83 protein-coding genes are annotated in these 85669 nt (G+C 72.0%); 42 read left to right on the plus strand and 41 right to left on the minus strand.

Annotation, left to right across the window (positions count from 1 at the left end; translation table 11 throughout):
- Positions 1-103: 103 nt before the first annotated feature.
- Entirely contained in the window at positions 104-1681 is a 1578-nt protein-coding gene (locus ACWEOZ_RS31870; RefSeq protein ID WP_451914370.1) for a sigma-70 family RNA polymerase sigma factor, read from the minus strand.
- A gap of 332 nt (positions 1682-2013) precedes the next feature.
- Here ACWEOZ_RS31870 and ACWEOZ_RS31875 point away from each other — a divergent pair, with 332 nt between their 5' ends.
- The 4 genes from ACWEOZ_RS31875 to ACWEOZ_RS31890 all read left to right on the plus strand — a co-directional run bounded on the left by ACWEOZ_RS31875 (position 2014) and on the right by ACWEOZ_RS31890 (position 7385).
- Complete coding sequence (locus ACWEOZ_RS31875) at positions 2014-3141, plus strand: carbohydrate binding domain-containing protein (RefSeq protein WP_451914449.1); 1128 nt, start codon at positions 2014-2016, stop codon at positions 3139-3141.
- A gap of 95 nt (positions 3142-3236) precedes the next feature.
- Positions 3237-5027 carry a family 43 glycosylhydrolase gene (locus tag ACWEOZ_RS31880; protein WP_451914450.1) on the plus strand — a complete coding sequence of 597 codons (1791 nt, stop codon included), beginning with the start codon at positions 3237-3239 and terminating at the stop codon, positions 5025-5027.
- Positions 5028-5082: 55 nt separating this feature from the next.
- Positions 5083-5634: a PadR family transcriptional regulator gene (locus ACWEOZ_RS31885; RefSeq protein WP_451914371.1), complete on the plus strand. Its 552-nt coding sequence runs from the start codon at positions 5083-5085 to the stop codon at positions 5632-5634.
- A 29-nt stretch (positions 5635-5663) separates the two neighbouring features.
- Positions 5664-7385, plus strand: a complete 1722-nt coding sequence (locus ACWEOZ_RS31890; RefSeq protein WP_451914372.1) for an acyl-CoA dehydrogenase family protein — start codon at positions 5664-5666, stop codon at positions 7383-7385.
- On the opposite strand, the gene ACWEOZ_RS31895 is transcribed toward ACWEOZ_RS31890, so the two are convergent.
- Both ACWEOZ_RS31895 and ACWEOZ_RS31900 read right to left on the minus strand, forming a co-directional pair.
- A complete protein-coding gene (locus tag ACWEOZ_RS31895) occupies positions 7382-8566 on the minus strand; it encodes an endonuclease (protein WP_451914373.1) in 1185 nt (394 codons plus the stop codon). The two genes, ACWEOZ_RS31890 and ACWEOZ_RS31895, sit on opposite strands and share 4 nt — an antisense overlap.
- Positions 8567-8655: 89 nt before the next feature.
- Positions 8656-9615, minus strand: a complete 960-nt coding sequence (locus ACWEOZ_RS31900; protein WP_451914374.1) for a GlxA family transcriptional regulator — start codon at positions 9613-9615, stop codon at positions 8656-8658.
- A gap of 146 nt (positions 9616-9761) precedes the next feature.
- Here ACWEOZ_RS31900 and ACWEOZ_RS31905 point away from each other — a divergent pair, with 146 nt between their 5' ends.
- Positions 9762-10400: an HD domain-containing protein gene (locus ACWEOZ_RS31905; RefSeq protein WP_451914375.1), complete on the plus strand. Its 639-nt coding sequence runs from the start codon at positions 9762-9764 to the stop codon at positions 10398-10400.
- Between the two features lie 3 nt (positions 10401-10403).
- On the opposite strand, the gene ACWEOZ_RS31910 is transcribed toward ACWEOZ_RS31905, so the two are convergent.
- Positions 10404-11489 carry a M15 family metallopeptidase gene (locus ACWEOZ_RS31910; RefSeq protein ID WP_451914376.1) on the minus strand — a complete coding sequence of 362 codons (1086 nt, stop codon included), beginning with the start codon at positions 11487-11489 and terminating at the stop codon, positions 10404-10406.
- Positions 11490-11643: 154 nt separating this feature from the next.
- Positions 11644-12270: a TetR/AcrR family transcriptional regulator gene (locus ACWEOZ_RS31915; RefSeq protein WP_451914377.1), complete on the minus strand. Its 627-nt coding sequence runs from the start codon at positions 12268-12270 to the stop codon at positions 11644-11646.
- A gap of 57 nt (positions 12271-12327) precedes the next feature.
- On the opposite strand from ACWEOZ_RS31915, the gene ACWEOZ_RS31920 reads away from it, so the two are divergent.
- Complete coding sequence (locus tag ACWEOZ_RS31920; RefSeq protein WP_451914378.1) at positions 12328-13266, plus strand: LLM class F420-dependent oxidoreductase; 939 nt, start codon at positions 12328-12330, stop codon at positions 13264-13266.
- A gap of 23 nt (positions 13267-13289) precedes the next feature.
- On the opposite strand, the gene ACWEOZ_RS31925 is transcribed toward ACWEOZ_RS31920, so the two are convergent.
- Positions 13290-14072, minus strand: coding sequence for a sulfite exporter TauE/SafE family protein (locus ACWEOZ_RS31925; RefSeq protein ID WP_451914379.1), 783 nt, complete (start codon positions 14070-14072; stop codon positions 13290-13292).
- 429 nt (positions 14073-14501) lie between these two features.
- Entirely contained in the window at positions 14502-15356 is an 855-nt protein-coding gene (locus tag ACWEOZ_RS31930) for an SCO6745 family protein (protein WP_451914380.1), read from the minus strand.
- Positions 15357-15594: 238 nt separating this feature from the next.
- Between ACWEOZ_RS31930 and ACWEOZ_RS31935 the strand changes: the two genes are divergently transcribed.
- From ACWEOZ_RS31935 to ACWEOZ_RS31950, 4 genes are read left to right on the plus strand one after another with little or no spacing between them, the layout of a single operon-like run.
- Positions 15595-15933 (plus strand): hypothetical protein, encoded by a 339-nt coding sequence (locus tag ACWEOZ_RS31935; protein WP_451914381.1) that lies wholly within the window; start codon positions 15595-15597, stop codon positions 15931-15933.
- A gap of 52 nt (positions 15934-15985) precedes the next feature.
- A complete protein-coding gene (locus ACWEOZ_RS31940; protein ID WP_451914382.1) occupies positions 15986-16825 on the plus strand; it encodes a CPBP family intramembrane glutamic endopeptidase in 840 nt (279 codons plus the stop codon).
- A complete protein-coding gene (locus ACWEOZ_RS31945; RefSeq protein WP_451914383.1) occupies positions 16822-17976 on the plus strand; it encodes a histidine kinase in 1155 nt (384 codons plus the stop codon). Before ACWEOZ_RS31940 ends, ACWEOZ_RS31945 begins: the two co-directional genes overlap by 4 nt.
- Entirely contained in the window at positions 17973-18632 is a 660-nt protein-coding gene (locus ACWEOZ_RS31950) for a response regulator (protein WP_451914384.1), read from the plus strand. The genes ACWEOZ_RS31945 and ACWEOZ_RS31950 overlap by 4 nt, the downstream gene beginning before the upstream one ends.
- Here the strand turns inward: ACWEOZ_RS31950 and ACWEOZ_RS31955 are convergent.
- A complete protein-coding gene (locus tag ACWEOZ_RS31955; RefSeq protein WP_451914385.1) occupies positions 18608-19489 on the minus strand; it encodes a helix-turn-helix transcriptional regulator in 882 nt (293 codons plus the stop codon). The two genes, ACWEOZ_RS31950 and ACWEOZ_RS31955, sit on opposite strands and share 25 nt — an antisense overlap.
- A gap of 170 nt (positions 19490-19659) precedes the next feature.
- Here ACWEOZ_RS31955 and ACWEOZ_RS31960 point away from each other — a divergent pair, with 170 nt between their 5' ends.
- The 3 genes from ACWEOZ_RS31960 (at position 19660) to ACWEOZ_RS31970 (ending at position 22487) form a co-directional block, all read left to right on the plus strand.
- The gene (locus ACWEOZ_RS31960; protein WP_451914386.1) at positions 19660-20523 is read left to right on the plus strand and encodes an SDR family NAD(P)-dependent oxidoreductase; all 864 of its coding nucleotides are present in this window, start codon (positions 19660-19662) and stop codon (positions 20521-20523) included.
- A gap of 92 nt (positions 20524-20615) precedes the next feature.
- Positions 20616-21479: an NAD-dependent epimerase/dehydratase family protein gene (locus tag ACWEOZ_RS31965; protein WP_451914387.1), complete on the plus strand. Its 864-nt coding sequence runs from the start codon at positions 20616-20618 to the stop codon at positions 21477-21479.
- 102 nt (positions 21480-21581) lie between these two features.
- A complete protein-coding gene (locus ACWEOZ_RS31970) occupies positions 21582-22487 on the plus strand; it encodes a LysR family transcriptional regulator (RefSeq protein ID WP_451914388.1) in 906 nt (301 codons plus the stop codon).
- Here the strand turns inward: ACWEOZ_RS31970 and ACWEOZ_RS31975 are convergent.
- Positions 22474-23649 (minus strand): phosphotransferase, encoded by a 1176-nt coding sequence (locus tag ACWEOZ_RS31975; RefSeq protein WP_451914389.1) that lies wholly within the window; start codon positions 23647-23649, stop codon positions 22474-22476. The genes ACWEOZ_RS31970 and ACWEOZ_RS31975 overlap by 14 nt on opposite strands.
- Positions 23650-23921: 272 nt before the next feature.
- On the opposite strand from ACWEOZ_RS31975, the gene ACWEOZ_RS31980 reads away from it, so the two are divergent.
- Positions 23922-24377 (plus strand): DUF6188 family protein, encoded by a 456-nt coding sequence (locus ACWEOZ_RS31980; RefSeq protein ID WP_451914390.1) that lies wholly within the window; start codon positions 23922-23924, stop codon positions 24375-24377.
- 732 nt (positions 24378-25109) lie between these two features.
- Here the strand turns inward: ACWEOZ_RS31980 and ACWEOZ_RS31985 are convergent.
- A complete protein-coding gene (locus ACWEOZ_RS31985; protein ID WP_451914391.1) occupies positions 25110-25790 on the minus strand; it encodes a TetR/AcrR family transcriptional regulator in 681 nt (226 codons plus the stop codon).
- Between the two features lie 62 nt (positions 25791-25852).
- Between ACWEOZ_RS31985 and ACWEOZ_RS31990 the strand changes: the two genes are divergently transcribed.
- Both ACWEOZ_RS31990 and ACWEOZ_RS31995 read left to right on the plus strand, forming a co-directional pair.
- Positions 25853-26077 carry a hypothetical protein gene (locus ACWEOZ_RS31990; protein WP_451914392.1) on the plus strand — a complete coding sequence of 75 codons (225 nt, stop codon included), beginning with the start codon at positions 25853-25855 and terminating at the stop codon, positions 26075-26077.
- 179 nt (positions 26078-26256) lie between these two features.
- Positions 26257-26940 (plus strand): S1 family peptidase, encoded by a 684-nt coding sequence (locus ACWEOZ_RS31995; RefSeq protein ID WP_451914451.1) that lies wholly within the window; start codon positions 26257-26259, stop codon positions 26938-26940.
- 416 nt (positions 26941-27356) lie between these two features.
- Here the strand turns inward: ACWEOZ_RS31995 and ACWEOZ_RS32000 are convergent, their stop codons facing one another.
- Positions 27357-27899 (minus strand): YbhB/YbcL family Raf kinase inhibitor-like protein, encoded by a 543-nt coding sequence (locus ACWEOZ_RS32000; protein ID WP_451914393.1) that lies wholly within the window; start codon positions 27897-27899, stop codon positions 27357-27359.
- 85 nt (positions 27900-27984) lie between these two features.
- On the opposite strand from ACWEOZ_RS32000, the gene ACWEOZ_RS32005 reads away from it, so the two are divergent.
- Positions 27985-28668, plus strand: a complete 684-nt coding sequence (locus tag ACWEOZ_RS32005; protein ID WP_451914394.1) for a GntR family transcriptional regulator — start codon at positions 27985-27987, stop codon at positions 28666-28668.
- A gap of 100 nt (positions 28669-28768) precedes the next feature.
- Here the strand turns inward: ACWEOZ_RS32005 and ACWEOZ_RS32010 are convergent, their stop codons facing one another.
- The gene (locus ACWEOZ_RS32010) at positions 28769-29425 is read right to left on the minus strand and encodes an SAM-dependent methyltransferase (protein WP_451914395.1); all 657 of its coding nucleotides are present in this window, start codon (positions 29423-29425) and stop codon (positions 28769-28771) included.
- 183 nt (positions 29426-29608) lie between these two features.
- On the opposite strand from ACWEOZ_RS32010, the gene ACWEOZ_RS32015 reads away from it, so the two are divergent.
- Positions 29609-30322 (plus strand): hypothetical protein, encoded by a 714-nt coding sequence (locus ACWEOZ_RS32015; protein WP_451914396.1) that lies wholly within the window; start codon positions 29609-29611, stop codon positions 30320-30322.
- Here the strand turns inward: ACWEOZ_RS32015 and ACWEOZ_RS32020 are convergent.
- Both ACWEOZ_RS32020 and ACWEOZ_RS32025 read right to left on the minus strand, forming a co-directional pair.
- Positions 30297-31193 (minus strand): Gfo/Idh/MocA family protein, encoded by an 897-nt coding sequence (locus ACWEOZ_RS32020; protein ID WP_451914397.1) that lies wholly within the window; start codon positions 31191-31193, stop codon positions 30297-30299. The two genes, ACWEOZ_RS32015 and ACWEOZ_RS32020, sit on opposite strands and share 26 nt — an antisense overlap.
- Positions 31194-31202: 9 nt before the next feature.
- On the minus strand, positions 31203-32420 hold the full coding sequence (locus ACWEOZ_RS32025; protein ID WP_451914398.1) for an ROK family protein: 1218 nt from the start codon (positions 32418-32420) through the stop codon (positions 31203-31205).
- A gap of 142 nt (positions 32421-32562) precedes the next feature.
- Here ACWEOZ_RS32025 and ACWEOZ_RS32030 point away from each other — a divergent pair, with 142 nt between their 5' ends.
- From ACWEOZ_RS32030 to ACWEOZ_RS32045, 4 genes are read left to right on the plus strand one after another with little or no spacing between them, the layout of a single operon-like run.
- Positions 32563-33612 (plus strand): zinc-dependent alcohol dehydrogenase, encoded by a 1050-nt coding sequence (locus ACWEOZ_RS32030; RefSeq protein ID WP_451914399.1) that lies wholly within the window; start codon positions 32563-32565, stop codon positions 33610-33612.
- Positions 33609-34427, plus strand: coding sequence for a sugar phosphate isomerase/epimerase family protein (locus ACWEOZ_RS32035; RefSeq protein ID WP_451914400.1), 819 nt, complete (start codon positions 33609-33611; stop codon positions 34425-34427). The genes ACWEOZ_RS32030 and ACWEOZ_RS32035 overlap by 4 nt, the downstream gene beginning before the upstream one ends.
- Complete coding sequence (locus ACWEOZ_RS32040) at positions 34424-35704, plus strand: MGH1-like glycoside hydrolase domain-containing protein (RefSeq protein ID WP_451914401.1); 1281 nt, start codon at positions 34424-34426, stop codon at positions 35702-35704. Before ACWEOZ_RS32035 ends, ACWEOZ_RS32040 begins: the two co-directional genes overlap by 4 nt.
- Complete coding sequence (locus ACWEOZ_RS32045; RefSeq protein WP_451914402.1) at positions 35701-37560, plus strand: amylo-alpha-1,6-glucosidase; 1860 nt, start codon at positions 35701-35703, stop codon at positions 37558-37560. Before ACWEOZ_RS32040 ends, ACWEOZ_RS32045 begins: the two co-directional genes overlap by 4 nt.
- A 16-nt stretch (positions 37561-37576) precedes the next feature.
- On the opposite strand, the gene ACWEOZ_RS32050 is transcribed toward ACWEOZ_RS32045, so the two are convergent.
- Positions 37577-38155, minus strand: a complete 579-nt coding sequence (locus ACWEOZ_RS32050; protein WP_451914403.1) for a helix-turn-helix domain-containing protein — start codon at positions 38153-38155, stop codon at positions 37577-37579.
- 92 nt (positions 38156-38247) lie between these two features.
- Here ACWEOZ_RS32050 and ACWEOZ_RS32055 point away from each other — a divergent pair, with 92 nt between their 5' ends.
- The gene (locus ACWEOZ_RS32055; protein WP_451914404.1) at positions 38248-38748 is read left to right on the plus strand and encodes a DinB family protein; all 501 of its coding nucleotides are present in this window, start codon (positions 38248-38250) and stop codon (positions 38746-38748) included.
- Positions 38749-38757: 9 nt separating this feature from the next.
- Here the strand turns inward: ACWEOZ_RS32055 and ACWEOZ_RS32060 are convergent, their stop codons facing one another.
- Positions 38758-39906 carry an ROK family transcriptional regulator gene (locus tag ACWEOZ_RS32060; protein WP_451914405.1) on the minus strand — a complete coding sequence of 383 codons (1149 nt, stop codon included), beginning with the start codon at positions 39904-39906 and terminating at the stop codon, positions 38758-38760.
- A gap of 129 nt (positions 39907-40035) precedes the next feature.
- Between ACWEOZ_RS32060 and ACWEOZ_RS32065 the strand changes: the two genes are divergently transcribed.
- From ACWEOZ_RS32065 to ACWEOZ_RS32095, 7 genes are all read left to right on the plus strand, one after another.
- Entirely contained in the window at positions 40036-40956 is a 921-nt protein-coding gene (locus tag ACWEOZ_RS32065) for a carbohydrate ABC transporter permease (protein ID WP_451914406.1), read from the plus strand.
- Positions 40957-40965: 9 nt separating this feature from the next.
- On the plus strand, positions 40966-41919 hold the full coding sequence (locus ACWEOZ_RS32070) for a carbohydrate ABC transporter permease (protein WP_451914407.1): 954 nt from the start codon (positions 40966-40968) through the stop codon (positions 41917-41919).
- Complete coding sequence (locus ACWEOZ_RS32075) at positions 41919-43289, plus strand: ABC transporter substrate-binding protein (RefSeq protein WP_451914408.1); 1371 nt, start codon at positions 41919-41921, stop codon at positions 43287-43289. The genes ACWEOZ_RS32070 and ACWEOZ_RS32075 overlap by 1 nt, the downstream gene beginning before the upstream one ends.
- 64 nt (positions 43290-43353) lie before the next feature.
- Complete coding sequence (locus ACWEOZ_RS32080) at positions 43354-44127, plus strand: enoyl-CoA hydratase/isomerase family protein (protein ID WP_451914409.1); 774 nt, start codon at positions 43354-43356, stop codon at positions 44125-44127.
- 71 nt (positions 44128-44198) lie between these two features.
- The gene (locus ACWEOZ_RS32085; protein ID WP_451914410.1) at positions 44199-45629 is read left to right on the plus strand and encodes a glycoside hydrolase family 76 protein; all 1431 of its coding nucleotides are present in this window, start codon (positions 44199-44201) and stop codon (positions 45627-45629) included.
- 25 nt (positions 45630-45654) lie between these two features.
- On the plus strand, positions 45655-46203 hold the full coding sequence (locus tag ACWEOZ_RS32090) for a hypothetical protein (RefSeq protein ID WP_451914411.1): 549 nt from the start codon (positions 45655-45657) through the stop codon (positions 46201-46203).
- Positions 46152-46790: a Fic family protein gene (locus tag ACWEOZ_RS32095; protein ID WP_451914412.1), complete on the plus strand. Its 639-nt coding sequence runs from the start codon at positions 46152-46154 to the stop codon at positions 46788-46790. Before ACWEOZ_RS32090 ends, ACWEOZ_RS32095 begins: the two co-directional genes overlap by 52 nt.
- A 68-nt stretch (positions 46791-46858) precedes the next feature.
- Here the strand turns inward: ACWEOZ_RS32095 and ACWEOZ_RS32100 are convergent, their stop codons facing one another.
- Positions 46859-49906 (minus strand): glycoside hydrolase family 9 protein, encoded by a 3048-nt coding sequence (locus tag ACWEOZ_RS32100; RefSeq protein WP_451914413.1) that lies wholly within the window; start codon positions 49904-49906, stop codon positions 46859-46861.
- Positions 49907-50115: 209 nt separating this feature from the next.
- Here ACWEOZ_RS32100 and ACWEOZ_RS32105 point away from each other — a divergent pair, with 209 nt between their 5' ends.
- Entirely contained in the window at positions 50116-53418 is a 3303-nt protein-coding gene (locus ACWEOZ_RS32105) for a S8 family serine peptidase (RefSeq protein WP_451914414.1), read from the plus strand.
- 37 nt (positions 53419-53455) lie between these two features.
- On the opposite strand, the gene ACWEOZ_RS32110 is transcribed toward ACWEOZ_RS32105, so the two are convergent.
- Both ACWEOZ_RS32110 and ACWEOZ_RS32115 read right to left on the minus strand, forming a co-directional pair.
- Positions 53456-53812 carry a nitroreductase/quinone reductase family protein gene (locus ACWEOZ_RS32110; protein ID WP_451914415.1) on the minus strand — a complete coding sequence of 119 codons (357 nt, stop codon included), beginning with the start codon at positions 53810-53812 and terminating at the stop codon, positions 53456-53458.
- A gap of 66 nt (positions 53813-53878) precedes the next feature.
- A complete protein-coding gene (locus ACWEOZ_RS32115) occupies positions 53879-55351 on the minus strand; it encodes an FAD-dependent monooxygenase (RefSeq protein WP_451914416.1) in 1473 nt (490 codons plus the stop codon).
- Between the two features lie 58 nt (positions 55352-55409).
- On the opposite strand from ACWEOZ_RS32115, the gene ACWEOZ_RS32120 reads away from it, so the two are divergent.
- Positions 55410-56015 (plus strand): TetR/AcrR family transcriptional regulator, encoded by a 606-nt coding sequence (locus tag ACWEOZ_RS32120; protein WP_451914417.1) that lies wholly within the window; start codon positions 55410-55412, stop codon positions 56013-56015.
- A gap of 184 nt (positions 56016-56199) precedes the next feature.
- Complete coding sequence (locus tag ACWEOZ_RS32125) at positions 56200-56358, plus strand: hypothetical protein (protein ID WP_451914418.1); 159 nt, start codon at positions 56200-56202, stop codon at positions 56356-56358.
- Positions 56359-56510: 152 nt separating this feature from the next.
- On the opposite strand, the gene ACWEOZ_RS32130 is transcribed toward ACWEOZ_RS32125, so the two are convergent.
- Entirely contained in the window at positions 56511-57422 is a 912-nt protein-coding gene (locus ACWEOZ_RS32130; protein WP_451914419.1) for a hypothetical protein, read from the minus strand.
- Between the two features lie 125 nt (positions 57423-57547).
- Positions 57548-60337 carry an FAD-binding and (Fe-S)-binding domain-containing protein gene (locus tag ACWEOZ_RS32135; protein ID WP_451914420.1) on the minus strand — a complete coding sequence of 930 codons (2790 nt, stop codon included), beginning with the start codon at positions 60335-60337 and terminating at the stop codon, positions 57548-57550.
- A 16-nt stretch (positions 60338-60353) separates the two neighbouring features.
- Here ACWEOZ_RS32135 and ACWEOZ_RS32140 point away from each other — a divergent pair, with 16 nt between their 5' ends.
- Positions 60354-61016: a GntR family transcriptional regulator gene (locus tag ACWEOZ_RS32140; RefSeq protein ID WP_451914421.1), complete on the plus strand. Its 663-nt coding sequence runs from the start codon at positions 60354-60356 to the stop codon at positions 61014-61016.
- A 64-nt stretch (positions 61017-61080) separates the two neighbouring features.
- Positions 61081-61311 carry a hypothetical protein gene (locus ACWEOZ_RS32145; RefSeq protein ID WP_451914422.1) on the plus strand — a complete coding sequence of 77 codons (231 nt, stop codon included), beginning with the start codon at positions 61081-61083 and terminating at the stop codon, positions 61309-61311.
- 191 nt (positions 61312-61502) lie between these two features.
- Here ACWEOZ_RS32145 and ACWEOZ_RS32150 read toward each other — a convergent pair whose 3' ends face one another.
- From ACWEOZ_RS32150 to ACWEOZ_RS32160, 3 genes are all read right to left on the minus strand, one after another.
- On the minus strand, positions 61503-62084 hold the full coding sequence (locus tag ACWEOZ_RS32150) for a hypothetical protein (protein ID WP_451914423.1): 582 nt from the start codon (positions 62082-62084) through the stop codon (positions 61503-61505).
- Between the two features lie 109 nt (positions 62085-62193).
- Positions 62194-62910: a hypothetical protein gene (locus ACWEOZ_RS32155; protein ID WP_451914424.1), complete on the minus strand. Its 717-nt coding sequence runs from the start codon at positions 62908-62910 to the stop codon at positions 62194-62196.
- The gene (locus ACWEOZ_RS32160) at positions 62903-63181 is read right to left on the minus strand and encodes a hypothetical protein (protein WP_451914425.1); all 279 of its coding nucleotides are present in this window, start codon (positions 63179-63181) and stop codon (positions 62903-62905) included. Before ACWEOZ_RS32160 ends, ACWEOZ_RS32155 begins: the two co-directional genes overlap by 8 nt.
- A gap of 104 nt (positions 63182-63285) precedes the next feature.
- Here ACWEOZ_RS32160 and ACWEOZ_RS32165 point away from each other — a divergent pair, with 104 nt between their 5' ends.
- Entirely contained in the window at positions 63286-63498 is a 213-nt protein-coding gene (locus ACWEOZ_RS32165) for a hypothetical protein (RefSeq protein ID WP_451914426.1), read from the plus strand.
- Between the two features lie 364 nt (positions 63499-63862).
- Here the strand turns inward: ACWEOZ_RS32165 and ACWEOZ_RS32170 are convergent, their stop codons facing one another.
- The 3 genes from ACWEOZ_RS32170 to ACWEOZ_RS32180 are packed head-to-tail and all read right to left on the minus strand — an operon-like array spanning position 63863 to position 64973.
- Complete coding sequence (locus ACWEOZ_RS32170; RefSeq protein WP_451914427.1) at positions 63863-64210, minus strand: nuclear transport factor 2 family protein; 348 nt, start codon at positions 64208-64210, stop codon at positions 63863-63865.
- Entirely contained in the window at positions 64207-64656 is a 450-nt protein-coding gene (locus ACWEOZ_RS32175) for an SRPBCC family protein (RefSeq protein ID WP_451914428.1), read from the minus strand. The genes ACWEOZ_RS32170 and ACWEOZ_RS32175 overlap by 4 nt, the downstream gene beginning before the upstream one ends.
- Positions 64653-64973 (minus strand): ArsR/SmtB family transcription factor, encoded by a 321-nt coding sequence (locus tag ACWEOZ_RS32180; protein WP_451914429.1) that lies wholly within the window; start codon positions 64971-64973, stop codon positions 64653-64655. The genes ACWEOZ_RS32175 and ACWEOZ_RS32180 overlap by 4 nt, the downstream gene beginning before the upstream one ends.
- Before the next feature lie 154 nt (positions 64974-65127).
- Here ACWEOZ_RS32180 and ACWEOZ_RS32185 point away from each other — a divergent pair, with 154 nt between their 5' ends.
- Entirely contained in the window at positions 65128-66174 is a 1047-nt protein-coding gene (locus ACWEOZ_RS32185; protein WP_451914430.1) for a medium chain dehydrogenase/reductase family protein, read from the plus strand.
- A 1-nt stretch (position 66175) separates the two neighbouring features.
- Here ACWEOZ_RS32185 and ACWEOZ_RS32190 read toward each other — a convergent pair whose 3' ends face one another.
- Positions 66176-68251 carry an ATP-binding protein gene (locus ACWEOZ_RS32190; RefSeq protein ID WP_451914431.1) on the minus strand — a complete coding sequence of 692 codons (2076 nt, stop codon included), beginning with the start codon at positions 68249-68251 and terminating at the stop codon, positions 66176-66178.
- Positions 68252-68422: 171 nt separating this feature from the next.
- On the opposite strand from ACWEOZ_RS32190, the gene ACWEOZ_RS32195 reads away from it, so the two are divergent.
- Positions 68423-68884, plus strand: coding sequence for an SRPBCC family protein (locus tag ACWEOZ_RS32195; RefSeq protein ID WP_451914432.1), 462 nt, complete (start codon positions 68423-68425; stop codon positions 68882-68884).
- An 83-nt stretch (positions 68885-68967) separates the two neighbouring features.
- Here the strand turns inward: ACWEOZ_RS32195 and ACWEOZ_RS32200 are convergent, their stop codons facing one another.
- Positions 68968-71916, minus strand: coding sequence for a family 16 glycoside hydrolase (locus ACWEOZ_RS32200; RefSeq protein ID WP_451914433.1), 2949 nt, complete (start codon positions 71914-71916; stop codon positions 68968-68970).
- A gap of 385 nt (positions 71917-72301) precedes the next feature.
- Between ACWEOZ_RS32200 and ACWEOZ_RS32205 the strand changes: the two genes are divergently transcribed.
- Together ACWEOZ_RS32205 and ACWEOZ_RS32210 are read left to right on the plus strand one after the other, a co-directional pair.
- Positions 72302-72505 carry a hypothetical protein gene (locus ACWEOZ_RS32205; RefSeq protein WP_451914434.1) on the plus strand — a complete coding sequence of 68 codons (204 nt, stop codon included), beginning with the start codon at positions 72302-72304 and terminating at the stop codon, positions 72503-72505.
- Between the two features lie 156 nt (positions 72506-72661).
- A complete protein-coding gene (locus ACWEOZ_RS32210) occupies positions 72662-73678 on the plus strand; it encodes a hypothetical protein (RefSeq protein ID WP_451914435.1) in 1017 nt (338 codons plus the stop codon).
- Positions 73679-73699: 21 nt separating this feature from the next.
- Here ACWEOZ_RS32210 and ACWEOZ_RS32215 read toward each other — a convergent pair whose 3' ends face one another.
- From ACWEOZ_RS32215 to ACWEOZ_RS32245, 7 genes are all read right to left on the minus strand, one after another.
- Positions 73700-73978 carry a hypothetical protein gene (locus ACWEOZ_RS32215; RefSeq protein ID WP_451914436.1) on the minus strand — a complete coding sequence of 93 codons (279 nt, stop codon included), beginning with the start codon at positions 73976-73978 and terminating at the stop codon, positions 73700-73702.
- Positions 73975-74385 (minus strand): TIGR03618 family F420-dependent PPOX class oxidoreductase, encoded by a 411-nt coding sequence (locus ACWEOZ_RS32220; RefSeq protein WP_451914437.1) that lies wholly within the window; start codon positions 74383-74385, stop codon positions 73975-73977. The genes ACWEOZ_RS32215 and ACWEOZ_RS32220 overlap by 4 nt, the downstream gene beginning before the upstream one ends.
- Before the next feature lie 9 nt (positions 74386-74394).
- Positions 74395-74712, minus strand: coding sequence for a putative quinol monooxygenase (locus ACWEOZ_RS32225; protein WP_451914438.1), 318 nt, complete (start codon positions 74710-74712; stop codon positions 74395-74397).
- A gap of 17 nt (positions 74713-74729) precedes the next feature.
- Positions 74730-75884: an alpha/beta hydrolase family protein gene (locus ACWEOZ_RS32230; RefSeq protein ID WP_451914439.1), complete on the minus strand. Its 1155-nt coding sequence runs from the start codon at positions 75882-75884 to the stop codon at positions 74730-74732.
- A gap of 75 nt (positions 75885-75959) precedes the next feature.
- Positions 75960-77213: a serine hydrolase domain-containing protein gene (locus ACWEOZ_RS32235; RefSeq protein WP_451914440.1), complete on the minus strand. Its 1254-nt coding sequence runs from the start codon at positions 77211-77213 to the stop codon at positions 75960-75962.
- A 139-nt stretch (positions 77214-77352) separates the two neighbouring features.
- Positions 77353-78873 carry a hypothetical protein gene (locus ACWEOZ_RS32240; protein WP_451914441.1) on the minus strand — a complete coding sequence of 507 codons (1521 nt, stop codon included), beginning with the start codon at positions 78871-78873 and terminating at the stop codon, positions 77353-77355.
- The gene (locus ACWEOZ_RS32245; protein WP_451914442.1) at positions 78870-79235 is read right to left on the minus strand and encodes a PadR family transcriptional regulator; all 366 of its coding nucleotides are present in this window, start codon (positions 79233-79235) and stop codon (positions 78870-78872) included. Before ACWEOZ_RS32245 ends, ACWEOZ_RS32240 begins: the two co-directional genes overlap by 4 nt.
- A gap of 78 nt (positions 79236-79313) precedes the next feature.
- Between ACWEOZ_RS32245 and ACWEOZ_RS32250 the strand changes: the two genes are divergently transcribed.
- Entirely contained in the window at positions 79314-79901 is a 588-nt protein-coding gene (locus ACWEOZ_RS32250) for a hypothetical protein (protein WP_451914443.1), read from the plus strand.
- 140 nt (positions 79902-80041) lie between these two features.
- The gene (locus tag ACWEOZ_RS32255; RefSeq protein ID WP_451914444.1) at positions 80042-80569 is read left to right on the plus strand and encodes a peptidase inhibitor family I36 protein; all 528 of its coding nucleotides are present in this window, start codon (positions 80042-80044) and stop codon (positions 80567-80569) included.
- Between the two features lie 165 nt (positions 80570-80734).
- Here the strand turns inward: ACWEOZ_RS32255 and ACWEOZ_RS32260 are convergent, their stop codons facing one another.
- Genes ACWEOZ_RS32260 through ACWEOZ_RS32280 form a run of 5 tightly spaced genes read right to left on the minus strand, consistent with a single transcriptional unit; the run spans position 80735 to position 85116 of the window.
- Positions 80735-81253 carry a copper resistance CopC family protein gene (locus ACWEOZ_RS32260; protein WP_451914445.1) on the minus strand — a complete coding sequence of 173 codons (519 nt, stop codon included), beginning with the start codon at positions 81251-81253 and terminating at the stop codon, positions 80735-80737.
- Positions 81250-82407 carry a Dyp-type peroxidase gene (locus ACWEOZ_RS32265; RefSeq protein ID WP_451914452.1) on the minus strand — a complete coding sequence of 386 codons (1158 nt, stop codon included), beginning with the start codon at positions 82405-82407 and terminating at the stop codon, positions 81250-81252. Before ACWEOZ_RS32265 ends, ACWEOZ_RS32260 begins: the two co-directional genes overlap by 4 nt.
- Before the next feature lie 17 nt (positions 82408-82424).
- Positions 82425-82616: a hypothetical protein gene (locus ACWEOZ_RS32270; protein ID WP_451914446.1), complete on the minus strand. Its 192-nt coding sequence runs from the start codon at positions 82614-82616 to the stop codon at positions 82425-82427.
- The gene (locus ACWEOZ_RS32275) at positions 82613-83200 is read right to left on the minus strand and encodes a copper chaperone PCu(A)C (protein WP_451914447.1); all 588 of its coding nucleotides are present in this window, start codon (positions 83198-83200) and stop codon (positions 82613-82615) included. The genes ACWEOZ_RS32270 and ACWEOZ_RS32275 overlap by 4 nt, the downstream gene beginning before the upstream one ends.
- Positions 83185-85116, minus strand: coding sequence for a cytochrome c oxidase assembly protein (locus ACWEOZ_RS32280; protein ID WP_451914448.1), 1932 nt, complete (start codon positions 85114-85116; stop codon positions 83185-83187). Before ACWEOZ_RS32280 ends, ACWEOZ_RS32275 begins: the two co-directional genes overlap by 16 nt.
- Positions 85117-85669 lie beyond the last annotated feature (553 nt).

Below are 85669 nucleotides of genomic sequence, written 5' to 3' on the forward strand. Positions count from 1 at the left end.
TCCGGATCGAAACGGCGACGTCAAGCACCGCCACTCCTTCCGGAGGTCTCCCTTTCGATCAAGACACCACGCCGAACATCAACAACGTCTGTGGTCAGTACACCTAGCGCGCGAGCGGAGCCCGGACCCGGAACGAGGCGTCGGCCCGGAACCCCACGGTGCCGTCGGACTGGTCCACCCAGAGTTCGTCATCCCGGTGGCGTACGAACCAGCCCGGGTAGTTCGACGCTTCCAGCACCACGGTGCCCGGCGTCGCACCCGGGCGCGGGCAGAAGGTGGCGTCGCCGCGGAACAGCTCGGTCCCCTGGTTGGGGCTCAGCTGGACGCGCCACGAGGCGTGGCGCAGGAAGCGGCCGTCGGCGTACCGGAATGAGAAGCAGTTGATGTCCGCCAGGCCCTCGATCGCGCTGAAGGTGGCGCGGGCGCGGGTGGCGCCGTCGGCGCCCGGGCCGGCCGGGACCAGGACGCCGAGGCTGTTCTCGGTCGCGACGTACCGGCCGGCGGTGTTCCCCGCCTCCAGCGACAGCGGGCCGAGCGCCACCGTGCCGGTGCTCGTGGCCGACGGCCCGGCGGAGGTCGGTGCGGGCCTCGTCGGCACGGCGGTCGAGCGCGCGGTCGTCGGTGTGGGCGCGGCCGTGACCGGTGGCGGAGCTGTCGTCCGGGTCGGTTGCGCGATCACTCGGGGGGCGGGCGCCGGTGGTGGCGGGATCAGCTGCACGGTCGTGACCGTGGCTCCGGCCGCCAGCGTTCCCGCGGCGACCGTCGAGAGCACGGGATGCAGGGTGGCCGTCTGGATCAGCTGGCTCAGCAGCCCGGCCTTGGCTCCCGCCGTACCCGTCAGCGCCGCCGGTGCGGCCGCGCCGATCGCGGCGCCGTCGAGTGCGAGCTTGCCGAGCAGCGGCAGGCCGATGCCGGCCGGAACCGGGAGCAGGGCGAACATCGGCAGCAGCCGGTCGGTGACCACGAAGCTGTCGGCGGCCCGGGCGCAGTACGGGCACGACCGTACGTGACGTGTGAGCCGCTTGCGCCACAGTGGACTCGGCGTGCCGTCCCAGCCTTCGGCCACCGCGGCGAGACGGGGGCAGCGCGGCCGGAAGTCGAGCGCCGCGACCAGGGCCCGGCTGGCCTCGAGCTGGGTGCGCATCCGTTGCACGCGGACGCCGGCGTGGGCGACGCTCAGGCCCAGCGCGGCCGCGAGCTCGGCCCGGCTCAGCTGGTCCGCGACCTCCAGCCACCACAGGGACAGCAGCGCCCGCTCGTCGGGGCCGAGCCAGTGGCTCGCCCGTTCCACCTGCCGGCGCTGCCGGGACAGGTCGACCTGAAGTGCCGTGAGGTCCTCGGACGGGCTGTGCGGGTCGGGGATCCCGGCGGCCTCCTCCAGGTTCGCGGTGCGGGCGGCGGTGCGGTCGCGGCGCCGCTGATGGGTGCCGACCTGCCGGATGGCGATGGCGGCGAGCCAGGCGCGGAAGGTGGTCGGGGTACGGAGCTTGGGCAGCTGCCGCAGCGCCCGCAGCATCACGTCCTGGACGATGTCGTCGACGTCCGGGTGGGCGCCGAGACCGCGGCGCACGATCGTGTAGACCAGCGGCAGGTAGGTCGCGGCCACCTCTTCCAGCGCTCTGCGATCGCCGGCCTGCGCGGCGGCGACCAGAGCGGCGTCATTGGTGCGTGTGCTTCGCATTTTCCCATCACTGTCGTCCGGGCAACGCATCGTACGCCGACGTCACCTCGCCCCACATCGCCGTGCTTTCCCGTTTCCGCGCGTTCAGCAAGATTCCTGAAAAGTCGTTATGACGGCAGGAGTACGGAAGTCGCACGTCTATCGAATTGATTTCTGTCGGCCAGAAAGTGTTACGACAAGGGTGGTCGCGGCGTACATAAACGGCCCTTGAACCGTCGGAAACAATCTGGCAACATTGGCGCATCTGAATGTATGTTAACGCTCACATCATCGAGGGAGGGGCCGTGCAGGTCAACCACCGCGCCGGTCGTCAAGCGCTGCAGGTGCTGGTCATGCTGGCTTTGGTCGTCGCCGGCGCGGTCGTACCGGGCACGGCGGCCAGCGCCGAGTCCAACGGCGGTGTGCGCGTGATGCCGCTGGGCGACTCGATCACCGAGGGCACCCAGGTGCCGGGCGGCTACCGCATCGGATTGTGGCAGCGCCTGGCCGCGGCCGGATATCGCAACGATTTCGTCGGCTCGCAGTTCAACGGGCCGGGCTCCCTGGGCGACCACGACCACGAGGGCCATCCCGGCTGGCGCATCGACCAGATCGACGCCAACATCACCGGCTGGCTCACCAACACCCGGCCGCGCAGCGTCCTGCTGCACATCGGCACCAACGACATCCTGCAGAACTACAACGTGTCCGGTGCGCCGGCCCGGCTGTCCACCCTGATCGACCACATCACCGCGGCCGCCCCGGACGCCGACGTCTTCGTCGCCACCATCATCCCGCTGGCGAACTCCGGCCAGGAGGCAGCGGCGCGGACCTTCAACGCCACCGTCCCCGGCATCGTGCAGGGCAAGGTCAACGCCGGGCGCCGGGTCCACCTCGTCGACATGCACGCCGCGCTGAACACCGGTGACCTCATCGACGGGGTCCACCCCACCGCCGGTGGCTACGACAAGATGGCCGCCACCTGGTACGCCGCCCTGCGCGCGGTGCCCGGCAGCATCGGTGACCCCGGCAGCAGCAGCGGCAACCTGCTCGCCAACGGGGGCATGGAGAACGGCACGTCGGACTGGACCCCGTTCGGCAGCACGACGCTGTCGTCGGTCACCGGCACGGCCCACGGCGGCACCCGTTCCCTGCTCGCCGCCGGGCGCACCGCGGCCTGGAACGGCCCGGGCCAGGCCGTGGCGTCGAAGCTGAGCAACGGCAGGAGCTACACCACCGCGGTCTGGGCCCGCGCCCAGAGCGGCACGGCGACCGTGAAGACCACGCTGGCGGTCACCGCGAACGGCACCACCAGCTATCTGCGGCTGACGCCGGACGCCGCGATCAACGCCAACGGCTGGACGCTGCTGACCGGGACAACCGCCGTGTCCTGGGCCGGCACGCTCTCGGCCGCCACCCTCTACGTCGAGACCACCTCCGGGACGACGCCGTTCCTGGTCGACGACGCGTCGCTGCAGTGACCCGGCCGGACGCATCCCCGAGGAGAGCCGTGAGACTCACATCCGCCCACCCCGCCACCGGCCGGTCACGGCGCGGCCTGGCCTGGCTCACCGCCCTGCTGTGCGCGCTGGCCCTGGTGCCCGCCGTCGCCGGGCCGGCCCGGGCCGACAACCCGATCGTGCAGACCGTCTACACCGCCGATCCGGCCCCGCTGGTCTACAACGGCCGCGTGTACCTCTACACCGGACACGACGAGGACGCCTCGACGTGGTTCACCATGCGCGAGTGGCGGGTCTACTCCTCGGCCGACATGGTGAACTGGACCGACCACGGTTCACCGATGAGCCTGGCCACCTTCAGCTGGGCCAGCAAGGACGCGTGGGCCGGTCAGGTCACGTACCGCAACGGCAAGTTCTACTACTACGTCCCCGTCACCAACCGGGCCACCGGCCGGATGGCCATCGGCGTCGGCGTGTCGAACAGCCCGACCGGGCCCTTCACCGACGCCATCGGCCGGCCACTGGTGGAGAACGGCGAGATCGACCCCACCGTCTTCATCGACGACGACGGGCAGGCGTACCTGTACTGGGGGAACCCGAACCTGTGGTACGTGCGCCTGAACGCCGACATGACGTCGTACTCCGGCAGCCCGACGCAGATCCCGCTCACCACCGCGGGCTTCGGCGCCCGTCCCGGTAACGTCGCCAACCGGCCCACCCTGTACGAGGAAGGCCCCTGGGTCTACAAGCGCAACGGGATCTACTACAACGTCTTCGCCGCGCAGTGCTGCTCCGAGTTCATCGGCTACTCGACCGCTCCCGGGCCGACCGGGCCGTGGACCTACCGCGGCACCGTCATGCCCACCCAGGGCAGCAGCTTCACCAACCACCCCGGCGTCATCGACTTCAACGGCAACTCGTACTTCTTCTACCACAACGGCGCCTTGCCGGGCGGTGGTGGCTTCACGCGGTCGGTCGCCGTGGAACGGTTCACCTACCGCTCCGACGGCACTATCCCCAGCATGTCCATGACGACGGCCGGTCCGCCGCAGATCGCGCCGCTGGATCCGTACGTGCGCCAGGAGGCCGAGACCATGGCGTGGTCGTCCGGCGTCGAGACCGAAGCGTCCGGCGAGGGCGGGATGAACGTCGCCAACATCGAGAACCGCGACTACGTGAAGGTGAAGGGGGTCGCCTTCGGCAGCGGCGCCACGTCGTTCACCGCCCGGGTGGCCTCCGCGACCAGCGGTGGGCGCATCGAGGTGCGCCTGGGCAGCCCGACCGGGACCCTGGCCGGGACCTGCACCGCCCCGGGCACCGGTGGCTGGCAGGCCTGGACCACGGTCTCCTGCGGCGTGAGCGGCGCGACCGGCACCCAGGACCTCTATCTGGTCTTCACCGGTGGCAGCGGTTTCCTCCTCAACCTGAACTGGTGGCAGTTCACCTCCACCTCCACCGGCGGCGGCGGAAACCTGCTGACCAACCCGGGCATGGAGGACGGCACCACCGGCTGGCAGGTGCACGGCAGCGGCACAGTCACGGCCGGCACCAGCCCCGTGCGCAGCGGCACCCGGGCCCTGACGGTCACCGGCCGTACCGCGGCATGGAACGGCGTGGGCCAGGACGTGACTTCCCGGCTGACCAACGGCAAGGCCTACACCACCGAGGTGTGGGTCCGCGCGCAGAGCGGCACCCCCAGCGCCAAGGCGACGCTGGAGCTGACTGCCAACGGGACGACGACCTATCTTCAGCTCGCCCCGGCCACGACGGTGAACACCAGCGGCTGGACGCTGCTGTCCGGCACGGCCAACGTGTCCTGGAGCGGCACGTTGTCGAAGGCGACCGTCTTCGTCGAGACCGCCGCGGGCACCGACGGCCTCACCATCGACGACGCCTCGTTCCAGTAGTAACCCCGCAGCGGCATCTTGCTATGCAACGAGTTGCATAGCAAGATGCTCTGCCATGGCCCTCGAGCACGCGATCCTGGTGTCCCTGCTGGAGCAGCCGGGTTCCGGATACGAGCTGGCCCGGCGCTTCGAACGGTCCATCGGCCGGTTCTGGACCGCGACGCACCAGCAGATCTACCGCGTCCTCAAGCGGATGGAGGCGGACGGCTGGGTCGTCGTGGAGGAGATCGGGCAGGGCGGCCGGCCTGACAAGCGGTGCTACTCCGTGGCCGCGTCAGGCCGAGCCGCCCTCACCTCGTGGCTACGCGCGCCCGTGCAGCCTGAGGCGGTCCGGCACGAGCTGGCCGTCAAGATCCGCGGCGCCGCCTTCGACGACGCCGGCGGGCGAGCGACCCTGATCGCCGAGGTCGAGCGCTACCGGGTCACCCACGAGGCCACTCTGCGGCGCTATCTGACCGGCGAGCGCCGGGACTTCCCCGACACCGCGACCCTCGACGTCGGCCAGCGGCTGCAGCACACGGTGCTGCGCGGCGGCATCGCGTACGAGCGGATGGTGCTGGACTGGCTCGACGACGTCCTCGACACGCTGCGCGGCCTCGACCGCTGACCCCGCCCACCGAGAAAGGGGACGCCGCCATGGCCGACTCGCTGCTGTTCAACCCGACCACGTACGACCCGGCGCAGTTCGATCCGGAGACCCGCCGGCTGCTGCGCGCCACCGTGGAGTTCTTCGAGAGCCGGGGCAAGCGGGCGCTGATCGACAGCTACCTCGACCGGGCCTGGTACGGCGACTTCCTGGACTTCGCCGCCAAGGAGGGCCTGTTCGCCACGTTCCTCACCCCGGCGGCCGACGGCGACGGCGCTCCGGACAAGCGCTGGGACACCGCCCGCAACGCCGCCCTCAGCGAGATCCTCGGCTTCTACGGCCTCGGCTACTGGTACACCTGGCAGGTGACCGTGCTGGGTCTCGGCCCGGTGTGGCAGAGCGCCAACGCCACCGCCCGCGCCCACACCGCCCAGCTGCTCGCCGACGGGCACGTCATGGCGTTCGGCCTGTCCGAGCGCGGCCACGGCGCCGACATCTACGCCACCGACATGATCCTCACCCCGGACGGCGCGGGCGGCTTCCGGGCGGACGGCACCAAGTACTACATCGGCAACGGCAACGTCGCCGGCCTGGTCTCGGTCTTCGGCCGCCGCGGCGACGTCGAGGGGCCCGACGGGTACGTGTTCTTCGCCGCCGACAGCCGGCACCCGGCGTACCACCTGGTCAAGAACGTGGTGAACGGGCAGATGTACGTCAGCGAGTTCCGCCTCGAGGACTATCCGGTGCGCGAGCAGGACGTGCTGCACACCGGCCGGGCCGCCTTCGACGCCGCGCTCAACACCGTCAACGTCGGCAAGTTCAACCTCTGCACCGCCGCCATCGGCATCTGCGAGCACGCGATGTACGAGGCGGTGACCCACGCCCACCGGCGGATGCTCTACGGCAAGCCGGTCACCGCCTTCCCGCACGTGCGCCGGGAGCTCACTGACGCGTACGTCCGGCTCGTGGCGATGAAGCTGTTCAGCGACCGCGCGGTCGACTACCTGCGCTCGGCCGGCCCCGACGACCGCCGGTACCTGCTGTTCAACCCGATGACCAAGATGAAGGTCACCACCGAGGGCGAGAAGGTCATCGACCTGCTCTGGGACGTGATCGCCGCCAAGGGCTTCGAGGCGGACACGTACTTCGACAAGGCGGCCAAGGACATCCGCGGCCTGCCCAAGCTCGAGGGCACTGTTCATGTGAACCTCGCCCTGATCCTCAAGTTCATGCCGAACTACCTGTTGCACCCGGCCGGCTTCGCGCCCGTACCGCCGCGCCACGATGCCGCCGACGACGACTTCCTGTTCCGCCAGGGCCCGGCCCGCGGTCTGGGCTCGATCCGTTTCCACGACTGGCGCCTCGCCTACGACGCCCACGCCGGGCTGCCGAACGTCGCCCGCTTCCGCGAGCAGGCCGACGGGCTGTGCGCGCTGCTGCGGGCCCACGCCCCCGACGACGCTCAGCAGGGCGACCTCGACTTCCTGCTCGCGCTCGGTCAGCTGTTCGCCCTGGTGGTCTACGGCCAGCTGATCCTGGAGCAGGCCGGCCTGACCGGTCTCGACAGCGGGCTGCTGGACGAGATGTTCGCGATCCTGGTCCAGGACTTCTCCGCGTACGCGACCGAGCTGGGCGGCAAGGCGGCCACCACCGAGGAGCAGGCCGCCTGGGCGCTGGCCCACATCCGCCGCCCGGTGTGGGACGCCGCCCGTACCGCCGCGGTCTGGGACGACGTGGTCGCCCTCGCCGGCGCGTACGAGATGCGGCCCTAACCGAAGATCGCGCCGACCCACTCGGGGTGGTCGATGAACGGGTTGCGGTTGCGCTGGTAGCTGCTGTAGATGAGCTCGTTGCGGCGCTTCTCGAAGGCGTCCGGCGGGTCCTGCTGGTTCCACTGCCGCAGCGCGGAGAGCCGGCCCAGCCGCGGCGCGGTGCCGCTGCCGGTCGCGTCGTCCACCTCGAGGTCGGGCCACGAGTCACCGCCCTCGTAGCGCACCGCCATGTAGAAGATCATGCGGGCGACGTCGCCCCGGACCGCCGCCCGCGGCTCCCACGAGTCGGCGTCGGTACGGTTGCCCGGGGCGTCGGAGACGGCGGTCCCACCGTTGTCGAAGTCCTTGTTGTCCCGCTCGGCGTTGACCCGTACGTCTTCGGGCCGCAGGTGATGCAGGTCCGTGCCCGGACCGGCGGCCGTGCCGAAGTCGCCGTGGGACTTCGCCCAGACGTGCTCGCGGTTCCAGTCCCCGGTGTCGCCGCCGTTGAGCGACTTCGACCGGCTGGTGCCGGAATAGAGCAGGATGACGTTCGCCGAGTTCGCCGGGTCCTGGTCGGTGGCCTTGAGCGCGTTCCAGACCGCGTCGTACGACAGCGTGGTGACGCCGCTGGAGATGATGCCGTGCAGCGCGTTCTTGAGGCTCTCGCCGGACTTGCCCGCCGCGGCGGCGTAGTAGGCGCTCGTGGAACCGGTCGGCGTCGGCGTCGGCATGGTCGGTGTCGGCGTGGGCGTGCTGCCGCCGAGGGTCATCGCGGACGGGGACTTCAGGCCCGGATGGGTGAAGTAGGCGGTCAGCGTGCCGGTCACGGTGACCGGGTCGCGGAGCAGGCCGGGGTTGCTCCGCAAGCCGAAGGTGGCCCGGTAGGAGCTGGTCACCTGCACGTACAGCATGTCACCGGGGTCCGTCTCGCTGCTGCTGTCGGCGATGGCGATGGCCGTGTCACCGGTGAAGTTCGCGAAGAGCACCGTGTCGGTGGCGGTGGGCTGGCCGACGACGTACCCGCGGACCGTGCCGGTGCCGCTCTGCGCGCCGATCGCCTGCGCGACCGTCAGAGTGCTCGCGGCCGCCGGCAGCATCCCGGCGGGCACCCGGATCATCGTGACGACCAGGGCGAGCACGGCGAGAACAGCGGGCATCGTGAGCGCCGCGGCGCGCCGACGCGACATCAGTCCGGACATGTGCACTCCGCTCACCAGGCCACATCGACGATGATCAGAGTATGGCCGAGCGGGCCGCCCGCGGGGACATACCAGCATCGTCATACGGGTCAGGCGCGCCCGAAGCGTTGCCGGTAGGTCCGGGGGGACACACCGAGGCGGGTGACGAACATCCGGCGCAGTGTCTCGGGGCTGCCGATGCCGGACCGCCCGGCCGCCGCGGTCACCGAGTGGCCCGCGTGCAGCAGCCGGATCGCCGCGTCGACGCGCACGGACTCGACGTATTTGGCCGGGCTGACTCCCAGCTCGTCCCGGAACAGCCGGGACAGATGGCGGGCGCTGACGTGCGCCCGGGCGGCGAGTGCCGGGACGGAATGCTCGCCGGCGGGATCGGCGACCACCGCGTCGGTGACCTCCCGCAGGGTTGTCGTCCGCGGCCGGGGCAGGGCCAGCGACGGGGAGAACTGCGACTGGTCCCCGGGGCGCTGCAGGAACACCACGAGGGATTGCGCCACCGCCCGGGCGACCTCCTCCCCCTGGTCGGCTTCCACCATCGCCAGCGCGAGGTCGATGCCGGCCGAGACGCCCGCGGAGGTCAGGATGGCGCCGTCCCGGACGAAGATCGCGTCGGGCGTCACCTGCACCCGCGGGTAGGCGGCGGCGAGGAGACCGGCGTGCCGCCAGTGGGTCGTGGCGCGCCGGCCGTCGAGCAGTCCGGCGGCGGCGAGGACGAAAGCGCCCGTGCAGATGGACGCCGTGCGGTCGGCGCGGCGGGACAGCCGGGCCGCCGCCGCGGTCAGCTCGGGCGCCATCGGGGTGACCGGGAGCAGATCACCGCCGACGATCAGGGCGGTGCCGACATCGGTGGCGGCATCGGCCGGACCGTCGACCGGTACGCGCAGGCCGGTCGAGGAGGTGACGTCGCGGCCGTCGACGGAGCGGACCTCCAACCGGTACGGCGTACCGACCTTCCCGGCCTCGGCGAAGACCTCCCAGGGCCCGGCGAGGTCGAGCATCTTCATGCCGTCGAAGACCAGAGCCGTGACCCGGTGTGCCGCGGTTGCCGTCACTGCCGTGCCCCTCGCTGCCGTACGCCTCGCCGGATGTCCCGATCCGAGGCAAGCATGGCAGATGAGACAGCGCGCGGGACCCGGACCGGGCGTGAGCATGGACTCAGCGGAGCCCGCCGGGCTCCCGGATGACGAGGAGAACGGCCGTGCCCGAAACCATTGCCGGCGTGACCGTCCCGGACTCGACGCTCGCCCGCGAGGCGACCGAGCTGGTCCGCGAGGCCACCGACGACCTGCTGTTCCACCACTCCCGCCGGGTGTTCCTGTTCGGTTCGCTCCAGGGCCGGCGCCTCGGTCTGCGGGCCGATCCGGAACTGCTCTACGTGGGCGCGATGTTCCACGACCTCGGCCTCACCGCGCGGTACCGCCGCGATGACCAGCGCTTCGAGATCGACGGCGCGGACGAGGCACGCCGCTTCCTCCTCGCCCGCGGCATCGACGAGGGTTCGGCCCGGGTGGTCTGGGAGGCCGTCGCGCTGCACACGACGCCGGAGATCCCGTACCGGCTGGAGCCGGAGATCGCCCTCGTCACGGCCGGTGTCGAGACCGACGTTCTCGGGATCGGCCACGCCGAGCTGAAGCCCGGCGACATCGACGCGGTGACCGCCGCGCATCCCCGCGTCGACTTCAAGCGGGCCATCGTCGACGCCTTCGCCGAGGGCTTCCGGCACCGGCCGCAGACCACGTTCGGGACCGTCAACGGTGATGTCCTGGAGCACCGGGTGCCCGGCTTCCGCCACCTGGACTTCGTCCGGGTCATCGAGGACTCGGCCTGGCCGCAGTGACGGTCAGCCGCCGGTGATCGACCAGTGCCACGGCTCCGAGGGCAGGTTCACGAATCCGTACTTGGCGGCGTTCCCGGCCAGCCACCGGAAGCCGGGGCTGGCCGCGGTCAGCGTCCGCCCGCCGGAGGTGACGTCGACAGCCAGGCCCAGCTCGTGCAGGGACCGGCCCGGGATCGCCGTCGGCACCCGGCACGAGGAGGCCGGCGCGGTCCAGACGTCGGGACAGCCGTTGATCGTGCGCAGCTCGATCTGGCGCTGCTTGGTGCGGAAGCCGCCGCCCGAGAGCAGGATCCCGTCCGCCTTCGCGTCGGCCACCATCCGACGGAACGCGAACGCGACGTTCCTGTGCACGGTGATGCCGTTGACCGAGGTGGTGTCGGCGACGGTGAACCGCGTCCGGACCTCGGTGACGACCGCGCGGCTCAGCGCGGCGGCCTCGCGGGCGAGCTCGGCCGACTTGTCGAGCGCGATGAGCTTCTGCTGGTTGGTCCGGACCGTGGCGGAGGCGGACTGCCACGAGGAGATCGCCTTGTCGAGGCCCACGGTGGCGGTGCGCGCCGCGGCCTGGGCCGTCTTCAGCTCCTTGGCGGCGCGGGACGCCTCCGCGCGACGGGTGGTCACCGTCTTGGCCGCGGCGGCGATGGCGTTCTTCGCCCCGGTCACCGCCGCGCCGGAGCGCGGGCGCTGCAGCGACACCACGGTGAGCGTGTTTCTCGCGCTGGTCAGTGCCTCACCCGCGACCGCATATCCGGTACGGGCGGCAGCGTCAACGGTGACGGCCGTGGTGAGCCGGGTCTGGGCGGAGGTTTGCGTGACCTTGCCCTTGCTCACCTGAGCCGCACGGTCCGCCATCGTGGCCCGCTGAGCCGCGAGCGTCCTGCGCAGCTGGACGTACTTCGGGCTCGGCGTGAGGCTGTGGTACATCAGCGACGACCAGCTCTGCGCGACGCGCGGAACGGCAGCCGATGCGGGACTGGGCACGCCGGCCACGCTCAAAGCCACGGCGAGGGCACCGAGGATCGCCGCGGCGCGGGACCGCAGGATCCGGGTCGGCCGCGGATCGCGTCGGGATTGCTGTCGGGTCGTCATCTGGAGTGCGCTCCTCGGCCTCAATCGGTCAGGGCGGGTGAACGGAGGCAGGCGTCAACCTCCGGCAAGTGGTCTCCAGACGACTCTCGTGCCCCACAGGTGCAGCCGCGGCTCGGTGCCGGAGCGGACAGGTTGCCGGCGGGCCGCGCCGGAACTACTGCCCGGCGGCAGAGGGGGCGAGCAGAGCGCGGGCGGCCTGCACGGCCCGGGCGGCGATCGCGTCGACGGTGCCGCCGTTGCGGGCGAAGAAGCCGTCGGCGAACAGCGAGGCGTAGCCGTGGGCCACGGCGATCGTCGCCTCCACGAGCAGGACGTCCTCCTCGTACGAGGGTGCGCCGGTCGCGGTGGCCAGGTCGAACAGCGTGGTCATCAGAGCCCGGGTCTGCTCGCGACGGGCGTCGTCGGGGACCCGGTAGAGGTCGGCGGCGTAGATGACGTGGAAGCCGGCGCCGGTGCTGACGACGTACCGGACGTAGGCGCCCGCGACCGCGGCCAGGCGGTCGGCCGGATCGGTGCCGGCGGCGTCCGCGGCGGCGGTGATCGCGGCCCGCAGGTCGCGGGCCGCGGTGGCCGAGATCGCGCTGAGCAGGTGGTCGCGGTCCGGGAAGTGGCGGTACGGCGCCGCGGAGCTGACGCCCAGCCGGCGGGCGACCGCGGCGACCGAGAAGCGCTGCAGGCCGCACTCGGCGAGCAGGCCGAAGCTGGCCTCGATCAGGGCGGCGCGCAGGTCGCCGTGGTGGTACTTGCGGTCCGCCGACACACCCGCCTCCTGGCTTGCCATCGAGTAAGAGGGCTCTTACATTAGCAAGTGATAGCCCTCTTACATGGCGGAGGCACTGTGAGCATCCGGCTCGGGTACCAGATTCCGAACTTCACCTACCCCGGCGTCCCGGTCGAGGACACCTTCGACACGGTCGCCGCGCAGGCCCGGGAGGCCGAGGCGGCGGGCTTCGACACCGTGCTGGTGATGGACCACTTCTACCAGCTGCCCGGCATCGGCGCGCCGGAGAACGCGATGCTGGAGGCGTACACGACGCTCGGCGCGCTGGCCTCGCTCACGTCGACGGTTCAGCTGTCCACATTGGTCACCGGGAACACGTACCGCAATCCGGCCCTGCTGGCCAAGACCGTGACCACCCTCGACGTGGTCTCCCGGGGCCGGGCCATCCTGGGCATCGGCGCCGGCTGGTTCGAGCGTGAGCACCACGACTACGGCTTCGAGTTCGGCACATTCGGCCAGCGCTTCGAACGGCTGGAGGAGGCGCTGACCATCATCGCGCCGATGCTCAAGGGCGAGCCGGCGTCGCTCGACGGCAAGTGGTACACGGCGCGCGGCACGATGAACAACCCGCGGGTACGCCCGACCGTGCCGATCATGCTGGGCGGCAGCGGTGAGCAGAAGACGTTCCGGCTGGCCGCCCGCTTCGCCGACCACATGAACATCATCTGCGACCTCGAGGACCTGCCCCGCAAGGTCGCCGTCCTGCGGCAGCGCTGCGAGGAGATCGGCCGCGACCCGGCCACCCTCGCGACGAGTTACCTGGCGATGGGCATGGTCGGCGAGACCGAGCAGGAGGCGAAGGAGCTCGGCGAGAGCGTGCCCGAGGACCGCCGCAACCGGGCCTTCCTCGGCACCCCGGAGCAGGTCGCCGACCAGCTGCGGGAGAAGGTGCTCGGGGCCGGGATCGGCGGGATCACCATCAACCTGATCCGCAACGGTCACCGCCCGGGCATGGTCTCCGCGGTCGGCGCCGCGCTCAAGCCCCTCGTCGCCTGAACGTAACGCTCAGGGCCGTCGGCTCAGCCGAGGATGAGCATGCGCAGGATCGCCGCGACACCCACCACGACGATCAGCGCCCGCATCAACCATGGCGGCAGCCGGCGGCCGAACCGCGCACCGACCACACCACCGGCCGTCGCGCCGGCCGCGATGAGCAGCACCACCGTCCAGTCGACCGACTCCGGCGAGACCAGCAGGAAGGTCACCGCGGCGACCGCGTTCACGGCGGTGGTGAGCAGGTTCTTCAGCCCGGTGATGGACTGGATGCCCTCCGCGGTGAGCACGCTCATCAGCCCGATGAGCAGCACGCCCTGCGCGGCGCCGAAGTATCCGCCGTAGATGCCCAGCACGTAGACCCCGACGAGCACGGCCACCAGCCGCCCCGGGGTCAGAGTCGCCAGACTGCCCTCATCCGCGCCGGCGACCCGCCCGCGGGCCGCCCGCCGTTGCACAGCCGGGCCCCACACCACCATCACCAGCCCGACGGCGATCAGAACCGGCACGATCGCCCGGAACGCGTCATCGGGCAGAACCAGCAACAGCACCGCGCCGGTGACCCCGCCGAGCACCGACGCGGGCAGCAACCGGCGAAGCTCCCGGCGCCGGCCACCGAGCTCACGCCGGTAGCCGAACGTCCCGGTGATGCCCCCACCGACCAGGCCGATGTTGTTGGACACATTGGCGACCAGCGGCGGATACCCGAACAGCAGTAACGTCGGGAAGGTCACCAGCGTCCCCGACCCGACCACCACATTGATCATTCCGGCCCAGAACCCGGCGGCCAGGATCGCCAGCGTCTCCACACCGACCATGATCCCGCCTGCGATCCGCGGCCTCGGGTCGCGGCCTCGGGTCGCCGGCCGGGAGCTGGAGCGTGAAGCATGCGCCGGTGGGATTCCTGGCCCCGTAGGTCATGGTCCCGCCGCTGGCGTGGGCGAGCTGCCGCACCTGTACAGGCCGGTCCCCTTCTGGGTGCTCGCGCCGCCCGTGCCGGCCCGGATGAAGCGGTCGAACAGCTGCGGCACGAACCTTCAGGCACCCCTTCACCTGAAACGAGGACCTCCATGCACGCCTCGCCGGGTGAATCCACCCCCGGACCGGCCAGGAGATGGGCCGCGGGCTGGGCGAACTGGGCGTGGTCAAGGAGAGATCGAGACTGCGACCATTCGTACCGCGACGAGCTGATCGCCGTCCGTCGGGCCGCCGAGCAGAAGGCCCGACAACCTCACCGATCACGCCGGGCGCGGGGCCGGCAGGCCCATCGGGTTGGGATACGGCACGACGGCAGCGGCGGCAGCAGCCAGCGGCATCAGCAGTTCCGCCAGCCGGGTGAGGTCGGTGGGGCGCAGCGCGGACCACGGCTGAGCGGCCAGCCGGTCGGTGTGGTCCTCGACGGCGCGATGAACGGCCGCCGCCTCGGCGGTGGCCCGGCCGTCGTCGTCCAGCCAGCCGCGCTCCCCCAGCTCCCGTCCGGCAGCGTCCCACTCGGCGTCGGTCCAGCCCCGATTCGGCTGGAGCTGCTCCCGGCCGCCGTACAGGGCGTCCCGGAGCACCAGGGCTTGGCAGCCGTTCACCTGAACATGCACCAGCGCGGCTATGTGTCCGTCACCCCGGTGTTCGCGCAACACCGTGGCGGCGTGCCACAGCCGGGCCAGCGGCTCGGCCGGAGGCGGTAGCGCGGCGTTGGCCGCACCCAGCGCACGGCCGGCAGTCACCGCCGCCTGCGCCGCGACCTCCAGCCGGTCGGCCGCCTCCGCCCAGCGCGCCGGCTCCTCCGGCAGCACCGACCGCAGCGCGGCCACGGCACCGTCGAGGCGGGCGGTCAGCGCCTGCTCCGGCGACGCCCGCTGCCACACGTCGGGCAGGGCGCGGGCCACCATCGCCGGAGCGAAGGAGAAGAACAACGCGGTGACCGGTGCGGCCGGCACGGCTCCGAGCGGCGCGGCCCGGCCCGCGAAGTAGCCCCGCCAGAACCCGCGCAGCCCGGCACCTTCGAACGCGGCCCGGGCCTCCGGCGCGAAGTAGGTAACCGCATGCAGAGGCTCGTACAGCTGCCACAGGTCTCGGGCTACAGCGTCGGTAGACATACGACGATCCAAGTGCCGGAGACCCGGTTTCGTAAACGGCCAATCGCCGGAACGCGGCACGACTCGATCGCGACCTCGGTTGCGGGTGCCGAACGCCCACCTGCGGGCGGAGGCCAGGCGCGGCGCAGGAAGAACGAGCTTGCCGCGACGGAAAACGGGCACTTGGAGATCGGATACGGAGAAGGCGGACGGTTACGAAGAAAAAGGGGGGCCGGTGGCGAGCAAAGAGCGACCGCCGATGACGGAGGACGGGCACTTCGTCGTCATCTCGGGGCGCCGCTGGCGGGCGACCGATCCCGCCATCCCCGAGGACGAGGCCGCCCAGCTGCGCCGAGCCCTGATGGCTGCTCGGCGCGACGTCGGCAGCGCTCTGCGCGCGGGCGTGGACCCCGCGCCGGCCCGCGCCCGGGTTCAGCTGGCCAAGGTGGCGCTCGGCGAGCGCGGCGTCCCCTGGTGGGAGCAGACGCCCGAGCAGCGACAGCAGCGCTGGGAGCAGGGTCTGCGGGACCTGTCCCCCGTGCGAGCTACCCAGGAGTGTCCACCCAGCGGTGACGATTCCGGCGCGACAAATCCATAGCGTTCAGCGCAGCCCGCGGCGGTGAAGTCGCGGACCTCATGGAGGAGTCAACATGCGTCTGGTGAAGCAGTTCCTGGCGGTTGCGGCGGTCGCCTTCGTCGGTGGTCAGGGGGTCGCCGCGGTGCAAGGGAATCCGTGGCTCACCCTGGTGCTCGGGCTCGTGGCAGCGGTGCTCGCGGTCCTGGTCTACGCATGGGTGGTACGGCGCACCGAGCACCGTGCCCCGACGGAGGTGGCCCGCTCGGGGGCCGGCGCCCGGCTGCTGCGGGGAGCGCTGATCGGGGTCGGGATGTTCGCGGCCGTCATCGCCAACATCGCCTTCCTCGGCGGCTATCACGTCCAGGGCCTGGGCTCGGTGACCGGTGCGCTGGGGCTGCTGGGGTTCATGGCCGCCGCTGCCGTCACCGAGGAGCTGCTGTTCCGCGGCGTGCTGTTCCGCATCATCGAGGAACGCATCGGCACCTGGATCGCGCTGCTGCTGACCGGGGTGGTGTTCGGCGCGATGCACCTGGCCAACCCGGACGCGTCCCTGTGGGGTGCGACCGCCATCGCGATCGAGGCCGGTTTCATGCTCGCCGCCTGCTACGCCGCCACCCGCAATCTGTGGGTGCCGATCGGGCTGCACTTCGGCTGGAACTTCGCCCTGGGCGGCATCTCCGGCGCGGCGGTCTCCGGCAACGGCGACTCGAAGGGACTGCTGGACGCCACGTTCTCGGGCTCGACCCTGGTCACCGGGGGCGACTTCGGCCCGGAGGGCAGCCTGTACACGGTGGCGGCCGGTGTGGCTCTGACGGTCGTGTTCCTGTGGCTCGCCCACCGCCGCGGTCACATCGTCCCGCGCCGGCGCCGTACGGCCGGTGACCCGGCGGCGACCGCTACAGTTTCCCGATGATCGACCTCCGGCGGGTCCCGGAGCGGTGGCGGCGCTGGGACGTCACCGTCCGGGACCTCCCGCTCGCGCTGCTGCTGGTCGTCCTGTCGACGGTGCCGGCGCTGCACAACCGCGGCACCCAGCTCGGCGAGCTGCCGACCCGTCCCTCCGACGCGCTGACCATCCTGGTGGTCGCCCTGGAGTGCCTGCCGCTGGCCATGCGGCGGCGCTGGCCGGCCCTCTGCCTCGGCTTGGTCTCGGTGGGCTTCGCGATCGACCAGATCCGCGCCTATCACACGGCGGCGAGCATCGCGCTGCCCATCGCACTGGTCAGCACGGCGCTGCATCTGTCCCGCCACCGGCGGACCACCGTGGTGGTGCTGTCCGTCGCGTACGTCCCGCTGGCCGTCGTTCTCGGCCGCAGCGGGTCGGTCGAGACCGTCACCGACTTCATCACGTTCTACCTGGCGCTGGCCGTCGCATGGGCCATCGGGGCCTGGCTGCGCCGGACCCGGTTCGCCGAGGCGGAGCAGCGCCGGCACGTCGCCGAGGCCACCCGCACCGCCGAACGCACCCGCATCGCCCGCGAACTGCACGACGTCGTGACGCACCACGTGACCGCGATGGTGGTGCAGGCCGAGGCGGCGCGCTACCTGACCGCCGCGCCCGACCGGCTCGACGAGAGCCTGACCGCGATCACCGACACCGGCCGGCGGGCCATCACCGACCTGCGGCACCTGCTCGACCTGCTCAACCCCGACCACAGCACCGAGCCACGGCTGCCGGCCGTCGGCGAGCTGCAGGCCCTCGTCGAGCAGACCCGGCTGGCCGGGCAACCGGTCGAGTTCACCCAGGACGGCACTCCGGCGCAGACGACCGGCAGTGCCGAGGTCGCGGCGTACCGGGTGGTGCAGGAGGCGCTGACCAACGCCCTCAAGTACGCCCACGGCAGTCGCACCACCGTGCACGTGCGTCATGGCGAGAAGGAGACCACCGTGGAAGTCAGCACTGAGGGCCCGGGCTCACCCGCCGTCTCCCCCGGCGGCAGCGGGCGGGGCCTCGCCGGGCTGCGTGAACGGGTCGGGGTGGTCGGCGGCGAGTTCAGCGCGGGCCGGGGCAGCGGCGGCGGCTTCGTCGTGCGGGCCCGCATCCCCGGCGGGAGCCCGTCGTGACCGCGCCGCTGCGGGTGCTGATCTGCGACGACCAGCCGCTGATCCGTACGGGATTCACCACGATCGTCGACGCCCAGCCCGACCTCGAGGTGGTCGGCGAATGCGGTGACGGCCGGGCGGCGGTCGAGCTCGCCGGCCGGCTGCGGCCGGACGTCGTGGTGATGGACGTACGGATGCCCGTGCTCGACGGCATCGAGGCGACCCGCCTGCTGGCCGGCGCCGGGGTCGCCCACCCGGTGAAGGTGCTGGTGGTGACCACGTTCAACCTCGACGAGTACGTCTACGAGGCGCTTCGTGCGGGCGCGAGCGGCTTCCTGCTCAAGGACGCCCCGCCGGCGCAGCTGCTGCACGGCATCCGCACCGTCGCCACCGGCGCCGCGCTGCTGGCGCCGGAGGTGACCCGGCAGCTCGTGGGCCGGTACGCGGCCCGGATCCGGCCCGCCGAGGACACCCCGGACGACGTCGCGCTGACCCCGCGCGAACTGGAGGTGCTGCGTCTGATCGCCGACGGCCGGTCCAACGGCGAGATCGCCGCGACACTGGTGATCAGCCACGAGACCGTGAAGACGTACGTGTCGCGCATCCTCACCAAGCTCGGTCTGCGCGACCGGGTGCAGGCGGTGGTCTACGCCTACCGCAGAGGCCTGATGACCTGAGGGCCGGCGGCCGGCTGCTGCTGGGTGGCCCAGAGCGCCAGCAGGCGCAGGTTGTCGTGCGAAGCGCTGCCCGGATCGGTGGTGTAGATGAACAGCGTCTGCTCGTCGTCGCCCGGCAACGCCAGCGCCTCGTACCGGATGGTGATCGGTCCGACGGCGGGATGCACCATGTGCTTGGTGCCGTGGGTGCGTTCGTGCACCTGGTGCCCGTTCCACCACGTACGGAATTCCGCGCTCTTGATCGTCAGCTCCCCGACCAGCTCGCTGAGCAGCGGATCGTCGGGGAACCGCCCGGCGTAGAGCCGCAGCGTGCCGACCACATCGGCCGCCACGGCCGGCCAGTCGCCGAAGGCCTCCCGCGCGGCCGGGTCGAGGAACACCCACCGGGTGTAGTTGCGGTGCCGCGGCGGCAGCCGGGTCCAGTCGGTCAGCAACGCCCGGGCCAGCGTGTTCGACGCCAGGACGTCCGTTCGGCGGCCGATGATGAAGGCCGGGTGCTCGGTCATGGAGGCGATCAGCTGCTGCAGGGCGGGCCGCACCCGCTGCACCGGTACGGGCTGAGCACGGCGCCGGGCCGGACGGGCCAGATCAGTCAGGTGGGCCCGGGCGGCGGCGTCGAGCTGGAACACCCGCGCCAGAGCGTCGAGGACCCCGTCCGACGGACTCGTGTGCCGGCCCTGTTCCAACCGCGTGTAGTAGTCGACGCTCACCCCGGCGAGCTGCGCCACCTCCTCGCGGCGCAGACCCCGTACCCGTCGACCGGTCCGACCGGCCGGGCCGGTGAGGCCGACGGCCTCCGGTGTCGTGTCCGCCCGGCACTTCCGCAGGAAGTCGCCCAGCTCCGCGTGTCCCGCCATGCCTTCATGATTGCCGCTCGCGGGCCTGCTGCCCAGCGGTTGGGTGGGCATGGCGTGCCCAGGCAGGGCTGGGCCCGGCTGACGGTGTCCGGACCCCGGTGCACGGCCGCAGCATGGGATCCGTCCCCCGCCGGGGGACTTCATCCAAAGGTCAGCCTGAGGAGGCTCCCATGCCCTACCCCACCACCGGACCCGCCACCTGGTTCGTCACCGGCGCTTCGCACGGCCTCGGCCGCGAGCTGGTCGGGCAGTTGCTGGAACGCGGGCACAACGTCGCCGCGACCACCCGCTCCCCGGAGAGGCTGACCGGGGCCCTGGCCGCCGTCGACACCTCCCGGCTGCTGGTCCTGCCCGTCGACCTGGCCGACGAGAAGGAGGTCAGCACGGCCGTGGGCGCGACCGGCGACCGCTTCGGCGGGATCGACGTCGTCGTCAACAACGCCGGCTACGGCCTGCTCGGCGCGGTCGAGGAGGTCACCGACGCCGAGGCCCGGGAGCTGTTCGACGTGCAGCTGTTCGGGGCGTGGAACGTGCTGCGGGCCGTCCTGCCCGGCATGCGCGCACGCCGCAGCGGCCACATCATCAACGTCTCCTCCATCCTGGGCCTGACCGCCTTCCCCGGCTGGGGCCTGTACTGCGCGGCCAAGTACGCCCTGGAGGGCCTGACCGGATCGCTGGCGGCCGAGGTCGCGGACCTCGGCATCCGAGTGAACTTGATCGAGCCCGGGTACATGCGCACCGACTTCCTGCGTACCGGAAGCCTGCGCCTACCGGTACGGACCGCCGAGGGCTACGACGCCGTCCGCGAGATGACCGACACCCACCTGGCCATGCCCGGCACCCAGCTCGGCGACCCGGCCCGCGCCGCCACCGCGATCATCACCGTGGCCGAGGCCGGCACCGCGCCGCTGCACCAGATCCTCGGCTCGGACTCCTACGCCCTGGCCACGACCCGCATCGAGAGCCTGACCGCCGACATCGAGGCCGGCCGGGCGCTCGCCACCACGACCGACATCACCGAGGCCGCGGTCTGATACCCGCAGGGCATCACAGGGCCACCGATCCGTATTGGCCGCCCACCGTCGCAGCCGGAGGCTGGGAGCCGGAAGTTGACGAGAGGATTCACATGAAGGTCTTTCTCACCGGAGGTTCCGGCTACCTCGGCCAGAGCACCATCGCGGCGGTGTCACACCGTGGGCACGCCGTCACCGCCCTGGCCCGCAACGAACGGGCCGCGCGGCTGGTCGCCGGCGCGGGTGCCACACCGGTGACCGGCGGCCTCGACGACCTCGACGCGCTGCGCGCCGCGGCCGGTCGCGCCGATGCGGTCATCCACCTCGCGCAGGCCGACAGCGCCGAGGCCGATCTCGCCGCGGCGCAGGCGATGCTGGACGGCGTCGGCTCCGGTGTCTACGTGCACACCGGCGGGACGTGGGTCTACGGCGACACCGGCGGGGTCGCCGACGAGTCGGCGCCGTGGAACCCACCGGCGATCGTCGCCTGGCGGCGGGCCGTCGAGGAAGCGGTGCTGAGCCGGGCGGACAGCGGCGGCCGGCCGGTGGTCATCCGCCCGGGTCTCGTGTACGGCGGCCAGAACCGGCTCATCGACGACTTCTTCACCGGGCCCGGCCGGCAGCAGGGCGCCGTCCCGTGCATCGGGGACGGCACCAACCACTGGGCCCTCGTGCACGTCGAGGACATCGCCGAGCTGTACGCCGCCGCCCTGACCGCGCGGCCGGGTGCCGTCTACAACGGAGTCGCCGGCGTCGATCCGCGGGCCCGGGACGTCGCCCTGGCCATCAGCACCGCGATCGGCCTCGACGGCAAGGTGACCTCGCTGACCCTGGAACAGGCCCGCGAGCAGATGGGCCCGGTGGCCGACGCCTTCGCCCTCGACCAGCGGTTCACCCCCGCGCGGGCCCGGGTGGAACTGGGCTGGGTGCCGCGGCACGTCGACCCGCTCAGCTGGTTCAGGCGCACCTCCGCCTGAACCAGGAGCTGGACAGCGTGCGAGCCGGCGCGGCTCTCCGCGCCTGCACCTGGCGTTACGATCGACGCCTGCGGGCTGACCCGCGCCGACCGGAGGACGCCCGTGCCCAGCGATCTGGATCTGCGGAAAGTACGCTACTTCCTGGTCCTGGCCGAGACCCTCAACTACAGCCGGGCCGCCCAGCAGCTGCACATCGCCCAGCCGGTGCTGAGCCGGCAGATCCGGGCGCTCGAGGACGACCTGAAGGTCCGGCTGTTCGACCGCGACAAGCGCCGGGTCGAGCTGACCGCGGCCGGCGAGTCGCTGCGGGTGGACGCCGGCGCGCTGATCGCCGCAGCCGACGCCGCCCGCCGGCGCGCGGTGCGGGCGGCCCGCGCGGCGGGGACCTTCACGATCGGCTTCATGCCCGGGCTGATCGTCACCCCGGCCGCGGCGGCCCTGGAGGCACGTCACCCCGGCCTGCGGGTCGAGGTGATGCGCACCGGATGGGACGAGCAGGAGCAGGTGCTGCGCGACGGGCGAGCCAACGTCTCGTACGTCCGGCTGCCCGTCGACGAACGCGGCCTGCGCCTGCTCCCCCTGGGCAGCGAGCCCCGGGTCGCGGTGGTCGCCCGTACCCACCGGCTCGCCGGTGAGGACGCGATCAGCATCACCGACCTCGCCGGCGAGCACCTCGTGCAGAATCCTGACGCCGTACCGGAATGGCGCGACATCGCCGCCGACATCCGCGACCGGATCCCCCGCTCGGCGCAGGAATCGCGCTACAGCGTCGAGGTGAAGCTGGAGCACGTGGCGATGGGCCGCGGCGTGGTAGTCCTGCCCGCCTCGGTCGTGGCGTTCTACACCCGCCCGGACGTGTGCGCCGTGCCGGTCACCGACATCGGCCCGGGCCGGATCGCGCTGGCCTGGGAGTCGTCGCGCCGCAGCCGCCTGATCAAGGATTTCGCCGAGCTGGCGGCCACCGCGGGCAGCCCCGCGGCGACCGCCGGCGTGCTCACCCCTCGCTGAGAGCCGCTTCCAGGACGCGTTCGTAGGTCGCCCGGGACGGCAGATGCGTGAGCAGGTGCCGGACGTTGCGGTCGGTGTACCGCACGTCCTCCGCATCGCGCGCTTCGAGCGCCAGCTCGATCTGACCCCACACGTAGTTCTGCAAGGCGATCGCCGTGCCGCTGAACGCGTCCAGGCTCAGCGGCGGCAAGCCCCCGGCCCGCGCCCGATAGCCCTCGGCCAGAGCGCGGGCTCCCGCGGCGTTGACGCGACCACCGGGATCGACCACCCAGGAGACCAGCACCGCGGCCAGCTCCCAGGCCGGTGGCAGCCCGCCGGCGTGCTCCCACCCGGTGAGGATGAGCCGGCCGTCCGCCCCGGCCCGTACGTTGCCCGGGTTCACGTTCTGGTGGCACAGCACCGCTCCGGTGGGTGCGGCCCGTTGGCCGACCGACTCCAGCTCGGCCAGCGTCGGCACGGCCCCCGCCAGCACGGACGCCCAGCCGGCCCCCTTGGCCGCGGCCACCTCCGCAAGTTCAGGCCAGCCGGAAGAGGCGAACCTTACGGAACTCCACGGGCAGGTGCCGTCCACCGGAATCCGGAGCCCGTGCAGGGTGGCCAGCATGTCCCCGACCGCGCGGGTGACGGTCGCACTGACCGGGGCGGTCAACGGCGGGCCGGACCTCAGCCACTCGTACACCCGCCACTGATGGCCGTCGATCACCTCGACCACAGCGCCGGAGGTGCTGCGGACCGGGGCCGGCAGCGTCACCCCGGCCCGCGCCGCGGCCTCCTGGAACCGGGCGTTGTCCTCGCCGTCGGTCACCGGATACACATCGTCCACAGTGCGCGGGGCCCAGCGGCCGCGATCCGTCTGCAGCAGCCAGCGCCTTCCCACCTCGTCCGGGCGGGACACGGACCGCATCTCCCCGACGACGTCACCCAGACCGAAACGGGTGGCGATCTGCCGGGCCAGGGCCGGATCGGCGACGTCGGCCCGGCCCCGCCGCCGGTCGACCTCCGCCTTGAGGTCGGTCCAGGTGCGGAAACCGTACTGCTCGGACAGCAACGCCTGCGCTTCGGCGAGTGCCGCGTCCGGCCGGAGGTCGCGCAGGCCGGCGAGCAGATCCTTGGCCTGCCGGCGCAGGTGGTCGAGATCGGGGTTGTCGGGCAGCGTCTTCATGGTGCACCTCGCTCGAGCCCGGACTCGCACGGGCGGACAGAGCGTCGGTGACCGTCGCCCAGCCTGGCAACACACGGGGTGGCTTCGAGCCTTCCGGCGAGTCGCGGCGCGTACCCGGCGCGCGGATCGAGGCTAACGGAAAGCAGGGCCTCACTGTCAACCCCGCGCCTTCAGGTGCCCCTCACGAATCCGCTGTCGTCTTTAAGGCTCTCTTATGAAAGGGCGGGCTACGGTCCTGTGATCCGTAGTCCGATGAGCCGATCGAGGTAGTCATGTTGCCAGTCATGGTCGCCGACATGGACGCCGGACGGCGCCCGCGGCAAGGGCGGTCGATCGACCTGCTGGGCGGGCGCAAGCTGGAGTACGTACGGCTCGGCCACGCCATCGTCCTGGGTCTCTCCGACGGCTACCAGGTGCTGATCGAGACCGTCACCCAGCTGCACGGACCGGCCGGCCTCGTCGACGTGGAGCCGGGCGAGAACCCCTCGGACATCCTCGCGACCCTGCTCGGCGACGTGATCCGGACAGCATGCATCCGCGAGACCGGCGAACTGCAGATCACCTTCCGCAGTGGGGCAATGTTGCTGATCGGCGTCGACGCGGACTTCGAGTCGTGGGCCGTCGCCGGACCGGACGGCCTGCTGATCGTGTGCCTGGCACGGGGTGAACTGGCCGTCTGGGGCGACCCGTCGAGGCGGGGTGGCGTACCTCGGGGTCCACTGTCGTGAGCGGGCGACGAGGACGGGTCGCGGTAGGTGTCGGCCCGCTTGTGCGGGGTCCGCTTGGTGAAATGAGCGACGACGTTCGCGTCCGGTAGGCCTGTGATGTCCGCCTGAGCCATGCCGGGACAGCGGTTCCGCCACCGTGTCGTCGGGGACCTGGACCCGCATCCCGAGACCGTGCCGGTCCCGGCCCGCCGATGACCGGCCCGCCGATAACCGGCCCGCGGATAGCCGGCCTGCCGATGACCGGCCTGCCGATGACCCGCCTGCCGATGACCCGCCTGCTCATGACCGGGCCGCCCATCACCGGCCTGCCCATAACCGACCCGCCCATCACCGGCCTGCCGATAACCGGCTTGGGCTTCACCGGCCCGCCTATCACCGGTCCACCCATGACCGGCCTGTGCTTCACCGGTCCCTGGTCACGGCCGTCTGCGCGTCCTCGTCGGTGAAGTCGTCGCCGTGGCAGGGCCCATGACCGGCCTGCGCTTCACCGGCATGCCGATGACCGGCCTGCACATGACCGGCCTGCATATGACCCGCGTGCCGTGACTGGCCTGAGCGTTCCGGCCGGTGATCCGGGCTTGCCCATGGCCGTCAGAAGGCTTCGGTCGGCTCGGTCGAGGGCGACGCGGAGCGCCGATGGCCAACTGCAGGCGGGCGGCCGCTTGGCCGATGAAGGCGTCTTGCGGCGTGTAACCGCGGCCGCACCTCCTCAGGCGTCCTAGGATCCTGGGCTCAAGAAGGGTTTGCTGCGGTCAGGATCGCGTCGAGTCCTCGGTTGAACAGGTCCTCGTCGTCCCAGCGTGCCGCGTCGAGGTGGCCAGAGGCGTTGAGCGTGGGATAGGTGGCCGGGTCGGCCGTCACGTGTCTCCGGGCCTCGTGTTGCGCTTGCGGATCTGCGGTCCGGCGCCAAGTGGCTTCGGTGAGCGCCGCGCCGATCACGTAGTTGGCCAGCAGCCGGGTGGTCACTGCCAGCTCGACGCCGGACAGCCCGCCGCGCGTCAGGGCGGCCTGCAGGAACTCGGTGCGGGCGAGCACGTTGGGGCCGAGCATCGGCCGGCCGATCAGGCTGGGCGCCCAGGGATGCCGCAGCATCGCGGTGCGCCAGTGCCGGATCAGCACTCGGGCGTCCTCGCGCCAATCGGCGGTGGCGACCGGGAGCGGCACGTCGCCGAAGATGCGGTCCAGCGCCAGGTCCAGGACGTCGTCCTTGGTCTTCACGTGCCAGTACAGCGCGGTCGGCGTGACGTCGAGCTGCTGGGCGAGGCGGCGCATCGTCAGGCCGTCGGTGCCGTGCTCGTCGAGCAGGGTCACTGCCGCTTCGACGATGCGTTCCCGGCTCAGGGGTGCGGGCCGTGGCCGGGCGGGCTCCTCGCGCAGCCAGACCGAGCCCGGGCCGAATGCTGTTTCGCTCACGGCCCGACCCTAGTACGGTCGACAGCTGATGTAACGCTGTTAAGTTGATTGGACGCCTTTCAATGCCGCTGATACGCGTACAGCTGGAGAGTGACCGGACCACCGCGCGGAAGGTGCTGGAACTGCACCAGGCCGACAGGGTCCACCGCCCGTCGCGGGAGGCTGCCCTGGCGCAGGTGTGGCGACATGGCCGTACACCGGCCGGCGAGCCCGTTTTCGTCGGCGTCTCGAACGGGGAGCCCGTCCGGCTGCTCTACGACGTGGAGGTCTACCCCGGGACGGCGTAGCGGCCATCACGCAGCGGTAGGCCCCGTTCGGTATGTATCGATGGGCATCACTACGTCGCTACGGTTTGTCCGGGCAACCGCCCGCCGTCCCACTCCTCCGGCACAGACAGGACGACCGCATGCGTACCCTCGCCCGGACACTCCTCACCGCTGCCACCGTCGCCACCGCCGGCCTGCTCATGCCGGCCGCCGCGATCGCTGGGCCCTCCCCCGAGCCGCCGCCCGTCACCCAGGTGGTCAACGGCCGCCCCGCCACCGAGAACTACTCGTTCATGGTCTACGTCTCCGGTTGCACCGGTTCGCTCATCAAAGGCAACTGGGCCGTCACGGCCAAGCACTGTCCCACCCCCGCCTCGGTCCGCGTCGGCAGTGTCGACCGCAGCAGCGGCGGCACGGTGGTCTCCGTCCGGCGGGCGGTGAGCCACCCTCGGATCGACATCAAGCTGCTCGAGCTGACCTCATCCGTGTCATACGCACCTGCACCTATCCCGACCGCGTCCGGTGCTGTCGGCACGGCGACCCGGATCATCGGCTGGGGCCAGACGTGCCCGACCCGGGGATGCGGTTCGACGCCGCGCGTCGCCAACGAGCTCGACACGTCGATCGTGTCGGACAGCCGCTGCGCCGGCATCGACGCGGCGTTCGAGATCTGCACCAACAACACCAACGGCAACGCCGGCGCCTGCTACGGCGACTCCGGTGGGCCACAGGTACGCATGGTCAGCGGGCGCTGGGCGTTGATCGGGGTGACGAGCCGCGCCGGCAACAACAGCTCCACATGTGCGACGGCTCCGTCCATCTATGGGGATCTGCCGTCGGTGCGCAGCTGGGTCGATCAGCAGGTGGGCGGCCTGCCGGCCTGACCCGGCTCTCCCGGACCGCCCAGCCGACCGCCTTTCCAACCTGCCCGCCTGACCGCTTCTCCGGACTGACCGCCTGAGCGCCTGACCAGGCCGACCGCCCGAGCACCTCCCCAAGCCCGACCGCCCGGGCGCCTCCAAAGCGGATCGGCTTGACCTACCGCGAGCAAGCCGGTCTGGCCGCCCCCGGGTCAGGCCGACTTGCTCGCACGTGGGGCTAATCAGTCTGACCCCACTGCCAAGCCGGCCGGCTCGACCACCATGAGCGGGCCGGCTCGACCGTTCCCCGACGGCCGGTGCGCGCTCGTCGCGCCGGCCCATCCGCCGGCCACACATGCGGGCGTCGAGCCATCCGTCAGCCCCCGAACCGCACCTGACCCTGATGCGGTGAACCTCAATATGAAGTGACAGGCGGCGAGTCAGCTCGCCGGCGTCTCAGCCGTCGCGATCAGAGTGGCGCGGCCGAGGATGTGACCGGCCATCGTGAATCCCAGGAAGGCCGGCGTCGCGTCCGCGGGCACGCCGATGTCTTCGATGGCGAGCGCGTGCACCGTGATGAAGTACCTGTGCTCACCATGCCCGGCCGGCGGCGCCGCGCCGACGTACCGGGCGGCACGCGCGTCGTTCGGCAGCTGGACGGCCCCGGCGGGCAGCCCGGATCCGGTGTCGTCACCCGCCCCCTCCGGCAGGGACGTGGTGCCGGCCGGGATGTCGGCGACCGCCCAGTGCCAGAAGCCCGAGCCGGTCGGGGCGTCCGGGTCGTAGACGGTCACGGCGTAACTCCGGGTGCCGGCCGGGGCGCTGCTCCAGCTCAGCTGCGGGGAGGCGTCCTCACCGCCGGGCATCCCGAACATGCCCGACAGCTGCGGCGCCGCGAGGGGCTTGCCGTCCTCCACGGATGTGCTGGTCAGCGTGAAGCTCGGCACCTCAGGGAGGCGCGCGAACGGGTCGTTGCCGCTCATGGGTTCCTCTTTCGTCGTCGACGGGCCACCGGCCCGCGATCGACTACGCTAGCAATAATCGATTATTCTGGGTAGAGTGATCGGCATGACACCGCCTCCCTCACCATCCGAGCGGATGTACGCGTCGTTGCACGCCGCTGTGCTGCATGGGGAGTTCGCGCCGGAGCAAGCCCTCAAGCCGCAGGAGCTGGCCACTCGCCACGGCGTCAGCCTCGCCGTCGCGCGGGAGGCCCTGCTGCGCCTGGCCGGCGAAGGGCTGGCGGATCGGCTGCCCAACCGGGGCTTCGCCGTACCCGCGACCGGCGCCGACCGCTGGCAGCAGATCGCCGAGGCGCGGATGACCGTGGAGCCCGCCATGCTGCGCCTGGCGATCGCGCGGGGCGATCTGGAGTGGGAGGCGCGGGTCCGGGCCGCGCATCACCGCCTCGCGGGTACGCCGAGCCACGCCCGCGAAGGCGACCCCCACTACAGCGACGCGTGGGCGGAAGCGCACCGGGTCTTCCACCGCACGCTGCTCGATGGCTGCGGCAATGACGTGCTGCTGGCGACGTTCGACCGGCTGTGGACCGCGAGCGAGCTCGCCCGCCGGTGGTCGGCGCTGGGCGATCCCGGCCGGGACGCCATCGCCGAGCACCGGGCGATCGAGGAGGCCGCCCTCGCCCGCGACGCCGACCTGGCCGCCGACCTGCTGGGCCGCCACGTGGGCCGCACAGCCGCCGCGCTGTCCCCCGCGAACGGGAATCAGCCGGAGAGTGGCCAAGCGGGTTGAGTGGGGGTCGACCAGTCGAAAGGCCCCTGGCGGACGGGCGACCACGCCAAGGCGACCGAAGCCGAGGGCGACCAAGCGAGGGCGCCCAGGCCGACGGCGGCTAGGACGTGCGGCGGGCGAGCAGGGTCGAGTCGGCGATCTCCACCGTGACGCCGTCGCGGACCGCGGTGCGGGGGCGTTGCTCCACCACGAGCGGCTCGAAGTTCTCCGGCAGGGCCGGGAGCAGTTCCTCGGCGACGAACATCGCCTTGCGGTGGCTGGCCGACAGCTGCGTGAACACCTCGGACGGCGCGTGGCCGACCACGAGCAGATGCCCGCCGGGCGCGACGGCATCGGCCAGCCTCCGGGTCACCTCCACCATCCCGCCGTCCGGCGGGTGCAGGAAGTGACTGGTGACCAGGTCGAAGGTCCGGCCCTCGGCCGCGAACGCCCGCGCGTCGACGTGCCAGAAGTCGACGCGGTCGGCCACCCCGGCCTCCTCGGCGTGCCGGGCGGCGCGGGCCAGGCCGTTGGCCGAGAAGTCGGCGCCGGTGACCTTCCAGCCCTGCTGGGCCAGCCAGATCACGTCGCCGCCCTCGCCGCAGCCGACGTCGAGCGCGGTGCCCGGCGTCAGCCCGGTCACCTCGGCGACGAGCTGCGGGTTGGGCTGGCCGCTCCAGACCTTCTCCGGGCCGGAGTAGCGCTCGTCCCAGCTCGGCGGCTCGAACATGGCCGCCGCCTCGTCCTCGGACTGGTGCCCGTGTCCGTGCCCGCTCATCGGGCCACGCCCCGGCCCGTCGCGGCGGTCCGGCCGTACAAGTTGTTGATGTCCATGCTCATCAGCGTGCGCACCGGTCCTCGCGATGACAAGTTCCGTTGCCGGAACGGCAAACGGACGGATGCCGGCCATCCGCGTCCGCGGCATGATCGGGGCATGGGTTCACCTTTGCACAATCGCGACGTGGACTGGGACCGATGGCCGGTCATCGACTACCTGGACGAGATCTACCGGGATGTGGCGCCCGACGACGACGCGGTGCTCGTGCACCATTCGGCGTTCTACCGGCGCTTCCCGCCCGGGTACTTCGCGCGGTCGCTGGAGCTCGGCGCGGGTCCTAACCTTTACCCCCTCATGCTCACCTCCGCCGTAAGCCGGGACATCGAGGCGGTGGAGCCCAGCGCGGCCAGTGTGGCGTACCTGGAGAAACAGCTCCGCGACGGCGCGGACGAGAGCTGGCAGCGCTTCTACGGCCGGTGCCGGGAGCTGCAGCCCGAGCTGCAGCCCACCCTGAGCGAGGCGCTCGCGCGGGTGCGCGTACGCCGGGGTGGCGCCGGCGATCTGTCGCCGGACACCTACGACCTGGCCTCCATGCACTTCGTCGCGGAGAGCGCCACCGAGGTCGCCGACGAGTTCCGCGACCTCTGCCTGACCTTCGCCGGTTCGGTCCGCCCGGGCGGGTGGCTCGTGGCCGCGTTCATGGAGAACATGGGCCGCTACCGGATCGGCGACGGGCCGCACTGGCCCGGGTACCCGGTGGATCAGGACATCGTCCGCGCGGTGTTCGCGCCGGTGACGACCGACCTGGTGGTCGAGCGGATCGACTCGGCCGCGACCAGCGACGGCTACGAGACCACCGGGATGGTGCTGCTCACGGCCCGCCGCGCGGGGCACTGACCCGGGCGAGGAGCTCCTGCAGCATCAGCCCGCGGCGCACGTCCAGGTCGTGCGGCACGCCGGAGCGTACGGCGGCAGCGAACTCGGCCCGCAGCACCGGCCAGCACTCCTGGTGGTCGACCCGGCCGAAGTCCAGCGTCAGCTCCCCCGCCGGGCCGTACAGGTCGATCCCGGCCTGCGAGGACGGGAGACCGACGGCGCCGGACAGCGACAGCTGGCTGATCGCGCCACCGCGGTGCGCGCAGGTCAGCTCGATCCAGCGGCGGCTGTCGCCGTAGGCGCGCAGTTCCTCGATCGGGCCGAGGGCGGCGTCGGCCAGGTCCAGCAGGTGCGGGCCGAGGTCGTACAGGGCGCCGCGGGTCAGCCGCCAGCCGGTGGCCATCGCGCCGCCGAGGAACGCACCGTGCAGGTAACGTGCCCTTGCTCCGGTGGAGGTGAACTTCGCCGCCGCGGCGAGGAATCCTCGCGTGCTGTGGTGGTAGCGCTTGGTGAGCACGAGTTGGGTGACCACGCCGCACTCCGCGACGGTGTCGGCCAGCGCGCGGGCGGCGTCCAGGTCGAGCGCGAGGGGCTTTTCCAACAGCAGGGCCTTACCGGCCCGGGCGGCGCGGGGTGCGAGTCCGGCCTGCGCATCCGGCGGTACGGCGAAAGCGACGGCCTCGCACCGATCGAGCAGTTCCTCGTACGAGGTGGCGGCGTGCGCGCCCAGCCGGGCGGCGAGGTGTGCGGTGGCCTCCGGGCGGCGCGACCAGACGGCGGCGAGGCGGGTCTGCGGGCCGGCGGCGAACACCGGCCCGTGCATCGTGGCCGCCCAGGGACCGGCGCCGACCAGCCCCACGTCGACCGGCTCGGCGTACTCGTCCTGTTCCATATCGGAGCATTATCGGCCAGAAGCTGCCAGATCGGCGGGCACCATGCGGGCGAGTTCGGCGTCGACGGCGGCCGGGGCGTAGACCTGATCGACGACCATCGCGTACCCGCCGGCCACCGCCGACTGGGCACCCAGCCGGCTCGTGGTCACCTCCAGGTGGCGGGTCGAGCGCGGCAGCGCGCTCTGGTAGAGCACCTCGCGCACGCCGGTGACGAAGTGGATGTCGGCCAGGTCACCGGCGATCACCAGCACCGCCGGATTGAGCATGCAGACCACCGTGGACAGCACCTCGCCGACCAGCTTTCCCGCCGTACGGGCCAGCTGCACGGCCTCGACGTGCCCGGAGCGGATCCGTTCGACCAGCTCGGCCCCCGACGATGTGGGCGTGCCCGCGGCGGTGAGCCGCTGGGCCAGCGCCAGGCCGCTGGCCACCGCGGCCAGGCAGCCGTAGAGGCCGCACTCGCAGCGGGCCTCGGGGTGGCCGTGCAGCCGGATGTGGCCGATGTCGCCGGCCCCGCCGTCGATGCCGCGGTAGACCTGCCCGTCGATGACCACGCCGGCGCCGACACCGGTGGCCACCTTGACCAGCACGAGCGCCGGGCAGCCGGGGTAGTGGACCGTCTGCTCGCCCAGCGCCATCAGGTTCGCGTCGTTGTCCACGAAGACCGGGCGGTTCCAGGTACGGCGTAACCGGTCGGCGATCGGGTAGCCGTCCCAGCCCGGCATGATCGGCGGCTGGGTGACCACGCCGACGTCGAACTCGACCGGGCCGGGCACGCCGACGCCGATGCCCCGTACCCGATCGGGGTCCCACCCGGCCCGGGCCAGCACCCGGCGGAACGCGCCGTCGACCCAGCCCAGCACCGACTCCGGGCCCTGGCCGATCTTGATCGGCTCGTGTTCCTCGGCCAGCGGCTGCCCACCCAGGTCCACGACCGCGGCCCGGGCGTGGTTGCCGCCGAGGTCGGCCACCAGCACCACGCCGTGCCCGGTGTCGACCTCGAGCAGCTCGGCCGGGCGTCCGCCGGTCGATCCCTCGACGCCGGAAGCGCGCAGGTAACCGGTCGCGCGCAGCAGGTCGAGGCGCTGGGTGATGGTCGACCGGGCCAGGCCCGTGTAGCTCTGCAGCTCGCTACGCGTGCGGGCGCGTCCGGTGCGGACCAGCCACAGCAGGTGCCCCGCCGAGTTCTGGTTGCTCGGGAGGCGCTTCACGGCAGAAGTGGTCACGGTGAGTAGCGTAAACACCACCGTTGCCGGGGGCGATCACGCCGCACTATTGCCCGGTGGCGAGACATAAGTAGGACAGCGATCGGCCGGAAGATTGTGCGTTCCGCCACGAATGGCCCGACCGATAGGGTGAAATGTCGGAGTGCCGCAGACAGTGCAGTTCACCTCCCCGCAGTGCGTCGAAGTGGTCGACCAGCCCACCGCGAAGCTCGGTCCCGGCCAGGTACGCGTGCATACCAGCTTCTCCGGCATCTCGGCCGGCACGGAGCTGACCGCCTACCGTGGCACCAACCCGTACCTGAACAGGTCCTGGGACCCGGACCTGCGGTTGTTCGTCGACGACACCAGCGGCCTCAGCTATCCGGTGGCCGGGCTCGGCTACTCCGAGGTGGGCGAGGTCGTCGAGGTCGCCCCGGACGTCGCCGGCGACCCGGGCATCCCCGCGGTCGGCGAGCAGGTGTGGGGCATCTGGGGTCATCGCGCCGAGGCCGTCCTGCCCGCCGAGAAGCTGCGCGGCTGCACGGTCCCCGACGGTCTCGACCCGATCGCGGCGACGTTCGCCCGCGTGGGGGCGGTGGCCCTCAACGCCGTCCTGGCCGCGGACGTGCACCTCGGTGAGACGGTCGCCGTCTTCGGCCAGGGCGTCCTGGGCTTGCTCACCACGCGGCTCGTGCAGCTCTCCGGCGGCTCCGTCGTGGCGGTCGACGCGGTGCCCGGCCGCCTCGAGAAGGCGCTGGAGTACGGCGCCGACGCCGTCATCGACGTCCGTGAGGGCACGGTCGGGCCGCAGCTGCGCAGGCTCACCGACGGCCGCGGCGCCGACGTGGCGATCGAGATCAGCGGCTCGTACCCCGCACTGCACGAGGCGATCCGCGCGGTGGCGGTCAACGGCCGGGTGGTCGCCGCGGGCTTCTACCAGGGCGAGGCCGTCGGGCTGCGGCTCGGCGACGAGTTCCACCACAACCGCGTACGGCTGATCTGCTCGCAGATCGGCGGGGTCCCGCCCGACGTCGCCGGGCGCTGGGATCAGGTTCGCTTGAACCGCACGTTCCTCCGGCTGGCCGTCGAGCGCCAGATCGACCCGGCCGGGCTCGTCACCCATGTCATTCCGGTGGAAGAGGCGGCGGCCGCGTACCGCATGCTTGACCGCCGTCCCCACGAGGCCCTCCAGGTGGTGTTGAAGTTCCCGTGATCAAGCTTTCCTGCCAGGAGCAGTTGCTGCCCGGCCAGACGCTGCAAGAGAAGTTCGATTTCGCCCGGCGCGCCGGCTACGACGCCATCGAGGTACGCGGTCACGGCGACTTCGCGTTCCGCGACCGGCTGCCCGAGTTGCGCCGGGCGGCCCGTGACGGGGTGCCCATGCCGTCGGTGTGCGTCGACATGCGGCACTTCTTCGGCGCCTTCGACCCGGAGCTGCGCCGCGACGCCGTGGCCCAGCTCAAGTCGCAGCTGTCGGTGATCGCCGAGGTCGGCGGTCCCGGCGCGGTGGCCTGCACGCCGGCCTCGTGGGGCATGTTCTCGCGGCGGCTGCCCCCGTTCGAGCCGCCCCGCAGCGAGGAGGAGGACCGGGCAGTGCTGCTCGAGGGCCTCGGCGAGCTGGGTGAGCATGCCGCCCGCGAGGGTGCGACGCTCGTCCTGGAGCCGCTCAACCGCTACGAGGACCACATGGTCAACCGGCTCGAGCAGGCGGTCGAGCTCGTCGATGCGGTGGGCCTGCCCTCGCTGAAGGTGCTGGCCGACACGTACCACATGAACATCGAGGAGGACGAGCCCACGTCGGCCCTGGTCAAGGCGGCCGCGTCGGTGGGTCACGTGCAGGTCAGCGACTCCAACCGCTTCCAGCCCGGCGCCGGGCACCTCGATTGGGCGGCGCTGCTGGGGACCCTCGACGCCATCGGCTACGACGGGTACCTGGCGCTGGAGTGCCGGCTGCGCGGCGAACCGTCCGCCGCTGTCGCCGCCGTACCGGGCTTCCTGCGCCGGCACGACGTCAGCGGGCCGGCATGATCGACAACTTGGACCGGGGCGCCCGGCGGGTGCTGGCCGCGAACTGGCGGCACTGCGCCACCGTGCCGGCCGCGGCGCTGTATCCGCACCAGTGGAGCTGGGATTCGGCGTTCATCGCGATCGGGCTGCGCCACCTGTCCCCGGCCCGGGCCCAGCGGGAGCTGGAGGCGTTGTTCGGCGCGCAGTGGCGTGACGGGCGCGTGCCGCACATCGTGTTCGACCCGCAGGTCTGCGCCGACGCCTACTTCCCCGGTCCCGCGTTCTGGCGTTCCGGGGCGGTGCCCGGCGCACCGGGCGTACCGACCTCCGGCATCGTCCAGCCGCCCGCGCACGCACTGGCCGCCTGGTCGACCTACCTCGCGGACCCCGCGACAGCGCGCGCCCGTGGCTTCCTGCCCCGGATCTATCCGCGGCTGGTCCGGTGGCACCGCTATCTGGCGACCCGGCGCGATCTGAGCGGCGACGGCCTGATGTCGGTCGTGCATCCGTGGGAGTCCGGCATGGACAACAGCCCGGCCTGGGATCTCCCGCTGTCGCGGGTGGTTCCGGTGCCGACGACCGAGTTCACCCGGCGCGACCTCCACCACGGCGTCGCCGCGGAACGGCCCACCGACGAGGACTACGGCCGCTACGTCCGGCTGGCCCGCGACTACCGGGACGCCGGCTACGCCGATTCGCTGCAGGGGCACGGCTTCGCGGTCGAGGACCCGCTGTGCAACGCCCTGCTGGCCGCCGGCGAGCACGCGCTCGCGTCGATGGCGGCGGAACTCGGCCACGACCCGGAGCCGCACCTGACCGCCGCCGCCCGCTTGACCGACGCCTTGGTGTCCGCTCTGTACGACCCGGCCGCCGGGATGTTCTTTCCTCGTGACGCGCACACCGGCCACCTCATCCGCACCTATTCCGTAGGTGGCCTGGCTCCGCTCATCGTGGCAGACCTGCCGGTCGCCGCGGAACTGGTGAAGACGGCGCTGGGCGACCGGTTCCGGCTGCCCGAGGCCTGCCCGCTGCCGTCGTACGACCTCACCGCCGCCGACCACGACGCGAGCCGTTACTGGCGCGGCCCGGGCTGGGTCAACACCAGCTGGCTGGTCTGGCACGGGTTGCGGCTGCACGGCGAGACGGCCCTCGCCGACGACCTGCGGCGGCGTCTGCTGGACCGGGTGCGGACAGCAGGCTTCCGGGAGTACCTGGACCCGCTGACCGGGGCGGGCCACGGCGCGAGCGACTTCAGCTGGACGGCGGCGCTGACCCTCGACCTGCTCCGGGCGGCGTGAGCGGACACTCGGTGGTCGCGGGCACGACGTGTCTGCTCACCACCGCTGTGGGCGCGGACGTCGGGGCCACCAACTACCTCACCGCGCCTCATGACGCGGGCCCTGCGGGCACCACCGTCCTCACCGCCCCGACGGGCTCGGCGGTGGACGGGTTCTTCATCGACGACTGCCGTCACCTGTCGCGCATGGTGCTGAGCGTCGCCGGAGCACCTTTACGTGCGCTGCGCACCGACGACACGTCGACGGTCTACGCGCCGGAGACGGCCCGTCATGAGGACCCGCCCTACGCGGTGGTCCGGCGCCGGCAGGTCCGGCCCGGTCGCTTGGTGGAGTCGCTGGAGCTGACCAGCTTCCTCGGCACACCGCAGACCGTCGAGGTCGGTTATGAGCTGGCCGCCGACTTCGCCGACCAGTTCGAGCTTCGCTCGGCGCGCACCTTCGACAAGTCCGACGCACGGCGCCACGCCGATGCCACGGAGGACCGCCTGGTCTTCACCTACGCCCGGCGAGGATTCGAGCGCACGACAACGATTCGCGCCTCGCCTACCGCGGAGTTCTCCAACGATCGTCTGCAATGGACGGTCGTGGTGCCGTCCCGGGGTTCGATGACACTGGAGATCACAGTGTCGGGCGACGAGCAGGCCGGCAGTTCAGGTTCACCTTCGGCACCTCAGGATCGCCTTTCCCACTGCGTACGGCAGGGCCTCGCCGACCTCGACGCCTTGCGCATGCCGGCACCCGGGGTGCCCGGGGCGGTCGTGCCGGCCGCCGGTGCGCCCTGGTTTCTCACGGTCTTCGGCCGGGACAGCCTCCTGAGCTCGCTGTTCGCACTCCGCCACCGGCCCGAGCTGGCCGCCGGGACCTTGCGGGTGCTGGCCGCCACGCAGGGCCGCACGACGGACGCCGCCCGGGTGGAGGAGCCGGGCAAGGTGATCCACGAGATGCGCCGGGGCGAGCTCGCCACCACCGGCGAAGTGCCGTACGCCCGCTACTACGGGTCGGTCGACGCGACGCCGCTGTTTCTCATGCTGCTGGCCGAGCACCACGAGGTCACCGGCGACGACCTGCCGGCCAAGGAGCTGGAGGAAGCGGCCCGGGCCGCCGTCGGCTGGATGCTCGGTCCGGGCGGGCTGGCGACCGGCTACCTGCGGTACCGCACCGACCTGCCGGGACTGGTGCACCACTGCTGGAAGGATTCCGCGGACTCCGTCGTCTTCCGGGACGGCACCCCGGCCGCCGGGCCGATCGCGGTGGCCGAGGCCCAGGGCTACGCCTACCGCGCGCTGCTGGGCACAGCCCGGCTGGCGACAGGGGTGTGGGGCGACCCGGCCTGGGCGGCCACGCTGACCACGGCCGCGGCGGACCTGCGGGACCGGTTCGCCCGCGACTTCCGGCTGCCGGACGGTTTCGTGGCGCTGGCCCTGGACGGCACGGGCACGGCGGTCGACGCGGCGGCGTCCAACGCGGGACACCTGCTGTGGTGCGGGCTGCTCGCCGACGACTGGGCCGCCACGGTGGCCGACCGGCTGGCCGGCGAGGACTTCTTCTCGGGCTGGGGTGTGCGGACCTTGGCCGCGGGACAGGCGCCGTACCACCCGATGTCCTATCACCGCGGCGGGGTGTGGCCGCACGACACGGCGATCGCGGTGGCCGGGCTGGCCGCGGCTGGCCGCCGTACCGATGCCGCGCGGATCGCCGACGGGCTGCTCGCCGCCGCGTCCTTCGGCGACGGGCGGTTGCCCGAGGTGATGACCGGCCTGGCCCGGGAGCGCGGACGCGGACCGGTGCCGTACCCGCATTCATGCTCGCCGCAGGCGTGGGCGGCCGCCGCTCCCCTGCTGCTGCTGACGCTGTGAGCCGGCGCCGCCCGGCTCAGGGCGCCGACGTGGCCAGATGCACTCGTTCGCCCTGGATGCCGATCAGGGTGAGCAGCTCGGCGGGGCTCTCCCCGGCGCTGCCGATCCAGTGCGGTACGCCGGTGTCGAACTCGGCCGCCTCGCCCGGACCCAGCCGCAGGCGCCGGTTGCCCAGCAGCAGGGTGACGTGCCCGTTCATCACGTACAGCCACTCGTAGCCCTCGTGGGTGCGCGGCACCGGCTCGCCCCAGACCGAGGCCGGCGGGTAGATCACCTTGAACGCCTGGATGCCGCCCGCCCGCCGGGTCAACGGTACGAACGTCATGCCGCGGTACGTCACCGGGCGCAGGTGGATACGCGGATCGCCGGTGTCCTTGGCGCCGACCAGCTCGTCCAGCGTCGTGCCGTACGCGCGGGCCAGCGGCAGCAGCTGCTCCAGCGTGGGACGCCGCTTGCCGGTCTCCAGCCGGGACAGCGTGCTCGGGGTCAGGCCTGTCTCCCGTGCCACGTCGATCAGCTTGGCCCCGCGGGCCCGGCGGACCTCCCGGAGCCGCCCCGCCACGCCCGCCAGCACGTCCTGTTCCACCTCGTCCATCACCGCAGCTTGCCATTTGGCAACGGGCTTTGCACGTGGTCGCCCGGGCCGCGGATGCTCGGCCCCAACGCCTGAACCGAGGAGGAGCTGCCATGGGTCAACCGCCCTGGACCCGCGATCTCCGGGTCCGCCTCGACGAGCTGCTCGACCAGCACCGCTGGGCGACGCACGACTGCCTGAAAGGCATGAGCGAGGACGAGGCCCGCGCGTCGCTGGTCCCGTCCCGGACGACGCTGCTCGGGCTGGTCAAGCACCTGACCTACGTCGAGAGATTCTATTTCGGGCACGTCCTGACCGGCCGGCCCCTCAAGGAGCTCGGGGTGGCCGCCACCCCGGGCCGCTCGTTCGTCCTCCGGCCCGGCGACACCGTCGAGTCCGTCCAGGCGGCGTACCGCACCGCGTGCGAGGACTCCCGGGCCGCAGTGCGGGAACTCGGCCTCGAGCAGGTGGTCAGCGGCCGGAAAGTGCGGTCGGTGTGGGCGCTGTACGTCCAGGTGCTGCGGGAGCTCGCCCAGCATTGCGGTCACGCCGACATCCTGCGGGAGCAGCTCCTCGCGGCGAGGCCGCGCCGGACCCGGGCGCCGTCGGCGTGATCGCCTCGATCAGAGGGCGCCCAGGACGTGCTGGACGCCCGCGACGGCGGCACCGCGAGCCCAGTCGTTGAACGTCAGCGTGGCGGTGGTGAGGTCGAGGGCGCAGCGCTGGGTCTCGGCGGCGCCCGGGCGGAGCCGGTCGGCCACCGTATCGGCCAGGGCGGGGGATGCGGCGATCTCGGCGACGTCCTCCCCGGCGAGCACGATCCGGGTGGTCTGCAGGGCCCCGGCGAAGGTGGCGGCCAGGTGGCCGAGCGCCCGCGCGGAGCCGGTGAGCAGCCTGATGGCGGTACGGTCGCCGGCGGCCCGGGCCTGGACCAGCCCGTCGAAGGTCACGGGCCGGCCGGCCGCGGCCGAGGCATGGCGTTCGAGGTCCTCGCGGTTGAGGTAGGAGGCGACGCAGCCGGCATGCCCGAGGGAACATCGGGGACCGCGGCCGGTGAGGGGCGCGTGGGCCAGCAGGTGGCCGTTGTCGATCAGCTCCTCCACGACGACACCCTCACGGACGACCCCGAAGCCGAGGCCGGCGCCGACGGTGATCAGGCCGAAGGTGGAGTGGGTCCGGCCGGCCCCGAACCAGAGCTCCTCGCGGGCCAGCGCGGTGACGTCGTTGGTGACGACCACCGGCAGGCCGGTCTCCGCCCGCAGCGGGGTGGCCAGATCGGTGTCACGCCAGCCGAGGAAGGTGCCCTCGCGGACGACCGACCGGTTGACGACGACGCCGCCGAGCGACACGGCGATGCCGTCGACCGACGGCACGTGGCGGGCCAGCCGGTGCGCCAGCCGGGCCACGGTCCGCACGGTCGCCGCGACGGGCACCGTACCGTCGCTCCGCCGGCGCGGCAGGGCGGCCTTGGCGGCCCAGCGGACCTCGCCGACCATGTCGCACACGACGCCGTACGCCCGGTCGGCGGTGAGCTTGCAGCCCACGACGTGCCGGGCGCCGGGCACCGCGGACAGGATCTGGCGCGGACGCCCGACGGTGAATTCCGGCTCGACCTCCTGGGTGACCAGGCCGCCGTCGGTCAGTGACCGGGCCAGGCGGGACATCGACGCGTACGACAGCTGGAGCCGGTCACCGAGAGCGGCGCGGGTCGTCGGCCCGTGCACGAGCAGGTGCCGGGTCACCGCCAGTTCCGCGGTGGAGAGGGGTGCCATGCATCAAGCGTAAATAGTGACCCTTGTCACTTCGTAGCCGCCGCATTATTTTCAACCTGGTTGAAAGTAAGTCCGACCGAGTGGCCCATGCCGCCGGCGTCTCCGTGACGACGGGCGAAGGAGGATCCGATGGCCCTCAGCACCATCACCCGGCCGGACCGGACCGGCACCCCACGCGCCCGCAGACGGGACGACACCCGCCTGGCACTCATGTTCATCCTGCCCGCGCTGATCGGCTTCCTGGTCTTCATGGTGTGGCCCACCCTGCGCGGCATCTACCTCAGCTTCACCAAGTTCAACCTGCTCACCCCGCCGGAGTTCAACGGCCTCGACAACTACATCCGGATGGCCCAGGACCCGGTGTTCTGGAACTCGATGCGGGTGACGATCTACTACGTCGTCATCAACATCGCCCTGCAGACGGCGGCGGCCCTGGTCATCGCCGTGATGATGCAGCGGCTCACCCGGCGGACCTGGCTGCGCGGCATCGTGCTGGCGCCGTACCTGGTCTCCAACGTGGTGGCCGCGCTGGTCTTCCTCTGGATCCTGGACTACCAGCTCGGCATCGGTAACACGATCATCGCCGCGATCGGGCTGGACCGGGTCGCGTTCCTGTCCTCCGACGCCCTGGTCATCCCGACCATCGCGCTGATCAACGTCTGGCGGCACGTGGGCTACACCGCCCTGCTCATCTTCGCCGGCCTGCAGACCATCCCGGAGACGATGTACGAGGCGGGCCGGATGGACGGCGCCAGCGAGCCCCGGATGTTCCGCAGCATCACCGTCCCACTGCTGCGCCCGGTGCTGGCGCTGGTCCTGATCATCACCGTGGTCGGGTCGTTCCAGGTCTTCGACACCGTCGCCATCGCCACCCGCGGCGGACCGGTCGACTCGTCCCGGGTGCTCCAGTACTACATCTACGACGTCGCCTTCGGGCGCTTCCAGTTCGGGTACGCCTCCGCCATGTCGGTCGCGCTGCTGCTGGTGCTCGTGATCATCACCTTCGTCCAGTACCGGATCACCCGGGCCGACACCTCCGACCTGAACTGAGGAGCGAGCATGACCCTCGACACCGCTCCCCCGGCCACCACCATCGGACCGGCACCCGTCCCTCCCACCGTCGCGCCACCGGAGCCGAAAAGGTTCAGCGTCGGCCGCGCCCTCGCGTGGGCCTTCATGATCGTGGTCATCGCGATCAGCCTGTTCCCCTTCTACTGGATGCTGCGCACCGCGCTGTCCAGCAACAACGCGCTCTACGCGGGCAGTGACAGCCTGCTGCCCGTGCAGCCGTCGTGGGACGGCTTCGCCCGCGTCTTCGGCCTGCAGAGCGGCCAGGAGGCCATCGACGCCGGCGGTGCCGGGCAGCCCATCAACTTCTGGCGCTACCTGTTCAACTCCGTGGTGGTGTCCACATTGGTCACCGTCGGACAGGTCTTCTTCTCGGCGATGGCCGCGTACGCCTTCGCCCGCCTGGAATGGAAGCACCGGGAGAAGTGGTTCCGCTTCTTCCTCGGCGGCCTGATGATCCCCACCATCTTCACCCTGCTGCCGAACTTCGTGCTCATCAAGCAGCTCGGCCTGGTCGACACGCTGCTCGGTATCGCCCTGCCGAGCATGCTGATGACCCCGTTCGCGGTGTTCTTCCTGCGCCAGTTCTTCCTCGGCATCTCCAAGGAGGTGGAGGAGGCCGCGCTGATCGACGGCGCGTCCAAGGTGCGGGTTTTCTTCCGGCTCATCCTGCCGATGTCCACCGCACCGATCGCGACGCTGGCCATCCTCACCTACATCTCCGTCTGGAACGAGTACTTCTGGGCGTTGATGGTCAGTTACACCGACAAGTCCCGGGTGCTCACCGTGGCGCTCGGCGTGTTCAAGTCGCAGACCCCGCAGACCGGTCCGGACTGGGCGGGCCTGATGGCCGCCACCCTGGTCGCCGCGCTGCCGATGCTGCTGCTCTTCATGGTCTTCGCCAAACGGATCGTCAACTCCATCGGCTTCAGCGGGATCAAGTGATGTCACGTAGCTACCGGGCCACCGCGGCCGCCCTCGCCCTGACCCTGCTCACCGCCTGCGGAGGTGCCGGCAGCGGCGGCACCACGGGCACGATCGAGTACTGGCTCTGGGACTCCGCCCAGCAACCCGGTTACCAGAAGTGCGCCGACGCGTTCCAGCGGGAGAATCCGGGCCTGCGCATCAACATCTCGCAGTACGGCTGGGATTCGTACTGGTCGAAGCTGACCGCCGGCTTCATCGCCGACGCCGCACCGGACGTCTTCACCGACCACCTGGCGAAGTTCGCCCAGTACGTCGACCTGGAGGTGCTGCGGCCGCTGGACGACCTGGCGCCGACCAGCGACATCCGGGACAGCGACTACCAGCCGGGCCTGGCCGAGCTGTGGAAGGGCAAGGACGGCAAGCGGTACGGCGCCCCGAAGGACTGGGACACGGTCGCGGTGTTCTACGACAAGGCGGCCCTGGACGCCGCCGGCGTGGACCCGGCCCAGTTGCAGAACCTGTCGTGGAATCCGCGGGACGGCGGCACCTTCGAGAAGCTCGTCGCGCATCTGACCATCGACGCCAAGGGCGTGCGCGGTGACGAGCCGGGCTTCGACAAGAACAACGTCAAGACGCACGGGCTGGCCTCCGAGGGAGCCGGCGGCGGAGGCTGGGGACAGACCCAGTGGTCGGCGTTCACCGCCAGCGCCGGCTGGCAGGCCACCGACACCAATCCCTGGGGCACCCGCTTCAACCTCGACCAGCCGGCGTTCCAGGACACCCTGCGGTGGTACTTCGGGCTGGCCGACAAGGGCTTCATGCCGACCTACGCCGAGATCGGCGGAAGCAACCCCATCGGTACGGACAAACAGCTCCAGTCCGGGATCGCCGCCCTGGGCATCAGCGGCTCGTGGATGATCTCGACCTTCACCAAGCTCACCGACGCGGCGGGCAGAAAGCTCGAGATCGGTGTCGCCCCCACCCCGATCGGGCCGACGGGCAAACGCGCCTCGATGTTCAACGGCCTCGCGGACTCGGTCACCACCCTGTCGAAGCAACCCGGGAACGCGGCCAAATGGGTCAAGTTCATGTCCGGCGAGCAGTGCCAGAACCTCATCGGCGAATCCGGCGTGGTGTTCCCGGCCCGGCCCGAAGCCACCGACCTCGCCGTCGCCTACAACAAGAACGAGCGCAAGCTCGACGTCACGGCGTTCACGGATCAGGTGAAGGACAAGACGACGTTCCTGTTCCCGGTGACCACCAACGCCGCGGACATCACCGCCCTGCTGCAACCGCGCCTCGACGCGGTCTACCTGGGCAGCAAGCCGGTCAGCTCCCTGACCGAGCTCAACGACCAGCTCAACGAACTGTTCGAGGTCGCCCAGTAGGTGCGGCCGGCGTGGGGCCGGACCCGGTGGCCGCCCGGTACCCGGCGCCGCGCATCCTGGCCTGATGGAATCCAGCGAAGACCTGGCGGTGTCCGTCACGGACGGGATCGGGCTGCTCGAACTGCGGCGGCCGCCGAACAATCATGTCGACGCCGGGCTGATCGGCCGGCTCGCCGATGCCGCCGGCGCACTGGACCAGGACACCGGCTGCCGGGTGATCGTGCTGGCGGCCGAGGGCAAGAACTTCTGCGGGGGCGCGGACCTGGGTTCGGCGGAGTTCGCCGGGGACATGGTGGTCGCCGCCGAAGGCCTGTACCGGCGGGCGGCGCGGCTGTTCGAGGTGCGGACCCCGATCATCGCCGCGGTGCAGGGCACCGCGGTGGGCGGTGGCCTGGGACTGGCGTGTGCCGCGGACTTCCGGGTGGCGGAGCCGTCGACCCGGTTCGTCGCCAACTTCGCCCGGCTGGGGTTTCATCAGGGGTTCGGGCTCAGCGTCACCCTGCCGGAGCTGGTGGGCCGGCAGCTGGCCACCGATCTGCTGCTGACCGCCCGCCGGGTGGGTGGCGAGGAGGCGGTCGCCATCGGGCTGGCCGATCGGCTGGCCGAGCCGGGGCGGGTGCGGGAGACGGCCCTGCACTGGGCGCGCTCGATCGCCGCGGCGGCGCCGCTGGCCGTACGGTCGATCCGCGCGACCCTGCGCGGAGACCTGCCGCAGCGGGTCCGCCGGGCCATGGAGCACGAGCTGGCCGAACAGGCCGCTCTGTGGCGGACCCGCGACAGCGCCGAGGGCATCGCCGCGAGTCTGCAACGACGGACGCCGGTGTTCCGGGGCGAGTAGGCATTGACTATTAACAATATGTGTACTTTATTAACAGTTACCGAGTGCACCCACCGGCACGGAGGTAACCCATGCGTCAGCCGATCGCCGTCCTCACGATCGCCGTCACCGCCCTCCTCCAGGTTCAGACCGCGTCGCCCGCGCAGGCCGCCACCGTCTGCAACCGCTACTGCGACGCCCGCGACCCCGCCCTCTCCCCCGGCGACCGCGTCGCCACCAGCACCACCCTGTACGGCCGCTCGTTCAAGGTTCACGTCAACGACAACGACGCGATGATCTGGGCGACCGTCGAGAACGGCCAGGCCGGCGACCAGGTGTGGCTGGACCGCTCGTTCGACGGCGGGCGCACCTGGCCGGGCGACAGCCGGCTCGGCGACACCACCGTCCCGGCCGGCTCCGGCAGTGCGCGCACCACCATGTTCAACGTCGACAACTGGGCTTCCCGCGGGGTCGGGGTGCTGCGCGCCTGCGGCAAGGCCGGCGACCGGCCCGAGCTCACCTGCACCGGCTGGGTCCGCAGCACCTGGAACGCGTGGGACCGGCGCACCGCCGCGGCCACCGCGCTGATGATGCGGTTCGACCAGGGCACCGGGCTCTTCGACACCAACGGCTGGTGGACCGGCGCGAACGCGCTCACCGCGCTGATCGACAACAGCCGGATCAGCGGCATGCGCAGCTACGACTACGCGATCGCGGCCACCTACGACAAGAACATCAACTCCCGGCAGGGCCAGTTCCGCAACGAGTATCTCGACGACACCGGCTGGTGGGCGCTGGCCTGGGTGGCCGCGTACGACCGGACCGGTGACAGCCGCTACCTGAACACCGCCCGGGCCGGCGCCGACCACATGTTCAGCTACTGGGACACGCGCTGCGGCGGTGGCATCTACTGGCGTACGGACCGGACCGTCAAGAACGCCGTTGCCAACAGCCTCTACATCCAGCTCAACGCCGCCCTGTCGCTGCGCATCAGCGGCGACAGCGTCTACCGCGGACGGGCACAGGCCGGCTGGACGTGGTTCCAGAGCACCGGGATGCTCAACAGCTCGAACCTGGTCAACGACGGCCTCAACCTGAGCACCTGCCGCAACAACGGCGACGTCACGTGGACCTACAACCAGGGGGTGCTGATCAACGCGCTGGTCCAGCTCAACCGGCTGACCGGTGACGCGAACGCACTGACCGTGGCTCGCCGGGTCGCCGACGCGGCCACCACGAGCACGTACCTCAACAACAACGGCATCCTGCGCGAGCCCAACGAACCCGACCAGTGCAGCGGGGACGGGGTCTCGTTCAAGGGCGCGTTCATCCGTGGGCTCGGCGTGCTGAACGCGGCCGTCGGACGGCCGTACGACAGCTACCTGCGGCGGCAGGCCGATTCCGCGTACGCCAGGAGCCGGACGGGTTTCGACGCGTACGGCAGCCATTGGGCGGGCCCTTACGTCAACACGAACCACTCCTGCCAGCACAGCGTGCTCGACCTGCTGAACGCCGCGCCCTGACACGGCGGTGGCAGGATGATCGGCCATGGTGAACGACGACGCGTGGCAGACGATCTCCCCGCGCCTGCTCTCCTGGGCCGACGTCGACCCGGCGCGGCATCCGTTCGACGCCGGCGAGGCACTCGGGGCGGTGCGGGCCGTCGCGCCGCCGGTGCCGCCGCGCCCGCGGTGGACCCCGTCCGGGCAGCTCGGCCGGGAGGAGGCCGAACGCTGGCGGAACGCCGTGAGCCACACCCTCGTCGACCGGTACGGACGGTGGGCCTGCGGCTGGTGCTGGGCCGGCGGCGAGGGCGACTACGACGGTGGCCCGGTCGGCTCCTGGTGCTGCGTCTCGGACTCGATCGCCGGCCCGGAGGAGACCCTGGCCCTGGTCGCCACCGCGCTGTGCGAGTGGCGGGACTGGCTGGAGAGGTCACCGGGCAGCCGGCGTCCGCGCTGGTCACCCTGGCCGACCCGGCCGGGGACTGGCCTGACACCTGGCCGCAGGACTGACCCTCCGCGCGGGGCAACGGTGTGCCCACCGTGCTGCAGCCGGCCGGGCGGCCGAGATACGCGTCGCGCGACGACGATCTGACGGCCTGGCAGGCGGTACGGGCCCGGGTCGACTGGGCGGCGGTGACCCGTCCGGTGCCCGGCCCGGTCCGCGGCGACCGGGACGGCATCGCCGAGCACGTCGCCCGGCGACCGGCGGACAGCACCGCGCTCTCGGCTGCGCTCGAGGAGGCCAGGCGCGATGCCGCGGACGGTGGCCCGCTCACCTTCTCCCGGCTGGAGCGGTGGCAGCGCACCGTGCTCGGTGTCCCGCACACGCCGTTCCGCACCCGCCCGGCGTCGGCCAAGGGCGGCCGCGAGAGCTACTACTGGCGGGACGACCTCCCGGAGGTGTTCGAGCGGTGCCTGCTCGAGGCCACCGACGACACCGTCCCGTTGCCGTCGCGGGCCGCGCGCGTCTATCTGGACATGGCCCTCTTCCACCCCTTCGCCGACGGCAACGCGCGCGCGGCGATGCTCGCGCTGGCCTTCGTGCTGGCCCGCGACGGCGTGCTGATCGACCGGGCCGCGCCCCTGCTGATGACCGTCCGCCGGGCCCACGACATGCTCGCCGCTGCCGGACTGGCCGGCCTGATCGAGATGCTGATCGACGCCACCCGCATCCGGTAGCGGCACGACGCGGGCTGATCATCCCGACGGGCCCGGCCGGCAGGTGCCGGCCGGGCCCGCTGTTCACGTCAGCCGCAAGCTGACCCGTTGAGGGTGATCAGCTCCGGTGCCGGGTTCGGTCCGCCCGGCGTCGTCGCGTTGAAGCCGAGGTACACCGTCTGCCCCGGCTGGATCCGGCGGTTGACCGTGGTGTTCTTCACGGTCACCGTGGCACCGGCCTGTGTGGCCTCGGCCGACCACGCCTCCCGGAGCTTCTGGCCACCGAGGAAGGCGAAGCGGGCCGTCCAGCCGTCGACCACCGTGCTGCCCGTGTTGGTGATCGCCAGCTGCGCGGTGAAGCCGCCGTTGCCCTGCCAGGGGCCGTAGTTCGTGTACTCGGCCTTGCAGGACGAGGCCGCCGGCAGCTGGCCCGCGCCCTGGTCGGCCAGGAACGACGACACCCAGGCGAGCGCCGAGTTCCAGTTGATGGCCACCTCGTTCGTCGCGTACGACTCGATGTGGTCGACGTAGCAGAACTGCGGCTTGCACCCTTCCAGCAGATCCTTGGCGTACGGGTCGTCCAGGCCCGCGTTGGCCCCGCCGGCCAGTGAACCGGCCGGCGGATGGGGCAGGGCGGCGTCGGCCTGGTGGGCGAAGATCCGGCTGTGCTGGTTCTGCGACGCGTGCTCGCCCCAGCCGGTGACGTACGACTGGTTCAGCGCGTTGCGGCCGAAGACGTAGTCGACGCCCTGCAGCGCCCCGTCGCGGTAACCGGCCTTGCCGGTCAGGTCGAAGGCGGTGGCCAGCACCACGACGTTGTTGAGGATGTTGCTGTTGCCGCCCCAGAAGTAGCTGCCGGCGTCACCGGGCATGGGCAGCCCGTACGCCTGGGCCTTCAGCGTCGCCAGGTAGCGGTCCGCCGCGGTGACCACCGACTGGCGGACCCGCTGCCGGTCGGCCGCCGGCAGCAGGTTCGGCACCGTGGCCAGGTCGAGCCGGCCCAGAGCGGCCGTGCTGCCCCAGCCGAAACCCGTGGCCGCGAAGACGTCGCCGGTGTGGTGCGGCGAGGCGGTCAGATCACTGAGGTACGGCTGCTCGCCCGTGCTCAGGTACAGCTCCGCCGCGGCCCAGTAGAACTCGTCGCTGACGTCGGCGTCGCCGTAGCCACCACCGCCACCACCGAGGTCCTGAGCCGCCTTCGCCGGATTCGCCTTCGCCGCGGTGTACGCGGTGCGCGCCGCGGTGAGGCACTTGGCGGCGAACGCCGCGTCGTAGGGCGCGAACAGCCGTGCGCACTGGGCCGCGGTGGCCGCCAGGTTCAGGGTGGCGGCCGTCGACACCGGGTGCAGTTCCCGCTGCTCGGGGTCGTCCTCGGGCTGCATCGGGATGCCGGTCCAGTTGGCGTCGTGGATCTTGTGGTGCACCATGCCGGCGAGCGGCTTGCCGGCCGGCACCTGCATGCGCATGAGGAACTCCAGCTCCCACCGCGCCTCGTCGAGGATGTCGGGCACGTTGTTGCCGCGCTCCGGCACCCGCAGCGTGCTGTCGGCCAGGGCAGCCCCGTGCGCCGCGGTGACAGCCGTCTTGGTGCGTTCGAAGGTGCTCATGAGCTGCTGGACGGCGATGCCGCCGTTGACCACGTATTTGCCGTGGTCGCCGGCGTCATACCAGCCGCCGCGCACGTCCAGGCGGTAGTCGCAGGCGTTGGCGCGGCAGGGCACGTCGGTGTCGCCGCGGTTGGGGGCCACGCCGAGGTGGCCGGCCGGGCGGGCGTACTCCTCGCCGACCAGGTCGCCGTCGATCGCGATGCCGCTGCGCTGGATGTAGAAGAACTGCAGGGCGTCTGAGCGCAGTTGCTTGTAGACGGTGCCGGAGATGTCGAACGGGTGGCTGGTCTGCCCGTCGGCGACCAGCGTGTAGCCGGTGCCGGCGGTGCGGAAGCCGGAGAAGTCGATGGTGTGCACGTTCTGACCCGAGGCGGCGTCCACCCCGCGCGGCGTGCTGGTGCCGTCGGCGACCACGTCACCGGCGGCGTTCTTGAGCTGCCAGCCGAACGCCGTGGTGGCCTCGGTGACCACGGTCGCGTTCTTGGGCCCGGCCGGCAGGTAACCGACCTGGTTGACGCGGACCCGCGGCCCGGTGTCCGGCGTGTACGGCGGCTCTTCCTCGCCGCCGATCAGCGACACGTTGTCCACGCAGAAACGGTACGCCCCGGCATTGCCACCGACCTGGAAGGCGACCTGACCCGCGGTGGTGTCGGCCGATGCGGTGAAGGTGAACTCCACGTGCTGCGTGGTCGAGGTCAGCGCGACGTCCCGCGACAGGAACGAGGTGTACGGCTCGGCGCCCAGCTGGACGGCGGCCCGCACGCTCGCGCCCGGGGTGGCCGAGGCGTCGAACGACAAGGTGTACGAGGACCCGGCGATGAGCGCCACACCGTTCTGCCCGATGCCGGCGTCCCAGGGGTTGGCCAGCCCGGCCGGTACCGCGGTGCACAGCCGGCCGTCGCCGGTCCCGGTGTCCGTGGTCCCGTACGAGTACCAGCCCGCGGTCCCCTCGGAGAAGTCGCCGTTCTCGACCTGCTCCGGTCCGGCCGGCGGGGGCGTGTCGCCGTCGCTGGTCAGGCTGACATCGTCCAGGCAGAAGGTGTACGCCTCGGCGCTGCCACCGAGCTGGAACGTCAGCGTGCCGTTGGCCGAGTCGAGACCTCCGGTGAAGGTGTACTCGAACTTCTGCGCCTCGGGGGTCAGCGCGACGGCCCGGGACAGCGCCGCGGTGTACGGCGCTTCGTTGAGCTGCACGTTGGCCCGGACGGTCACCGCGGCGCTGGCCGAGGCGCTGAAGCTGAGGGCGTAGGCAGCGCCGTTGATCAGGGGGACGTCGTTGTGGCCGAGGCTGACGTCCCAGGCATTGGTGGTGCCGGCCGGGACCTCGGCGCAGAGCCGGCCGCCGACCGCGGAGATGGGTGCGTTCTCGGTGGACCACCAGCCGGTGGTGCCGCTGGTGAAGGTGCCGTTGGGGATGTGCTGGACCGGCTCGGCGGAGGCCGGTTGGACCGTCAACAGGGACAGGCCGAGGCCGGCCGCGGCGCTCGCCGCGATCAGCCTGGCGGCCCGCCGGCGTCGATGTGGAGTCACGGGGGTCCTCTCAGAACTTCGCGGCCGGTGCCGGAGCGGTGGGACGGCCGCGCAGGGGCGGAGCGCTGTGGGAGCGCTCCCATATCCGCGAATGTTGCCAGCCGGTCAACCAGCCGTCAATCGACCGTCGTGAGGGTTTGCACCGGTCTGCAAGAGTTACGGCCATCGATGGGCTGGGCCGTCGGGCCCGGCTGACGGGAGGCCCTTCCATGCGCCTGCGAAAACTGTCCGCCGCTCTGCTCGCCGCCGGGACGGCTGCCGCGCTCGCCGCGGCCGCGCCCGCCGCGGCGAACGCGGCACCCGGTCCCCGAGCCCCGCTCGGCCCGGTGACCACGGCATCCACCAGCCTCACCCTGATCACCGGCGACCGGGTGATCGTCGCACCGGACGGCCGGACCAGCGTCGAACGCGCGCCCGGCCGGGCCGGCACCCGGTTCCTCAGCCACCGGGTCGCCGGACACCACTACGTCATCCCGGTGGACGCGCTGCCCCTGGTCCAGGGCGGCCGGCTCGACCAGCGGCTGTTCGACCTGACCGCGCTGCGCGACTTCGGCTACACCGGGGAGGCCGAGCTGCCGTTGCTCCTCGCGTACCCCCGCTCCGGAAACCGCAAGGGACCCGCCGCCGCCCGCGCGGCGGCCGGCGGGACGGCCCGCGTCGCCCGCGATCTGGGTGGGGTGAGCGCGCTCGCGGTGCGCGCGCAGCGCACCGCGCGGGCCGAGCTCTGGACCTCTCTGACCACGGGTACGGCGGCAGCCCGCACCCTGAGCCCGGGCGTCGAGCGGGTCTACCTGGACGGCAAGCGCAAACTCGACCTGGACGTGAGCGTGCCGCAGATCGGTGCGCCGACGGCCTGGCAGGCGGGCCTGGACGGCACCGGCGTCACGGTGGCGATCCTCGACTCCGGCATCGACGCCACCCACCCGGACTTCGCCGGGAAGATCGTGGCGGCCGAGAACTTCACCCCCGACCCGAACACCGACGATCTGGTCGGCCACGGTACGCATGTCGCCTCGATCATCGCCGGCAGCGGCGCGAAGTCCGGGGGCAAGTACAAGGGCGTGGCGCCCGGCGCGAAGCTCGCGATCGGCAAGGTGTGCTCGACCGAGTTCTGCGAGGAATCGTCGATCCTGGCCGGCATGCAGTGGGCCGCGCAGGCCGCCCCGGTGATCAACATCAGTCTGGGCGGCGGTGACACGGCGAACATCGACCCGCTGGAGCAGGCCGTCAACGATCTCACCGCGGCCCACGGCGCCCTCTTCGTGATCTCGGCCGGCAACTCCGGGGCCACCGCGACGATCGGCTCACCGGGCAGCGCCGACTCGGCGCTCACCGTCGGTGCGGTGGACGACGAGGACCAGCTGGCCGACTTCTCCAGTCGCGGCCCACGGGTCGGCGACGACGCGATCAAGCCGGACATCACCGCACCGGGCGTGGACATCGTCGCGGCCCGCGCCGCGAACGGTCAGATCGGCACACCGGCCGGGGAGGGTTACGTGAGCCTCTCCGGCACCTCGATGGCCGCCCCGCACGTCGCCGGCGCGGCGGCGATCGTCACCCAGCAGCACCCCGGCTGGTCACCCCGGCAGCGCAAGACCCTGCTCATGGGGGCCGCGGAGCCCGCGGCCGGCGTGGACGTGTTCGGCCAGGGCGCGGGCCGGGTCGACGTGGCCCGCGTGGTGCGCCAGGCGGTGTCCGTGGACGAGGGCAGCGTGAGCTTCGGCCGGCAGCAATGGCCGCACGACGACGACATCCCGGTCACCAGGACCGTCACCTACCGCAACGGCGGCACCGCCGCGATCACCCTGGCGCTGGCGCTGACCGGCGAACCCGGCACCTTCACCCTGGCCGCGTCCAGTCTGACCGTGCCGGCCGGCGGCACCGCCACGACCACGGTCACGGCGGACACCCGGGGCGCGGGCACCGACGGCTTCAAGACCGGCCGGCTGGTCGCGACCGGTCCCGGCGACGTCCGGGTGGAGACCCCGGTCGCGGTGAACCGGGAGGTGGAGAGCTACGACGTCACGCTGGAGCACCTGGGCCGCGACGGACACGCCGCCGAGCACTTCACGTCGCTCAACCGACTGGACGAGCCGGCGTTCTACGACGTCTCCGGCGCCGAGCCGGCCGACAAGGTGCGCCTGCCCAAGGGCGAGTACGGCCTCTTCACCTGGATCTACGGTGAGGACGACAGCACGATGCTGGTCCAGCCGAAACTCGTGGTCCGCGGGCCGATGACCGTACGGCTCGACGCCCGCCGCGGGCAGCCGGTGCGGATCACCGTGCCCCGCAAGGACGCCACCCCGGCCCTGGTCGCGGTCAACGCCGACTGGGTCGGCGACGGGTACGGGTCCGGCGCGTCCGCGCTGTCCGACACCGGCGACGACATCTTCGTGGGGCAGGTCGGCCCGCGCCGCAGGCAGCCGGGCTTCTACGGGTCGGTCAACGCCGCCTTCGCGAAGTTCGACAAGGCGACCGAGTCGTTCCAGGACACCCCGTTCACCTACAACCTCGCCTACCTGAAGGAGGGCGCGTTCTACACCGGCTTCACCAAGCGGGTCCGGGCCGGCGAACTGGCCACGGTGCGGTCCCGCTTCGCCCGGGAGGCCGAAGGCGTCACCGCGGTCAAGCTGAACTGGCCCAACCTCGGGCCGAGCATCGGCGGATGGGCCGTCGGCCTGCCGTTCCGGCTGCCGTCGCGGCGCACGGAATGGCTGAGCACCGAGGGCCGGACCACCTGGTCGGGCGAGTTCGACCAGGAGCGGCAGACGGATCCGGACAGCTCCCCCGAGCTGCTGAGCATCGCGTTCTCGGCCGAGAAGCGGTACCGCCCGGGACGCACCTATGCCGAGGACTGGAACCGTGCGGTCTTCGCCCCCTCGGTCGCCGGGGACATCAACGCGGCGCTGCGGATCGAGAACCTGATCATCGCCGGCGTCCCGCTGTTCGGCGACGGCGCGGGCCACTGGGGCGACGCACGCACGGAGACGGCACGAACCGCGCTGTACTCCGGCGGCAAGCTCATCGGCGAGGAACCGTCGGGCTACGCCGAATTCGAGGTGCCGCCGGGTAACGCGCAGTACCGGCTGGAGCAGTCCGCCACCCGCAGCGCGCCGTTCCGGCTGTCCACATCGGTGAGTGCGGCCTGGACGTTCCGCTCGGCGACGGCCGCCGGGGAGGCCCCGACGCGCCTGCCACTGTCGAGCGTGCGGTTCAGCCCGCGGGTGAACGAGCTGAACGTAGCGCCGGCGGGTAAGGCGGTCCTCATCCCGGTCACCGTAGGACGAACGTCCGGGTCGGCGGCCGGAGCCAACCGTACGCTGACCGCCGATTTCTCGACGGACGACGGGCGCACGTGGCAGCCGGCCACGGTGCGCGGGACGGGCGACCGGCGGACGGTGCGGGTCACCAACCCGGCTGCGGGCGGGTTCGTGTCGTTGCGGGCCAACGCCACTGACACTGCGGGCAACACGGCCGCGGTGACGGTGCTGCGGGCGTACGAGGTCGGCTGACGTGCGGAGGCGGTGGGTCAGGTGACCCACCGCCTCCTCACCTGTCCAGGATCACGGCGACCGTCACCCGGCCTTGATCGTCGCGGTGGGAGATCGCGTGGCCGGTGCGGTCCGTACCGTCCAGGTGCAGGGACAGGGGTGCGCCCTCGCCCAGGAAGTTGCGCCACCAGGTCTTGGCCTCGGGCATGCGGACGCCGATGGTGATGCGGTCACCGTCGCGGCGGTAACCGACCGGGATCGTGAACGTCCGGCCGGAGCGACGTCCCGTGTACGTCAGCAGCACGATCTTGCGGCCGACGAGCCGGCCCCAGCGCGGGGAGGCGGTCAGGGCGGCCATCCGCTTGTTGACCGGGACGGCGAAGCGCACCAGCGAGGCGCGCGAGAATGACGGCATGCGGGGGACGGTAGCGGGACGGCCCGTCCGCTTCGCCGAAGTGAGACAGGTGCCGGTGCGTTCGTCTCAGTAGCCTGCGGGTGGGGAGGTCACGCGGGCGAGGTAGTTGTCGGGGCGGACCAGGAAGGTGGCCGGGGCGCTGACGTCGTACGCCTCGTGGGCGTGGCCGTCGCGGTCGACGACGGCGCCCTCGGCGGCCGGCGCGCCCGGCCGGACGATGTGGTGGATGTGCAGGTCCGGCGACTCCGGCGGGAGCTCGGCGTCGGGTGCGTCGAAAACCAGCACTGTCCAATGCGGACCACGGAGCAGGTCGAAGACGCGGGTCGGACCGCAGGGCGCGTCGGGTGCCCGGTCCCCCGCGTGCAGCAGGCCCGACGCGCTCTGCGTGCCGTCGGCCAGCGGCCCGTCCCGGTAGGTCAGGGACAGCTGGCGCAGCACGGGATCGTCGCGGCGCATCGCGTCCTCGGCGTTCGCGGCGTGCCGGCGGTGCAACCGCGTGCTGATGCCGAGCACCTCGGCCGCCACCGGCAGGCGCTCGGCCTCGTAGGTGTCGAGCAACGCGTCGTCGCCGGTGGCCAGCTTCCAGCCCAGGTTGAAAGCGTCCTGGATCCCGGTGTTGAGACCTTGCCCACCGGCCGGCGAGTGCACGTGGGCGGCATCGCCGGCCAGGAAGACATTGCCGACCCGGTAGCGGTCCACCATCCGGATGTTGGCCCGGTACAACGAGGTCCACCCGACGTGCGTCAGGCTGACCCCAGCCTGAACTTCATCGACGAGCCGTTGCAGGGCCGCCGGCGTCAGCTCCTGCCGTGCGTGGTCTTCCGGTGCGGGTTCCTCCGCCAGGGGTGCGGTGAGCTGGAAGTCCTCGGTGCCCGGCAGTGGGCACAGCCCCAGCCGGAGGGAATTCGGCCGGGCACCGGGCCACACGTGCCAGTGATCGCGGTCCAGGCCGGTCAGCCGGACGTCGGCGATCAGCATCCGCTCCGTGTCGTGGGTCTCCCCGGCGAAGCCCACCCCGAGTGCGCGCCGGATGGTGCTGCGGCCACCGTCCGCGGCCACGAGGTACGTCGTGGTGACGCGCTCGCCGGTGCTGAGGTTGACGTGAACCGCACCGTCGTCCTGGGTGAAGCCGGTGACCTCGACGCCGAGCTCGACCCGGCCGCCGAGCTCGGCCAGCCGTCCGGTCAGCAGTTCGGCGGTGCGCCACTGCGGCACCATCAGGATGTCGGGGTACGGCACCGCGGGGGTCGGGGCGTGCAGTTCGGCCATCCGCCGCGTCATGGTGGCGCCGTCCGGCAGGTGGATCAGCAGCTCGGGATAGTCCCCGCCGAACTCGCGGAACCGGTCGAGCACGCCGAGGGCCTCGAGGATCTCCTGGGTGCGCGGCTGCACCCCCTTGCCCCGTGACCCGGCGTACGGCGTCGGTGACTTCTCCACGATCCGGAACGGCACACCGCGCCGGGCCAGGTCGATCGCCAGCGTGAGCCCGGTCGGGCCCGCACCCGCGATCAGTACGGTGAATCTTGATTCGGTGAACATGGATTCACCATAGGCGAGCTGGTAGCGTGCGGTCAAGGCACGGATCTCGGAGGTGGGCATGGCGGTCGGGGTACGCAAGCGGCAGGCCGCGGAGACCGAAGCCGAACTGAAGGCGGCCGCGGTCCGGGCGTTCGCGCGTCTCGGCTACCTGAACGCCAAGATCACGGACATCACGGCCGAGGCCGGTCGTGCGGCAGGGTCCTTCTACACCCACTTCGCCAACAAGGAAGCGCTGCTCGAGGCGCTACTGGCGGACCTGCTGGCCGAGGGCGACGTGTCCGCCGCGACCCCCGGGCACAGCGACGACTTCCGCGACCGGGACGCGGTGCGCTGGCACGTGACCGCCTACTGGGAGTTCTACCGGCGACACCGCACGATCGTGGTGGCGCTGCAACAGGCGGCCACGGTGGACGAGTCGTTCGCACGGCGCAGCCGGGAGCTGATGGAGCCGGATCTGAGGCACATCGCGGACCACCTGGCGAAACTGGACCTGCCGGGCGAGCCGCTGGTGGTCGCGTCGATGTTCACGGGCCTGCTGTCGACCGTCGCCGACCTCTGGCTGTCCGGGCGCGGCCCGGACCTGGGCCGGGAGCTGTCCGACGAGGAAGCGATCGAGACGCTGACCTCGTTCCTGCACGCCGGCATCGGCGGCCGACAGCCCTGAGCCGTCGCCCCGGGCCGGGCAGGGCGGGCCGGGCGCGGAGCGGCCCGGATACGGGTGTGAGGGTGACGACGAGACGTCATGCGCGAGCAAGCCCGAGGCCATCCCGGCACCGATCCCGCCCCGATGATTGAAGACCTCACCCCGGGGCACTGCTCCGGCTGCCACCCACCCCGAAGGAGCCACCATGCGGGCCCTGATCTACACCGTCGCCGCCGTAGCTGTTGTGCTCATTGTGCTGGGCCTGATTCTCAAGGCCGTCAAATGGCTCATCATCATCGGCCTCATCGCCCTGGTCGCCTCCATCGTCATGGGCGTCGTGAAGGGCCGCCGGGCGCTGCGCTGAGCCGGCTCGCGCGACCGGGCGACGCGCCCAGGTGTGAGCCGGAGCGGGGGCCGATCGCTCGCCCGGGCTTCCACCGCGGCGGCCGGCTCTCGACCCTGGCATCACGAAAGGCCCTGATCACAGCGATCAGGGCCTTCGGACCGGGTCCTGCCTCAGCCGGCGACCGTGATGGTGAAACTGTCGATGTTCGCGCCGTCGCTCTGCCGGACGTCCGGGTTGGTGTAGTCCACCAGCGTCGTGGCGGTGCCGAGCGGGCCGGCCGGCGTCTCCGCCGGCGCTGTCAGCACCCACTCGAAGGTGCGCTCCTCGCCCTCGGGGAGCTGGCCGCCGTACAAGGCACAGCCCACACCGATACCGCCCGGCGGGACCGGCAGCCGCTCCGAGCCGACGCAGACATCGCTCGGCTCGATCGCCGGCCAGCCTTCGAGGCCGGCCGGGGCCGCGATCTCGGTCCACAGCTCGCGGTGCGCCGCGTCGCTGTCGTTGCGCACCCTGACCGGCACCCGGCCCGCGAAGGTCCCGTCCGGCTGGCGGGTGAGTGTCACGTCGGCCGCGGTCACGGTGAGGGCGCCGATCGGGTCCTGCACGTACGGCTGCGGGTTGCGCAGCGAGCCCGTGGTCGACCGGAACAGCGCCGGGAACTCGGCCGTGACCCCGGCGATCTGGACGCTGCCGGTCTGCGGGGCGATCTGCGCGTACGGCTGCGGCCTGGCCGGGGATTCGAAGCTGGCCGTGATCACCGCGGAGCCGCCCGGAGCGATCTCGCCGTCCAGGGGGCACAGGGCGATCCGGCGGTTGTCGGGCGTGTGGTTGAGGCCGCAGCCGGCGCCGCCCTCGATGGTGCCGAGGGTCCCGGCGATCGGCTCGGTGATGCTGAAGCCGCCGCTGAACGGCTCGCTGCCCTTGTTGCGGATGACGACGCGGACGCGGCCGGTGTGACCGGACTCCCCCGGCTGCAGGACCAGCCGGCTCACTGTGAAGGTCACGTCGGCGGCGGGTGCGGCCTGGGCCGCTACGGCGCCGCCGAGCAGGACGGTGCCCGCGGCGAGCGCTACCGCGCTCACGCGTAGGAAAGTGCGCATGGTGGTGTCCTCACATCGATTCCCCGTGTGACCGGAAACGATCGCTTCCGGCCGATCGATCGGGACCACGGTAGCAACGGAAGATCTCGATGTCTGCCCCGCCCGGTTCAGCGCCGGTCGAGCAGCTGCGCCAGGTGCACGGCCGGGCGGTCGCGGAGGTCGGCGACCTGGGTACGGCAGGAGAAGCCATCGGCCAGCACCACAGCGTCCGGAGCCGCGTCGAGGGCGGGTAGCAGGTTCTGCTCCGCGACCGCCACGGACACCTCGTAGTGGCCGAGTTCGACGCCGAAGTTGCCGGCCAGGCCGCAGCAGCCGGCCAGCCGTCGCACCTGGGCCCCTGTCGCAGCAAGCAGATCCGCGTCGGCCTTCCAGCCCAGGACGGCGTGGTGGTGGCAGTGCGGCTGGGCGATGACGTCCACACCGGACAGGTCGGGCGGGGTCCAGCCCGGAGTCTGGGCGAGCAGCTCGGCCAGGGTGCGCACCGAGCCCGCCACCGCCTCGGCGTCCGCGTCCCCGGGGAGCAGCTCGTGAACGTCGGACCGCAGCACAGCCGTGCACGAGGGTTCGATGCCGACGATCGGGATGCCGGCGCGGGCGTCGGCGGCGAGCGCTGTCACCGTACGGCTGAGGATCTTCTTGGCCGCGTCCAGTTGACCGGTCGTGATCCAGGTCAGGCCGCAGCAGACCGACCCGGACGGCAGCTGCGGTTCGTAGCCGGCCGCGCGCAGCACCCGTACCGTGGCCTCGGCGACCTCGGGGGAGAACGCGTCGGAGAAGGAATCGGCGAAGAGCACCACCGGTTTGCGGCCCTCGGCCGCCGCTCCGCGGAAAGTGCGCCGGAACGGGCGCCGGGCGAAGGCCGGCACGGACCGCCGCTTGTCCACCCCGGCCAGCCACAGGAAGACCGGGCCGAGCACCGGCAGCCGGATGGCCAGGTTGGCCAGCCGCGGCGTCCAGCCCGCCAGCCGGGCCCAGAACGGCAGCTTGCCCAGCGTGTAGTGCGAGCGTGGGCGCAGCTTGCCCCGGTAGGTCTGGTGCAGCACCTCGGACTTGTACGTGGCCATGTCGATGCCGGTCGGGCAGTCGGAGGCGCAGCCCTTGCAGGACAGGCAGAGATCCATCGCGTCGTGCACCGACGGGTGCGACCACGGGAGCTCGCCGCGGACGACCTCCTGCAGCACCCGGGCGCGGCCGCGGGTGGAGTCCTTCTCCTCGCGGGTGGCCAGGTACGACGGGCACATGACGCCGCCGGCCGCGGAGTTGTCGGCGCGGCACTTGCCGACGCCGGTGCAGCGGTGCACGGCCTGACCGAGCTCGCCGTCGTCGTGCGGGTAGGCCATCGCGAGCTGCTTGAGCGGGAAACGGCCGGCCGGGCGGACGTCGGCGTCGATCGGGTCCGGGTCGACCAGCACGCCCGGGTTGAGCAGGTTGCCCGGGTCGAAGGCGTGCTTGATCCCGGCGAACAGGACGATCGCCTCCGGCGAGTACATGTGCGGGAGCAGCTCCGAACGGGCGCGGCCGTCGCCGTGCTCGCCCGACAGCGAGCCGCCGAACTCGCCCACGAGCCGGGCGGCGTCGGTGAGGAACTCGCGCATGATCTTCGTCCCGCCGGGCTGGTCCAGGGGCAGGTCCAGCCGTACGTGCATGCAGCCGTCGCCGAAGTGGCCGAACGGGGCCGAGGTCATGTCGTACGAGGCGACGAGCTCGTCGAAACGGGCCAGGTAGGCACCCAGGCGCTGCGGCGGGACGGCGGCGTCCTCCCAGCCGGGCCAGGCGGGCTTGTCCGACGGCGCCCGGCCGGCCAGGCCCGCGCCGTCCTCCCGGATGCGCCACAGCCGGGCCTGCACCGCGGGATCGGTCACCACCAGGGCGTCGTCGGCGATGCCGTCGGCGGCGAGCCGCTGCGCCCGGGCCGCCACCTCGCCGGCCTCGTCACCGGCCAGCTCGACGAACAGCCAGGCCCCGCCGCGGGGCAGCGGCGGCACGGCATCCGGGCCACGCCGGGCGCGCAGCACGTCGAGCAGGCGTGAATCGAGCCCTTCGCAGGAGGTCGGGCCGTGCGCGACCACGGCCGGGGCCGCCTCGCCGGCCGCGACGATGTCCCGGAAGCCGAGCACGACCACCACCCGGACCGGGGAGTCGACGACCAGCTTGACGGTCGCCCGGGTGATGACCGCGAGGGTGCCCTCCGAGCCGACCAGCGCCCGGGTCAGGTCGAAGCGCTCGGGCAGCAGGTGCTGCACGGCGTAGCCGGAGACCTGACGGCCGAACCGGTCGAACTCGGTGCGGGCCGTGGCCAGGTGGGCGCCGACGACCGCGCGGACGTCGTCGATGACCGGCCCGGCGCCGTGCACGCCGGCCGGCCCGGTGGTGAGCCTCTCCCCCGCGGCGGTCAGCAGCTCCAGGCCGGCCACGTTGTCGGAGGTCCGGCCGTAGGCCAGCGAGCGCGAGCCGCAGGCGTTGTTGCCGATCATCCCGCCGATGGTGCAGCGCGGATGGGTGGACGGGTCCGGCCCGAAGCGCACGCCGTGCGGCATGACGGCTTTCTGCAGGACGGCGTGCACGGTGCCCGGCTCCACGACCGCCGTGCGGGCCTCCGGGTCGATCTCCAGCACCCGGTTGAGGTGGCGGGAGAAGTCGAGCACGATGCCACGCCCGACGGCGTTGCCCGCCACCGAGGTGCCCGCGCCCCGGGAGGTCAGCGGCACGCCGGTCTCCCGAGCCACGGCCAGCGCCGCGGCGACCTCGTCGACGTGCCGGGGCCGCACCACGGCCAGCGGCAGGATCCGGTACAGCGAGGCGTCGGAGGCGTACATGCCGCGGGTGCCGGCGTCGGACCGCACCTCGAGGCCGGCCCGGCCGAGGGCCGCCACCACGCTGCTGGACTGGTCGCTCATGAGTAACATGTTACTCATGCCGGAGCTCGCCCTGCCGTCGGAGGCGCCCACCCTAGCCGACGCCGTCGCCCAGTCCGTCCGGGACGGCGTCGCGGCCGGTCAGCTCGTGCCCGACAAGACCTACTCCGTCTACCAGCTGGCCGACCTGCTCGGGGTGTCCCGCAGCCCGGTCCGCGAGGGCCTGCTCCGGCTGGCCCAGGCGGGGCTGGTCGAGATCCGGCGCAACCGCGGCTTCCGGGTGCTCCCGCCCCGGGCGCACGACATCGAGGAGATCATCGGCATCCGCCTCGCCCTCGAACCGCCCGCCGCCCGCCGGGCCGCCGAGCAGGCCACCGACGAGCAGCACGCCACCATCCGGGCGGCGCTGGTCACCATGGCCGCCGCGGCCGCCCGCGGCGACGACGGTTCCTTCTGGTCCGCCGACCGCGCCCTGCACGACCTGCTGCTGCGGGCCGCGGGCCGGGCCCGCACCGCGGCCATCGTGGAGCAGTTGCGCAGCACGACCGCCCTGCTCGGACCGCCGACCACGGCCAGCGGACGCACCCTGGCCGAGATCCACGCCGAGCACGAGCCCGTGGTCACCGCCGTGCTGGCCCGGGACGGCGCCGCCGCCGAGTCGGCCATGCGCGCCCACCTGGAGGCCACCCGCGGCCTTCTGATGGCGAACCTGCGCCGGTAGCGGGCGGCGTTTCACGGCGGCGGCGCCGGGTACGCGACGGGCACACTGCAGAAAGGACACGGCCATGACCGAAACCCCGTCCGCTGCCGGGCTCCCCCTCGCCGCGACCATCGCGGGCGACCTCGTCGACAACGAAGCGGACCAGGGTGGTGGCGGTCCGACCGTCGGCGCCTCGGACCGCGACGCCGACGCCGCCCGTACCGGTGCTGATGTCGACCTGGACCACGCCAGCCGCGACTCCGACGGCGTCCCGGTGGGCGAGGCCGACGCGGCAGCCGACGCCGAGAGGGACTGACAGCTGGGTCTGACAAGGGTCGAGCGCCGCGCTGAACCGGTCGCCGTGCGTCTCGAGGCGCGGCAGGTCAGCTGGTCCGACGGCAGGGTCATCCTGGGGTGCGCACGCGCTCGGCCTACCCGGCCGGCGACGAAGCTCGATCGGGACCTCGTGGCGGCCCGGCCGGGGCGCCCGCCGCTGCGGCCAGGCCGCTACGACCTCGGGGTCTGAGGCTGCGGCGCGCCCTTGCCGCTCGTCAGGAGCTGGCGCCTGACGTCGCCCGAGCGGGCGGCCAGCGACCAGCCGGTGGCCGACGACACCAGCCGCAGCGCGTTGATCGTCGAACCCTTCACCCGGCTCGGGCAGGGCTGGCCGACCGCGGGCGCCACCGAAGTGCCCGAGATGCCGAAACTCGCGCCCGCGAGCCGGAACCCGGTGATGCTCCGGGTGCCGTACTGAGCGGCGGCGCGGGAACCACCGCCGCGGACCACGGCGTCGGTCAGCTCGTAACGCCCGAACTCCCGGTGATGCACCAGCGGGTACGTGCGCTTGCCGCACACGACGGAGTAGGTGTCATCGGTCCAGAAATCGTGGTCGAAGGCGACACCACCGGCGCGCGCGGCGAGCTTCGCGGGGGTCCAGCCGAAGGCCTGCCGGACGTCCGCCGCGGCGACGAAACCGGTGCGGGTGACGGGGTTGTAGGTCACCGCCGCGGACGCCGGGGCGGCGAACGCGACACCGGCGGCGAGCGTCGCACCGGCGACAGCCGGCCGGGTAAGGCAACGCCAAGACATGTGTGACTCCTGAATCGGTCCGTGGGCGCCCGCGAACCGACGGGTGCCTCCGCCGACTAACGATCAAGGCGGGCGTCAGGGTGCGTCGCCGATGGTCGCCGGCTCCAGTTCAGGGAATCCGATGGGCGGAGGCCCGGCCCGACAGCTCCCACTTACCCTCGCTGGCGAAACGCCGGGTGAACCGGAGACCGGCGTCGCCGGCGTCGAGCAGCTCCTGCTGCGAGTACTGGACGACCATGCTGCCGATCTTGTCGTCCATGTTGCCGAGGCCGGACAGCCATTCCCAGGAACTCACGTCGTTGCGGATGGCCTTCTCCACCGTGCCGCCGATTCGCCGGGTCATCTCCTGGATCTCTTCCGTGGTCGGCTCCTGATGGAGGAAGCCAAGGGTCGGGATCAGCGCGTCGAGCTCCCGCTGGACCGCCCGGTTCAAGGCGCGATGCCCGTCGCGGATGGCCGCGGCCGGTGTGTTGTCCTGCTCCATCAGCACGGCGATCATGCCGATGACGCCGCTGATGTCCTTGATCGGGCCGGCCGGTTCCTGCAGCGGAATGGGCCGCAGGCGGGTGCGGTACTGGCCGAGCGCCATGGGCACCAGGACGACTTCGCCGTCGTCCACGTCGTGGTTCGGCAGGTCGCCCTGATTGCCCGTCGTGGGGATCACGGTCGACCGCCCGGTCAGGGTCAACGTCCTGGTCACCGAGGCGGTGGAGCCGTCGATCTTGAAGAAGACCGTCCAGAGGTACGGTTCGGCACTGCCCGGCCCGTCGCCCTCGTCGATGGCACGCACCGAGCTGAGGCGGATCCGTGCGTTGGCGTCAGTCATGTCCACTCCCTCGGAATTGAAGTTCCGGTGTCTGGATAGCCACGTCCCCCGGGTGGACGTCGTAGGTCAGGTCGGTGGTCTGCGGCGCCTTGACGCGCATCCGGGCCAGGACGATCGATGCCTTGCCGACCGACAATCTCTTGACCGTGTGCCCGTCGAGCGTCTGTTCCTGGCTACTGACGCTGAACCAGCAACTCTCCTTGTGGGGGTGTGGTGCGCCGAGCGTATGAACGTCGGCGCGATGCCGGCATGACCAGAAATGCACAATCATGGAGACGTCATCTCCGCGCGGCGGGATAGTCGGTCCGGACCATCGACGGGCCGGTGAGCTGCCGCTACCGTCGGAAGACAGTTACGCGGACCTAGACGTATTCGGTGGCGCCGGCGTCGATACGCCAGTTCGCGCCGATCCTGCTGGGCATGGCCAGGGACGACAGCAGGAGCACCGCGGGCGACCGCGTCCGGTTCGATCAGGGCGCCGGTGAGCATGCGGCTCTGGCCCGACATCGCGGCGAGCAGCGTCCCGTGGCCGATGCCCATGCGCTCCGCCAGCTGGGCGGCGAAGCCGTCCCTGCCTCCATCAGATGAGCGCGCGTCCCAGCTTCTCAGCCAGCCCGCGGGAGAAGGAGTTGAGGCAGCCTTGGCCGTGCTGTCGGGCATCGGGGCCGCCCCGGGGCGATCGCGAGGCCGAGGCCTTTGCTCGCTTTCGAGCTCAAGATCGGCGCCCGGCCTGGAGGTCCTGGACGGCCTCGATCTGCTGTTCACCCCCCTGCATGCGGCGGGCGCGATCACCGCCGCCGGTCCGGCCCGGTGCCGGCAGGTCTACCTGGCTCTGATGAACGAGGTCTACCTGCTCCCCGACGACGCGCCCGAGCTGGCCGAGGCCGACGGCCGCGCAGGCCTGCTGGTGAAGACTGTGCTGGGCGCCTCTCGGCGGTCGCTGACAGCAGCCTCAGGGCAGGGGAACGACGTAGGAGTCGACCCGGGCGATGCGGCCGTCGCGGAACGTGAACAGGTCGTTGAAGGCGAACCGGAACGGGCCGTGGTCGACCGTGGCGCCGCGGCCCTCGCCCGTGGTGATGACGACCGGGCCGTCCTCGTGGACCCGGTGGATGGCGAGCTCGGGGTGGCCGGTGAAGGCCGGGTTCTCGATCTCGCCGTCGAACTCGGCCTTGCCGCGGGTGGTCCGGTGGCCGTGGATGACCCACTCGACGTCATCGGTGAGGGTGGCCAGGATGCGCGGGTGGTCGCCGGTCCGGAAGCCGGCGAAGTACTCCTCGACGAGGTCGCGCTGGGTCACGAGGTGCTCCGTTCGGGGTGCCGCAGGTGGGTTTCGAGGGCTTCGAGGATCGAGGCGAGTCCGTCGGCCGCCTGAGTGGTTCGCAGCTCCGGGGGGAGCCGGCGCTGGTGGACGGTGAGGTCCGTGCCGGTGTCCGCCGGGCGGATCGTCACGGTGGTGCGCAGGCCGGTGACGGGCTCGTCGAACACCAGCTCGTGCGGCTCGGTGACGGTCACATAGACGAAGCGCAGCCGGCGGGTCGTGCCGTCGGGCGCCCGGGTGTCGAGGGCGAACTCCCCGCCCGGGCGCAGGTCGACGGTGACCGAGCCGGTGGGCACTGTCGCATGGGAACCGCCCCAGAACGCCGCGATGCTCGCCGGTGAGGTGAAAGCCGCCCAGATGCGGGCGGGTCCGGCCGGGAGGTGGCGCCGGGCGATCAGTTCATCGCCGCGCAGGTCGGCGGTCACCGGCTGCTCTCCTCTTCGGCGAGGTGCTGCTCGAGGGTGTCGAGCCGGTCGGCCCAGGTGCGGCGCTGGTCGTCGATCCACGTACTGAGCAGTGCGAGCTGGTCGGCCCGGAGCCGGCAGGGGCGCCGGGTGCCCTCGCGGCGCTGCTCGACCAGGCCGCAGCGGCGCAGCACACCGACGTGGTGGGAGATCGCCTGCGAGGTCAGGTCGAACGGGGCGGCGAGCTCCCCCACCGTGGCGTCTCCGTGCGCGAGGCGGGCCACCAGGGACCGCCGGACGGGGTCGCCGAGAGCGGCGAAGGCGGAGTCGAAGTCCATGACTTCACCTTAACGCAAACCTTCGCTTGCACAAGTGAACGTTTGCGTTAGGGATGGACCGGGCTGGACGGGCTTGGACAGCGCTGAACCCTGGAGGCTGGACGCCGGCCCGACGAAGACTCCACCTCGCACCCCTGACGGAGGAGGAACTTCCATGGCCACCACGACCGAGATCGTTCTGCCCGGCATCGTCGAGCCCGAGCAGCTGCTCGTACGCCGGCGCCCCACCCCGGCCCCCGGCCCCGGCCAGGCCCTCGTCGCCGTCGAGGCGAGCGGGGTCTCCTTCGCCGAGCAGCAGATGCGGCGCGGGCGCTACTTCGCCCAGCCGGCCTTTCCCTTCGTCCCCGGCTACGACCTCGTCGGCACCGTCGCCGCGGTCGGTCCCGGCGTCGACCCCGCACTGACCGGGCAGCGGGTCGCCGCCCTGACCAAGGTCGGCGGCTGGTCGTCCACCGCCCTGCTGGACGCGGCGGACCTGGTCCCCGTGCCCGACGGCATCACCCCCAGCGAGGCCGAGACCCTCGTGGTCAACGGCATCACCGCCTGGCAGATGCTGCACCGCGTCGCGAAGGTCCGGGCCGGCGCGACGATCCTCGTGCACGGCGCGAACGGCGGCGTCGGCTCCACCCTCGTACAGCTGGCCCGGCACGCCGGCATCCGGGTGCTCGGCACCTCTTCGGCGCGCAACCGTACGGCGGTCAGCGACCTCGGCGCGATCCCGCTCGACTACACCGCCGCCGACCTCCCGGCTCAGGTCCGGGCCCTGGCCCCCGGCGGAGTGGATGCCGTCTTCGACCACGTCGGCGGCCCCGGCATCGTGGACTCGTTCCGCCTGCTCGCCCGGGGCGGGACGCTCGTGGCCTACGGCACCGCCTCGACCCGCGACGACAAGGGCAACCCCCTGCTGCCGGTCGTCGCCCTCGCCACCCGCCTGGCGGTGTGGAACTACCTGCCGAACGGCCGGTCCGCCTCGTTCTACAACGTGTGGGGCGGCCGGCGCCGCCAGCAGGTCTTCCGCGCCCGGCTGCGCGAGGACCTCGGACAGGTCTTCGCCCTGCTGGCCCAGGGCGTCCTCACCGCGCAGGTGGCGGCCGAGCTGCCGCTGGAACGCGCCGGCGAGGCGCTGCGGCTGGCCGAGTCCCGCACGGTCGTCGGCAAGGTGGTCCTCGTGGTCGACCGCGGTACCGCGCCGGGACGGTGAGTCACCGGGACGCCGACTCGGCCTCCCACAGCACGTCGCTCACCCGGGCGACCGCCGCCCGCAGATGCCGGCGGTACGTGCCGAAGGGCAGGCCGAGCCGTCGCGCCGCCGCCTCATGGGTCGGCGCCCCGGAGAAGTAGGTCGCCACCAGAGCCGCGTGCGCCTTCACCCCGGCGAGGTCCGTACCCATCGCGTCGACCGCTTCCTGGACCATGGCGCGCAGGACGACGGCCGGGTCACCGCCGGCCGCGGTCAGGAACGGCCGGTGCAGCAGGCGGTTCGAGGCGAAGCCCTCGGGGTGGCGCCAAGTCTGCAGGGCGAGGCGGACGTACTCGTCGAACTCCTCGCGGTCCGGCCCGGCACCCATCGCCGGAGCCGGGGGCGGAGCCGGGCGTGACGCGACGGCACCCTGGTCGCCGACGCTGGCCGGGACGGTCCCGCTGACCACGGCGCGGAACCACTCCTCGAACGACTCCTGCCGCCAGTCGTTGACGAACAGCCCGTAGATGGCGCCGCCCACCCGTACGCGCCGGCCGGAGTCGGCCATGGCGGTGCCCAGGCGTTCCGTCCAGGCCGCCATGTCCTGGTAGACGTCGAAGTCGTGGGCCCGTCCGGTCGCCCGGTACGCCTCCACCAGCGCCCGCCAGTGGTTCAGCTCCAGCACCGCGGACGGCTGCTCGTACGCGGCGGGATGGACCGCGAAGCGGGTGATGGAGATGTGCTCGCCGGGCCGAGCCGGGCTGGTGGCGTCGCTGTATTCCCAGGCGGCGGCGACCACCGGGTCCGTCGCGAGGTCCTCGGAATCGGCCGGGACGCTGAGCACCAGGTGCGCCGAGAACGCCACGATCTCGCCGCTGCGGACGTCACGGAAGATGTGGAAGACGTGCGGCTGCTTGGCGTACCAGTAGGCGGCCAGCGCCGCGGATTCCTCGCCCTCGGCCGCGCGGCACAGCTCCAGGACGCGCGGCAGGTGCTCCGGAGCCAGGTCCTCCTCGTGCACGCCGCCCTGACGCGACCACGAATACATCGCGCCCACGAGCGGCACGTCGCGGTAGAGGTAGAAGGCCCGGCCCATGGCGTCGAGCATCCGGTCGTCCGGAGCTTCGCGGGCCTGGCGGAAGTACACCTGCAGCAGACGCTCCCGGATGCCGTCGTACGCCTGGGGTGACCGCCAGCGCAGGTCCGCGACGAGCGTCTCCCGCGCGGCGTCGTGCGGGAAGAGCCCCTGCGGCGCGGACTCCATGAACGGCAGCCCGCGCAGCCAGCCGAACAGTGCCCCGGCGTCCTCGTCCGGCAGGGCCGCGAGCAGCAGCTCCTCGGTGGTCGCGTAGGCCTGGGCCGCCACCTCCAGGGCTCGCCGGTGGGTGGCCGAGGGAACGTCGCCGATCAGCCGCGTCATCAGGGTCGCGAGCACCTCGCCGGTCGGCGTCCAGTCCCGGTCCTCGTCCGCGGGACGGTGCATGACCGCGGCGGCGAGCGAGAGCGCGAGCGGGTTGCCACCGGCGAATCCCGCGACGGCGGGCACGTCGGACGGGCCGACTCCCCGGGCCGCCAGCAACGCTCCGGCCTGCTCGGAGGTCAGCGGCGCCAGCTCGAACACGGCCAGCAGCTGCGACCAGCCGGGATCCACCGACCACTCGGCCTCGGGCCGGCCGCGGCCGCTGAGCACCACCAGCGCCCCGTCGGTGAGGCGCGGCAGGAAGCGTTCGCGCAGCCAGCCTTCGAGCCACTGGCACTGCTCGAAGGAGTCGACGACGAGCACGGCGGAACCGTCCTCGAGCACCGCGGCCGCCGTCCGCTCGAACTCCTGCGGGTCCCGGGTGACGAACCGTCCGTCGACCTCGATCACGGACCGCCCGGCCGCCCGGGCGGCCTGCACCCACAGCCGGGTCAGCGTCGACTTGCCGATGCCACCCGGCCCGTGGACCCAGAACACGGCGACGGGCGAGTCGCCGGACAGTGCGGCCCGGAACGCCGCGAGCTCGTGCTCCCGGCCCACGAAGGCGCGGGCGCGGGCGGCTTCCAGCCGGCGCGCCAGGCCACGCCCGGCCGAGCCGGGAACCGTCTCCGACCGCATGGTGGCTCCTCCCGGGCTGGTCCGCCGGCGCGATTGTCCCAGACCAGCGGCCCGGTGGACACGGCTGGACCCCGCTGGACCCCGGTGCCCGCTTCCGGACGGACCGCGATCGGGCCGAGAGTCGAGGTGAGCGACGGGCACCGGCCCGGCGCCGGCGACAGGAGACAGACCATGACCGGTACGCCCCCACCCGCCATCGACGAGAACGCGCCGGTGATCGCCCGGCACAGCATCGTCATCCACGCCCCGCTGGAGGTTGTCTGGCGGCTGCACACGGATCTGCAGTCCTGGCCCGAGTGGCAGTCCGGCGTCGGCAGCATGGAACTGCTCACGCCCGGCCCGTTGCGGCCGGGCTCGGCTTTCCGCTGGCACGTCGAGGGCCTGGACATCACCTCCACCGTCCGGCAGGTCGTGCCGCAGCACCGGGTGGTCTGGGGCGGCCCCGCCAACGGCATCGACGGGGTGCACGTCTGGGAGTTCACCGAGGCGCCGGGCGGCGGGGTGCTGGTGCACACCGAGGAGTCGTGGAGCGGGGGGCCGGTCGAGGCCGACATCCCGTACGCGCAGCAGGCCCTGGACTCCTCGCTGACCACGTGGCTGGGCAACCTCAAGCTGCGGGCCGAAGCCACCTGATGCTCACGTGAGCCTGATGAGGGCGACGAGAGACAGAACCGGCCCCGGCGACATCGCCGGGGCCGGTCAGGGACGGACAGTCCTCAGCGGACGGGTTCGATCCACACGTTGCGGTACTGCACCTTGTTGCCGTGGTCCTGCAGACGGATGGCGCCGGTGGCCGGGCCCTCCGGGATGTTGCCGCCGGTGCCCCGGGGGATCTCGACGTTGTCGTGCACCTTCTTGCCGTTCCAGACCAGGGTGACCCGGGCGTTCTCGGTCTTGGCGCCGGCCGCGTCGTAGCGGGCCGCCCGGAACGTGATGTCGTAGTTCTGCCAGGTCTCCGGCGCGGTGGCCATGTTCACGTCCGGGGCCTTGATCGTGTAGATCGCGCCCGCCTCGTTGTTGTCGAGCGTCGTGTCCCCGTACGAGTCGAGGATCTGGATCTCGTAGCGCTCCTGCTGGTAGACGCCGCTGTTGCCACGGTTCTGCCCGGTCACGACCTCCGGCAGCAACGGAACCTTGAACTCGACATGCAGTTTGTAGTCGCCGAACGCGTCCTTGGTGCGCAGGTCACCGCAGCACACCTCGGTCGCGCCGCCCGCGACGGCCGGCCATTGCGGTAGCCGCCCGTCGGTGTGCAGCCAGTTGTCGAGGCCGTGCCCGTCGAAGAGGGTGATCCGCTGTCCCGCCCGGCGCACGCTGATCAGGTCGAGGTTCACATGTCCCGTGTCGAGGGCGTCGACCCGGTACTGGATCGTGTTGAGGCCCTTGCGCAGGGACAGCTTCTCCGTGGCGGTCGCCCACTCGTCCCAGGTGACCGTCGACGGCAGCGAGACCTGGCGGACCTTGCGCTCGTTGACGTGCACGCTCACTGTCTTGGTGCCACTGAACGGGTTCGGGCCGTTGGAGTAGCGCAGCCCGACCTCGTAGTCGCCGGCCTTGTCGACGGTGACGTGCATGGTGGTCGAGGAGTTGAGCGAGCCGAAGCCGGCCGCGAAGCCGATGCCGGAGAAGCCGCGGTGGTCCGTGGCCAGCCCGGCCCCACCCTCGCGGTTGCCCTCCTCGGCCTCGTAGTAGACCTGCTGCGCCTGCTCACCGGGAACCTCGTTCATCGTGTACCAGGCTTCGGTGCTCCACAGCGCCTCACCGTCACGGGCACTGAACGGGCGCGGCGAGCGCAGGTGCACCACGCGATCGCGGCGCAGCCCGGCCACGGTCAGCGTGACGGTCTTGCGATCGCTGGAGACCTTGGCCGCGGTCACGGGCAGCGTCTCCTTGTCCACCTCGGGGCCGCCGTACTGCGCGGTCGCCGCGTACCGCCACTGCTCGACCTTGTACGCGGTCGGCAGCGCGGTGACGGTCGCGTCGGACAACGGCTTGGTGTATTCGATCTTGAAGCCGGTCGCGGTGGCCTTCATCGTCTTCATGTCGAAGACGGTCTTGCCGTTGGGCGTGAGCTTCTGCAACCCGAAGCGCAGCTTGCCCTCCTGGCCCCAGTTGCCCTCGGCGCCGAGCCCGCCCAGATAGATCGCGCCGTCCGGCCCGATCGACACCTCGTTGATGCCGGCCTCCAGACCCTGGGTGTGCCGGAAGACCGCGCCCTGCTCCTGGCCGTGCACGGTTTCCAGGTACGCCCGCTGCAGCCCGCCGTAGGTGACGTCACCGATCAGCAGCTGCCCCTGGTACGGCCCCGACTTGAGCAGCACGGGGGTGCTGGGCGAGTTGGCGATCTGGTTCTGCGGCAGCCACAGCACCGGCCGGGTCACCGGCTCGGCGTCGAACGGGCCGTCCGGGTTGGTGTAGTGGTTGTAGAACGCCCCCTGCTTGATCTTGAGCAGCTTGGACGACGGGAGCCAGCCACCCTGGTTGTCGGTGACGTAGAGGTCACCGCCGGGCCCCCAGCCGATCCCGTTCGGGGTGCGCAGGCCACCGGCCACCGTGGTGACCTTGCCGGTGCGCCGGTTGACCACGATGCTCGTGCCGCGACCAGCGACCGGCTGCGGATCCGTGGTGGCGCCGCCGAGGTTGATCGCCACGGACAGGTTCAGGTAGAAGTTGCCGTCCTTGAAGAGCAGGCCGAACGCGAACTCGTGGAAGTTGCCGCCGAAGGGCCACACCGCCACCGTACGGCGGGTGTCGAGCACCTGGTCGCCGTCGGTGTCACGCAGCTCGGTGAGCTCGTGCTTCTGGGACACGTAGACCATGTCGTCGACCACCGCGATGCCCATCGGCTCCTTGAGCCCGTCGGCGATCTTGCGGTACGTGACCTTGGCCGGACCGGTCTTGCCGGTCACCTTGTCGACCAGGTAGACCTCACCGGCCACCTTGTCGGAGCCGCCCCAGGTGCTGAGCACCATCTTGCCGTCGGGCCGCCAGGCGATGCCGGTGACCTGCGGCTCGAAGCCCGGTGGGCGCAGGTCGGTGAGGTCGTAGCCGGGGTGCACAGCGGTCAGCGGCAGCCCGTCACCGGGGGCGTCGGTGCCGGCGACACACTCCTTCTGCCCCGGCGCGGTCACCCGGACCACGCCGGCGTCGGTGCTCAGCGCACCGGCCGGCACCACCGCGAAGTCGTCGGCGCCCGGCGGCCGCCAGGCGAGGGTGAGCTGCTGACCGCCGTCGCGCTCGAAGTGCTCGACCCGCACCGGGTGCACGCCCGCGGTCAGGGTGATCGCACCGTCCTTGGGCTCGGCGCCGTGCAGGCCGTCATGATCGACGACGAGGGTGTCACCGACCCACAACTTCGAGCCGTCGTCACTGGTGAGCCGGAACGTGTATGAACCGTCAGCGGGCACGGTGAGATTGGCGAGCGCGTGCGTGACGAAGTTGTCCTCGAGCCCGAACTGCTCGGCGGTCGACCAGTCCACTGTGGGCATCAGTTTGTCCACATTGGGGGTCTGGCCGGGCTTGAGCTCACAGACCCGGTTGAGGGGCAGGCCGATGTGGTAGGTCCGCAGCGTGACGCCCGGCTCCTGGGGCGGCAGCTCGGCGGCATAAGCAGGTGCGGCGATGAATGTTCCGATGAGTAAGGCAGCCACTAGCAGACGTTTCACGGCGCTCCCCTGTTACCAGCTCACTTCGAAGACGTGAACATCCTGATCCACTTTCGACGCCACGTCCATATCTTCTGCCGTATGTAATCCAACTTTCCACTCAGGAGACAAAAGTGGTGGTCGAGCTCTACCACGCCTGTACGCCCACAGCGGACGGCTATCCACAGCACCCCGGGTATCCACAGCCGGCGGCGCGACGGCCGCTGGTACCGCCAAGCTTGGCGGGCCATTCACCGTCCTCCGTCAAGATCGGCGACCCTCCATGACCACACCGCATTCAGCTGATCGACGCTGCGACTGCCGCTGCCCTGCTCATCAGGGCTCACCGCGGCTCTCCTTCGATGTCACGGGCTGCGCGTGCCGGCTGATCTGTTCCACGCAGCCCATGACGCTGTTGGTCAGGCAGTGGCGATGCGCCCTGTTCCTGCATCCGGTCAGCGGCCGGCTCTGGTTCGTCATGTCCACGGGCGACGGCGAGTGGGACTGGGAGTCGGCCAACGAGATCGACAACCGGGCCGACGTCTACGAAACCAGCCGAACGATCGAGACGTCGCTGCACCGGATCGTCGCCGCCGTCGCTGAAGGGTGAGGTCCGTGTCGGCGATCGGCGTACGCGTTGCCTCCGAACAGCCCCGTTTCCATGCTCGGTCCGGGACCCCCGCGCGGGTAGATTGCGCGTACACGCAGTCCCAGCAAGGTCGTGTGTGGCCGCGCGATCTGGCCCCCGGCCGCCCGAGGAGTGAGCATGCCCCAGGTCGTCATCCAGCCGTCGTACGGCAACCCGGACGCGTGGCGGCACTGGGAGGACACCCTCGACAAGGAGGTGGACTTCACCACGCCGGCGCGGCGTGCGGCGCTCAGCGTGGACGAGCGTCTCCACCTCGAGCGGCTCCATCCCTCAGGTACGGCGAGGTTCTGGGGTGCCACCGGCAACCACGACGTCAACATGGCCAAGCTCACGACCGGCGACGTCATCCTCTTCACCGGGAAGAAGCTCGTGCGGGCGATCGGTGAGGTGGGATACAGCTTCTGCAACGCACGCTTCGCCGACACCCTGTGGTCGGCGCACGAGGACCGCGGCAGCTACCGCAACGTGTACAGCCTCTTGTCCTTCCAGCCCACGGACATCCCGTACGAGGAGGTCTGGGAGTTGCCCGGCTTCAACGCCGGCGACAACTTCATGGGTCTGCGTTTCGTCGACGACACCAAGGGCGCCACCCTCATCGACGGTCTACGGATCGAGACCCGGACCTCCGCGTTCGACGCGGGCTGGACCGAGGAGCAGGTGACGGCCGCTCTCAGCGGCGCCCAGAAGATCGCGCTCGAGGCGATCCACACCTCCTCGACGAGTTACGAGCAGGCGCAGGGCACGACGCTGGTCCACCGCGCTGAGGCGCTCCTCGTCGAGAGCTTCCGCGAGACTCTCGATCCCGGGATCGAGGTGTGCCGGACGCGCACCGCGGACGGGATCACCGACCTCTACATCGTGGATCACGGCCGAGCTGAGATCGTCGAGGCCAAGCGCGACGCCGGCCGGAGGTTCGTTCGTCAGGCGCTGGCCCAGTTGCTCGACTACGCCCCGCACAGCCCCGAGCCGCTGACGCGCCTGACCGCGTTGTTCCCGACCAGGCCGGCCGCCGCCTGCGTCGAACTGCTTCACCGCTACGGCTGCGATTGTGTCTTCCGCACCGCAGCCGGCACTTTCACCAGGCTGCCGGCGCCGCGCGCCGCGTTCGAGCACATGGCGAAGCGATGGGCTTGACGCGACAAGCGACGAGCTCGGCTAACGGCCGGCCGGCTCGGCCCAGACATGACCGCCTTGGACGCTGACACCCGGGACTTCGTCGAACATGCGCGCAGGGTCGGCCAAGCTCGCGACGCAAGCGAGCAGGTCGTCCCTGAGCTGCTCGCTCGCCGTCGCCAGGTCGTCTTCCTCCTCGGCCCAGTCGATGTCGGCCTCGCCGAGGCGCCGCACCGCGAGAGCGGCGACGACCTCGGCGTCCTCGATCGTGACGGTGAGCCGGCAGTGCACCTGCACGGACACCGGCCCGCCGGGGGTCACTGCTCGCGCATCTTTCCCCAGCCGTGCCAGCGTTCGACCGTCATCAGCGTGCTGACCCGGGGGCTCACCCTGTTCGGGTACTCGTTGCCCGTGTAGTGCCGGGCCAGCCGGTCGATGTCGCGCAGGTCCTCGTCCTCGGCGAGGGGGCCGACGCGGCCCTGGAGGCTGACGTGGGTGTACCAGTCGTCGTCGGCCAGCACCGTCAGAGAGATCCGGGGGTCCGTGCGCATGTGCTTGATGCGGGCCCGGGTCGCGTCGAGGCCCAGCAGCACGCGGCCGTCGTCCTCCAGGAGATACCAGGTGGCCACGGTCACCGGGCGGCCGTCGGCGGCCACCGTGGCCATGACGGCCGGGTTGGGCCGGCGGAGGAGGTCGAGGACGGCTGTGGGCATGGGCGTGGTCGGCATGCCCTCAGCCTAGATCCGTCCCTGGTCCAGGCCTTTGGCGGCACCCGGGGTGAGGAACTCGACCCGGGTGCCGCTCAGCAGGGGATCCTTGCGGGCGTGGAAGTCCCGTACGTGTTCGGCCTGCTCGTGGGCCTGGAAGGCGTCCCGGTCCCGGTACACCTCGTAGAACACCCGGGCCAGCGGCTCGCCCTCGACCGCGGCGGTGGCGTAGATCAGCGTGCCCGGCTCCCGCTCGGTGATCTGCCGGACCGCCACGGCGGTGAGCTCGTCGAAGCGGGCCGCCGCGGCCTCGTCCCGGCAGTCGAACCGCACCACGAGTGCGAACACGTTGACACCTCCGTGCGTCAGGGGTGGAAGACCACCTCAGCATTGTGCGGGGTGGGGCCGTCCAGCAGTGGCCGGGGCGCGCCGCGCAGGTGCCGGTCGAAGAACGCGGTCACGTAGTCGCCCACGATCCGCGCGGTCCGGTCGCCGGGCAGGGGCGAGCCGGTGTCCGGGAGGCCGGCCTGGTCGGCCAGCACCGCGGTGTCGGTGACGTCGAGGTGTCCGACTCCCGTGACGGTGAGCCAGCGCTTCCAGCCGTCGAGGCGTCGCCAGGCGCAGTCCCACGTGTCGTCGGTGCCGCCGGGGATGTGGTCGGGCTGGCCGAGCAGCAGGAACGGGCGCCCGTCGAGGCCGTCGGCGGGGACGGGGGCGAAGAACGTGCCGTCCATGGTGATGCCGGCCTTGACGCGGGGATCGGCTGCCATGGTGGCGGAGGCGGCGTTCCCACCGATCGAGTGGCCCGCTACTCCGATCCGGGCGCGGTTGATCAGCGCCGCGTGGCGCCACGCCGGGCGGGTGCCGGTCAGCCGGTCGAGGACGAACGAGATGTCCTGCGCCCGGCCGGTGGCGATCCGGGCGTACCCCTCACGTCCTTGACCTTCCAGAGCCGTGCAGGCGGTGCAGGTGAGGGTGCGGCCGCCGGGGAAGGCGGTGCCGGATGACTCGTAGGCGTGGTCGACCGCGGCGACCACGTACCCGTGGCTGGTCAGTTCCTCGGCGAGGTGGGTGAGCGTGTGCCGGTGCAGGGTGAAGCCGGGCGAGAGCACCACCAGCGGGTATCGGCCGCGGCGCGGTGGGGCCGCGGCGCGGGCGGCGGTACGGGTGCCGCTGAGCGCCTCCGGTGCGACGACGCCGCCGAGGTCGCGGTCCTCGAGGAACAGGCGGGCCTCGGTGGTGGTCAGGTACTGCGCCGGACGGCCGGAGTGAGCCTTCGCGGGGTAGTACATCGAGACCATCAGCTCTCGGGGGCCGGCGGGCACCCACGGGTCGCGCCGGGACCGGTCGACCAGGTGCAGGACGTCCCGGCCGACGGCGTACGGCCCGGACGGCCGGGGCAACGCGAAAGCGGTGCCGGCAGCTGATGGCAGCGAGGGGGCGAGTGCGACCGCGGCCGCCGCGACCGTCAGCACGACGGTTGCGGCGGCTCTCCTGGCGAGGTCGAGCGTTGTCGTCATGCGACCAGCCAAGCCGATCGGACCGGCCTGGCGCATTAGCCCGCGATGGAGCCCGGGGGTATACCGAGCACTACCTCAGCCGCCGGCGCCTGGTGGCGGGGTGGCCGGCGCGCCGGTGATAGCGGACTCCTGCCGCAGCAGGAGCTCCTGGAGCTCGACGTTGTCGTCGTTGCTGAGGGCGACACTCACCCAGCCGGTGTCCGGGTAGACGCTCCAGTTGGCGCCGATACCGGCCCCCGCGCCGCCGCGCCCGAACACCCACTGACCGTTGCTGATGCTGAGCGGCATCGTGTACCCGTCGAACGACGTGGGATCCGGGCCGGGGAGCTTGGCCCCGGCGAACAGGTCGGCGTAGGGCCGGCTCAGCACCGCCCCGGCCCGCAACGCTTCGGCGAAGCGGACCAGGTCCGGCGCGGTGGCGAAGCCGTCGCCCGACGCGTGGCCGATGAAGCTCCGGCCGGGATTCCGGCCGGCGATGGGCGGGAACACGCTGCCCTTGTCCAGGTGGCGAACGGCGTCCACCAGGCTGCCGTCGGCCTGCAGCATGTACGGGTGCGCGATGTGCTCTTCGGTGAGCCACTGCTCCCTGGTGAAGTACGCCGAGCCGGTCATGCCGCAACGCCGGAAGACGTGCCGGTGCACGTAGTCCCAGAACGTCATGCCGGACACGGCCTCCACGATCTGTGCGGCCATGGCCAGGCCGACGCCGGCGCCGGGGCGGTGGCCGTTGGACCCGGCGCCTGGGACCCCCACCAGCGTCGCCTGCCGCGACCACTGCCCGGTGTACTCGTGGACCTCCTCCCGGCTGTGGAAGACGCGTTGCCAGTCCGGCATCGGGGCGTCCAGCCCGGACGTACCGATGAGCAGGTGGTGGATGGTCACCTGATCGGAGATTGTCGCGGAGAGGCCGGTCAGGTGCCGGTTCACCGGGTCCGAGAGCGCCAGCCTGCCCTGCTGAAGCAGCTGCAGGACCGCCACCGACAGGAACGGCTGGCTCGCCGAGGAGAGATTGAAGGCGATGCCCTCGTGGTTGCGGATCCCCTTCTCCCGGTCCGCCATGCCGTAACTGCGGGACAGCACCGTCCGGCCGCGGTACGAGAGCAGCACCACGCCGGAGAACCTGCCCTCGGCGGCGAGCTTCGCCACGTACCGGTCGAAGGCCCCTCCGGGCCTGGTGTCCGGCGGAATCCGGTCGCGCCCGGACGGCCCGGCGTAGGCGGTCCGGGCGCCGAGCAGCGGCGCACCGCCGGCCGCCGCGCCGGCGGCGGCTATTCCGCCCCAGGCGACCAGCCGCCGCCGGTCGATGCCACGTGACGAGTCGGAGCCCATGATCACGATCCCTTCCGGTGGACGAACCCGAGGTCGACGAATGAAGCGCTGTGGTCCGTGCTCCAGTGAAGACGAAGGGTTGTCGCACCGGCGTATGCGGATTTCGATACGCCCCCGATACCAGGCCGGTCCGCCGGGCTCAGTCCGGGACGTGCTGGACCGCGACCACGCCGGGCATCGCCATCATCTCGGCCGCCAGCCCGGCGAACAGGCCCGGGCTGGCCAGCTCGACGCTCCAGTGGCTGGGCAGCCTCTCGGCGATCTCGGAGTCGACCCGGCCGTGAGCGCAGTACGGGCTCAGGAAACCGGGCGCCCGCGGATCCCCGGCGAAGCTCGGGCTGCCACCCATACCCCGCCAGATCGCCGCCTGGGCCAGGTTGCGCTGGTCCTCGGTGGCCTGCCGGTCGATGAAGACCCGGGCCCGGTCGCTGGTCCGCGCGCCCGGCGGGTCCACGATGCCCGACGGCACCGCCGGCGTGCACGATCCCGGCCGCAGCTGCTCGGTGACCAGCGCGTACAGGCCCGAGCCGGTGAGCAGCGATCCGACGATGACCAGCGCGACGGCCGCCCTCGGCCTGCGCCGCATCACGTCCAGCGCCTGCGCTGCCTGCCGCCGCCACTGCGGGAGCCGGCGCGGTGGCCGTTGCACCGCCGCGATGAACAAGAGCAGGGCGGCCAGGACGCCGAACAGCACGGCCGGGGTCTTCAGGGCGAAGGCCAGCCCCTGCCAGGCCGGCCCGGCGGTCTCGTCGGCCCGCCCGTCGGACGACAGCGTCAGCAGCGTGGCGGGGACGACGCAGAGCACGGCGAGCACCGCGCCGATGGCGGCCGGCGCGCTCATCCCGGGGTTGGGCTCCAGGCGGCGGCTCGCCCAGCCGGTCACCAGCCAGGCGAGGAACGCGCCGGGCGGGAAACCGAGCCAGGTCACGGTCTTCAGCCACGACGGCGGCTCCTGCCACAGGAAGTACGTGGCGTTGCCGTCACCGTCGTAGGCCGGGCGCCCGGCCCAGTAATAGTCGCTGAAACGTATGCCCAGGGCACCGCGGGTGGCAGTGAAGCTCTCGAAGCGGTCGGCCGCATCGGCCCCCACGACGTCGGTCTCGTCCAGCGGCGGGTCGACGCCGGTCACCGTCCAGCCGGCGGCCTCCAGACGGGCGCGGACACCGGCGGTGTAGGCGGCGACGTCCCGGGTGGCCGCGGTGTGCTTGACCCACGAGACGGCGTACCCGTACTCGATGCCCTCGCCGTCGCTCTGGCTGACCACCCGGGAAGCCTCGCCGCCGCCCCAAACCTGGAGCCCAGGGAACACGGTCGCGCTGATCTCGGCGGCCTCGGCGCCGGCGGGCAGCGGCCCGACCGCGTGCCAGCCGAGCCAGTTGGCCGCGCCGGCGCCGAGGCATCCGCCGGCCAGCGCGACGAACAACGTCAGCACGACGATGCCGCGGCTCTTCGGCCGGCCCAGCCGGGCCCGGCTGCCGTGCCGGATCAGGTTGACGACCTCCCGCGGGGCCGGCCGGCGCCACCCCGGCGGCGCGCATTCCACCAGCGTGTCCAGCAGCTCGTCGCGGCGCGGGCCGGGCGGATAGGCCCGCAGGAGCCGGCGGTACGCCCGCAGCAGCCGCCGATCGGCGGTGGTGGACGAGGTCACCAGGTCGTTCACCATGCCACCCGCGGGCCGGACCGGTGCGCGCCGGCCGGGCCGAGCCCGAACCGCTTGAGCTGGCTGGTCGCCGCCTCCAGGCTGGCGCGCAGCCGTTCGGTCTCGGCGGTCAGAGCCGTCGCACCCTGGTGGGTGAGCCGGTAGTAACGCCGGTTGCGCCCGTCGACGAGCTCCTCGCGGTCGACCTCGACCAGGCCCTCGGCGGTCAGCCGGTCGAGCGCGGCGTACAGCGTGCCGGCCTGGAGCACCACCCGGCCGCCGGAGAGGGCGGTGGCCTCCTGGATCACGCCGTAGCCGTGCCGGGGCGCCGACGCCAGGGCGGTGAGGATCCAGAACGTGGGTTCCCGCATCGAGGCAGCCATGAACTCAATATAGAGATCATCTGAGTATCGGGCAAGCTGCCGCGGAACCGCAGGCTTCCCGGCGACGACTATCCGATCATGAGTTCCGAGAGCCACAGCCGGACCGCCGGCACCCGGTACTGCCGGGTCGCCCGGCACCGTGGCGCCTCCGCGCGCAGCGCGTACGTCGCCCGGCACAGCGCTGACGGCGTCGTGCTGACGCGAGCCTGGAGTGCACCGGAGCCGGAAGTACTGACGAGGGCGGGGCGGGGCGTCGCTGGGTTCACGGTCGCCGGGGCGGTGCTGGTGCTCAGCGTCGCGTTGCTGTTCGCGGGTGTGCCCGCCGGACGGCCCGAGACCGGACCGAGTGCGGCCCGGGCCTCGGTCGAGGCCTATGCCGGCGGGCATCTGTTGCGGCTGCGGACCGAGCCGGGCGCGGAGTCGGCCACGCTCGTGCATCTGTGCGCCGGCGACAGCGTCGGCCGGGTGCGGTCCTGGGCGATCAGCGTCGATGGCGCCGACGGGACGGCCGCCGTGCAGCGGGTGACCGACCGGGTGGCCCTCGCGTCCATCCCCATAGGACCGAGCGCGACCGTGGTGGCTGTCACGGTCGTTCCGGAAGCAGGGCTGCCTCTCGTCTTCACGACGCACGTGACGGTGGGAGGCGCGGCCGGGCCGTATGGCTGAGCGCCGCGGCGACGGCTCTGCGGCTGGGACTCTTCCGCTGAACCTCGACTTCCTTCTATTGTGGCCATACAGTCGCCGGGCCGTCGCTTTGCGTAACGTGCCGCGCCGCAGGCTGGACCTTTCACGGGAGAGGCACGGGGATGATCAGAAAACTCATGGCAGTGCTCGCCGCTGCGCTGGTGTTGCTCACCGCCGAGCCCGCGGAGGCGGCCACCGTGTTGCCACCCGGGGCCGCACACAAGATCGGCAGCACCTACCAGGAGCGCGTGAGCACCGGCGAGGTCCTGACCTTCCGGCAGGTGAACGAGGTGGAGAGCGTCGCCCTCGTCTCGCGGCGCAGCCTCGGGCAGTGCAGCTGGACCTACTTCTGCCAGTGGGACAGCACCAACTACGACGGCGAGTTCCACCGGTACAGCCTCAACGGGATCGCCGGGGCTCCCGGACACTGCTGGAACCTGGGCAGCTCGGCGAAGGACGACGGCGAGAGCTGGTGGAACGACACCAACACCGACGTGCGGGTGTACGACTGGGTGAACTGCAACGCCGGCGGCTGGAACCGCACGGTCGCGGCGAGCGGCTACGCCACCTGCCAGAGCAGCGACTGGTGCGACCGCGTGACGAGCCTCTACGCCTGCGGCCGCTTCACGACTCCCGGATCCCCTTGTTGACGACGTCCGGCCCGTAGTACTGAGCCGTGAACGGTCGGATGGGGCCGAGGTACCCATCGCCGGCCTCGGACATCACCACGGCGCGATGGTCCAATGGGTCATGACCATCATCATGACCCGCCGCCTCGCCCGCCACCCACACCTGAACCCCTTATTTATAAGGGTTTAGAGCCGCAGTCGGGCCCGCCGCCGCGACAAAAACAGCAGGATCGCGCTCACCGCGGCGAGCACACCCAGCCCGATCAGCAGCGTGGCGGACGTGCCGCCGGAGCCGGCCGGTGGCGCGGCCATCGCGGGCGCGGTCGTGGGCGCCGGGGGCAGGGCCGGATCGGCGACGGTGAAGGCGTACGAGCCCTGGGCTGTGTGGCCGTCCACCGAGACCACGCGGTAGGCGACCGTGTAGGTGCCGTTGCCCGGCGGCGGGCTGAGCGTCACCGTGCCCGAGCCGGCCTCGACAACGGGCGCCGAGGCGGCCAGGCGCTGCCTGGCGCTGTCACTGATGACGATCGTGGTGAACTCCGGGTTCAGACGTTCGCTGAAGGTCACGGTGACCGAGGTGGGCGCCGCGGCGAGCGTCGCGTCCCGGGCGGGGGCCGAGGCGGTCAGTTCGGCGTGCGCCCACGCCGGGGAGCCCGGCAGCTGCACGGCGACGAAGGCGGCGAAGGTGAGCAAGAGCTTGTTCATGTGAGCACCCGCTCGCCGATCCAGCCGCCCTCCGCGCAGCCCGGCGGTACGGCGAACACGGCCGAGCCGATCGGGGTGATCCATTCGTTCAACAGGTCCTTGTCCGCGAGGCGTTGCTGGATGGGCACGAACTGCCGGGCGATGTCCCGCTGGTACGCCGCGAAGATCAGGCCGGCGTCCGGGTGCCCGAGGGCGTCGGGCACCCCGTCGTAGTTGTACGGCCGCCGCAGGATCTTCAGCGCCGGGTCGGTGACGTGGGCCCGGGTGACGTGCGAGAAGTCCGGGATCCGGGGCAGCCCGGCGTCGTCGAGAGCGGTGAAGTCGGGCTCGTCGTGCTCCTGGGAGCCGCTCAGCGGCGCGCCCGAGTCCAGGCGGCGGCCGGTCGCGTTCTCCTTGTCGGCGACGGCGAGCAGGTCCCACTTCTCGATCTCGGCGCGGATCCGCCGGACCACCAGGGTGGTCGAGCCGTCGGGGTTCCAGACGGCCGGATCGATCTCGGCGCCGCGCGGGTTGGCGGTGCCGTCGAGCTGGCCCAGCACGTTGCGCTGGGTGTGCCCGGGCGCCTGCACGCCGGGGCCGCGCCGGAAACCCTGCTGCACCCAGCGCACCGCCGCGAACGGCCGGGCGTCCTTGATGAGCATCCGCTGGGCGTGCGCGACCGTGAGCGGGTCATCCGCGCAGATCTGCAGCACCAGGTCCCCGCCGGACCAGCGCCGCTCCAGCCGGTCGATCGAGAACGCCGGCAGGTCCGCGATCGGGGCGGGCAGCCCGGCCGCGCGGTACAGGCCGGGACCGAATCCGAAGGTGACCGTCAACCGGGCCGGCAGCACGGCGAGGGTGGCGTCGGTGTCGCCGAGCGCCGCGACGCCCTGGGTGAGCCGGGCCGCGTCATCGCTGAGCAGGCGCAGCATCCGGGCCAGGACGCGCCGGTCGGTGCCGGCGGCCAGGGTGAGAGCGACGAACGCGGCGTGCGCGGGCGGATCCTCGGCCACCCCGGCCTGGCGGGGGCCGTGGAACGCGACTGTGGCCGTACCCGTGTCCAGCGGGGCGGAGGCCGCGACCGGGACCGGCGCGGAGTCTCCGGTCGCCGCGACGGCAGCGGCCGCGCCGAGGCCGGCGAGGGCTCCCCCGGCGAGCAGGCGACGCCGGCTCACCGGCAAGAGACGCGGTGTCACGACGCCTCCGGCGGGCAGGCGCCGCCGGCTCGCCGGGGAGAGGCTGCGATCCCGGGGGTGGCCGGGGTGAAGCTGGCGGCGAGACGCGGTGTCACGGCGCCTCCGGCGAGCAGGCGCCGCCGGCTCGCCGGAGAGGCGGCGATCCCGGGGGTGGCCGGGGTGAAGCTGGCGGCGAGACGCGGTGTCACGGCGCCGCGCTGCCCATCGGCATGCCGGAAGCCGGCATGGACATGCCGGGGTCGTAGCTCTCCCCCGCCCCGGCGAACGGCTTGGCGATCGCGGTGAACGGGACGGTCCCGCCGTCGGCCAGCTTCAGGGTGAAGGTGACCTCGTTGCCGGCGTCGATCGTCGCGGCCGGCTTCATCAGCATCAGGTGGTCGCCGCCGGGCCCCAGCTCGTGGGTGCTCCTGGCCTTGATGACGAAGCCGCCCTGCTTGGGCCGCATCAGCATCTTGCCGTCCTGCATGGTCATCTCGTGCAGTTCCATCGGGGACGCCGGCGACTCGGCGCTGACGACCGTGATGTCGGAGTCGCTGTCGTTGACCAGGATCGCGAAGGCGGCGGTCATGGTGCCGGCCTTCGCGGCCTTGACCCACGGGTCCTTGACGACCAGCCCGGTCACGGCCGAGGCCGTGGGTGCGGCGGCGGGCACCGGCGTGCCGCCGGCGGCGTCGGTGCCGCCGCAGCCGGCGAGGCCGAGGGTGGTCAGGGCGCCGGCGAGCAGGGCGACCGCCAGGGTACGGCGGGAGCTCCGGTTCAAGGGGTTTGACATGGTATCCGTTCCTTGTTGGGGTTCGCACAGGATTGGTCGGGATCCCCCGGGGAGAAGTTCCCGGCACCGTGATCTCCCCGGATCCACCGCCGGATGAGCGCCAGCAGGACGACCGCGGCCGGCAGCGCCCCGAACGCCCACCACAGCCGGGCGGCAAGACGCTGGTCGGCGAGCAACGACGGCGCCCACACCGGATGCACGGCGGTGTACCAGTCCGCGGCGATCACTGAGGTTGACCTGAGCAGGATGAGGCCGAGGTGAGCTTGCGCTGCCACGGTCAAGAGGTGGACCACGATCAGCACGGCCGGATGAACGCGCCGGCGGGCCGCCCCGAGCAGCACCCGGAACAGCAGGATGCCGACGCCCACGAAGGACGCCAGCATCGCCAGGTGTCCGAGGTGGTAGCGCATCAGCCGGCCGAGCAGACCGGTGAGGTACAGCCCCTGAAGGCTGAGGACGGAGACGGCCAGCGCGACCGGTGGACGACTCACGAACCGCAGGAGCCGGCTGTCCAGCATGAGCAGCAGCCACTCCCTCGGGCCGCGCACCTGGGGGTCCGCGGGTCTCCGCAATGCCCGCAGGGCCAGCGTGACCGGGGCGCCACCGATCAGCAGGATCGGCACGACCGTGGCCAGCACGACGTGCTGCACCAGGTGCGCGCTCATCAGCACGTATCCGTACCGGGCCACGCCCAGGCCGGTCATCGCACCCAGCAGCAGCATGCCGGCCACCCAGGACACCGTGCGGCTCGCCGGCCAGGCGTGCCCGGCCCGGCGCAGCCGGCGCGTCCCGGCCAGATAGGTCAGGATGCCGACCACGACGACCACCGGGAAGATCAGGTCCGGCAACGGATCGGTGAGGAGCCGGGCCACGGTGACCGGGCCGGGCTGGTCGAAACCCAGCAGCTCCACCAGCGGATCCGGCTCGACCGCGATCTCGGGCACCGGCGTCGGGCTGCGCGACAGGCCCACGGCCAGCCCGATCGCCGCCCCGAGCACCAGCAGCTCACCGCCGGCCAGGCGCAGGAACGCCCACGGGGCACCCGAGCGCAGCGCCGGCAGGGTACGGCTGCGGTGCACAGCGCCGATCACCCCGACCGCCAGCAGCGCGAGCACTTTGAGCAGGACCAGGAGCCCGTACCGGGAGGTGCCGAGAGCCGGCCAGCTGCCCAGCCGCACCGCCGCGTTGGCCGCGCCGCTGACCGCCGTGGCCACGAAACAGGCCAGCGCCAGGCGGCTGTAGCGGGAGGCGGTCTCGGCGAAACGGCGGTGGCGGCGTACGAGAAGCAGACCGGCCAGACCGCCGACCCAGAGCGACGCGGCCAGCAGGTGCAGCGCCAGGCTGGTCACCGCGAGCTGATGGTCGCCCGCCCCGGCGGAATGCCCGGTGAACGCCGGCGGCAGCAACGCCACCAGCGCCAGGCCGGCGGTGACCGCGGCCAGGCCACGCGACACCCCGGACCGGCTCAGGAGGGCCACCACCAGCGCCAGCCCGGCCTGCAGGAGCAGTGCCTGTCCCTGGGCGATGGAGAACGCGAAGCTCGACACCGACGGCCGGCTCAGCCGCGGAACGGGCACACCCAGCACATCGGAGACGGTGACGACGATCAGCAGCAGGCAGGTGCCCGCCCACAGCAGCGCCGGCCACGTCGATCGGCGCATCAGCAGCCAGCCGTGGGCCGCCACGCTGGTGCCGTCGCCGGGCAGCAGGAAGGCCGCGGTGACGGTCAGGCCGACCGTCAGCACGCCGAGGACGGTCGCCAGCAGCGTCAGCGCCGGGAGCGCCCACTCGGTCAGGGCCCCGGGGCCGGGGATGCCCGGCAATGCGGCGTCCACCGCCGCACCGAATCTCAGGGACGCCACGAGGACCGCCGCCGCCGCGCCGGCAGCTGCCACCATCAGGACTGACGTCCGCACCGCGCTCTGCACTCTGACAAGAGTCGCAAGGATGGGGGCCGTGGTTCCGCGCCTCCGGCCGCAGAATCTCCGGCCCGATCCTTCAACCTTTCGCGAACCGGCATTTCCAGCCCGTCGAAGCGTTGGCTCCAGACCACGCTGGTCGCTGAGCGCGGTGGTGCCCTGCTGGGCACGGCGGTCCTGCTCACCGGGAGCCGGGCCGCCGTCGAGGACCTGCTGCAGGCGGCCCTGGAACGGCTGATGCGTTCGTGAGGCCGGGTGCGCGAGGACCGCGAGCGGTATCTGCGCCGGACCAGGCACCACCTGGCCGTCGACGCGGGCTATCGGCTGCAGCCGGTACGCGCCTCAGTGGCGCCGCCGGCGGCGCCGAGCCACGATCCGGATCTCGTACGCCGTGGGCGTGGCCGGTCTGGCGGGCGTCCTGGCCGCCGGCCTGACGGTCGGCGACAGCGCCCCGCCCCGGCCCGACGCGGGCCGGGCGCCGGCAGCGCGAGCCGGCCGGCAGTGCGGACCGACCGGCAGTGCGGACCGACCGGCAGTGCGGACCGACCGG

This window comes from Actinoplanes sp. NPDC004185, from assembly GCF_053603475.1.

Excerpts from the sequence above, each read along its gene's own strand:
- ACWEOZ_RS31870 (WP_451914370.1), bottom strand. The coding sequence starts at position 1,681 with ATGCGAAGCACACGCACCAATGACGCCGCTCTGGTCGCCGCCGCGCAG.
- ACWEOZ_RS31875 (WP_451914449.1), top strand. The coding sequence starts at position 2,014 with ATGCTGGCTTTGGTCGTCGCCGGCGCGGTCGTACCGGGCACGGCGGCC.
- ACWEOZ_RS31885 (WP_451914371.1), top strand. The coding sequence starts at position 5,083 with ATGGCCCTCGAGCACGCGATCCTGGTGTCCCTGCTGGAGCAGCCGGGT.
- ACWEOZ_RS31890 (WP_451914372.1), top strand. The coding sequence starts at position 5,664 with ATGGCCGACTCGCTGCTGTTCAACCCGACCACGTACGACCCGGCGCAG.
- ACWEOZ_RS31895 (WP_451914373.1), bottom strand. The coding sequence starts at position 8,566 with ATGTCCGGACTGATGTCGCGTCGGCGCGCCGCGGCGCTCACGATGCCC.
- ACWEOZ_RS31910 (WP_451914376.1), bottom strand. The coding sequence starts at position 11,489 with ATGACGACCCGACAGCAATCCCGACGCGATCCGCGGCCGACCCGGATC.
- ACWEOZ_RS31915 (WP_451914377.1), bottom strand. The coding sequence starts at position 12,270 with ATGGCAAGCCAGGAGGCGGGTGTGTCGGCGGACCGCAAGTACCACCAC.
- ACWEOZ_RS31930 (WP_451914380.1), bottom strand. The coding sequence starts at position 15,356 with ATGTCTACCGACGCTGTAGCCCGAGACCTGTGGCAGCTGTACGAGCCT.
- ACWEOZ_RS31935 (WP_451914381.1), top strand. The coding sequence starts at position 15,595 with ATGACGGAGGACGGGCACTTCGTCGTCATCTCGGGGCGCCGCTGGCGG.
- ACWEOZ_RS31940 (WP_451914382.1), top strand. The coding sequence starts at position 15,986 with ATGCGTCTGGTGAAGCAGTTCCTGGCGGTTGCGGCGGTCGCCTTCGTC.
- ACWEOZ_RS31945 (WP_451914383.1), top strand. The coding sequence starts at position 16,822 with ATGATCGACCTCCGGCGGGTCCCGGAGCGGTGGCGGCGCTGGGACGTC.
- ACWEOZ_RS31955 (WP_451914385.1), bottom strand. The coding sequence starts at position 19,489 with ATGGCGGGACACGCGGAGCTGGGCGACTTCCTGCGGAAGTGCCGGGCG.
- ACWEOZ_RS31960 (WP_451914386.1), top strand. The coding sequence starts at position 19,660 with ATGCCCTACCCCACCACCGGACCCGCCACCTGGTTCGTCACCGGCGCT.
- ACWEOZ_RS31965 (WP_451914387.1), top strand. The coding sequence starts at position 20,616 with ATGAAGGTCTTTCTCACCGGAGGTTCCGGCTACCTCGGCCAGAGCACC.
- ACWEOZ_RS31975 (WP_451914389.1), bottom strand. The coding sequence starts at position 23,649 with ATGAAGACGCTGCCCGACAACCCCGATCTCGACCACCTGCGCCGGCAG.
- ACWEOZ_RS31980 (WP_451914390.1), top strand. The coding sequence starts at position 23,922 with ATGTTGCCAGTCATGGTCGCCGACATGGACGCCGGACGGCGCCCGCGG.
- ACWEOZ_RS31990 (WP_451914392.1), top strand. The coding sequence starts at position 25,853 with ATGCCGCTGATACGCGTACAGCTGGAGAGTGACCGGACCACCGCGCGG.
- ACWEOZ_RS31995 (WP_451914451.1), top strand. The coding sequence starts at position 26,257 with ATGCCGGCCGCCGCGATCGCTGGGCCCTCCCCCGAGCCGCCGCCCGTC.
- ACWEOZ_RS32000 (WP_451914393.1), bottom strand. The coding sequence starts at position 27,899 with ATGAGCGGCAACGACCCGTTCGCGCGCCTCCCTGAGGTGCCGAGCTTC.
- ACWEOZ_RS32005 (WP_451914394.1), top strand. The coding sequence starts at position 27,985 with ATGACACCGCCTCCCTCACCATCCGAGCGGATGTACGCGTCGTTGCAC.
- ACWEOZ_RS32010 (WP_451914395.1), bottom strand. The coding sequence starts at position 29,425 with ATGAGCGGGCACGGACACGGGCACCAGTCCGAGGACGAGGCGGCGGCC.
- ACWEOZ_RS32020 (WP_451914397.1), bottom strand. The coding sequence starts at position 31,193 with ATGGAACAGGACGAGTACGCCGAGCCGGTCGACGTGGGGCTGGTCGGC.
- ACWEOZ_RS32040 (WP_451914401.1), top strand. The coding sequence starts at position 34,424 with ATGATCGACAACTTGGACCGGGGCGCCCGGCGGGTGCTGGCCGCGAAC.
- ACWEOZ_RS32050 (WP_451914403.1), bottom strand. The coding sequence starts at position 38,155 with ATGGACGAGGTGGAACAGGACGTGCTGGCGGGCGTGGCGGGGCGGCTC.
- ACWEOZ_RS32055 (WP_451914404.1), top strand. The coding sequence starts at position 38,248 with ATGGGTCAACCGCCCTGGACCCGCGATCTCCGGGTCCGCCTCGACGAG.
- ACWEOZ_RS32060 (WP_451914405.1), bottom strand. The coding sequence starts at position 39,906 with ATGGCACCCCTCTCCACCGCGGAACTGGCGGTGACCCGGCACCTGCTC.
- ACWEOZ_RS32065 (WP_451914406.1), top strand. The coding sequence starts at position 40,036 with ATGGCCCTCAGCACCATCACCCGGCCGGACCGGACCGGCACCCCACGC.
- ACWEOZ_RS32070 (WP_451914407.1), top strand. The coding sequence starts at position 40,966 with ATGACCCTCGACACCGCTCCCCCGGCCACCACCATCGGACCGGCACCC.
- ACWEOZ_RS32075 (WP_451914408.1), top strand. The coding sequence starts at position 41,919 with ATGTCACGTAGCTACCGGGCCACCGCGGCCGCCCTCGCCCTGACCCTG.
- ACWEOZ_RS32080 (WP_451914409.1), top strand. The coding sequence starts at position 43,354 with ATGGAATCCAGCGAAGACCTGGCGGTGTCCGTCACGGACGGGATCGGG.
- ACWEOZ_RS32085 (WP_451914410.1), top strand. The coding sequence starts at position 44,199 with ATGCGTCAGCCGATCGCCGTCCTCACGATCGCCGTCACCGCCCTCCTC.
- ACWEOZ_RS32090 (WP_451914411.1), top strand. The coding sequence starts at position 45,655 with ATGGTGAACGACGACGCGTGGCAGACGATCTCCCCGCGCCTGCTCTCC.
- ACWEOZ_RS32105 (WP_451914414.1), top strand. The coding sequence starts at position 50,116 with ATGCGCCTGCGAAAACTGTCCGCCGCTCTGCTCGCCGCCGGGACGGCT.
- ACWEOZ_RS32110 (WP_451914415.1), bottom strand. The coding sequence starts at position 53,812 with ATGCCGTCATTCTCGCGCGCCTCGCTGGTGCGCTTCGCCGTCCCGGTC.
- ACWEOZ_RS32115 (WP_451914416.1), bottom strand. The coding sequence starts at position 55,351 with ATGTTCACCGAATCAAGATTCACCGTACTGATCGCGGGTGCGGGCCCG.
- ACWEOZ_RS32120 (WP_451914417.1), top strand. The coding sequence starts at position 55,410 with ATGGCGGTCGGGGTACGCAAGCGGCAGGCCGCGGAGACCGAAGCCGAA.
- ACWEOZ_RS32125 (WP_451914418.1), top strand. The coding sequence starts at position 56,200 with ATGCGGGCCCTGATCTACACCGTCGCCGCCGTAGCTGTTGTGCTCATT.
- ACWEOZ_RS32135 (WP_451914420.1), bottom strand. The coding sequence starts at position 60,337 with ATGAGCGACCAGTCCAGCAGCGTGGTGGCGGCCCTCGGCCGGGCCGGC.
- ACWEOZ_RS32140 (WP_451914421.1), top strand. The coding sequence starts at position 60,354 with ATGCCGGAGCTCGCCCTGCCGTCGGAGGCGCCCACCCTAGCCGACGCC.
- ACWEOZ_RS32145 (WP_451914422.1), top strand. The coding sequence starts at position 61,081 with ATGACCGAAACCCCGTCCGCTGCCGGGCTCCCCCTCGCCGCGACCATC.
- ACWEOZ_RS32150 (WP_451914423.1), bottom strand. The coding sequence starts at position 62,084 with ATGTCTTGGCGTTGCCTTACCCGGCCGGCTGTCGCCGGTGCGACGCTC.
- ACWEOZ_RS32155 (WP_451914424.1), bottom strand. The coding sequence starts at position 62,910 with ATGACTGACGCCAACGCACGGATCCGCCTCAGCTCGGTGCGTGCCATC.
- ACWEOZ_RS32160 (WP_451914425.1), bottom strand. The coding sequence starts at position 63,181 with ATGATTGTGCATTTCTGGTCATGCCGGCATCGCGCCGACGTTCATACG.
- ACWEOZ_RS32180 (WP_451914429.1), bottom strand. The coding sequence starts at position 64,973 with ATGGACTTCGACTCCGCCTTCGCCGCTCTCGGCGACCCCGTCCGGCGG.
- ACWEOZ_RS32185 (WP_451914430.1), top strand. The coding sequence starts at position 65,128 with ATGGCCACCACGACCGAGATCGTTCTGCCCGGCATCGTCGAGCCCGAG.
- ACWEOZ_RS32190 (WP_451914431.1), bottom strand. The coding sequence starts at position 68,251 with ATGCGGTCGGAGACGGTTCCCGGCTCGGCCGGGCGTGGCCTGGCGCGC.
- ACWEOZ_RS32195 (WP_451914432.1), top strand. The coding sequence starts at position 68,423 with ATGACCGGTACGCCCCCACCCGCCATCGACGAGAACGCGCCGGTGATC.
- ACWEOZ_RS32205 (WP_451914434.1), top strand. The coding sequence starts at position 72,302 with ATGACGCTGTTGGTCAGGCAGTGGCGATGCGCCCTGTTCCTGCATCCG.
- ACWEOZ_RS32210 (WP_451914435.1), top strand. The coding sequence starts at position 72,662 with ATGCCCCAGGTCGTCATCCAGCCGTCGTACGGCAACCCGGACGCGTGG.
- ACWEOZ_RS32220 (WP_451914437.1), bottom strand. The coding sequence starts at position 74,385 with ATGCCGACCACGCCCATGCCCACAGCCGTCCTCGACCTCCTCCGCCGG.
- ACWEOZ_RS32230 (WP_451914439.1), bottom strand. The coding sequence starts at position 75,884 with ATGACGACAACGCTCGACCTCGCCAGGAGAGCCGCCGCAACCGTCGTG.
- ACWEOZ_RS32235 (WP_451914440.1), bottom strand. The coding sequence starts at position 77,213 with ATGGGCTCCGACTCGTCACGTGGCATCGACCGGCGGCGGCTGGTCGCC.
- ACWEOZ_RS32245 (WP_451914442.1), bottom strand. The coding sequence starts at position 79,235 with ATGGCTGCCTCGATGCGGGAACCCACGTTCTGGATCCTCACCGCCCTG.
- ACWEOZ_RS32250 (WP_451914443.1), top strand. The coding sequence starts at position 79,314 with ATGAGTTCCGAGAGCCACAGCCGGACCGCCGGCACCCGGTACTGCCGG.
- ACWEOZ_RS32255 (WP_451914444.1), top strand. The coding sequence starts at position 80,042 with ATGATCAGAAAACTCATGGCAGTGCTCGCCGCTGCGCTGGTGTTGCTC.
- ACWEOZ_RS32260 (WP_451914445.1), bottom strand. The coding sequence starts at position 81,253 with ATGAACAAGCTCTTGCTCACCTTCGCCGCCTTCGTCGCCGTGCAGCTG.
- ACWEOZ_RS32275 (WP_451914447.1), bottom strand. The coding sequence starts at position 83,200 with ATGTCAAACCCCTTGAACCGGAGCTCCCGCCGTACCCTGGCGGTCGCC.